The sequence below is a fragment of the Streptomyces sp. JLSY215 genome, from assembly GCF_059682825.1.
This window is the reverse complement of record NZ_CM185022.1, coordinates 5,667,937-5,781,519: the sequence shown is the minus strand read 5'-3', so window position 1 is coordinate 5,781,519 and position 113,583 is coordinate 5,667,937. Positions and strand designations below refer to the sequence as shown.

Here is a 113,583-nt window from a genome sequence, read left to right as displayed (position 1 = left end):
CTCGGTATCGGCACCGACGGACACATCGGCTTCAACGAGCCGTGCTCGTCGCTCGCTTCTCGCACCCGTATCAAGACGCTGACCCGGCAGACCCGGGAGGACAACGCCCGCTTCTTCGACAGCCTCGACGAGGTGCCGCACCACGTCATCACCCAGGGCATCGGCACGATCCTGGAGGCCCGCCATCTGGTCCTGCTCGCCACCGGGGAGGGCAAGGCCGATGCGGTGGCCCACGCCGTCGAGGGGCCGGTCGCCGCGCTGGTCCCGGCCTCGGCCCTGCAGCTCCATCCGCATGCGACGGTCGTCGTCGACGAGGCCGCAGCCGCCAAGCTGAAGCTCGCCGAATACTTCCGGGCCACGTATGCGGCGAAGCCGGAGTGGCAGGGGATCTAGGCGGTGGCCCGCATCGGGTCGGGGCGGCGGCGCGACCGTCGGCCCGGCCCGACCCGACCCGGGCGGGGCGGGGCGGGGCGGTAGGTGCATCGGCCCGACGCGGGCGGGCGGGGCGCGCCCTCTCTCCGCCGGCGGGGCGTTGCCCTAGGTGGGGCGTTGTCCTAGGTGGGGCTGCCGATCGTGGTCGTGCCGTTCGCGGCGCTGTCGTTGGTGGTGTTGCCCTTCGCGGTCCCGTCGTCCGCGGTCGTGTCGTTCGCGGCGCTGTCAGCCGTCGGCCGCGGGTGCGGTGGTCGTGCCCGCCGTGAGGGCCTCGGCCGCTGCATGGCCGCACACCCGGGCCGCGCCATGGGTGGCGATGTGGAGGGCGCCGGTGGGTGGGGCCTGTGGGACGCCCATTTCGATGACGGCCGTGTCGGGGCGGGTCGTGGTGAGGATGCGCAGGGCGTCGGCCATCCAGGGGTGGCGGTGGGCGTCGCGGACGACGGCGACGAGGCGGCGGCCTGCGGCCTCGTCGAGCAGACGGTCGATCAGGGCCGGGGTGCCCAGCGCGGCCGCGGACTCGGCGGTGTGGGTGCCGGTCCGGGTGCCGGGAAGGAGGCGGGCGAGTTCGGCGGCAACGCCCCAGGGGGTCTCGTCGCCCACGGCGATATTGGCGAGGGGGGTGAAGGCGGCGACATAGGCCGGGCCGGTCAGCGGCTCGTAGGGGCCGTTGGCGGTGATGCGCAGGGCGCGGCGCGCGGCCGTGAGGCCGATGCCGGGTGCGGGCGCGGTCCCCACCGCCGCGCCCGCACTCCGGGTCCAGCGCGCCAGGGCGCGCACCCGTGCCGCGGCGTCGGCGAGCCGCTTCTCCGACAGCTCCCCGTCGCGCACCGCCCCCACCAGAGCGTCGCGCAGCCGCAGCACGGTGTCCTCGTCAGCCAGTCCGCCGCCCACGCAGATCGCGTCGGCACCGGCCGCGATGGCCAGTACGCTGCCGCGCTCGATGCCGTAGGTGGCGGAGATGGCCTGCATCTCCATGCCGTCGGTGACGATCAGGCCGTCGAAGCCGAGGCCGCCCTCGGCAACCGGCGCGCGCAGCAGGCCGTGCAGGGCGGCCGGGCTGAGCGTGGCCGGGTGGTCGCCGTCCAGGGCGGGCAGCAGGATGTGCGCGCTCATCACGGCCTTGGTTCCGGCGGCGATGGCGGCGCGGAAGGGGACGAGTTCGCGTTCCTGGAGGGTGGACAGGTCGGCGGTGATGCGCGGCAGGTCGTGGTGGGAGTCGACGGCGGTGTCGCCGTGGCCGGGGAAGTGCTTGGTGCAGGCGGCGACGCCGGCGGACTGGAGGCCTTCGATGTAGGCGGCGGTGTGCCGGGCGACCAGCTGCGGGTCGGCGCCGAAGGAGCGGACGCCGATGACGGGGTTGGCAGGGTTGGAGTTGACGTCGGCGGACGGCGCCCAGTTGAGGCTGATGCCGCAGTCGGCCAGGCGGCGGCCGAGTTCGCGGGCGACGCCGCGGGTCAGGGCGGTGTCGTCGACGGCGCCGAGCGCGAGGTTGCCGGGAAAGGAGGAGCCGCGGCGCACCTCGAGGCGGGTGACATCGCCGCCCTCCTCGTCGATGGCGACGAGGAGTTCGTCCCGTACGTCGCGCAACTGTGCGCACAGGGAAGAGAGTTGGTCCGGGCTGTGCACATTGCGGCCGAAGAGGCCGACCGAGGCCAGACCCTCGTCGAGGCGGCGGAGCAGCCAGTCGGGGGCGGTGGTGCCGGTGAAGCCGGGCTGGAGGACGGCGAGTGCGTCGCGGGTGAGGGTGTCGGTGGAACGTACGGGGCGGAGAGGAGCAGCAGCCATGCGTTATCCCTTCACTGCGCCGGAGGTGAGACCGCCGACCGCCTTGCGTTGCAGGAACAGGAAGAGGAGCAGGATCGGGACGGCGAAGAGGGAGGCGGCGGCCATGGTGGCGCCCCAGTCGTCCCCGAACTGGCTCTGGAACTGCGAGAGCCACAGCGGCAGGGTGCCCGCCTCGGGCTCCTTGTTGAGGACCAGTACGAGCGGGAATTCGTTCCAGGCGGTGATGAAGCCGAAGAGGGAGGTGGCCATCAGTCCGGGGGCGAGGAGGGGAAAGACGACCTTGAGGAAGGCTTGCCGGCGGGAACAGCCGTCGACCATCGCGGACTCCTCCAGTTCCCTGGGCACGGCGGCGACATAGCCGCGCAGCGTCAGCAGGGTGAAGGGCAGCACCATCAGCATGTAGAAGAAGGTGAGCGGGAGGAGGCTGTTGAGCATGTCGGCGTCGCGGACGATCAGATAGATCGAGATCACCATGACCTCCCAGGGCGCCATCTGGGCGACCATGAACGTCAGCAGCATGCCCTTACGGCCCTTGAAGCGCATCCGGGTGAGGGCGAAGGCCCCGCAGAGCGCGATGACCAGCGACAGGCCGACGGCGAGGACGGTCACGATGACCGAGTTCCCGGCCAGGGTCCAGAAGTGGGGGGCGTTCACGGCGGTCGCGAAGTGGTCGAGGGTGCCGTGGAAGGGGAACCACACGGGGTCTTCGGTGACGATGTCCCGGGTCGGCTTGAAGGCCGTGCCGAACATCCAGTAGACGGGGAAGACAAAGCCGATGGCGAGCACCACCGCCGTGGCGTTGGGCCAGATGCGGCCCGCCGTCGAAAGGGCTCCGCGCTTCACAGCTCGTTCTCCTCTTGCTTTTCCTGCCTGATCGTCAGACGCAGGTAGTACGCGGTCATGGCGAGCAGCACCGCGATGGTCAGCAGCGAGATCGCGGCGCCCATGCCGTAGTGGAGGTTGCCGACGCCCTCGGTGAAGGCGTAGATCGGCAGGGTTTCGGTGAGCCGGTCCGGGCCGCCTTCGTTGATCGCGAAGATCTGCGGGAAGGCTTTGAAGACCCAGATGACTTCCAGGAACGTCGTGGCGAGGAAGAAGGGCTTGAGGAAGGGGAAGGTGACGGAGGTGAAGACCCGCCAGGTGCCGGCGCCGTCCATCCGGGCCGCCTCGTAGAGCTCCTTGGGGATGGTCGTGGTGGCGGCGTAGAGGTTGAGCGCCACGAAGGGCAGCGACTGCCAGACGATCAGTACGGTGATGACGAAGAAGGTCGACAGCTGGGTGCCGACCCAGTCGTAGTGGGCCATGGCGTGCAGGCCGAGCCGGTCCAGCAGCCAGTTGACGACGCCGTAGCGGGAGTCGAAGAGCCACTGGAAGACGGTGGTGGCGGCGATCACGGGCATTGCCCAGGCCAGGACCAGCGCGGCGGACAGCGTCAGGCGCATCTTCTTGCCGAGCCGGGCGAGCAGCAGTCCGATCAGGGTGCCGAGGAGCATGATCAGGACGACGTTGACGGCGGTGAAGACGAGGGTGCGCAGGGTCACCCGCCAGAACTGCTCGCTGCCCAGGATCTCCTGGTAGTTGCCGGTCCCCCGCCATTCGGTGAGGTGCTGGATCAGCTCCTTCATATTGAGGTTCTGGAAGGAGAGCAGGAGATTGCGCACCATCGGCCAGCCCAGGAAGACCGCGGTCGCGAGCAGGGCCGGGAGCAGCAGCAGATACGGGGTGCCCCGCCGTCTCCCGGGTCCGCGGCGGCCGGGTGGCGCGTTTCCGTTGCCGGTCCGCGCCGCGGTCCGGTCCGTCGCGGCCGCCGCGTCGTCGAGCTGCACTGCCATGGGTCCCTGCTCCCCCTCGTTCCCCTCGGATGCACCCGGTGTGCGCGTACGGGGCCGGGGACGGCCGGCCCCGTACGCCGCCGGTGGTGTTACTCCTTGGCGAGCCGCGCGTTGATCTCGGACTCGACGTCCTTGGCGGCGTCGGCCGGGGACTTACCGCCCAGCACGGCCGTCATATAGCTCTTGATCGGGTTCGGTGTGTTCTCCACCGCGGCCCACTGGGGAATCAGCGGTGTCGTGCCGCCGGACTTCGCCGCGGCGGGTGCGGCGGCCGCCGCGGCGGGATTCTGCTCGGCGGCCGCGGCCAGGTCGGGAGACTTCGGCGTCCAGCCGACCTCCTTGACCATCTGTGCGTCGTTCGCCTTCGACAGGGCGACCTTCAGGAATTCCTTGGCGAGTTCCTGGTTCTTGCCCATTCCGGCGACCGCGAAGTTGGAGCCGCCGAGGAATACGCCCTCGGGCCGCGCGGCGGTCTCACCGGGAATGGTGAAGAATCCGATGTCCTTCTTGATTTCGGGGTTGGCCTTGATGGCGGTGGCCGCCTCGTACCCCATGGCGATCACGGCGCCGGTCTTCCCCTTGGCGAAGACCTCGCCCTGTTGCGGGGTGGCCTCGTCCTTGTTCTTCGGGGCGGTGCTGAAGGCCTGGTACTGCTTGTAGATGTCCATGGCCTTGGCGACCTTGGGGTCACCGAGGTTGGAAACCCACTTGCCGCCCTGCTTCTTCACCAGGTCGGCGCCGGTGCCGAGGGTCAGTCCGTCGAAGAAGTACCAGTTCTGGCCGGGGAGATAGAGCGGTTCGGCGTCGGTCTTCTTCTTGATGGCGGCGAACGCCTTGAAGAGCTCGCCGCGGGTCTTCGGGGTGCCCTTGAGGCCGGCCTCGGCCCAGATCTTCTTGTTGTACATGACCACGCGGTTGCCGGCGAACCACGGCAGCGCGTACTGCTTCCCGTCCACCACCGAGGCCTTGTTGAAGGCCTCGTTCCAGTCGGCGCCGATTTCCTTCTTCAGGTCGCCGAGGTCGGCCAGGGCGCCCGCCTTCGCATAGGCGGCGGTCTGCGTGTTGCCGATTTCGACGACGTCCGGCGGGGTGTCCTCGGACAGCGCGGTGCTCAGCTTCTGCTGAATTCCATTCCACTGCTGGACCTTGAACTCCACGGTGGCGCCGGTCTTCTTCTTGAATTGCGCGGAGACCTGTTTGGTCCATTGCGTCGGATTGGAGCCGCTCATCACCCATACGGTGAGCTTTTTGCCCTTGAAATCGTCCGCGCCCGCCGTTCCGTCGCCCGACCCACAGGCAGCGACACCCACCAGCATTCCCGCGACCGCCGTCGCCGCTATGAGCCCACGCTTCATTGCGCTCTCCCCCAATAGCCGGGTGTGGTCTTTAATGGTTTAGACCAGTGCCCGCAGCTTGGCCTAGACCTTTAGGGGTGTCAAGGGTGTATAAGAGTCGCTGTCAGGTCCGTTACCGGACCGACACCTGGCAGGCCGGGACCTGCGAGGGAGCACGGAGAGCGCACTCATGCCACGATGTGAGGCGCTACGTACGGAGGAGCCGGTGACGGCGGCACGACAGGGGTCGGAGAGGCGGGTCATGGAGACCGAAGGCGGCAGCACCGAGAGCGGTGGCGGCACCACCCGCACCGCTCGGGTGCCCAAGTACTACCGCCTCAAGCGGCACTTGCTGGAGATCACCGAGACGCTGCCGCCCGGCTCCCCGGTACCGCCCGAGCGCACCCTCGCCGCGGAGTTCGACACCTCCCGGACGACGGTCCGTCAGGCTCTCCAGGAGCTGGTCGTCGAGGGCCGGCTGGAGCGCATCCAGGGCAAGGGCACCTTCGTCGCCAAGCCCAAGGTCTCCCAGGCGCTGCAACTGACCTCCTACACCGAGGACATGCGCGCCCAGGGGCTGGAGCCGACGTCCCAGCTGCTGGACATCGGCTATGTCACGGCCGACGACCGCCTCGCCGAGCTGCTGGACATCACCACCGGCGGCCGGGTGCTGCGCATCGAGCGGCTGCGGCTGGCCAGCGGCGAGCCGATGGCCATCGAGACCACCCATCTGTCGGCGAAGCGCTTCCCCGCGCTGCGCCGCAATCTCGTCAAGTACACCTCGCTCTACACCGCCCTGGCCGAGGTCTACGACGTCCGCCTGGCGGAGGCCGAGGAGACCATCGAGACGTCGCTGGCCACCCCGCGCGAGGCCGGCCTGCTGGGCACGGACGTCGGCCTGCCGATGCTGATGCTCTCCCGGCACTCCCTCGACGCGCAGGGACAGCCCGTGGAGTGGGTGCGCTCGGTCTACCGCGGCGACCGCTACAAGTTCGTCGCCCGGCTGCGCCGCCCCGCGGACTGAGGGCGCGGCGCGGGCCCGGCCGAACGCCCAACTCAGGTATGCCATACCGATATGCGGACACCTAGTGACGCGTGCCACGACCCTGGCTTAGATTTCCAGCCGATTACCCAGGAGAAATTGCCACGGACGGAGCCCCGCCATGTCAGGACCAGAGCCAGCGCCGGCAGCCGAATCCCCGGAGCGCAGACGGATCGTCACGCCCACCCGTGTGGTGGTCGGGGTGTGTCTGCTCGCTCCGTTCGTGGCGATGCTGTGGGTGAGTTCGTACGCGAAGATCGAGCCGACGCTCATCGGGATCCCGTTCTTCTACTGGTACCAGATGCTGTGGGTGCTGATCTCGACCGCGCTGACGATGCTGGCGTACAAGCTGGTGCAGCGTGAGCAGCGCGCCCGCAAGGGTGGTGTGGCCAAGTGACCGCCCACGCCTCCGCCACGCATCTCGCCGCGGCCCCGGCCGGCGGCGTCAACGGCATCGCACTGGCCGTCTTCGTCTTCTTCTTCCTGGCCGTGACGGTCATGGGCTTCCTGGCCGCCCGCTGGCGCAAGGCCGAGGAGTCCGCCAACCTCGACGAATGGGGCCTGGGCGGCCGCAGCTTCGGCACCTGGGTGACGTGGTTCCTGCTCGGCGGTGACCTCTACACCGCGTACACCTTCGTGGCCGTCCCGGCGGCCATCTACGCGGCGGGCGCGGCCGGCTTCTTCGCCGTCCCGTACACCATCCTGGTCTACCCGCTGATCTTCACCTTCCTGCCCCGCCTGTGGTCGGTCTCGCACAAGCACGGGTACGTCACCACCTCCGACTTCGTCCGCGGCCGCTTCGGCTCCAAGGGCCTGTCGCTGGCCGTGGCGCTCACCGGCATCCTCGCCACGATGCCGTACATCGCCCTCCAACTGGTCGGCATCCAGGCCGTCCTGGACGTGATGGGCGTCGGCGGCGGCGAGAACACCAACTGGTTCGTCAAGGACCTGCCGCTGCTGATCGCGTTCGCGGTGCTGGCCGCGTACACCTACTCCTCCGGCCTGCGGGCGCCGGCCCTGATCGCCTTCGTCAAGGACGGCCTGATCTACCTGGTCATCGCCGTGGCGATCATCTACATCCCGATCAAGCTGGGCGGCTTCGACGCGATCTTCGACGCGGCCGGCAAGGCATTCGCCCAGCCCGGCGCCGTCCCCGGCAAACCGCGCGGCGAGCTGGTCAGCGGCCCCAACGCCCAGTGGGCGTACGCCACCCTGGCGCTGGGCTCCGCGCTGGCGCTGTTCATGTACCCGCACTCCATCACGGCCACGCTGTCCTCCCGCAGCCGCAACGTGATCCGCCGCAACACCACCATCCTGCCGCTGTACTCCCTGATGCTGGGCTTCCTGGCGCTGCTCGGCTTCATGGCGGTCAAGGCCGGTACGGACATCAAGGGCAACCCTCAGCTGGCGATCCCGCAGCTGTTCGAGGACATGTTCCCGAGCTGGTTCTCCGGCGTCGCCTTCGCCGCGATCGGCATCGGCGCGCTGGTGCCCGCGGCCATCATGTCCATCGCCGCGGCCAACCTCTTCACCCGCAACGTCTACAAGGACTTCCTCAAGCCGGACGCGACCCCCGAGCAGGAGCACAAGGTCGCCAAGCTCGTGTCGCTGCTGGTGAAGGTCGGTGCGCTCGTCTTCGTCCTCACCATGGACAAGACCGTCGCCATCAACTTCCAGCTGCTGGGCGGCATCTGGATCCTGCAGACCATGCCGTCGCTGGTCGGCGGCTTGTTCACCCGCTGGTTCCACCGCTGGGCGCTGCTGACGGGCTGGGCGGCCGGCATGCTCTACGGCACGCTGGCGGCGTACGGCGTGGCCAGCCCCACCCAGAAGCACTTCGGCGGCTCCAGCGCGGAGATACCCGGCATCGGCGAGATCGGCTACATCGGCCTGACCGCGTTCGTGCTGAACGTCGTGGTCTCGGTGGTGCTGACCGTCGCCCTGAAGGCCGCCAAGGCCCCGGAGGGCGTCGACGAGACCAGCCCCGCCGACTACACGGCGGACATCGGCGACAAGGGCGTCACGGCGGAACTGCCGGAAGCCACGGAGGAGGCGCCGGCCGGGCGCTGAGCCGTCGGTCCGTTCACGGAGAAGGGCCGCCGCGACCCTCGGGGTCATGGCGGCCCTTTTGCCTGCATGAGGGAGGTTTTAGTTCACCCAGTCCTTGAGCGGCTCGGTTTCCAGGGTGATGCCGACGGGTTCTGGGAGGTGGAGCGACTTGCCGTACGGCACGGTGTGGACGTCCTCGTAGCGGGTGCCATCGGGCTCGCTGTAGAGCGACACCTGGCACTCCTGTCGGTCGATCAGCAGATAGAGCGGAATATTGGCTTCCGCGTAGGCGCGGGGCTTCTCCACCCGGTCACGCTTGTGGGTGTCGGAGTCGGAGGACGTGACCTCGACGACCATCAGCACCGGTTCAGGATCTACCCATTCACCTTGGCCGACAAAGGCGCCGCTGGCCGCGAGTGCCCCATCCGGCCGGGCTCGGCCGCTGCGATACACCTCTACCTTGACTCCCTGGTCCGGATAGAGCCACAGCTCAGGGCGCGACTGCATGCAGATGCGTGTCAGCCACTCGACGATCCGACCGTGGCCCCCGTCCGGCAAAGCCTTGCTCCAGATTTTTCCGTCGATAAGTTCCAGCCGCGCGCCTTCCTCCGACCGGTCGAGCATCCGAGCTGCCTCTTCGAAGTAGTCGGTGAACGTGCTGTGCGGCCGATCGACAAGCGCGGTCATGGAGCTCCTCCTTCTTCAACTCAGCAGGGCCGAGGACGTAAGACCGACGATAGCCCAGGCCACTGACAGGCACCGCCCGATCACTCGTTGATCACTCGCAACACACTAGATGTGGGGGTGCACACGAGGAGCCACCCCCACATGTATGCTCGTCCTCGCTGTCGCCGCAGGGGAATCCGGTGGGAATCCGGAACTGTCCCGCAACGGTATGAACGCGCACCCCAACTGCCACAGGGCCGTCCTACGGGTGCCGCGAAGTCCGAGGACCTGCCGACGGTACGCCCGCACCGCCATCGGTGCGGACGTCGATACGTCCGGGCCCCGAGGGTTGGGCCGATGGACGCCGCGCGGTGTGCCCGCGCACCCCTGAACGTCACGGGGTGCCGCATGCCCGCGAGCGCCCGTCGCACCGCGCCCTCCCGGCCCCCGCCGAGTGAGGGAGAGCATCACGTGACCATCGCGCCAACGGAGCCCGCGTCAGACGCCGAGGTCGTGCCGCCTGCGGTGGCCGCGCCGGACGCCCCTGCCGGGCAGGGCCAGGACGGACCGGGCGTCGCGCTGCTGCGCACCCTGACCGACCTGACCGCGGACCTCACCGCGACCGACCCCGGCAAGGTGGCCGCCGCCGCGCTGCGCGGTCGTCACCCGGGCTCGGACGAGGCCGAGTTGCGCGCGCTGGCCATCGACGCCGCGGCCGGTCTGATCGGCGACGAGCCGCAGTACTCCAGGCTCGCCGCCCGCCTGCTCACCCTCGCCATCGCGGAGGAGGCGGCCGGACAGGGGGCGGTCGCCTTCTCCGCCTCCGTCGAGACCGGCCACCGTGAGGGCCTGATCGCCGACGAGACGGCGGAGTTCGTCCGGGCGCATGCGCAGCAGCTGGACGGGCTGGTCGAAACCGCCCTCCGGGACGGCGCCGACGACCGCTTCGGCTACTTCGGGCTGCGTACCCTGCACTCCCGCTACCTGCTGCGGCACCCCACCACCCGGCAGGTCATCGAGACCCCCCAGCACTTCCTGCTCCGGGTGGCCTGCGGCCTCGCCGAGGACCGCTCCGAGCGGGCGCTGGCGGACGTCGCGGAGCTGTACCGCCTGACCAGCACGCTGTCCTATCTGCCCTCCTCCCCCACCCTCTTCAACTCCGGCACCCGCCACCCGCAGATGTCCTCCTGCTATCTGCTGGACTCCCCGCTGGACGAGCTGGACTCGATCTACGACCGCTACCACCAGGTGGCCCGGCTCTCCAAGCACGCCGGCGGCATCGGTCTCTCCTACTCCCGGATCCGCGCACGGGGGTCGCTGATCCGGGGCACCAACGGCCACTCCAACGGCATCGTGCCGTTCCTGCGCACGCTCGACGCCTCGGTCGCGGCCGTGAACCAGGGCGGCCGGCGCAAGGGCGCCGCCTGTGTCTACCTGGAGACCTGGCACGCCGACATCGAGGAGTTCCTGGAGCTGCGCGACAACACCGGCGAGGAGGCCCGCCGTACGCACAACCTGAACATCGCGCACTGGATCCCGGACGAGTTCATGCGCCGGGTCGAGGCCGACGCCGACTGGTCGCTGTTCTCGCCCGCCGACGTCCCGGAGCTGGTGGACCTGTGGGGCGACGAGTTCGACGCCGCCTACCGCAGGGCCGAGGCCGACGGCCGGGCGCTCAAGCAGATCCCGGCGCGGCTGCTGTACTCGCGGATGATGCGCACCCTGGCGCAGACCGGCAACGGCTGGATGACGTTCAAGGACGCCGCCAACCGCACCGCCAACCAGACCGCCGAGCCCGGCCAGGTCGTGCACTCCTCCAACCTGTGCACGGAGATCCTGGAGGTGACCAACGACGGGGAGACCGCGGTCTGCAACCTCGGATCGGTCAACCTGGCCGCCCACCTGGGCGAGGACGGCGAGATGGACTGGGAGCGGCTGGACGCCACCGTCCGCACCGCCGTGACCTTCCTCGACCGCGTCGTGGACATCAACTTCTACCCGACCGAGCAGGCCGGGACGTCCAACGCCCGCTGGCGCCCGGTCGGTCTGGGCCTGATGGGCCTGCAGGACGTCTTCTTCCGGCTGCGGCTGCCCTTCGACTCGCCCGAGGCGAAGGAGCTGTCGACCCGTATCTCCGAGCGGATCATGCTCGCCGCGTACGAGGCGTCGGCCGGCCTCGCCGAGCGGCAGGGCCCGCATCCGGCCTGGTCGGCGACGCGCACCGCCCGCGGGGTGCTGCACCCGGACCACTACCCGGACGCCGAGCCCCGCTGGGCCGACCGCTGGGCCGCGCTGCGCGCCCGGATCGCGAAGACCGGGATGCGCAACTCCCTCCTCCTGGCCATCGCCCCGACCGCCACCATCGCCTCCATCGCGGGGGTGTACGAGTGCATCGAGCCGCAGGTCTCCAACCTCTTCAAGCGCGAAACGCTGAGCGGCGAGTTCCTCCAGGTCAACGCCTATCTGATCGAGGAGCTCAAGGCGCTGGGCCTGTGGGACGCGCGGACCCGTGACGCGCTGCGCGAGGCCAATGGCTCGGTGCAGGACGTCACCTGGATCCCCGAGGAGGTCCGGTCCCGTTACCGCACCGCCTGGGAGATCCCGCAGCGCGCCCTGATCGATATGGCCGCGGCCCGTACGCCCTACCTCGACCAGAGCCAGTCGCTGAACCTCTTCATGGCGTCGCCGACCATCGGCAAGCTCAGCTCGATGTACGCCTACGCCTGGAAGCGCGGCATCAAGACGACGTACTACCTGCGGTCGCGCCCGGCGACCCGGATCGCGCAGTCCGCGCGCGCCGCGACCGTTCCCGCACAGCTGCCGGTGGCCGACCCCGAGGCGGTCGCCTGCTCCCTGGAAAACCCCGAGTCCTGCGAGGCCTGCCAGTAATGACCACCGAGACCAACGCCGCCGCCGCGCACACCGCCACCACCGGCACCAAGAACCTCCTCGACCCGGGCTTCGAGCTGACCCTGCGGCCCATGCGGTACCCGGACTTCTACGACCGCTACCGCGACGCGATCAAGAACACCTGGACCGTGGAGGAGGTCGACCTCCACTCCGACGTCGCCGACCTCGCCAAGCTCTCGCCCGGCGAGCAGCACATGATCGGCCGGCTGGTCGCGTTCTTCGCGACCGGTGACTCGATCGTGGCGAACAACCTGGTGCTGACCCTCTACAAGCACATCAACTCCCCCGAGGCGCGGCTGTATCTGAGCCGTCAGCTCTTCGAGGAGGCCGTGCACGTCCAGTTCTATCTGACGCTGCTGGACACCTACCTCCCCGACCCGGACGACCGCGCCGCCGCCTTCGCCGCGGTGGAGAACATCCCGTCCATCCGGGAGAAGGCCGAGTTCTGCTTCAAGTGGATGGACTCGGTCGAGAGCATCGACCGGCTGGAGACGAAGGCCGACCGCCGCCGCTTCCTGCTCAACCTCATCTGCTTCGCGGCCTGCATCGAGGGGCTGTTCTTCTACGGCGCGTTCGCGTACGTCTACTGGTTCCGCTCGCGCGGTCTGCTGCACGGGCTGGCCACCGGCACCAACTGGGTCTTCCGCGACGAGTCCATGCACATGGACTTCGCGTTCTCGGTGGTCGACACCGTCCGCGAGGAGGAGCCCGACCTCTTCGACGACAAGCTGGAGCAGCAGGTCACCGAGATGCTGAAGGAGGCCGTGGAGGCGGAGCTGCAGTTCGGCCGCGATCTGTGCGGTGACGGCCTGCCGGGCATGAACACCGAGTCGATGCGCGAGTACCTCCAGTGCGTCGCCGACCAGCGGCTGCAGCGGCTCGGCTTCCCGCCCGTGTACGGCTCGGAGAACCCGTTCTCCTTCATGGAGCTGCAGAACGTCCAGGAGCTGACCAACTTCTTCGAGCGCCGGGCCTCGGCCTACCAGGTCGCCGTGGAGGGCTCGGTCTCCTTCGACGACGACTTCTAGCACGTCGGACCGTCGGCCGCCCGCTGATTATGAGCATTCGATGAGCGGGCGGCCGTCACGGCAACCGCGGCGCTCTTCCGTACTATCTACGGAAGTATGAAGGGGAAGAGGGGGCGTCGCCGACCGCGTCGCCGGATCATCGACTGGCTGCAACAGGGGCGAGCCGCGCTGCGCGGCCGGCTGCCGTCCCGGCCGCGTCGCCGGATCATCGACTATCCGCGGCAGGGGCGCGTGGGCGTGCGTCGCTGGCTGCCGTCGTGGAAGCTGGTGCTCGGCACGTTCGGGTCGTGCATCGTGGGCCTGGCGGGGCTGTTCACCCTCGTCTACGTCACCGTCGACATCCCGAACGAGAACGAGCTGGCCGCCCAGGAAGCCTCCATCTACTACTGGGCGGACGGCAGCCAGATGGTCAGCGTCGGCGCCGTCAACCGGCAGAACGTCGGCCTGGACAAGGTGCCGGACTCCGTCGAGAACGCCGTGATCGCCGCCGAGAACGCCACCTTCTACAGCGATTCCGGCGTCTCCCTCAAGGGAATAGGCCGGGCCCTGGTGAACATGCTCTCCGGCGGGGACACCCAGGGCGGCTCCACGATCACCCAGCAGTATGTGAAGAACACCTATCTTTCGCAGGACCAGACGCTCACGCGCAAGGCGAGGGAATTCATCATCTCGCTGAAGGTGAGCAATCAGAAGTCCAAGCGGGACATTCTGCGCGGATATCTCAATACCAGCTGGTTCGGCCGGAGTTCGAACGGTATCCAGGCGGCCGCGCACGCCTATTACGGCATCGACGCGGAACGGCTGAACCCGAGCCAGGGAGCGCTGCTGGCCGCCCTGCTCAAGGGTTCCGAGCAGTACGACCCGGCGCTGAGCAAGGGCAATCACCAGCGGGCCGTGGAACGTTGGCGGTGGATTCTCGACCGGGAGGTCGCCACCGGCACGATGAGCAAGGAACAGCGGGCGAAATACACCAAGTTCCCGGAGCCCCGCCCGCTGGCGAAGCCCACCAGCCAGGCCGGCCAGACCGGATATCTCGTCGACGTCGCCAACAAGTTCATCCAGAGCAGCACCGGGCTGACCGACAAGGACCTGGCCCGCGGCGGCTATCGCATTCACACCACCTTCGACAAGAATCTCACCCACCGCCTGGAAAAGGCGGTCACCGACGTCCGCAGGAAAAGCATCGACCCGAAGAAGCGGGCGACCGACACCTTCGTGGAATTCGGTGCGGCCTCGGTGCGGCCCAAGGACGGGGCGATCGTCGCGCTGTACGGCGGCGCGGACGCGACCCGGCACTTCAGCAACAACGCCGACACCAGCGCCGTCCCCGCGGGATCGACGTTCAAGCCGTTCGTGCTGGCCACGGCCCTGCAGCAGGAGACCGAGACCTGGGGCGCCGAGGCGGATCCGGAGGTCGGGAACCGCGGCACGGAGGATCTGCGCGAGGCGCTGATGTCGGCGCAGAACGCGCCGTTCGTGGACGCCGGGCAGCGCATCGGGCTGACCCGGCTACGGGATCTCGTGGTGTCCGCGGGGCTGCGCGAGGAGAGCCTGGCGCAGCTGGAGCCGACGTTCCCGCTCGGCACCTCCGCCCCCAGCGCGATCCGGATGGCGAGCGCCTACACCACCTTCGGCAACGGCGGGCTGCACGCCGATCCCTACGCGGTCTCCCGGATGACCCTCGACGGCAAGCCCCTCGAAGGCTTCGAGCGCCCGGATCCCGAGCAGGTCCTGACGCCCGAGGTGGCCAAGCAGATGACCGGGATCCTGGTGGGGCTGGGCTGGCGCACGCTGGGCCCCGCGGACCACGATCCCGCCTACCAGCCGGTCGCGGCGGGCGTCAGCGAGCCCGGGGACCGGATGAAGTCGGCGTGGTTCATCGGCAGTCCGTCCACCGGGTCCCTCACGCCCGACAGCGGGCAGATGGCCGCCGGCTCCCCCAAGGCACAGGCCCTGCGCAACGGAGACGGGACGACCACCGCCATCACGATGTTCCGCAACAAGCCGGGCGCTCCGGAGCTGCTGCCGATGAACGGCGTGGGCGGCCCGGACACGGGGCTGGGAACGACCATCCCGCCACAGATCTGGGCCGCCTACCAGAACGCGCCCTGAGCGGCGGTACGCGCCTCAGTCGTTGGCGACGACGGGGTAACGCGGCTCCTTCTCGGCCATCTGCTTGAGCACGTCCTTGCGCTCCCGCTTGGAGAGCCGGTCGATGTAGAGGTAGCCGTTGAGGTGGTCGGTCTCGTGCTGCAGGCAGCGCGCGAAGTAGCCGGTGCCCTGGACGGCGACCGGCTCGCCCTTGGCGTTGCGGCCGCGGCACACGGCGTAGTCGGGGCGGGCCAGCTCGGCGTAGGCGCCGGGCACCGACAGGCAGCCCTCGTTGGAGTCGTCCAGCACCCGGCGCTCGGCCGGCAGCTCGTCGAGGACGGGGTTGCAGATCGCGCCGACGTGCCGGACACCCTCGTCGTCCAGGCAGTCGTAGACGAAGACCTTGAGGTCCACGCCGATCTGGTTCGCGGCCAGGCCGACGCCCTCGGCGGTGCGCTGGCTGGCGAACATGTCGTCGATGAGCTGGGCCAGCTCGTCGTCGAACGCCGTGACGTCCTTGCACTCCCGGTGGAGCACCGGGTTGCCGACGACCGTGATCGGCCGCGAGGTGCCGCGCTCGCGGTGGGCGGCCTCGCGCGCTTCCGCGTCCGTCACATCGTCGGTGAACGTCTCGTCCACCTGCTGCTCACCGTCTTGATCAAACACCGGCTGCTGGGCCATTTCCGCCGTACGCCTTCCTGAAAACCTGCAAAACCCTGATCAGTCGCCCTACAGCCTACGGCGACGCGGGCGGCGGCTCAGCAGACCTCTTCAAGATCGCGCCACTCCCGGGTGTCCGGGCTGTCGGCGACCCAGCCGTCCAGCAGGCCGCGGACCAGGGCGGCGGGCGCCGCGATGCCGCATTCGCGCTCCGGGACCCACAGGGAGCCCGAGCCCGCGGTGCGGTGCCCCAGCGGCCCCGGGTGGCCGGGCTCACTGTGGTCGTGCGGGTCCAGATGCTCGCCGTCGCCCTCGTCGCTGGGCATCCGGCTCTCCGAGCACGTACGGCACAGCAGCCGCACCGACGACGACCAGTCCTCGGCGGCGAAGCCCGCATCGGCCGCCAGCCGCTCCAGGGCGTCGCGGTCGGCCTCCGTGGCGGCCTCCAGGAGCACCACCCAGGTGGGGACCGGTGAGGGCGCCCACAGCTCGATCTCGTCGAAGACCGGGTAGGCCGGTCCGGCCGCGGTGGTCCGCTCGCCGTGCGGGACGCCGTCGTGCAGGACGACCTCGCCCCAGCGGCGCCCGGAGGACGGCAGCGGGATGGAGAGCACCTCGATCCGGGCCGGGTCCAGGCGGCGGCCCCAGACCACCTCTGCCTCGCCCTCCGGGGACAGGCGGACGGCGGCGCTGCCCAGGGCCATCCCGACCGGCTCACCGGACGGGGAGCCCTCGCCGGGGACCTTGAGGCCGTACGCCTGCCAGGCGCGGCGGGCCAGCGGCCAGTCCTGGAGGGCGGTGGCGGCGATGCCGACGTTCCACCAGTCGGGCGCCCCGGTCCCGCGGTCCAGGAGGGCCACCGCGCGCAGGCCGGCGGCGCGGGCCTGCTCCCAGTCGTGCCGGAATTTGTGCAGCAGCGCGAGGTTGAACCAGGACTCCGACAGCCACGGCTCCATGTCCGCGGCACGGGTCAGCAGCGCCCCCGCGTCCTCGTAACGGCCGTCGCCGATCAGCGTGAAAGCGCGGTCGGTCGCCTGCCGCCACGAGGCGGAGGGCCGGTGCCGTACCTTGCCGAAGATCCTCACGATTCCCGCCTGCTGGTTGCTCTCGATGCCGCTGCCGGGGGTGTTCCGAGCGGCGCCCGGGGCCCTTGTGGGGGCCCACTCGACAACCTGCCACAGATTGCCGTCGGACTCAGCCTGATTGCTGTGCCCTCTGCGGCTCCTTGCCCTTCGCCGACCCCCTGAATCCCCCTGCGGGGGGCTTCCTTCGCATCCAACCATGCCCATCTCGAAGGGCGCTCATTACCCATGGGTTCCACGACGTGGGACGGCCCGGAACCGCCGGTTTTCTCACCCCGCGTGATCCCGTCGGCACCTCCCCGTCACCTCGTGCCGCCCGGCCGCCGCCAGCACCCGGGCGAGCGCCTCGACGACCCGCGGTTCATGGTCCTGCGCGGTGGACAGCCGCAGCCGCTCCAGGGCGCGCAGCCCGCTCCCGGGGCCCGCGGCCGGCCGGGACAGATCGTCGTAGGCGTTGACCGTACGGACGATACGGGCGGTGACCGGCTGGTCACGGAACGGATCCGCCTGCCGTTCCACGATCACCGCGACCTGGGCCGGGACTCCGCTCTGCCGGACAACGGCGCCGCCCAGGAGCGCGATCCGGCGCTGCTGGGCGGCCGGCAGCGGTGCGGTCGCGCCGGCCGGGACCGGGTCCAGGAGCGAGAGCTGGCCGATGTCGTGCATCAGCGCGGCGTATTCGAGGACGTCCAACTCCGGTTCGCTCAGGCCCAGTTCGCGGCCCACCGCACGGCTGAGCGCGGCCACCCGGCGGGCGTGGCCGGGCGGGGTGCAGCCGGCGACCTCGGTGGCGCGGGCCAGCGAGGCGATGGTCTGGCGGTAGGTGGCCCGTACGGCGGCGAACCGGCGGAAGGCGAACTGGGTCAGCAGCAGCGGCAGCGCGCAGACCGGCAGTGCCCAGAGCCCGGCGACGGCGGTGGCCAGCGAGATGACCACGCCGGTGGCGCAGATGGCGGTGCCGATGCCGAGCAGCGCCCGCAACTCGTCGCGCAGCAGCGGTCCGTACGGCCAGCCGGTGCGGGCGCGGGCCAGACCGGCGGCCAGCACCGCGTCGCACAGCACGGTCAGGGCCAGCAGCCCGACCAGGAGGAGCGGGTAGAGCGGCCCCTCGACGCCCCACTTCGCCAACGTGCCGGTGTTGTAGAGGGGTTGGAAGCAGGTGGCGGCGAAACCGGCGGTCAGTACCCGGCGGGCGAGGTGGTCGCGGGCGTGGCCGCCGCCGAGCGCGAGATGCGGGACGAGTCCCACCAGGACGGCCGCGACCACGATCGTCACGGTCTGTGCCACGCCGTGGGTCGTCGGCCGGCCGCCGGCCTCGCCGAGCAGCGCATAGGCGAGCGCGCCGGCCGCGCCGAGGGGTGCGCTCTCTCGTTCGCCGGGGCCGGTGGTGTGCGCGGACGCCCGGCGCAGCAGTTCACCGGCCGCGATCAGCGCGCCGAAGGCCAGCGCCGCCCCGGGCTGCGCCAGGCCGTCCCACAGGGTCCGGCCGAGGCTCCAGGCGGCGAGGACGGCGGCGGCCGCGTGGACGGCGGCGACGGTGGGGGCGCCCGCAGCCTTGCCCCCGGGGACGCGGCACAGGCTCATGGGGCGCCGTCCCGGCGGGACGTTCCCGGGTGGCGGGAGGCGGGCGCGGGGTGCGGGGCGTCCGCCGTCGGCCGCGCTGGAGGGACGTTTCCGCTGCCGGACCGCGCGGGGACCGCCGCCCGCGCCGCCCGGCCCGGCTCCGCGTCCGCCGCCGTCACCAGGTCGGGGTGCCAGCCGTACCGCTCCAGCGACGCCGCCAGCGCCCGCACCATCCGCGGGTCGAACTGTGTCCCCGCGCATTTGCGCAGCTCCGCGACGGCGGCCGGGACGGGGCGGGCGCGGCGGTAGGACCGGGTGGAGGTCATCGCGTCGAAGGCGTCGGCGACCGCCACCACCCGGGCGAACTCCGGGATGCCCTGCCCCGACAGGCCGTACGGATAGCCGCGGCCGTCCAGCCGCTCGTGGTGGTGCAGGATCGCCGCCCGCGCCTCGCCCAGGAAGCCGATGCCGCGGACGATCTCGTCGCCGTACTCGGGGTGCAGCTCGATGATCCGGCGTTCGGCCGGGGTCAACGGCCCGTCCTTGCGCAACAGCCGGGTGGGGACGCCGAGTTTGCCGATGTCGTGCAGGATCCCGGCGAACCGCAGCACCTCCGTCCGGTCCTCCGCCATGCCCAGCTCCCGGGCGATCATCACCGAGGCGCGGCCGACCCGCTCGCTGTGCCCGCGGGTGTAGCGGTCCTTGATGTCCACGGCCTGCACCAGGGCGCGGATGGTGGCCTGGTGGGCGGCGCGTTCGCGGTGGTACTGGGCGAAGACCCAGCAGGAGAGGTACATCGGCAGCAGGACGAGCAGCGCCGCCGGCGGCCCGTACGCGCTGCGCCACAGCACCGCCATCGTCAGCCCGGCGAGCCCGTGCACCAGATACGGGCCCAGGGAGCGGGTCAGCAGACCGCGCCAGGCGGTACGCGGCGGGTGGCGCTCGGCGGCGATCAGGATCCCGCCGTCCAGCGCGGCGAGCACGGCGCAGAAGGCGAGGGCGGCGGCCGCGGCCGGGAGCAGCACCAGGGGGAAGCGGGCCGCGGACAACAGCTGGTCGCGGGCGCCGAGGGCGTCGACGAGGACGTGGCCGAGCCAGGAGGCGGCGCAGCAGGCCAGGGCGAGTTCGGCGGCGTGCCAGATCTTGCGGGCGGCCGCCGGGCGGGCCTCGGCGGGGGCGGCCAGCGCGCCAGGGACGGCGACCAGCGCCGCCAGCGGCGGCGGCAGCAGGAGGGCCGCCGCGAGGAGGACGGGGCTGGCCCAGCCGGCCGGGAACGCCGCCGGTGCCGAGGGCGCGGGCGGTGCCGAGGACGCGGGAGATGACGTCGGCGGGGCCGTTGACGCCGTGTTCGACCGGTCGTTCCCGCCGGCCGCGCCGGGCCGGGCCCGCTCTGCCGTGCGCCCGTCGGCCGGCGGGCAGCGGCGCAGCGCTTCGCACAGCCCGTACAGGGCGGTCAGTGCCAGGGTGCCGGTCCAGGGGGCGGCGCCCAGCCATAAGGCGGGGGCCGCACACAGCGCCGCGGACAGTGCGGCGCCGCCGATATAGCCGCGCGCCGCCACCGGAAGTTCCCGCATCGCGCCCTCCTCACGCTTTCCCCCCGCTCTTGCGGGCGAGGGGAATCCCCCGGCGTGCCGTCCGCGGCACGCCTGGGTCCGGTGAGAATAGAGGGGGCGGGACGCCGAAGAGGCCGCATCGGCGGATCGGGCGGGACGAACGACCCCGCCACTCACCCCTTGGGGTGGTCTCCCGCATCAAGCGGCCCGCGCGGCCGCGAAATGTGCTGGGGCTCCGGGAGCCGGGGCCCCTAGGAGGGGTCGGCCGCCTTCTCGGAGCCGGCCGCGCCGGAGCCGGCGCCCTTTGCCGCCTGCTCCTCCTGCGCGCGCTCCCGCTGGGCCTGTTCGTGCTTGGCCTGGTCGAGCACGCTGACCTCCGGGACGGTCTCCCCGGCCCGGATCAGATCGATCCGGCCCATGACCTTCGAGCGGAGGTCCGTGGGGACGTCGTCATGGCCGCAGCAGCGCTTGACCAGCTTCTTGACGGCCTGCTCCAGTCCGTACTTCTCCAGGCACGGCGAGCATTCGTCCAGATGTACCTGGAAATCCGCGCACTCACCGGCGGGCATCTCACGGTCGAGATACTCATAGAGGTGATCAAGGACCTCTGAGCAGTCCTTCTCGTGCGGCTCTCCGCAGCTCATGATCCCGAGCCTTTCCGGTCGTGCGACTCCGACGTACGCGCGGCCTGCGGGTCCGCGGCCGTCGCACCCGCGGGGACCAGCCCGCGTTCACGGGCGTAATCCTCCAGCATGCCGCGCAGTTGGCGGCGGCCGCGGTGCAGACGGGACATCACCGTGCCGATGGGTGTCCCCATGATGTCCGCGATCTCCTTGTACGCAAAGCCCTCGACGTCCGCGAGATAGACCGCAATACGGAATTCTTCGGGGATCGCCTGGAGCGCGGCCTTCACATCCGAATCGGGCAGATGGTCCAGTGCCTGCGACTCGGCGGAGCGCAGCCCGGTCGACATGTGCGACTCGGCGCGGGCGAGCTGCCAGTCCTCGATCTCGTCGGCGGCGCTGCGCTGCGGCTCCCGCTGCTTCTTGCGGTAGGAGTTGATGAAGGTGTTGGTCAGGATGCGGTACATCCAGGCCTTGAGGTTCGTGCCCTCCCGGAACTGGTGGAAGGACCCGTACGCCTTGGCGTAGGTCTCCTGCACCAGGTCCTCCGCATCGGCGGGATTGCGCGTCATGCGCAGCGCGGCGGAGTACATCTGGTCCAGGAAGATGAGCGCGTCCCGCTCGAAGCGCGCATTGCGCTCGGCGTCGCTCTCCCGCCGGCCGGCGGTCTTCTCTTCAGCCGTGCCGTCGGTCCCTGCGTCGGTACCGGTGACCGGACCCACCTCCTCCAACACCATGACGGATCCTGATGCGGACCCCCTCGAATCGGAGAATAGACGACGATCCGGGGCCGCCGCCGCTCCAGCCAGGGCGGACTGCGCCACCTGCATCTGCGACCACTGCAGGTCGGCGGCCGGGCGGGCGGGGCAAGCGATTCCCATGCGGCGGACTCCCACTTCTCATGCTGTGTGCGGACGGCGTACTTGATCCTTACGCCTGCCACAACAGCCGTGCCGGGCGCGTCATTCCCGGTCGGCGAAGTGATTTCGCAGGTATTTCGCGGTGGGGTCGGCGCGGGCGTCCGCGCCCGCCGCCCCTGGGCCCCGCCCCCGTCCCGCCGTCAGCCGAACATCCCGTCCAGCCACCCCGCCACCGCGTCCGTGATCACGGCCATCGACTCCGCCTCGCCGACCCCCGCCTTCTTCGGCACCGCGAACCCGTGGTCGCCGTGCGCCACCTCGGTGATCCGCGTCCCGGGCGGGAACTCCCCGGGCCTGCCGAACGGGTCGCGGCCGCCCTGGACGACCAGCGTCGGCACCCCGGCGCCGGTCAGCTCGTCCGCGCGGGACTTCTCCGGCCTGCCCGGCGGGTGCAGCGGGAAGCTCAGGGCCAGGACGGCGTGCGCGCCCAGTTCGCGGGCCGTACGGCAGGCGACGCGGGCGCCGGCGCTGCGGCCGCCCGCCACCACCGGCAGCCCCGGCTTCTCCAGGGCGGGCCACAGGGCCGTCCACCCGGTGTCCAGGGTCTTGGGGGCCGGGGCCAGCTTCTTGCCCGCCACCCGCCACGGCTGTTCGACCAGCGCGACGGTATAGCCGCGGGCGGGCAGCGCGGCGGCCAGGGCACGCAGATCGCGGGCCTCGATGCCGCCGCCCGCGCCATGGCTGACGGCCACCACGGCCCGCGCCGGGGTCTCCTCGCGGTACCAGGTGATACGGGCGTCGCCCACGGGGGTCGCGACCGTCTCGCTCTCGTTCGCCCTCGTACTCATGGCTCCATCCTGCCCCGCGCGGCGGCCTCCCTCAGCACGGCGCTCAGAACAGCGTGCCGGCCTCCGGGGCCGCCAGCTCCTTGAGCAGCTCGGGCCCGTTGTTACGGACGTTGCTGACGTCGGTGGGGACGGGGTGGGCGCGCATCAGCCCGGCCGGCGGGGGCGCCAGCAGCCGGCGCAGGTCTTCGGGGTCCGTACGGGCCGGGTCGAGCCAGGCGTCCCAGCGGTCCGGGGTCAGCACCAGCGGCATCCGGGGGTGGATGGCGGCCAGCGACTGCGGGCCCTCGCCGCCGGCGCCCGCAAGCGGTGTGGTCTCGGCCTCGGTGGTGACGACCGTGCAGGTCACCCACCAGGCCTGAGGGTGGTCCGGGGGCAGCGTCGGGTCCCGCCAGAATTCGTAGAGCCCGGCCATCGCCATGACGGAGCCGTCGGCCGGCGTCACGAAATACGGCTGCTTACGGGGCCGCTTCTTCTTGCCCCGCTCCTCCAGCTGCCGCTCGTCGGCGGCGGTGACCCACTCGAAGTAGCCGTCGCCGGGGAGCAGGCAGCGGCGGGCGCCGAAGGCCCTCTTGAAGGACGGCTTCTCGTGGACCGTCTCGGCCCGCGCATTGATCATCTTCGCGGCGGCCTCGGGTGATTTCGACCACGACGGGACCAGGCCCCACTTCAGCGTCCGCAGCTGGCGCACCGGGCCGGGCGGGAACGCGGCCGCCGCCTCGCCCTTGAGGGGACGTTCGAGCACCGCGTGCACGCCTGCGGTCGGGGCGACGTTCCAACTGGGCGCCAGGGTCTCCTGCGGTTCCCACTGCTGGACACCGAAGAGGCCCACCAGATCCTCGGGCTTACGACTGGCTGCATACCTACCGCACATGCATGCCACACTGCCATGCCACCGGAAGGGGAGACATGGACACCCATCACATCACCGACCTCTGGAGCCGGGTTTTCGGTGTCCAGCCGGATCCGTCCCTCTGGCTGGTGATCGTCACCGGGGTGCTGGCGCTGGCCGTGGTCGTGCCGGGCGCCGCCTGGCGGCTGTCGCGGAACGCCGTGACCATCGCGCACGAGGGCGGGCACGGGCTGATCGCGCTGCTCACGGGCCGCCGCCTGCAGGGCATCCGGCTGCACTCGGACACCTCCGGGCTGACCGTCTCCCGCGGCAAGCCGACCGGGCTGGGCATGGTGCTCACCGCCGCGGCCGGCTACACCGCCCCCTCCCTGCTGGGCCTGGCGGGCGCCGCGCTGCTGGCCGCGGGGCACATCACGGCCCTGCTGTGGGGCGCCACCGCGCTGCTGATCGCCATGCTGATCATGATCCGCAACGCCTACGGCGTGCTCACCGTCGTCGTGGCCGGTGCCGCCTTCCTGCTCGTCTCCTGGCTGACGACGCCGGATGTCCAGGCGGCGTTCGCGTACGCGGCGGTGTGGTTCCTGCTGCTGGGCGGCGTCCGGCCGCCGTTCGAGCTGATGGGCAAGCGGCGACGGGGCGGCGCCGTGGACTCCGACCCGGACCAGCTGGCCCGGCTCACCCACGTCCCGGCGGCCGTCTGGCTGGGCCTCTTCCACGTCGTGACGCTGTGCTCCCTGATAGGCGGCGGGCGCTGGCTGCTCGGCATATGAGCCGCCTCCGGGACGCCCGTCCGGCGCCTGCCATCAGCCCTGATAGCACCCGAGCGCACTATCAGCGCCATGTTTCGCGAAGGTTGCGCCACTTTTGATCAAGATCGGCCCCCTTGCCCAGCCATTAAAGTAAGGGCATGACCGAGAGCCCCGCCCTCCCCGCCCTGTGGCCCGCCCCCCTCGCCCCCGGGGCCGTCGATGCCACCGTCACCGTGCCCGGCTCCAAATCGGTCACCAACCGCGGCCTGGTCCTGGCCGCCCTGTCCTCCGAGCCCGGCTGGCTGCGCCGCCCGCTGCGCTCCCGTGACACCCTCCTGATGGCCGAGGCGCTGCGCACCCTGGGCGTCGGCATCGAGGAGACCGCCTCCTCCAGCTCCGCCGGTTCCGCGGGCGCCGATGCGCTGCCCGGCGGCGGCGAGGCCTGGCGGATCATCCCGGCGGGGCTGCACGGCCCGGCCACCGTGGACGTCGGCAATGCCGGAACGGTCATGCGCTTCCTGCCGCCGGTCGCGGCCCTGGCCGACGGCCCGATCCGCTTCGACGGAGACCCCCGCTCCTACGAGCGCCCGCTCGACGGCGTCATCGACGCGCTGCGTGCCCTGGGCGCCCGGATCGACGACGACAACCGCGGCGCGCTCCCGATGACGGTCTTCGGCGGCGGCGCCCTGGAGGGCGGCCCGGTCGAGATCGACGCCTCGTCGTCCTCCCAGTTCGTCAGCGCCCTGCTGCTGTCCGCGCCGCGCTTCAACCAGGGCGTCGAGGTCCGTCACGTCGGCGCCGCGCTGCCCTCCATGCCGCACATCCGGATGACCGTCGACATGCTGCGCAGCGTCGGCGCCCAGGTGGACACCCCCGAAGCGGGTGGTGAGCCGAACGTCTGGCGGGTCACCCCGGGCGCGCTCCTCGGCCGCGATCTGGTCGTCGAACCGGACCTGTCCAACGCCCAGCCCTTCCTGGCCGCGGCGCTGGTCACCGGCGGCCGGGTCACGATCCCCGACTGGCCCGAGCGCACCACCCAGCCCGGTGACGCGCTGCGCGAGATCTTCACCGCCATGGGCGGCTCCTGCGAGCTGACCGACCAGGGCCTGACCTTCACCGGCAGCGGCCGCATCCACGGCATCGACGTCGACCTGAGCGAGGTCGGCGAGCTGACGCCGGGCATCGCCGCCGTCGCCGCACTGGCCGACTCCCCCTCCACGCTGCGCGGCGTGGCGCATCTGCGGCTGCACGAGACCGACCGGCTGGCCGCGCTCACCAAGGAGCTCAACGAGCTCGGCGGCGATGTCACCGAGACCGCCGACGGCCTGCACATCCGGCCCCGGCCCCTGCACGGCGGGATCTTCCACACCTACGAGGACCACCGCCTGGCGACCGCCGCCGCCATCATCGGCCTGGCGGTCGAGGGCGTCGAGGTGGAGAACGTCGCCACCACCGGCAAGACCCTGCCCGACTTCCCTGCGATGTGGACGGACATGCTCGACCCGGCCGCCGTCCCCGCCCGGAGAGCTTGAGGGCTGACGCGTCATGCGCCGCTACGGCAAGAACCCCGATGAGGACGACATCCGTGTCCGCCCCAACCCCAAGGGCAACCGCCCCCGCACGAACATCCGCCCCAAGCACGAGGACGCCGGCGAGGGCCTGGTCCTGACCGTCGACCGCGGCCGGCTGACCTGCCTGATCGAGGGCCGTACGGTCACCGCGATGAAGGCCCGCGAGCTGGGCCGCAAGAGCGCGGTGGTGGGCGACCGGGTCGCGGTCGTCGGGGATCTGACCGGCACCAAGGACACCCTCGCCCGGATCGTCCGGGTCGAGCCGCGCACCTCGACGCTGCGCCGCACGGCCGACGACGACGACCCGTACGAGCGGGTGGTGGTCGCCAACGCCGACCAGCTGGCGATCGTCACCGCGCTGGCCGACCCCGAGCCGCGCCCCCGTCTGATCGACCGCTGCCTGGTCGCCGCGTACGACGCGGGCCTCGACCCGCTCCTCGTCCTGACCAAGTCCGATCTGGCCCCCGCCGACTCCCTGTTGGAGTCGTACGGCGCGCTGGGCGTTCCGTATGTCGTCACCAACCGCGAGGAACTGGCCGACGGCGCCGCCGCCGAGCGCGTACGGGAGCAGCTGACGGGCCGTATGACGGCGTTCGTCGGGCACTCCGGGGTGGGCAAGACGACGCTGGTCAACGCCCTGGTACCGGAGCGCCGCCGGGCCACCGGGCATGTCAACGCGGTCACCGGGCGCGGCCGGCACACCACCACCTCCGCGCTGGCGCTGCCGCTGCCCGGCGACTCCGGCTGGGTCATCGACACCCCCGGTGTGCGGTCGTTCGGCCTGCACCACGTCGATCCGTCGCGGGTCATCCATGCCTTCCCCGACCTGGAGCCGGGCACCGACGGCTGCCCGCGCGCCTGCAGTCACGACGAGGTGGACTGCGCGCTCGACCAATGGGTCACCGACGGGCACGCCGATCCGGCCCGCCTCTACTCCCTGCGCCGGCTGCTCGCCACCCGGGAGCGACGCGAGGGCGACTGATCGCGCGAAGGGGCTGCCACCCGTCCGAGGGAACTGCATAATCACCCCAAGGCAGGCGAAGCGCTCACCGATCTGTAAGGACCTGACGGCCTGACGGACCTGACGGAGGCAATGGGACATGGCGTGGCTGCTGGTGGTCGTGGCGGGAATCCTGGAGACCGGGTTCGCCGTCTGCCTCAAGCTCTCCCACGGCTTCACCCGGCTCTTCCCTACGATCGCCTTCGCGGTCTTCGCGCTGGGCAGCTTCGGGCTGCTGACACTGGCCCTGCGCAAGCTGGACGTCGGCCCGGCGTACGCGGTGTGGACGGGCATCGGCGCGGCCGGCACCGCGATCTACGGCATGGTCTTCCTCGGCGACCTGGTCTCCACCCTCAAGCTGGTCTCCATCTCCCTGGTCATCGTCGGCGTCATCGGACTGCAGCTGTCGGGCTCGGCGCACTGAGGGGGCCGGTCTCCGGTTGGCGGTGACGCCCCTTCGGTGGTGAGGGCGCGCGGAAGTGACGCCCGCTCGGTAGTGAGGGCGCGCGGAAGCGAAGCCCGCTCGGTGGTGAAGGCGCGCGGTGGTGAAGGCGCGCGGAAGCAACGCCGCTCGGTGGTGAGGACGCTCGGTGGTGCGGGCCCTCGGAGGTGAGGCCGCTCGGTGTTGTGCAGGCTCGGCGTGATGGCTGTGGAGCATTAACGGCCCCTCAGCATCGAGGCCCGGCCCCGTGCCCCACGGCCCCGTGCCCCGCGGCCCCACCACCCGCTGCCCCGGAAGACCCCGTGCCCCGGAACGCCCCATGCCCCGGAACGCCCCGCGCCCCGGAACGCCCCGTATCCCGGAATGCCCCGTATCCCGGAATACCGCCCGCCCCGGAATACCGCCCGCCCCCGCCACGTTGTGGCCCGCAAGGGGCGCCCCCACCCCCTACGGGATCTGTTCCCCCTCCCCCTAAGGGCCCTCACCCGCCCCGCACCCGGACGAACGCGCCCCGCACCAGCCGTGACATCGCCTCCGGCCCGGCCCGTTCCGACGTTCCGGCCGGGGCGACGACACAGGACAGCGTCAGCCGCGCCGCGGTCTCGCAGGCTGCTCCGAGGGCGGGCAGCTCCCCCTTGGGCCAGTCCGGCTCCAGCGCGGCGACGGCCCGGTCGCAGAACCGGCCGACCAGCTCGGCCGGGCCCGACCGCGGCGGGGCCGGCAGCCGGTCGCTCCAGCATCCCGTCAGAGCGGCCCTGACCAGGGGATTCGTGCGTGCGGTACGGAGCGTCCAGGCGGCCGCGGCCACCACCCGGCCCGCCGGGTCGCCGCCCGGCCCGGCCGCGGGACGCCGGGTCAGCGCCCGCTCGACGCCGGCCAGATAGTTGTCGGTCTCGCGCCGTACGAGGGCGCGGGCCAGCCCTTCCTTGGTGCCGAACTCGTTGTAGAGGGTCTGCCGGGAGACCCCGGCGGCGGCCGCGACATCCACCATGCGGACATCGGCCCACGCCCGCCGCGTCAGCGCGGTGTATGCGGCATCCAGCAAGCATTCGCGCGCTGCGGACATCCGTCGCCTCCCCGGCCGTCGGCCCAAACGGCCGCTGTGCGCACAGAATTGACGGGGCACCAGGGGCTGTCAAGGGGCGCCGCACGCCCCGTCCGTACGACCGGCGCGCGCCGTACGGACGGGCTCACACGGCCAGTGGAATGACCCCGCACGGCGGGCCGGGCATGGCCGTGTGGCTCCTGCGTATACCAGTAGATACTGTTCGCACATGCCCGACTATCACGATGATCTCCGCCTCGGCCATGTCCTCGCGGACGCCGCCGATGCCGCCACCATGGAACGGTTCAAGGCCCTCGACCTCAAGGTCGAGACCAAACCGGACATGACGCCGGTGAGCGAGGCGGACAAGTCCGCCGAGGAGCTGATCCGCGGCCAGCTCCAGCGGGCCCGGCCGCGCGATGCGGTGCTCGGCGAGGAATTCGGCAGCGAGGGCGCCGGACCGCGCCGCTGGATCATCGACCCGATCGACGGCACGAAGAACTACGTGCGCGGGGTCCCGGTCTGGGCCACGCTGATCGCCCTGATGGAGCGCGGCGAGGGCGGCGACCGCCCGGTGGTCGGCATCGTCTCCGCCCCGGCCCTCAACCGCCGCTGGTGGGCCGCCGAGGGCCTGGGGGCCTTCACGGGCCGCAGCCTGACCTCCGCCACCCGGCTGCACGTCTCCCAGGTCGGCCGCATCCAGGACGCGTCGTTCGCGTACTCCTCGCTCACCGGCTGGGAGGAGCGCGGCAAGCTGCCCGGCTTCCTCGATCTGAGCCGGGACTGCTGGCGCACCCGGGCCTATGGCGATTTCTGGCCGTACATGATGGTCGCCGAGGGCGCGGTGGACATCTGCGCCGAGCCGGAGCTGTCGCTGTGGGACATGGCGGCCTGCGCGGTGGTGGTCCAGGAGGCGGGCGGCCGGTTCACCGGCCTGGACGGCAAGCCGGGCCCGCACAGCGGGAACGCCGCGGCGTCCAACGGCCTGCTGCACGAGGATCTGCTGACGTACGTCGGCGACGAGCGCCACTGACCTGCGAAGGGGCGAGTTTTCGGACAGACGTCCAGCACTTGCCCCTTGAGGGACCTTGTTGTGTCGGCGAAGGCATGTGAACATGAGAATCCCCCACTTTGTGAACTTGTGAATCTCTTCGCAAGCACATTCACCAAGGAGGTGGCTCCACTCCATGCCCATGTTCGTCAAAGACGCCATGAGCACGGTGGTCCTCACCATCGGGCCCGCACACACCCTCCGCCAGGCCGCACAACTGATGGCGGCCCGTCGGGTCGGCGCGGCCGTCGTCCTCGACACCGACACCAGCGGCCTCGGCATCCTCACCGAGCGCGACATCCTCAATTCCCTCGGCGCGGGCGAGAATCCCGACCGGGAGACCGCCCAGACCCACACCACCTCGGACGTGGTCTTCGCCGCGCCGGACTGGACCCTCGACGACGCCGCGGCCGCCATGGTCCGCGGCGGTTTCCGCCATCTGATCGTGCTGGACGACCGCGAACCCGTCGGCATCGTCTCCGTACGCGACATCATGCGCTGCCGCACGGACGTACTGGAGCGGGCCGGCGTCGTGCCCGCCTGAGGACGGGACCGGCACGCACGAAGAGGCCGGAGCCCCATGGCATCCGGCCTCTTCGGCTGTTACGGCAAGCGACGACTGAGCAGCCGGGTGGGCTGGCTCATTCAGCCGCGCAGGGCCTGGACCGCGGCTTCGAGCCGCTTGCCGTAGTCCGCGTCCGCCTTGCGGAAGTTCTCGATCGCGCGCTGGGCGATGTCATCGCGCGAGACCTGGGAGATGAAGCCCGCGAGGTTGCCGATCAGGCGCTCCTTCTCGTCCTCCGACATCAGGCGGTAGAGGTTGCCCGCCTGCACGAAGTCGTCGTCCTCGGCGTGCGAGGGCGCCACGTGGTCGCCGGTGGGGCCGTTCAGGGCGGCCGGCTGCCACAGCGGCTGACCGGTCTGGGCCGGGCCGCCGAAGCTGTTGGGCTCATAGTTCTTCTGGCCGGCGTGGCGGCCGTCGTAGAGCACACCGTCCCGGCCGTGGGTGCGCGCCTCGGTGGCGTGCGGGCGGTTGACCGGCAGGTGGTCGGCGTTGATGCCGACGCGGTAGCGGTGGGCGTCGCCGTACGCGAAGAGGCGGCCCTGCAGCATCTTGTCGGGGGACGGGCCGATACCCGGCACGAAGTGGTGCGGGGAGAAGATCGACTGCTCGACCTCGGCGAAGATGTTCTGCGGGTTGCGGTTGAGCTCCAGCTTGCCGATCTCGATCGGCGGGTAGTCCTCGTGCGGCCAGACCTTCGTCAGGTCGAACGGGTTGAAGCGGTAGTTGGCCGCCTCCTCCGCGGGCATGATCTGCACCTGCACGGTCCAGGTCGGGAACTCGCCCCGCTCGATGGCCGTCCGCAGGTCACGCTGGTGGCTGTCCGGGTCCTGACCGGCCAGCACCGCGGCCTCTTCCGAGGTCAGGTTCTTGATGCCCTGGTCGGTCTTGAAGTGGTACTTGACCCAGAAGACCTCACCGGCGGCGTTGTTCCACTGGAAGGTGTGCGAGCCGTAGCCGTTGAGGTGGCGGTACGTGGCGGGTATGCCGCGGTCGCCGAACAGCCAGGTGACCTGGTGGGTGGACTCGGGCGACAGGCCCCAGAAGTCCCAGACGTTGTCCGCCTCCTGCGAGCCCGTGTACGGGTCGCGCTTCTGGGTGTGGATGAAGTCGGGGAACTTGATGGCGTCCTTGATGAAGAACACCGGGGTGTTGTTGCCGACGAGGTCGTAGTTGCCCTCTTCGGTGTAGAACTTCAGCGCGAAGCCGCGGGGGTCACGCACCGCGTCGGCCGCACCGAGGTTGCCCGCGACGGTGGAGAAGCGCAGGAAGGTCTCGGTCTGCTTGCCGACCTCGGAGAGGAAGTTGGCGCGGGTGTACTTGGTCACATCCGCGGTCACCGTGAAGGTGCCGTAGGCGCCGGCGCCGCGGGCGTGCACGATGCGCTCCGGGATGCGCTCACGGTTGAAGTGGGCGAGCTTCTCGATCAGGAGCTGGTCCTGGATCAGGCCGGGTCCGCCGATGCCGGCCGTCTCGCTGTTCTGGTTGTCCCCGACCGGAGCCCCGGACTCCGTGGTCAGCGGTCCAGTGGTGCTCTCTACCGACACGTGCGCCTCCTGAAGTGTTCTCCACCTGTCCCTTGGCTTGCGCCGATCACGATCCTACATTGGACAATGTCTAAGTCAAGAAGTACCCGAAACTCGTACCTGATCCGGTGATGGACCGGCCACTGCTACCCTTGGCTGTATCTGACTGATAGGTGATTGGCATGAGTGACCTGCTGGAACGGCTCCGGGGACGCGGCTGGCGGCTGACCGCACAGCGACGCGTCGTCGCCGAGGTCCTCGACGGGGACCACGTCCACTACACCGCCGACGAAGTGCACGCGCTGGCGACCGAGCGACTCCCGGAGATCTCCCGCGCCACGGTCTACAACACGCTGGGCGAGCTGGTCTCGCTCGGCGAGGTGCTCGAGGTGAGCACCGACGGCCGGGCGAAGCGCTACGACCCGAACGCCCACCACGACCACCAGCACCTCGTCTGCTCGCAGTGCGGCACGATCCGCGACGTCCACGTCCAGGGCGACCCGCTCTCGGCCCTGCCCGAGCCCGAGCGCTACGGCTTCCAGGTCTCCGAGGTCACGGTGACCTACCGGGGCATCTGCCCCCACTGCAGCACCCACCACTCCTGACCCCTCAGGGCGCCGGCCCCCGTCCGGGCCACCCCTGAGCCGTCACGCCACCGCACCGGGGCCACCCCCGTACGCCCCACCGAGCCCGCGCCCTCCACGGCGCCGGGCCCTTTCGCATGCCCGGATCCGCTTCCGCCGGCACCTGCACCCGCTCCCGCGCCCGCGCACATCAGGGGCCGTCCGCCCCCTTGCCCGGATCTGACGACCCGTCATATCGTCGGCGGGCCATGCTTTTCGGCCATCGGGCCCGACCGGGCCCGGCCCCATACCCCCGCGCCCCCTTGTCCGCATCCGCACTCGCAAGGAGCACCCCGTGGGAGAGCCGCACCCGCCCCCGCCCACCGACAGGTCCCCCCGCCCACCGGCCTTGCACGCCCGCGCCCTGGCCCGTTCCTTCGGCCGCGGCAGCAAGGCGCTGGCCGCGCTCGGCCCCGTGGACGTCGAGATCGCGCCCGGTGAATTCGTCTGCATCGTCGGCCCGTCCGGCTGCGGAAAATCGACCCTGCTGCGGATCGCGGCCGGCCTGCTGCGCCCCAGCGCGGGCGAGCTGGAGATCCGGGCGAGCGCCGACCGCCCGGCCGCGATGATCTTCCAGGACTACGGCATCTACGACTGGAAGACCGTCCTGGCCAATGTCCGCTTCGGCCTCGACATCCAGCGCGTGCCCCGTAAGGAGGCGGACGAACGGGCCCGCTCCTGGCTCGCCCGCATGGGGCTCGCCGACTTCGCGGGCGCCTACCCGGCCGCCCTCTCCGGAGGGATGCGCCAGCGCGTCGCCATCGCCCGCGCGCTCGCCGTCGAACCCGAAATCCTGCTGATGGACGAGCCGTTCGCGGCCCTGGACGCCCAGCTGCGCACCATCCTCCAGGACGAGCTGCTCGACCTCACCCAGACCACCCGCACCACCACCCTGTTCATCACGCACAGCCTCGAAGAGGCCCTCGTGCTCGGTGACCGGGTGCTGGTGATGTCCGCCCGGCCCGGCCGGATCATCGCCGAACGCCGCCCGCCGTTCCCCCGCCCGCGCACCGGCGAGGTCCGCAGCACCCCCGAATTCGCCGCCCTGAAGGCGGAGTTGTGGCAGCTGCTGCGCGGCGAGGTCGACGGGCGGGACGCCGCCGTCAGGAAGGGGGCCGTACCGGCATGACCACCGCACCCGGCAAACCCGCCGCCGACCGCCTCCTGCTCCGCCGCCCCGGCCCTCAGGAACTGCACCCCGAACGCACCCACCGCCGCCGGCACACCCTCGAACTCGCCCTCGCCGCCGCCGTCCCGCTCGCCCTCGTCCTGCTGTGGCAACTGGCCGCCGCCCAGGCCTGGATCGACGCCCGCGTCTACCCCGCACCGTCCACCATCCTGGCCGACGGCTGGCACCGCGCCCTGGCGGGCGAGCTGTGGCCGGACGTCCGCTCCACCCTCCAGCGCGTCCTGGCCGGCTACGCCATCGGCACCGTCACCGGCTATCTCCTCGGCCTTCTGATGGGCTCCCTCTCCCTCGTACGGGCCGCCCTGGAACCCCTCCTCGACGCGCTCTACGTCGTCCCCAAACTCGCCCTCCTGCCCGTCTTCCTCAACATGTTCGGCCTCGGCGAAGGTCCGCAGATCGCCCTCGTCGCCGCCACCGTCTTCTTCTTCGTATGGATCTCGACGATGGCGGCGGTGCTCGCCGTTCCCGCCGGACACCTCGACGCGGGGCAGGTGTTCGGCGCGAGCTCCTGGCAGATGTTCCGCCATGTCCTGCTGCCCGCCTCGCTGCCCGCCGTCCTGGTGGGCGCCCGGATCGCCGCGGGCGTGGCCGTCCTGGTGATCGTCGCCTCCGAACAGATCGCCGCCGCAGACGGCCTGGGCCATCTGATCTTCGATTCGCGCGCCCTGTTCCAGAACGACGTGATGTTCGTCGGCATCGTCTGCGTCGCCGTCCTGGGCGTGCTCTTCTCCGAACTGGTGCGGCTGGCCGGGCGCATCCTCACCCCCTGGGCCCCCCGCGACCGCGGCCGCGCCCAGAACTGACCTCTCAACTCCCCCGATCCCGCCGCACGGAGGTCCCATGCTGCGCTCCCGCACCACCACCCTCGCCGTGCTCCTCGCAGCGCTCGCCCTCAGCGCGGGCTGCACCGCCCAGCAGGACACCGGAACCGCCGCAAAGCCCCGCACCATCAAGCCCGTTGCCGGCTGCGGCAAGGCCGCGTGGACCGACCCCGCCGACCGCTCCCCCGGCCGCACCCCGGCCCGCTGCGACAAGGGCGCACCGGCCCCCCGCCCCCTCAAGAAGCACCGCACCCTCACGGTCGCCACCGGCACCCTCGCCGCCGAATACGTCGCCCCGCTGCGCATGGCGCTCGCCAAGGGCGAGTTCAAGAAGGAAGGCCTGGACGTCCGGCTCAAGGTGCTGCCCACCCCGGAAGCGCTGCCCCTGCTGGCCAAGGGCGATCTGGATGCCCTGTGGGCGGCCCCCGAGGCCGCCGTCGTCAACGGCGTCAACGGCGGCTTCGACATCCGCTGGGTGGCCGGAAACTTCTCCCCCGACCCGAAGTCCAAGAGCGGCCTGTGGGTGCGTCTGAAGGACGGCCGGAGCGCCTCCTCGGTCTCCCTCAAGGGCTCCAGGATGGGCACCATGATCGGCAAGGGCTCCGTGATCATGTACCCGATGGACGCCGCGTTCGCCGCCCACGGAGCCGACATGAACTCCGTCGCCTTCCAGCAGCTCGGCTCCTCCGACGTGCTGACCGCCCTCACCGGCGGCGGCGTGGACAGCGCCTGGCTGCTCGACCCGGTGTGGCGCCGGGTCGACGGCAACAAGAAGTACGCGTTCCTGGGCGGCCAGCCCCAGGGGGAGCCGCTCGGCGGCGCCCTCTACGGCCCGAACCTGCTCCAGCACGACCCCGACGCGGGCGTGGCCTTCCTGCGCGCCTACATCCGTACCGTCAACACCTACTTCTCCGGCGACTACAAGGCGGACAAGGCGTTCACCGCCGAGCTGGCGAAGCTGCTCGGGGTGGATGCCGGGGTCCTGGCCTCGGTGCCGTCGCTCCGGATGGACTGGGAGATCCGCAAGGGCACCGCGGACCGGCTGCAGAAGGCCTACCGGGACGCCGGCGTCACCAAGGGGGCGCCGCTGCCGGAGAACAAGCTCGTCGACCGCTCCCTCTACGCGGAGGCCGTCGGCCACCGTCCGTGACCCCGCGTGCCCGGCGGACGGAACCCTGAGCACGGCCCCGGAGCGCGAACGCCGGAGCATGAACGTCGGAGCACGACAAAGGCCCGGATCCCTGAGGATCCGGGCCTTTGCCCTTCAGTAGCGGGGACAGGATTTGAACCTGCGACCTCTGGGTTATGAGCCCAGCGAGCTACCGAGCTGCTCCACCCCGCGTCGTTGTGTCTTTACTCTAACCCCGGCCCGACGACCAGCGCAAATCCCTTTCCCCGCGCCCCAGGGCCGGGCGCCAAGGGCGGCCTCCGGAGCCCGGTCCTGGGCCCCGGAGACCAGCACTACGCGCTGAGCTCCTCCTGGAGCGCCGTACGCAGCCGCGCCGCGCGCTCGGCCACCTCCGGCGGGCCCAGCTCGACGGCGTGCGCGCACCAGCTCTGCGCCTCGGCCAGCGCGCCGCGCCGGGCGGCGAGCAGCGCCAGGCGCAGCGCCGCGCGGCCGTGGCCGTCCTCGGCGGCCCGCTGCCACCACAGGGCGGCCTCGGGGAGGCTGCCCTCGCGGGCCAGCAGCAGCCCGAGGTTGAAGGCGCCGTTGCGGCTGCCGGCCTCGGCCGCCGCGCGGTACCAGTTCGCGGCCTCCACGACATCGCCGCGGGCCGCCGCGAACATGCCAACCCGCACCTGGGCTCGGCGGTGCCCCTGGCGCGCGGCCCGCTCGTACCACTGGGTGCTCTCGTCGTCCGCGGTGCGGTCGCTGTCCGCCAGGCCCTCGCCGGCCGCCGCGGCCCTGCGGTCCAGGAGGTCCGCGAGCCGGAAGGCCGCCTCCGGGCTGCCGCCGCCGGCCGCACAGCGCAGATTGCGCTCCGCGTCCTGCAGCTCGCCGTCGCGCAGCTGCACGATGGCGACCTGCAGCGCCGCCTCGGTGTGTCCGGCCGCCGCCGCCCGCTCGTACCAGACGTGCGCCGTACGCTCCTCGCCGCGCCCGGCGAAGAGGATGCCGAGGTTGAACGCCGCGTCCACGCTGCCCGCCTCGGCCGCCTTGGAGAACCACGGCTCGGCGCCCGCCGCGTCGCCGCGCTGGAGCAGCAGGATGGCCAGGGCGTTGGCGGCCTCGCGGTGCCCGGCGTAGGCGGCGCGGCGGTACCACTGCTCGCCGCCCTCGGCACGGTCCTGCGCGGCGCACAGCAGGCCGATGTTGTACGCGCCGTTGACGTCGCCGGCGTCCAGCGCGACGCGGTACCAGCGTTCGGCGGTCCCCAGCTCGCCGCGGTCGGCGTGCAGCGCGCCCAGTGCGTTGGCAGCGTTGCCATCGCCGTCCTGGGCGGCCCGCCGCCACCACTCGGCGGCGCTCTCCTCGTCCCCGGCGTCGCGCAGCAGGAAGCCCAGCGCGCAGGCGGCCCGTGCCTCGCCGTCCTTGGCGGCGGACAGGTACCAGCGGCCCGCTTCCTGGATGTCCCCGCGGTCCTCCAGGAGCGCGCCCAGCTGGAGGGCGGCCCGGCGGTGGCCGCGGGCGGCGGCCTGGCGGTACCACTGCTCGGCCTCGGCCTGCCGGGTCAGCTCCCCGTAGGCGGGCACCGTACGGCGGTCGCTGTCGCGGCCGTCCTCGATGATCCGGGCGAGGCGGTAGGCGGCCTCGCGGTGGCCGCGCTCGGCGGCCGCGCGGAACCAGCGCTCGGCGCCGACGTCGCCGCGGTGTTCGAGGAGGTCGGCGAGGGCGTACGCGCCCAGGCAGTGGCCGGATTCGGCGGACTGGCGCAGCCAGTACTCGGCGGCGGGCTCGTCGCCGCGCTCGCGGTAGTGCCGGCCGATGGCGTGCGCGGCCGCCGCGGAACCGGCGACGGCGGCGATCCGCCACCAGCCGGCGGCCTCGTCGCCGTAGCCCCGCTGGTGGAGCAGTACGCCGAGGTTGTTGGCCGCGGCGCGGTCGCCGGCCGCGGCGGCGGAGCGCAGATGCGGCTCGGCGCCGTCCAGGTCGCCGCGGCGCAGCAGCATCGCGCCCAGCGCACTCATGGCGGCGGTGTCACCCGCCTCGGCGGCCCGCCGGTGGCCGGTCTCGGTGACCGCATCGGATGCTTCGGCGGCCTCGGCGGCCTCCATCGCGTCCATCGGCAGCTCGGATTCGCGCCCGTCGTCGGGCGCATGCACAAACCGGTCCGTCTCCAACAACCTTGCCTTGTCCCCCATAACAGCCATCGTCGCATCACCTGTAACCCGCGTACACCTGGTATACCGCAGCCAGTGAGGTCACTTCAGCGGTTTGTCGACTTCCCGACACGGCGACTTGCCAAACTCAAGCACACAGGTTCACCACATCGGCAGTTCGACGCGGCCTTGACCAGCATCGGCCGAAATCGCCTACCCACACATGACGAAGGCCCGGATCCTGAAAGATCCGGGCCTTCATCTTCAGTAGCGGGGACAGGATTTGAACCTGCGACCTCTGGGTTATGAGCCCAGCGAGCTACCGAGCTGCTCCACCCCGCGTCGTGTGTCCTCACGCTATCACGATGCCGGGGAGCGCCCCGACCACGGCCGTCGTGCGGCCGCCGGCAGGTTCACCGGCGGCCGCACGCACCGCAGTTGACGCGGGGCCGCTCAGCCGCCGGACGCGCCGCCGCCCTTGCCGGACGACTTCGCCTTCTCGGACGCCTCCGCCGCCCGGTCCAGCGCCGCCTTGAGCTTCTTCTTGGCCGCGTCGTACGCGCCCAAGTCCTTGCGCTCAAGGGCCTTCTCGCCCTCGTCGTAGGCCTTCTCGGCGTCGCTCAGCGCCTGCTGCACCGTCTGGTTGGACGGCGGTTCGCCCGTATCGCCGCCGCCCGGCGGCTTGGTGCCCGTACCCTGCTCCTTCTTGCCGAAGACGACGTCCAGCGCGTCCTTGAGGGAGTTCTCCAGCACCGGCTTGCTGTCGCCGTAGCTGACCAACACCTTCTTCAGCAGCGGATAGTTGGTGCCGGCGCCGCGCAGATAGACAGGTTCGACGTACAGCAGTCCGCCGTCCAGTGGGACGGTCAGCAGATTGCCGTACTCGATCTCCGAATCGCCCTTCTTGAGGATGTTGAGCTCATTGGCGATCGTGGGATCGGAGTTGAACTTCGACTGCGCCAGCTGCGGGCCGGGCACCGGTGTCTGCGCGGGCAGTTTCAGCAGTCTGATCTTGCCGTAGTCGCGGCTCGTGGCATCGGCGTCGACGGCCATGAAGGCGCCCAGGTTGTCCTTCTTGTTGGGCGTGAAGGTCGTCGTCAGCGAGAAGGCCTGCTCCTTCTGGTCCGGCATCTTCATGCTCAGGTAGTACGGCGGCACGGAGTTGCCCGACTTGGTCGTCGGGTCGCTCGGCACCTGCCAGCGCTCCGAACCGGAGTAGAACGTGCCCGGGTCGGTGACGTGGTAGGTGGTCAGCAGCTGCCGCTGCACCTTGAACAGGTCCTGCGGATACCGCAGATGGGCCTTCAGCTCGGGGCTGATGGCGTCCTTCTTCGTGACCGTGCCGGGGAACGACTTCATCCAGGTCTTGAGGACCGGGTCCTTCTCGTCCCACTGATAGAGCTTGACCGAACCGTCATAGGCATCGACCGTCGCCTTGACCGAGTTGCGGATGTAGTTGACCTGGTTCTCCTGGGCCACCACCGCCCGCTGTCCGTCCGTGAGCGAATCGGCCGTGGTGTCCCCCAGCGTGGTGCGCGAGGCGTACGGGTAGCCGTTGCTGGTGGTGTAGGCGTCCACGATCCACTGGATCCGGCCCTTGATGACCGCCGGGTAGGCATCGCCGTCGATGGTCAGCCAGGGCGCGACCGCCTCGACCCGCTCCTTGGGCGTGCGGTTGTACAGGATGCGCGAGCCGTCGCCGATCGCGCCGGAGTAGAGGATCTGCGGCTCGCCGAACGCCACCGCGTACGCGGCGCGGTTGATCGGGTTGGACAGATTCACCCCGCTCTTGCCCTTGTAGCGATAGTTCTTCTCGCCGGTGTCGTCGGAATAGTCCAGTTCCTGCTGGGGACCGCCGACGATCGAATACTGCGAGGTCTTCTCGCCGTAGTACACCCGCTGCTCGTACTTGGGGAGCTGCCCCTTGGCCGGCAGGTCCGACTCGCTGTACTTCGGGCCGCCGCCGTCGGCCGTCTCGGTCCCCTTCGCGGCGACCGCGCCATAGCCGTGGGTGTACTTGAAGTGGTCGTTGATCCAGTTGTGGTCCGAGATCCCGGCGACGTTCAGCTCGCGCAGACCGATGACGGTGTCCTGCTCGACGCCGTTCTTGTCCTTGTAGCGGTCGACGTCAAGGGTGGAGGGGAACTGGTAGTACGCCCGCACCTGCTGCTGTTGCTGGAAGGCCGGCGAGACCACGTTCGGGTCGAGCAGCCGCATGCTGGCCGTGGTGTCCGCCGCGTCCCGCAGCCGCTGCTTGTCCTCCTTGTCGACGGGCTTGTCGTCGCCGTTGTACCGCCTGACCTCGGAGTCCTTGATGCCGTACGCGTCCCGGGTCGCCTTGATGTTGCGTTTGATGTACGGCGCTTCCTTGCTCGCCTCGTTCGGCTGGACCTGGAACTTCTGCACGATCGCCGGATACAGCCCGCCGATCAGGACCGCCGAGAGCACCATCAGGCCGAAGCCGATCACCGGCAGCTGCCAGGTGCGGCGCCAGAGCGTGGCGAAGAACAGCACCGCGCAGATCGCCGCGATGAAGAACAGGATGGTCTTCGCCGGCAGATAGGCATGCGCATCGACATAGCGCAACCCGTTCCAGTTCTCCGCCGACTTCAGGCCGCTGGACTTCACCGCCAGGCCGTAGCGGTCCAGCCAGTAGGCGATGGCCTTCAGCGAGACGAAGATGCCCAGCAGCACCGACAGATGGCCGGTGGCGGCGGCCGTCGCCCGGGAGCCGGGGCTGGTCACCCGCAGCCCGCCGTACAGGTAGTGCGTCAGCGCCGCGGCGACGAGGCACAGCACCGCACAGGCGAAGCCGAAGCTGAGCAGAAAGCGGTACCAGGGCAGATCGAAGGCATAGAACGCGACGTCCTTACCGAACTGCGGATCCTTCTGCCCGAATTGCACGCCATTGACCCATTGCAGCCAGGTACGCCACTCGCCGGACGCGGACGCACCCGCGATCAGCCCGATCACCGCCGTGATCGCGATCAGCGCCCACTTCTTGAACGGGGCGATGCCCATCCGGTAGCGGTCCAGGCTCTGCTGCTCCATGGACATCGCGCTCAGCGGCGGCCGCAGCCGGTGCGCCAGCCAGATGTTGAGGCCGACGGCCACCGCCATCACGGCGCCGAAGGCGAAGAACAGACCGATCTTGGTCCACAGGGTCGTGGTGAAGACCGAGGAGTAATTGACCGAGCGGTACCAGAGCCAGTCGGTCCAGAACCCGGAGAACATCACGAAGAGCATGGCCAGCACGGCCAGTACGCCCAGCGTCATGAGCAGGGTCCTCGCCCGCCGGGACGGTCGGCCGACTCTGATCCGTGGCCCGGAAGGTCCTGAGCCGCGGTCCGGCATCTGGAAAGCCAAGGTGCGCACCTCGAAATTCGCTGTTGTGTGGAACAGGCCCGGCGATAGTAGGACCCAGTGATGCAACTTACGAAGGCTTTACTCGGTTCCCGATTTCCGGGACGGACAAGGCACGATGTTGAGCATGACCGACCTTCCTGGCTCTCCCGCCGCCGGCACCCCCCTCGCCGCCGACCCACTGACCCGCGCCGTACTCGAGATCGACGAGTACGCCGCCGGGCTCGGCTGGGACCAGCCCGCCCGACTGTTCGCCCTCGTCGACACCGCCAAGCTGCGTGATCAGGAGCCCTCGCTCGCCGCCCAGCTCGGCATCGACGACTCCACCACCGCCTCCCTGACCCCCGTCGAGCAGGACGAGATCCCGGCCGGCGCCCCGCTGGACGAGTTCCTCGCCACCATCGCCTGGCCGGACGCCGTCGCCGGCTGCGCGCTGACCGTGGAGCGGCTGATGCTGCCGCCGTCCGCCGAGGACTCCGTGCCCCAGGGCATGGACGAGGCGCAGCTCGCCAAGTGGGTCGCCGAGCACCCGGACCGTCAGGAGGTCCGTATGACGGTGGCCGTGCTGCGCGACGGTGCGCGCGAATCGGCGCTGCGGCTGCGCGAGAAGGACTCCACGTCCGAGGTCCTCACCGGCTCCGCGCTGGTGCCGGGTCTCGCGGACGCGCTGGCCGCGACCTTCGAGGCGTAGGACGGGCCCTCGGCCCGTCCCCGACGCCCTCCCCGTGTGACCTACGACCGGCCTGCCGGGCTGCAGCTCGGCAGGCCGGCGGTGTCGCCCTTACGGATCTTCTCCAGTGCCTTGACGGCGTCGCCTATGGTGCCGACCTTCACCAGGGTCAGGCCCTGCGGGGTGTCCTTGGCGGCGGCCGCGCAGTTCTCCTTCGGCGTCAGGAAGAACTGCGCGCCCTTGTCCCGGGCGCCGACCGTCTTCATCGAGATGCCGCCGATCGGGCCGACCTTGCCCTTGTCGTCGATGGTGCCCGTACCGGCCACGAACTTGCCGCCGGTCATGTTGCCGGGCGTCAGCTTGTCGACGATGCCGAGCGCGAACATCAGCCCGGCGCTGGGCCCGCCCACATCGGCCAGCTTGATGTCGATGGGGAACGGGAAGATGTGGTCCACACCGGCCTGGATGCCCACGATGGCCCGGCCGTCCTGCGCCTTGGCCGTGGTGACGGCGATCCGCTGCTGCCCGCCCTCGGGCCTGTGGCCCTTCTTCTCCGCCGCGGCCGCCACCTTGGCGGGGATGATCGTGAAGACGGCCTTCTCGCCCGGCTTGTGCCGGGTGACGAGCTTGGCGACATCGCCGACCGCCTTGACCTTCTTGCCGTCCACGGCCGTGATCACATCGCCCGCGTGCAGCCGCCCGTCGGCCGGCTTGTCCTTCATGACGGAGGCCACCACCGTCTGCGCCGCCACCGGGATGTGCAGCTGCTGGAGCGCCGCGACCTTGGCGCTCTCCTGGGACTGGGTGAACTCCTCGGCGTTCTCCTGGTCGGCCTGCTCGGCCGTCTGCCCCTCGGGGTAGAGCGTCTTGTGCGGCACCACGGCGCTGTCGTGGTCCAGCCAGCCGACGAGCGCGTAGAAGACGTTCATGCTGTAGTCGGGGCCCGTGACCCGGACCGTGGTCATGTTGAGATGACCGGTCGGCTGGTACGTCTTGTGCCCGGCGATCTGCAGCACCGGCGAGCCGTCGTGATCGCCGAGGGTGTTCACCGTCGGTCCCGGTGACATCTCGGAGTACGGCGCGGGGATCAGCACCGCCGTGCAGAGCAGCGCGATCAGCATCAGTGTCGAGGCGAGCAGCGTCGCGGTGCGGCGTGGCATGGAACGACAGTACGGGACGGGTATGACAACCGGCCCGCGGGGCCGTCCGTACGGGAACGCGGAGCTAGGGCCGTTGCTCACGCATACGCCGGGAGGCCGTCAGGCGGCGTCCGAGGCAGCATCGGAAACGGAATGTTCCCGCTCCATCGCCTCACGGAACCGGGCGTAGCCGGCGAGCTCCTCGCCGTCCCCGGCCTTACGGCTGCGCTGGGTCCAGGTACTCCACACCGTGGCAGCAAGCGCGGCCAGAACCGGAACCAGCAACCACAGGAGCGCACCCACAGCGACCTCCCAACCCCTTGTACGACCGCAATCGACGATTAGCAGATTAACCATCCGATGGGTCAACGGTTACGCCAGGGGGCGGGTTACGCAACCGGAGCAATGGCGGCCGCCGCCCCCGTTAAACCCCTACCCACTCCTCTGCACCATCACTGAACGTCTGGTGCTTCCAGATGGGAACCTGGTGTTTGAGGTCGTCGATCAGCATGCGACACGCCTCGAACGCCTCGCCCCGGTGCGGGCAGGAGACCGCCACGACGACCGCCAGATCACCGATGGCCAGATCACCCACTCGGTGTACGGCGGCCAGCGCCCGGACGGGGTACTCCGCGACCACCTTCTCGGCGATCTTGCGGATCTCCTCCTCGGCGGAGGGGTGCGCAGAGTAGCCGAGCCCCTCGACGTCCGCACCGCCGTCGTGCGAACGGACCGTGCCGACGAACAGCGCCGTACCGCCCGCCGCGGCATCCCCGACGGCCGCGAAGACCTCGTCCACGGACAGCGCGGTGTCGCGGATCGCGATGAGCCTGATCGGGTCCGCGGCGGCCTGCTCTCCGGGGTGGTCGTGGCCAGGGCGTGAGGTATCGGCTGACATGCTCCCATCGTGCCGTACCCGGGCGCGCGGGGGAATTGCCGATTCCACCGGGCGTCCGGGCGGCCGTATGGAGGCTCATACAGCCCACCGGCCCCGCCGCCTCAGAGGCGGCGCCGGGCCTTGCGGGCGCGGCGGACCAGGGCTGCGGTGCCCAGGAGGGCGACGGTGGCGCCGGCGGCTCCGGCGGCGGTGGCGTCCTTGCGGCCCAGGCGGCGGCCTGCGACGGTGTGGCGGCCGGCGGCCTCCTCCAGGAGCTCGGCCAGCACCTCCTCGTTCGTCCACTTCGGCCGCCAGCCCGCCTCGTGCAGGCGGCTGCCGCTGACCACCCAGGGGTGCATCGTGTACGCGAGGTCCCCGGCGGGCGACGGGGTCAGCCCGATGCGGTGCAGCCGGGCGGCGGCGCCCAGGGCGACCGAGGACGGCAGCTCCATGCGCCGGATCCCGGACAGCTCCTCGACCTCCTCCTGTTCCAGCCAGCCGTCGCAGCCCACCGCCAGCTCGCCGTCGACCTTCTCCAGGGCGGCGTACTCCAGGGCGCTGACCAGGTCCTCGACATGGCAGAACTGCCAGGCCGGGCGGGATCCGGCGACGACCAGGAGGCGGGGTGACTCGAAATAGCGGGTCAGGGCGGTGTCGGTGCCGCCCACCAGGACGGTGGGGCGCAGGACGGTGACGTTCAGGCCGGGGTGGGCGCGGGGCGCCCGGTGGGCCAGGTGCTCGATCTCCAGGAGGTCGCCGACGCCGGTGGCGTCCGCGGTGGCGCGCAGCTCGGCGTCCTCCGCGAGCGGAACATCGTTGTCGGGCAGCGCGCCGTAGACCATGGCGGAGGTGCACAGCACCACCCGGTGCACACCGGCCGCCGCGGCGGCGGTCAGGACGGTCTGGGTGCCGCGCACGTTGTAGGCGGTGCGGGCGGCGGCGTCGGTCTCCAGGTCGAGATCGAGCGCAAGGTGGACGACGACATCGGCGCCGCGCAGTTTGTCGGCAATGGCCGGGTCGCGGACGTCCAGGACGTGCCACTGCGCCTCCTCGACCTCGCCGCGCCGCTCGTCGATGGCCACGACCTGCTTGATCTCGTCGGATGCCACCAGGGCGCGGGTGAGCAGCGCGCCGACCCCGGAGGCGGCTCCGGTGACGGCCACGACGGGCCGGCGCAGCGGCCGGCCGGCGGCCTCGCTTGCGCCGTTGCCTGCCGGCTCGGGCTTGGCCGCAGCGTTTCGCGCTGCGCGAACGGTCGGATCTGGGGAACTCACCGGGCGTCTCCAGCGGTTGAATTCAGTACGCACGCGAGATGACGCGTACGTACCAGGTGCCGTCCATCCTGCCGCAGGCACCGCCCCGGCGAAGCACCGAGCCCCGAAGCGGGCGGGGTGTCTACGCTGGAGGTGATGTCGGGCAGCCGCCGTCGGCTCCTGCCGATGGCCCTACGAGCCGAGGAAACCCGTGAGTGACACCCCATTTGGATTCGGCCTTCCGCCGGAGGAGCCGGAGGACGGCGACAACGGCAAGAAGAAGGGCGGCCAGGGAGGTAGCCAGGGCCCCGCGGACCCCTTCGGGTTCGGCGGCGGGAGCGGCGGCGCGGACAATCCGTTCGCGGCGCTCTTCGGCGGCATGGGCGGCCCCAGCGGCGAGATGAACCCTGGCGACCTGGGCGCCGCCTTCCAGAAGCTCGGCCAGATGCTCTCGTACGAGGGCGGCCCGGTGAACTGGGACATGGCCAAGGACATCGCGCGGCAGACCGTCGCGCAGGGCGCCGAGGACGGCAGCAAGGACGCGAGCCTGTCGCCGGGCGAGCGGTCGGCGGTCGAGGAGGCCGTGCGGCTGGCGGACCTGTGGCTGGACGGTGTGACGTCGCTGCCGTCGGGCTCCGGATCGGTGGTGGCCTGGAGCCGCGCCGAGTGGGTCGAGGAGACCCTGCCGGTGTGGAAGGACCTGGTCAATCCGCTCGCCGAGCGCGTGGGGTCGGCGATGGGCGATGTGCTGCCCGGGGAGATGCAGGCCATGGCGGGCCCGCTGCTCGGGATGATGCGCTCCATGGGCGGTGCGATGTTCGGCACCCAGATCGGCCAGGCGCTGGGGGTGCTCGCCGGTGAGGTCGTCGGCTCGACGGACATCGGGCTGCCGCTGGGTCCGGCCGGCAGGGCCGCGCTGCTGCCCGGGAACATCACGAGGTTCGGCTCGGGCCTGGGCGTGCCGGAGGAGGAGGTGCGGCTGTACCTGGCCCTGCGGGAGGCCGCTCACCAGCGCCTCTTCGCGCATGTGCCGTGGCTGCGCTCGCATCTGTTCGGTGCCGTCGAGGGCTACGCCCGCGGCATCAAGGTCGATACGACCAAGCTGGAGGACGTGGTCGGGCAGATCGACCCGCAGCATCCCGAGGAGCTGCAGAACGCCCTGCAGCAGGGCATGTTCCAGCCCGAGGACACCCCGGAGCAGAAGGCGGCGCTGGCCCGCCTGGAGACCGCGCTGGCGCTGGTCGAGGGCTGGGTGGACGCGGTGGTGCACGCCGCCGCCAAGCCGCATCTGCCGTCGGCGGACAAGCTGCGGGAGACGCTGCGGCGCCGCCGGGCGAGCGGCGGCCCGGCCGAGCAGACGTTCTCCACCCTGATCGGTCTCCAGCTGCGTCCGCGGCGGCTGCGGGATGCCTCGCGGCTGTGGGCCTCGCTCACGGACGCCCGGGGCCTGGAGGGCCGCGACGGCCTGTGGGCGCATCCGGACATGCTGCCGACGGCGGCCGACCTGGACGATCCGGACGGCTTCGTGCACCACGAGCAGCCGGACTTCTCCGAGCTCGACAAGATGCTCGGCGAGGCGGCGCGCGGCGGCAAGCCGGATCTGTCCAAGCCCGCCGAGGACGCCGACGGCCCGGACGGAGCGGCCGGCGACGGCAAGGCCTCCGACGACGACAAGGGTGACGACGGCCGGTGAGTCTGCGTGAGGACGCGGCGCGGGTGCTCAAGGAGTGGCCCGCGCCGTCGGACGACCAGGAGCGGCTGCGGCTGGCGTATCTCGACCATCTCGCCGCCCACCAGGACGGCATGTGGAAGCCGTGCAAGGACGGCCACATCACGGCGAGCGCCCTGGTGATCGATCCGGCCGGCGGCCGGGTGCTGCTCACCTTGCACCGCAAGCTGGAGATGTGGCTGCAGATGGGCGGGCACTGCGAGCCACAGGACGCGACGTTGGCGGAAGCGGCCCTGAGGGAGGCCCGGGAGGAGTCCGGGATCGCCCAGGGGCTGGCCCTGCTGCCCGGCGGGCCGGTGCGGCTGGACCGTCATCACACGCCCTGTGCCTGGCATCTGGACGTCCAGTACGCCGCGCTGGCCCCCGAGGGCGCCGAGGCGGCGATCAGCGACGAGTCGCTGGACCTGCGCTGGTTCCGGTACGACGAGGTGGCCTCCGTCGCCGATGCGTCGGTGGTGCGCCTGGTGGAGCGCACCCGCGCGCTGTTGCGGCAGTCCGCCTGAGGACGCGTCCGGCGCCCGTCCCCGGCGAGGGGCGGGCGCCGGATTCGCGGGCGCGGCAGGTCAGTTGGTGAAGATGTTGCCCTGGTTGGCTCCGTGGGCGCCGTGCTGGCCCATGCCGAACTGGGCGGCCATCCCGGACCCGATCACGGCGTTCTGCGGCGGCAGCAGCTCGCTGGGCTGCACCAGCGCATAGCCCTGCCCGAGGAAGCTGAGCTCCCAGCCCTCGCCGGTGTTGCCGCGCCGCCGCCACACCCCGGAGGAGTGCGTCTGCGCCTGCATCTGCACCCGCAGCGACTTGGACCAGGCGACCACCGCATCGGCGTCGGCGTTGACGTACTTCTCGGGCGTGACCTGCAGCATCAGCGGCTGGCCGGAGGTCATCAGCACGACCTTGCCCTGCCCGGAGATGTTGAGCTGGTACTTGCCGGTGCCGGCGATGCCGTACTGGCTGTCGACGGAGACGACGTCCCAGTGGAGGGCGGAGTCCAGCGCCAGGACATAGCTGCTGTCGACGGTCAGGCCCTGGTGGTCGACGTCGACGACGTGGATGTACTGGGCGAGGTTGGCCAGATAGACCGTGCCCTGGCCGGAGACCCGCATCAGGTCCAGGCCCTCGCCGGAGACCGCGCGGGCGTGGTGCTGGCCCTGGGTCTGGTAGTTGCCCTCGAATTCCAGCAGGCCCTGATAGGCGACCATGCTGCCCTTACGGGCGAGGAGGTCTTCGTGGCCGGTAAGGGCCACCCGCAGCAACTGATCGTTCTGCAGGGCGTAGCGGTCCTGGGTCTGTGCCTCGGTGAAGGCGAAAAGCGGACTCTGCATGGCGTGTTCGGTCCTCCCCCTCAGCCCCGGGCCCGGAGCCGGTCGGTGCTGTCCTCGCTGGGCTGGACGACGACGAACCCCTGGCCGGAGAAGCCCAGTTGGTATGCCTCGCCGCTGCCGCGTCCGATCATCGAGGACGCCTTGAAGCTGCGCTTGCCCTTCATCTTGAGGTTGGTCGACCAGGCGACCAGCGCGTCCGGGTCGACATAGGTCTCGTCGTCGCCGCGGCCGCAGTCGACGACGACGGGCGCGCCCCGGGAGGTCAGCGCGACCCAGCCGGTGCCGGCGATGCCGACGTTGAAGAGCCCCTGGCCGGCGAACTTCGCCATGCCCTTGACGCGCTGCACGCCCCACTGGAGGTGGGCGTCGAAGGCGAGGATGTTGGTGCCGTTGACGGAGAGCGCATCGTCGTTGAGGTTGATGCAGACCACATCGGCGCCGTAGTCGGCGAGGAAGAGCAGGCCGTCCCCGGAGCACTTCATCAGCGGGGCGCCCTCGCCGGTCAGCCACTGGGAGGCCATCTGGCGGACGGCGGGCGGGTTGGGCTCGTACTGGACGAAGCCTTCGTAGGCGACCATCGAGCCGGTGCGTGCGAAGACGTCCTGGCCGCTCTGCATGGCGATCTTCACCATGGCGCTGCCGTGGTTCTCCATACGGGCGGCGGGCGGGGTCGGGACGTAGCCCGACAGCTGCTGCTGGGTCATGATTACGGGCTCCCTCAGACCTCGTAGGGCTGGACGACGATGAAGTTGCCGGGCGCGCCCCGGAACTGGAGGTTCACGCTCTCGCCGGAGTGGCCCGGGTAGGCCTGCCGGCGCACGCTCACCTGGCTGGAGATGATCACCTGGGAGGCGGCGGACCAGGCCACGATGGCGTTGGCGTCGGCGAAAGTGGTCGGGGTGACCGGCAGCACGACGGGCGTGCCCTGGGTCTTGACGACGAGGGTGCCGGTCCCCTGGAACTGCATGGTGAACAGGGCGCCACCGGGGATGCCGTGGCCCTCGATGCGGCGGACCTCGTGCTGCAGCGATTCGTCGAAGGCGAGCACGCTTTCGGCGGAGACGCAGATGGCGTCGCCCTGCAGCTCGATGGGGTGGACATGGGCGCTGTTCTCCGCGAAGAAGACCTGGCCCTGGCCGGTGCAGCGCATCAGCTGCATCTCCTGGCCGGTGGCGTTGCCGGTGATCCGGCCGCGGAAGCCGGCGCCCTTGTAGCCGAAGTCGACCTTGCCCTGGTAGAGCACCATGCTGCCCTGCTTGGCGAGCACCGGCTGTCCGTCGACGCCGAGGTCGACGCGGATCAGCTTGGCGTTCTGCGGGGTCCAGCGCAGGCCGGTGGGCGCTTCCTTGTACTTGTCCAGGACGACGCCCAGTCCGGGGGCGGCGGGAGCGCCGCCCTGGTGGGGGGCGGCCGGGGCCTGGCCCGGATACGGGGCGCCGTGGGGCGGCTGCTGGCCGTACGGGGCGGGCTGGCCGGGGAACTGGCCGGGCTGGCCGTAGGGGTCCTGTCCCGGCACCGGCTGGCCGGGCGCCGGCTGGCCGTACGGGGGCGCCTGCGGGGCCTGCTGTCCGGGGTAGCCGCCGGGCGCGGGCTGGCCGTAGGGCGCGGGCTGCTGCTGTCCGGGCGGACCGGGCACGCCGGGCGGCGGCGGGACCTGGCCACCGGGCGGAACCATGGGGGCGGCGATCGTCGGGGCGTTGTGCACCTGCGGCGCGACGGGCGCCTGGGGCTGCTGGGGCTGCTGCACCTGCGGCTGCTGCGGGACCGCTGGGGGCGCGCCCTGGGGCGGGCCGAAGTCGGGCGCGGGCTGCTGCGGCGGTACGGGCGCGGCGGGGGCCGCGAAGGACGGCGCGGGCACGGGAGCCCCGCCGGCCGGCGGCGCGAAACCGGGTGCCCCCTGGGCCGCGGCCGGCGGCGCCTCCGCCTCTTCGGCGACCTCGCCGCCGAAGTTCTTCAGCAGGGCCTCCAGGCCGCCGTCGAAGCCCTGGCCGACCGCGGCGAACCGCCAGACGTCCTTGAGGTAGAAGTCGCCGAGCATGACGGCGCGTTCGGTGCTGAACTCGCTGCCGTCGAAGGAGTAACGGGCGACTTCCTCGCCGCCGGCCACGATCCGGATGTAGCCGGGGCCGATCTGGGAGATCTGGCCCGCGCCGTCGAGCGCCGCGGTGAAGGACAGCTTCTGGATGTGCGGCGGGATCTTGTCGAGGGTGACCCGGAAGGACTCGGCGTCGCCGGCCTGCGCGCCGAGCAGCTGGATCGACTCCTCGGGCGACTTGGGCTGGTTGAAGAAGATGAAGTAACGGTCGTCCGACAGCCGCTCCCCGGCGTCCAGACCGAAACAGCTGATGTCGAAGGTCAGGCCGGATCCGCCGATCTGCACGCCGACGTACAGATCCGTTCCCGCCGTCAGATCACTGACCTTGGCCTTGTGGCCCCGCTGGAATTCCCTGGCCATACGTTACGACCGTCCCCCGCTCCCGCTGTGAGTTCGTCAGCGCCAGGCTAACCGCTGCCGCCGACAACGGGCGATGCCGGGTGCATTGCCAATGCCGCCCGGCGCGGCCGTCATTCGCTGCGCGCCGCGGGCAGATGCGGCAACCTGTCGGCCGCGACGACCCCTTCGAGGTAGCCGCGGGCCCGTTCCGTACGCGGATAGGACTCCAGCAGGCGCCAGAACCCCGGGCCGTGGCCGGGGACGAGGAGATGGGCGAGCTCATGCAGCAGGACGTAATCGATGACGTACTCCGGCATGCCCTGCAGACGGTGCGAGAGACGGATGCTGCCCTCGGCCGGGGTGCACGATCCCCAGCGGGTGTTCTGATTGGTCACCCAGCGCACGGACGCGGGCCGGGCGCGGCCCTCAAGGAACTGGCCCGACAGCCGCTCGGCCCGCTCGGCGAGCTCGCTGTCGCCCAGCATCCGCTTGCTCTCCTGGGCGGCGAGCTTGTCCAGCATGACGGTGACCCAGCGCTGCTCCTCGGCCTCCGACATACGGGCCGGGATCAGGACCACCGTACGGTCGCCCTCGCGGTACGCGGAGACCGTTCTGCGCCGCCGTGAGCTGCGGCGCACCTCGACCGCACGCGCCCCCGATCCGCGGGCCTTCGGGCTCTGGGCAGCCCCGCGCGAAGTGTCTGCGGCGCGGCGCAGGGGTGTCTCTCCGGAGCCGCGTGGGGAAGGGTCGGCGGGCACGCGCCCGACGTTACCCGCTGGCCCCGGGCGAAGTCCCGCCCGGCGGACGGTTCGCCGCCGAAACACTCCATGGTGCGCACCGCTTGCCCGACAAATACCTGATGCCGGTGGATAACCCCCCTGTGGATAACTCCCACGCCGCTTGCGTCTGCCGCATGCTGAGCGCAGGACGACGAAAGACGGGGGGCGGCTCATGCATCCGATGCTCAAGCCCGCGCTGCGGCGCGGCTGGCCGGACAGGGAAACGGTGCGGTTCGGGGTGGCACCGGCGCACGCGAAGGTGGTGCGGCCGGTCGACACCGCGACCGGCAGCTTCCTGGGAATGATCGACGGCACCCGCACCCTGCGGCAGCTGGTCGCGGCGGCCGGGGCACTGGACCTCCCACCCGCACATGCGCGAGGTGTGGTGGAACGCCTGGGCGCGGCCGGACTGCTGGAGGCCCCGGCCGCGGGCGGCCCGGCGGCCGATGCGGTACGGGCGGACGGCCCGGCGTTCGAGCGGCTGCGGCCGGATCTGGCGTCGCTGTCGGTGCGGCATCCCGAAGCGGCGGGCGCCCTGGGCCGGATGGGGGCACGGCGGGGAGTCCGGGTACGGGTGCGCGGGACGGGGCGGGTGGGGGCCGCGGTCGCGGCGCTGCTCTCGGCCTCGGGGCTCGGGCGGGTGGAGGTGCTGGACGGCGGCACCGTCGAACCGTGGGACGTCACACCGGGCGGACTGCCGGCCGAGCGGATCGGCGAGCGGCGCGACGCCTCCGCCCGGCGGCTGGTCCAGGAGGCATCCCCCTGGAGCCGCCCGCCGCGGCCACGGGGTCCGGTCAGCGATTCCGGCGAGCCGGGACTGTCCCTGGTGGTGCTCACCCCGCGCGACGGCCTCGCCGCGTACGCCCCCGACCCCGTCCTGTCCGAACCGCTGCTCACGGCCGGCATTCCGCATCTTTACGCCGGTGTGATCGAGGGCACGGGAGTGGTGGGTCCGCTGGTCCTGCCGGGCGGTTCGGCGTGCGCCCGGTGCGACGAGTTGGCGCGTACGGATGCGGAGCCGGCGTGGCCCCGGCTGCTCTCGCAGTGGCGGTCGGGACGGGCGTCGACCGCCGTACCTGCCTGTGATGCCGCACTGGCGACGGCGGTGGCCGGGCTCGCCGCCGTGCAGGCGCTGACGTTCCTCGACGGCGAACTCCCGCCGTGCACAGGGGCGCGGATGGAGCTTGCGCTGCCGTGTGCGAGCGTGCGCACGGTGCGGATCGGGCCGCATCGCGAGTGCGGCTGCGGTGCCGCCGCTTCAGCCGGTTGGGCGGGCGCCTCGGATTCTCGAACACGAGACGCCACAATGACGGAGTAACCCCGGTAGGGGGACAGTGTGAGTTGGAGGGGCGCATGTCTGATCTTCCCCGCAAGGCGGTCACCCGCACCGCCAAGCTGGCCGCTCTGCCGCTGGGGTTCGCCGGCCGTGCCACCTGGGGCCTGGGTAAGCGGATAGGCGGCAGATCCGCCGAGATCGTCGGTCGCGAGCTCCAACAGCGCACCGCGGAACAGCTCTTCAAGGTGCTCGGCGAGCTGAAGGGCGGTGCGATGAAGTTCGGGCAGGCGCTGTCGGTCTTCGAGTCCGCGCTGCCGGAGGAGATCGCCGGGCCCTACCGCGCCGCGCTGACGAAGCTTCAGGAAGCGGCGCCGCCGATGCCGACCGGCACGGTGCATTCCGTGCTGACGGAGCGGCTCGGTGACGACTGGCGGGAGCTGTTCGAGGAGTTCGAGGACAAGCCGGCGGCCGCCGCATCCATCGGCCAGGTGCACCGGGCGGTGTGGCACGACGGCCGCGAGGTGGCCGTCAAGGTGCAGTATCCCGGGGCGGGCAAGGCACTCCTGTCGGACCTCACCCAGCTGAGCCGGTTCGCGCGGCTGCTGGGGCCCCTGATCCCGGGCATGGACATCAAGCCGCTGATCACCGAGCTGCGCGACCGGGTCTCCGAGGAGCTGGACTACGCCCTGGAGGCCGAGGCCCAGCAGGCGCATGCCGAGGAGTTCGCCGACGACCCGGATGTGGTCGTACCGGCCGTCATCCACCAGAGCGACCAGGTGCTGGTGACGGAGTGGATGGACGGCGTACCGCTGTCCGAGATCATCGCGGACGGCACCGAGGAGCAGCGGGACCGGGCCGGACAGCTCCTGGCCCGCTTCCTCTTCTCCGGCCCGGCCCGCACCGGCCTGCTGCACGCCGACCCGCATCCGGGCAACTTCCGGCTGCTGACCGGCGACGACCCGGACGGGCCCGCCGACCGGTGGCGGCTGGGGGTGCTGGACTTCGGCACGGTGGACCGGCTGCCCGAGGGCCTGCCGCCGACCATCGGCAGCTCGCTGCGGATGACGCTGGAAGGCGAGGCCGAAGCGGTCTACCAGCTGCTGTGCGAGGAGGGCTTCGTCAAGGACACCATCGAGCTGGATCCGGACGCGGTACTGGAATATCTGCTGCCGATCATCGAACCGGCGCAGGTCGAGGAGTTCACCTTCACCCGCGACTGGATGCGCCGGCAGGCGACCCGGATCGGCGACCCCCGATCCCCCGCCCACCAGTTGGGCAAGCGGCTCAATCTGCCGCCCGCGTATCTGCTGATCCACCGTGTGACCTTGAGCACCATCGGAGTGCTGTGCCAGCTGGGGGCGACGGTACGGCTCCGGGACGAGCTGGCGGCGTGGCTGCCCGGGTTCGTGGCGGAAGAGCCGGAAGAGGAAGAGGCCGGGCTGACGGCGGAGGAGGCGGACATCGTCCAGGAGATCGACGCGGACATCGAGGCCGCCGCCCGCGCCGAGGAGGAGAAGGAGCCCCTCCGGGAGAGCCCCGCCTGAGCGCGCGGCCCGGCGGGCCGGGCGGCTTCCGCGGTGGCCGCCCGCCCGCCCCTCACCACCAGCTGGAGTCCAGCCGCCCCTCGATGGCCCGGATGTGTTCCCGCGCGCAGGCCTCACAGAAGTAACGACGCTCGCCGTTCTCGACGGAGCAGGTCCAGGTCGGCGGTGTGCCCTCGGCGACCGCGCCACAGCCGGCACACACGGTGTGGTCGCCGGTCAACTCCGCCTGTTCATGCGTCTGCTGTTCCACCATCCGACGATATCCCCGCCAACGGCATCAACCCGGATACAACGCCGCAACGTCACACGGGGCCCGCCCTTCCGGACGGACCCCGTGTGGTGGATGCAGACCCCCGTTACTGCATCACGGCCATGGCCAGCGCGCGGCGGGCGCGCAGCGACGCACGCTCGGCGCGCCGCTGCATACGCCGCGCGGCGGCGAGCCGGTGCGCCCTGCGTTCGGATTCGGCCTCCCGAAGGCGTTCATGCATATGCGCACGCGCCAGGGCTTCTGGAATGAGTTGCATGGCGTGGTTCCTGTTCTGACGCGACTCGATCGCGTCGGCGTTCACGGGGGCGGGCGTGTCGGTGAGGGTGGAGTTCATCGTGGGGTCCTGCTTCTTGGGATCCCGTGTGCCGGGACGGTCGATCGTTCCTGTGCCGGTGGTGTTCATGCCGCGACCGGGTTCTTGCGCGGACGGCCACGCGGACGCTTGCGGGCCACCACAACGCCCTGGACGAAGAGCTCTCCGCCCCAGACGCCCCACGGCTCACGGCGGTCCTTGGCGCCGGCGAGGCATGCCTCGCGGACGGGACAGGTCTGACACAGCGTCTTGGCGTACTCGACGTCGGCCGGGGACTCCGCGAAGAAGACCTCGGGGTCATAGGTGCGGCACGGGACGGCGGTGCCAAGGCGGTCGATCTCGTCGTCGAGCTCGGTGAGGGGCAGCAAGGAGTTCTCCTGGGGGTCGGGCGGAGGGATCAGGTCGGTCGCTACGGACGGGGTGTGCGTCTGCAGTTGCACGGTGTGTGTTCCTCGTCTGTTTCGGCCCGGCTGGTGGCGGGCGCGTGGGGCAAACAAAAGGGCCGCGGATCCCGGTGTGGGTTCCGCGGCCCTGGAAGGTGCCGACCTGATCTGCCGATCAGGCTGGATCTCTCCAGGGTTCGAGGCCGCGGTAGGCCCACATTTCATGCTGCTTGCGGTACTGCTCCGGGGATCCGGCACCATTGGCCGCCGCTTCGAAGGCAAAGGCATCCGCCTGTGCCGCCGCTGCTGCTACCTCAGGTGCCTCGGTCGGTCGCGTGGTGCGCTCGCTGCGCGTCAGCACAGCGATGAGCTCGGGGCGAGCGACCTGGGTACCGGACAGGCGGCCGAAGCCGGACAGACCGGTGCCAGGGAGCGAGGAGCCGAGGGCGCAGGTGGCGACGACCGAGAGATCGGTCATTTTGTTGGTCTCGATGAAGCTGATCACTGGGCTCGCCTCCTCTCGGCGTCTCGGTGGACCGGGGATCCCGTTCCAGGCTCGTTCAAGTACAGCACGGATCCATCGGATCTCGGAAGATTCCGTTGTCTCCGTTGCTTGTGAAGGCTATGGGGCTGCGCTCCACACACGCAAACTATTTTTCCGACGAGTTTTTCGCGGCGCCTTCGGATGCCTCCTCCGGCACGTCCACGAGGTCCTCGCCGGCGCAGAGTGCCAGCACATCCGCCCCGTAGCGGTCCAGCTTTCGCCGTCCCACCCCTGAGATGCCCGCAAGCTCCGATTCGGTTCCCGGAACCGCCTCGGAAATCGCCATCAGCGTCTTGTCGGTGAAGACGCAGTACGCCGGCTGCCGCGTCAGCGCGGCCTGTTCGGCGCGCCAGTCCCGCAGCCGCTCGTACAGCGCCTCGTCGATCTCCGACGGGCACTCCTCACAGCGCATCAGCTTCATCTCGCCCGCATCCGTCAGGGTCTTGTTGCAGACCCGGCAGCGGGCCGGGCGGCGGTCCCGGCGCCGGGTCGCCCCCGCCGCCGCACCGCCGCGCTCGACGCCGCCCGTGACCGCCCCGGCCGGGCGGCGCCCGGCCGCCGCCCCGGACCCGGGCCGCAGCCCGTTGAGGAACCGGCTGGCGCGACGCACCGCACGGCCGCCGGGCGAGCGCGCCAGCGACCACGACAGACCCAGATGGAGGCGGGCACGGGTCACTCCCACATAGAGGAGCCGGCGCTCCTCCTCGATCTGCTCATCGGTCTTGGCGTAGGTGATCGGCATCATGCCCTCGGTGAGACCCACCAGGAAGACGGCGTCCCACTCCAGGCCCTTCGCCGCATGCAGCGACGCCAGCGTGACGCCCTCGACCGTGGGGGCGTGCTGGGCGTTGGCCCGTTCGTCCAGCTCGGCGACCAGATCGGCGAGGGTCGCCTCGGGGCGGGCCGCGGCGAAGTCCTCGGCCAGCCGCACCAGCGCCGCCAGGGACTCCCAGCGGTCGCGCACCGCCCCGGACCCGGCCGGCGGCCGGCTCGTCCAGCCCATGTCGCTGAGCACCGCCCGCACCTCGGACGGCAGACCGACCGCGTCGTCGAGCAACGCGTCATTGCCCCCGAAGCGGGCCGCTCCGCGCAGCTTGACGCCGGCCTCCCGCACCTCGGGCCGCTCGAAGAACCGTTCGGCCCCGCGCAGCAGGTACGGCACGCCGGCGTCGGCCAGCGCCTGTTCGTAGACCTCGGACTGGGCGTTGATCCGGAAGAGCACGGCGATCTCACCGGCCGGGACACCGGAGGCGATCAGGTCGCGGATGCGCCGGGCCGTGCCCTCCGCCTCGGCCGGCTCGTCGGCGTACTCCACATACGCGGGCTCCGGCCCGGCATCGCGCTGCGAGACCAGCTCCAGCCGGTGCTCGGCGGCACGGCCCCTGGCCTGGGTGAGCAGCCCGTTCGCGAGGTGGACGACCTGCGGGGTGGAACGGTAGTCGCGGACGAGCTTGACGACGGTGGCGTGCGGATGGCGGGTCCGGAAGTTGAGCAGATGGTCGGGGGTGGCGCCGGTGAAGCTGTAGATCGTCTGGCTGGCGTCACCGACCACGCACAGACTGTCGCGGTCCCCCAGCCACAGCTCCAGCAGCCGCTGCTGCAGCGGGCTGACGTCCTGGTACTCGTCGACGACGAAGTGCTGATACTGCGCCCGCACCTGCTCGGCGATGTCGTGCCGGTCCTGCAGCACACCGACCGTGAGCAGCAGCACGTCCTCGAAGTCGATGCTGCCCCGGTCGCGCTTGAGCTGCTCGTACGTGCCGTAGATCTGCCCGATCTCGGCCGGGTCGCGCGGCGCTTCCCGGCCGGCCTTGACGACCGCGGCCGGATAGTCGGCGGGCACGGTCTGGGTGACCTTGGACCACTCGATCTCGGCCGTGACATCCCGCAGCTCATTGCGGTCGAGCCGGATGCGGCAGCGCGCGGCGGCCTCGGCGACGAGCTGGACCTTGCGCTCCAGCAGCCGCGGGACCTCACCACCCACCGCCTTCGGCCAGAAGAACTGCAGCTGCCGCAGAGCCGCGGAGTGGAACGTCCGGGCCTGGACGCCGTCCGCACCGAGCTGCCGCAGCCTCCCCCGCATCTCGCCCGCCGCGCGCGCGGTGAACGTGACGGCAAGCACACTGGCCGGCTGCAGGATCCCGGCCCGCACCCCGTACGCGATCCGGTGCGTGATCGCCCGGGTCTTGCCCGTCCCGGCGCCGGCCAGCACGCACACCGGACCGTGCAGGGCCGTCGCGACCTCGCGCTGCTCCGGGTCGAGCCCGTCGAGCACCGCATCGGCCGACTCGGGGACCTGCGGGAAAAGAGTGGAGTGCGTTGCTGGTGTCACCCCGCCATGCTGCCAGGTCCGCGGAGGCGCCCGGGAAAGTTGTCCACAGGCGCCGGCTCCGGTCGTACCGCGCCGCCGCGCTGTGGACGAACGCCGACGCGGAACGCGCGGCTCTGCTGTGATGGATCCGGCGGTCGAGGCCGGGGCGATCCCCCGGCCGGAGCTGCTGGGAGCGGGCGGCCGGAACTGCCGGGAGCGGGCGGCTGCACCGCCGGGATCCGACGGTCCGAGCTGCCGATCCGTCGACCGTGGGGATGCCGCGGCGGCGAGATCGGCCGGGCGGGACGTCCGTGAGCCGGGCGGGACCGGCTCGGACCTGGCTCGGGCCGGGCCCGGGGCCAGCTCGGGCAGGGCGGTCGGGGAGAGGTGGGGAGGGCGGGGGCGGGGGCGGGGGGCGGCCCCCGAAGCCGGTGAGAGCGGGAGCGCCGGGCGGCGGACGCCCCCCGAAGCCGAAGCCGAAGCCGGTGGGAATGCTCCGCGGGCTCCATGCGTTCATGCTCTAGTCGTCGCTGCGGACAGGGTGCCGCGGCGGCGTGGTAACCGAGACACAAGACGTAAAGGAGCGCGGGGCGCATGGCGGGCACTGTGACGATGTACAGCACTACCTGGTGCGGCTACTGCCGTCGGCTGAAGGGCCAGATGGACCGCGAGGGAATCGCGTACACCGAGATCAACATCGAGCAGGACCCGGAGTCGGCGGCGTTCGTGGAGAAGGCGAACGGCGGCAACCAGACGGTTCCGACCGTGCGCTTCCCCGACGGTTCGACGCTGACGAACCCGTCCTTGGCGCAGGTCAAGCAGAAGATCGGTGTGTGAGGCGGCTCACCCCCGTCGCATACGGTCGTGGGCCGGGCCCGGTACAGGGTCCGGCCCACGATGTCGTGTGGTCAGGGCCTGGGGAGCGGCTTGCCGTACCAGAGCTCGATGAGGCGCGCGGCGATGGAGATGCCGTAGGGCGGGAGGACCTCGCCGGATTCGAAGGCGGCGCGCAGGTCCTCGCGGGAGAACCAGCGGGCCTCTTCGATTTCCTCGCCGTCGACCTGGATCTCGGAGGACGTGGCGCGGGCCATGAAGCCGAGCATCAGGCTGGAGGGGAAGGGCCAGGGCTGGCTGGCCACGTATTCCACGTCGCCGACGACGACGCCGGCCTCCTCGAAGACCTCGCGGGCGACCGACTGCTCGATGGACTCGCCGGGCTCGACGAAGCCGGCGAGGGTGGAGAAGCGGCCTTCGGGCCAGTGGACCTGGCGGCCGAGGAGCGCGCGGTCCTCCTCGTCGGTGACGAGCATGATCACGGCCGGGTCGGTGCGCGGGTAGTGCTCGGCGCCGCAGGCGGGGCAGCGGCGGATATGGCCGGCGGCGGCGATGACGGTGCGCTCGCCGCAGCGTGAGCAGAAGCGGTGCAGGCGCTGCCAGTTCTCGAGGGCCACGGCGTGGACGAGCAGCCCGGCGTCGCGGGGGGACAGCAGCAGCCCCGCCTCGCGCAGTCCCGCCGCGCGGGCGGACTGGTCCAGGCGGCCGGGGAGGGCGTCCTTCTGGAGGGCGAAGTAGCTGATGCCCTCTTCGTCGGTGCCGAGGTAGTAGCGGTGGGCCTCGGTCAGCGGCGCCTCGAAGGACGGCGTCATGATCAGTTCGGTGCGGCCGTCAGGGGTGTCGTCGATCAGCGCCTGGCCGCCGGACACCACGAAGACGCGCGTCGTCGGATGGCTCCAGGCGGCCGCGAGCCATGCCTCGTCGAGGCGGTGGTGGGCGGAGCGGTCGATTCCGCTGGGTGCGCTGAAGGTGATGGGCCGGTCGGCGCTGTGCTGGTTGGTCCAGGTGGTCACTGCTGTTTCCAACTCCCCCTATGGCGTGGGTGATTGCTGCGTTCGGGCGCGGGGCGGGACGGCGGGCGCGGGCGCGCGGTCAGGGGGTGCCGGGCCGGGGCCGCCAGTTGTCCGCCAGGTCGCTCCACAGGTGGGCGGCCGTTTCGACGCCCTTCATCAGCAGGTCGAGCTCGACCTTTTCGTTCGGTGCGTGCCAGCCGTCGGACGGGACGGAGATGCCGAGGAAGAGGACCGGGGCACCGAGGACGTCCTGGAGGTCCGCGGCGGGCCCGGAGCCGCCCTCGCGGGTGAAGAGGATCTTCTGGCCGAAGGCGCGTCCCATGGCGCGGACGACGGACTGCAGCGCGGGGTGGTCGAGCGGGGTCAGGCAGGGGCGGGTGGCGCCCCAGAAGGTGATGTCGTGGCGGATGCCGGCCGGGAGGCTCGCGGCGACCCAGTCGCGTACGGATTGCTGGACGGCGTCCGCGTCCTGGCCCGCGACCAGCCGGAAGGAGAGCTTGAGCTGGGCGGTGGCGGGCACGATGGTCTTGCCGCCGGGGCCCTGATAGCCGCCGGAGATGCCGTTGACCTCGGCGGTGGGGCGGGCCCAGATGCGTTCGAGGGTGGTGGCGCCCGTCTCGCCGAGGGCGGCGTGGGAGTGTGCGGTGCGCAGCCAGCGGTCCTCGTCGAAGGGCAGCTCGGCGAAGAGTGCGCGCTCGCGGTCGGTGAGCTCGATCACGCCGTCGTAGAAGCCGGGGACGGCTACGCGGCGGTCGGTGTCGTGCAGCGCGGCGGCCAGCCGGGCGGCCTCGGTGGCGGGGTTGGGGACCGCGCCGCCGAAGGATCCGGAGTGGATGTCCTGGTCGGGACCGCGGAGGTCGATCTGGCAGTCCGTCAGGCCGCGCATGCCGGTGCAGACCGTGGGGGTGTCCTCGGCCCACATGCCGGTGTCGGAGACGATCACGGCGTCGCAGGCGAGGCGGTCGGCGTGCCGGGCGATCAGGGCCGGGAAGTTCGGGGAGCCGGACTCTTCCTCGCCCTCGATGAGGAGCTTGAGGTTGACGGCGGGGGCGGTGCGCCCGGTGGCGGCGAGGTGGGCGCGGACGCCCAGGGTGTGGAAGAAGACCTGGCCCTTGTCGTCGGCGGAGCCGCGGGCGTAGAGCTTGCCGTCGGCGGTGTGCGGCTCGAAGGGGTCGGTGTGCCAGCCGTCCTCGCGGGCGGCGGGCTGGACGTCGTGGTGGCCGTAGACGAGCACGGTCGGCGCGGCCGGGTCGCCGGAGGGCCATTCGGCGAAGACCGCGGGCAGGCCGTCGGTCTCCCATATCTCGGCGGTCGGGAAGCCCGTGTCGGTGAGCTTCGCGGCGAGCCATTCGGCGCTGCGGCGGACCTCGCCGGCGCGCTCCGGGTCGGCCGAGACGGAGGGGATGCGCAGCCAGTCCGCGAGGTCGTCGAGGAACGTCTCGCGGTGGCCGGCGATGTACGCGCGGACGGCATTGTCCGGGGTGGTGCTCATACGGCCGAGCCTATCGGCCTTCCGGGGGAGGGCGGTCGGCGGTCTCACCGAGCAGGATGCGTTCGAGTCCGGCCCGGCCGGGCAGCCGCCGGGGCCGGACGATCTCGCCGCTGCGGATGTAGACGAAGGCGGCTCCCACGGCGGAGGGGCGCAGGCCGTAGCGCTCGGCCCAGGCGAGGCGGTAGATGGCCAGCTGGAGGGGGTCGGCTCCTGGGGTGCGCCATGGGCCGCGGCCGCGGGGCTGGGCGCGGGTGGTCTTCCAGTCGATGATCTCGAAGCGGTCGCCCTGGGGTCCGCGTTCCTTGTAGACGGCGTCGATCCGGCCGCGGATGACCCGTCCGGCGAGGGTGATCTGGAAGGGGGCCTCGACGCGGTAGGGGGTGCGGTGGGCGTACGGGGTGCGGGCGAAGGCTTCCTTGAGGTCCGCCAGCTCGCGTTCGTCGGCGATTTCCGTGTCGTCGGGCTCGGTGCCGGGGAGGTCGTCGGGGCCGAGCAGGGGCAGCGTCAGTTCCTCGAAGCGGGATTCGACCCAGGCGTGGAAGCGGGTGCCGCGGCGGGCGCCGGGCAGCGGCGGGCGGGGCATGGGGCGGGCGAGCTCGCGGGCGAAGCCGTCGGGGTCGGCGGCGAGGTGGAGGAGTTGGGTGGCGCTCAGGGAAGGCGGGAGGGGGACGTCGGTGACCGTGGCCCGGGAGCGGCGCAGCTCGTCGGCGAGGGCGTCGAGGTCGCGGTCCCAGGACCCTACGGTGCGGCGTTCCTCGGGGAGGAGGGCGCGGGCGGTGTCCTCGGGGGTGGGGGGTGGGGCGGAGCGCTGGGCGATGATGCGGGGGGCCGGGGCTTCGGGGGCGTCGCCGAAGGGCTCGGGGTCGTCGTCGAAGGGGTCGGGTTCGTCGGTGTCGTACGGGTCGGCGTAGGGGTCGTCGTATGCGTCGGCGTAGGTGTCGTCGTACGGATCGGGGTACGGCTCCCCGGCCGCCTCGTCCTCCGGGGGCGGGGGCCAATCCGGGGCGTCGGCGAAGAGGGACCCGGAGGGGACGGCGGGGGCGGGGACCGGGGCGGGGGTCCGGCCCAGCCGTGCGAGGTGGCGGAGGACCGTGGCCCGGGCGGCCCGGCGGCGGGCGGTGGCGTCGGGGTCCAGGGGGAGCGGCCAGGCCTGTTCGGTGGCTGCTTCGGTGAGGGTGGGGTTTTCGGCGTGCTCTTCCGGGGCGTCGGCCCAGGCCTCGATCTCGCCGTGGCCGGCTTCGCAGTGCTCGCGCAGGGCCTGGAGGAAGGCGGAGGGGCCGCGGGGTCGCTTCTGGTGGGGGCCCCACCAGTGGCCGGAGCCGAGGAGGAGGGAGCGGGGGCGGGTGAAGGTGACGTAGCCCAGGCGGAGTTCCTCGGTCTCCTGGTGGTGCTTCATCGCCTCCTTGAAGTTCTTCAGGCCGCGGGCGGCCCATTCCTCGACGTCGGGGAGGGTGGCGGCGTCGCCGCGCAGGGCGTGCGGGAGGACCTTGGGCTGGGTGATCCAGGACTCGCGGGCCTGTTCGCTGGGGAATTGCTTGGTGACCAGGCCGGGGACGGCGACGACGTCCCATTCCAGGCCCTTGGACTTGTGGGCGGTGAGGACCTTGACGGTGTTGTCGCCGCCGGGGAGGGAGCTGTCCAGGCCCTTTTCGTACTGGGCGGCGGTGTGCAGGAAGCCGAGGAACGCGAGCAGGGAGGCCTCGCCGTCGAGGGCGGCGCCGCCCTGTTTGGCGGCGAAGCCGGCGGCGATGTCGAGGAAGGTGCCGAGGGTTTCGCGGCGGCGGGCGGCGAGGGCGTGGGGGGAGGCGGAGAGTTCGACCTCCAGGCCGGTGGTGGCCAGGACGCGGTGGAGCACGTCCATGAGGGGGTCGCTCAGAGCGCGGCGCAGGTCGCGGAGTTCGGTGGCGAGGCGGGCGAAGCGGATGCGGGCGTCGTCGGAGAAGGGCAGGCCGTCGTCGGGGCCGTCGGCTTCCAGGAAGGTGTCGAGGGCGTCGGCGAGGGAGATGGTCTCGGCCGGGTCCGTGCCCTCGACGGCTTCGGCGAGGCGCTGTTCGGGGTCGTCGGAGGGCGCACCGTGGTGGACGAGGGTGCGGGCGCGGCGGCCGAGGAGGGCGAGGTCACGGGGGCCGATGCGCCAGCGGGGGCCGGTGAGGAGACGGACCAGGGAGGCGTTGGCGGTGGGGTCCTGGAGGACCTCGCAGACGGCGACGAGGTCGGCGATCTCGGGGAGGTGGAGGAGCCCGGAGAGGCCGACGACCTCGACGGGGATGTCGCGGGCGACCAGCTCGCCCTGGATGCGGGCGAAGTCGGCGGCGGTGCGGCACAGGACGGCGATCTCGCCGGGCGGGGTGCCGGTGCGGACGAGGTGGGCGAGGGAGTCGGCGAGCCAGGTGAGCTCTTCGGCGTGGGTGGGCAGCAGGGCGCAGCGGACCGTGCCGTGGTGTTCGGCGCCGGGGGCGGGGCGCAGCGCTTCGACGCCTTCGTGCATCTGGCGCAGGGGGGCGGCGAGGCCGTTGGCGAGGTCGAGGAGGCGGCCGCCGCTGCGGCGGTTCTCGCTGAGGGTGAAGCGGCGGGCGGGGGTGCCGTCCTGGAAGGGGAAGTGGGTGGGGAAGTCGTCGAGGTTGGCGACGGAGGCGCCGCGCCAGCCGTAGATGGCCTGGCAGGGGTCGCCGACGGCGGTGACCGGATGCCCGGCGCCGGTGGCGGTGGCGGTGGCGTTTCCGGTGCCGGTCTCGTTGCCGGTGCCGGTCTCGTTGCCGGTGCCGGTCCCGTTTCCGGCGCCGAAGAGGCCGGAGAGCAGGAGGCGCTGGGCGACGGAGGTGTCCTGGTACTCGTCGAGGAGGACGACGCGGTAGGCGTCGCGCAGGGCCTGGCCGACTTCGGGGCGGGTGGTGGCGAGGGTGGCGGACAGGGCGATCTGGTCGCCGAAGTCGAGGAGGTCGCGGCGGCGTTTCTCGTCGCGGTAGGCGCCGACGAGGTCGAGGAGTTCGCGGCGGGCGCGGGCGGTTTCGGGGATCTTGCGCAGGTCGGCGTTGGTGAGCTTGATGCCGTCCAGGGTGGCGAGGAGGTCGCTGTCGTAGGCGTGGAGGCGGTCGGGGTCCACGAGGTGTTCGGCGAGCTCGCCGTCGAGGGCGAGGAGGTCCTCCACGAGGGCGGGCAGGGATTTGGTGAGGGCCGGGTAGGGGCCGGGGGCGGCGCGCAGGACGCGGGCGGCGAGCTGGAAGCGGGTGGCGTCGGCGAGGAGGCGGGCGCTTGGTTCGAGGCCGATGCGCAGGCCGTGGTCCTTGAGGAGCTGGCCGGCGAAGGAGTGGTAGGTGGAGATGCGGGGCTCTCCGGGGGGCTGGTCGGCCCCGGGGGTGTCGGCGGGGAGGGCGGCGGGGTCCGTGACGCCGGCCGCGAGCAGGGCGGCGCGTACGCGTTCGGCGAGCTCGCCGGCGGCTTTGTTGGTGAAGGTCAGCCCGAGGACGTGTTCGGGGGCGACCTGGCCCGTGCCCACGAGCCAGACCACGCGTGCGGCCATGACCGTCGTCTTGCCGGAGCCGGCTCCGGCCACGATGACCTGCGGGGCGGGCGGGGCGGTGATGCACGCCGTCTGCTCCGGGGTGAACGGGATGCCGAGGAGCTCCTTGAGCTGCTCGGGGTCGGTGATGCGGGCTGACACATCGCAAACCGTAACGGGCGGCACTGACAATCGCGGCGGGCCGGGTCGTTTGCGCAGGTCAGGGGCTTCTTCGGCCGAGGCCGAGGCTGAGGCCGGGGCCGGGGCCGGGGGCCGGGGCCGGGGCCGGGGGCCGGGGCCGCAGCTCCCCCGGCCGCCGCGCGCCCGCCCGCCCGGCCGGCCACCCGGCCACCCGCCGGCTCACTCCACGATGTGCTGTCCCTCCGGCCGGGCGCTGCACGAGGCGTGGAAGGCGCAGTGGGTGCAGTGGGTGCCGGTGGTGGGGGTGAAGCGTTCTTCCAGGACGCGGCCCGCGGCGGTGGCGAGGAGTTCGCCGATCCATTCGCCGTCGGTCCCGGGCGGCGGCTGGGCCTGTACGGCGGGCAGCGCGTCGCCGCCTTCCTTCTGGGGTGCACCGAGGCGCAGGTGGACCAGTTCGGCGCCCCCGGGGGCGGGGGTGGTGCCGTCGAAGGCGTCGTCGACCGCGCCTTCGCGGACGGCGAGCTGGTAGACGGCGAGCTGGGGGTGGCGGGCGACCTCGGGGCCGGTGGGTTTGTTCTTGCCGGTCTTGAAGTCGACGACGTAGGCGCGGCCGTGGGCGTCACGTTCGACGCGGTCCATGCTGCCGCGGATGCGGATCTGGTAGGCGCCGGCCTGGAGGGTGACGTCGAAGCCGTGTTCGGCGGCGACGGCGTGCCGGCCGTGGGTGTCGCGGGCCATGACGTGCCAGCGCAGGAAGCGTTCCAGGGCGGCGCGGGCGGTGTCCTTTTCCTGGCGGGATTTCCAGGGGGCGTCGAAGGCGAGGGCGTCCCAGACGGAGTCGAGGCGCGCCATCAGGACATTGAGGTCGGCGGGGCTGCGGCCGGAGGCGACCTCGTCGGCGAGGACGTGGATGACGTTGCCGAAGCCCTGGGCGGCGGTGGCGGGTTTGTCGGCCTTGACCTCGCGGCCGAGGAACCACTGGAGGGAGCAGGTGTTGGCGAGCTGGTCGAGGGCGCTGCCGGAGAGCACCACGGGCCGGTCGCGGTCGCGCAGCGGGACGCCGCTGTGGGTGGGTTCGTGCAGGCCCCACCAGCTGTCGGGGTGGGCGGCGGGGACGAGGGGGTGGCCGTCGTCGTCGGTGAGTGCGGCCAGTTTGGCGAGCCGCTGGGCGGCGGCGTCGCGCAGTGCGTCGGTGGCGGTGGGGTCGACGGTGGTGGCGCGGAGTTCGGCGACCAGGGCGGCGACGGCGAGGGGGCGGCGGGGGCGGCCGGTGATGTCCTGAGGGGTGGTGCCGAGTTCGGTCAGGAAGCGGGAGGGCTGGTCGCCGTCGTCGGCGGCGGCCTTGACGGCGGTGACGACGAGGCGTTCGCGGGCGCGGGTGGCGGCCACGTAGAACAGGCGGCGTTCCTCGGCGAGCAGCGCGCCGGGGGTGAGGGGTTCGGCGAGGCCGTCGCGGCCGATGCGGTCGGCCTCCAGGAGGGAGCCGCGGCGGCGCAGGTCGGGCCAGAGTCCTTCCTGGACGCCCGCGACGATGACGAGGTGCCATTCCAGGCCCTTGGCGCGGTGTGCGGTCATCAGGCGTACGGCGTCGGGCTGGACGGTGCGGCGGGTGAGGGTGTCGGCGGCGATGTCCTGGGCGTCGAGTTCTTCGAGGAAGTTGAGGGCGCCGCGGCCGCCGGTGCGTTCCTCGGCGCGGGCGGCGGTCTCGAAGAGGGCGACGACGGCGTCGAGGTCGCGGTCGGCGTTGCGGCCGGCGGCGCCGCCGCGGCGGGCGGCCCGTTCCAGGCGGCCCGGCCAGGGGGTGTTGTCCCACAGTTCCCACAGGGCGGCTTCGGCGGTGCCGCCGCCGGCGAGGATTTCGCGGGCCTTGCGCAGCAGCAGGCCGAGCCGCTGGGCGCCGCGGGCGTACGCGGGGTCGTGGGCCACCAGGCGCTGGGGTTCGGCGAGGGCCTGGGCGATCAGTTCGTCGGAGGGTCGGGGCAGTGCTTGGCCGGCGGCGCGCTCTTCCTCGCGCAGGGCGCGGCCCAGGCGGCGCAGGTCGGTGGCGTCCATGCCGCCCAGGGGGGAGGCCAGCAGGTCGAGGGCGGTCTCGGTGTCGAGCGGGTGGGGTGCGTCGGGCGCCGCGTGGAGTGCCGCCCGGGCGGCCGCCCGCAGCGCGGTCAGGAGGGGTGCGACGGCGGGTTCGTGGCGCAGCGGGAGGTCGTCGCCGTCGATGTCGAGGGGCACTCCGGCGGAGGTGAGCGCCCGGCGTACGGCGGGTATCGAGCGCCCGCCGGCGCGTACGAGGACGGCCATGTCGCGCCAGGGCACGCCGTCCTCCAGGTGGGCGCGGCGCAGGATGTCGGCGATGTTGTCCAGTTCGGCGCCCGGTGTCGGGTAGGTGTACGCCTCGATGCGGCCGCCGTCGCGTACCGGGGTCAGTTCGCGGTGGGCGCGGACTTTTCGGGCGGGCAGGCGGGTGAGCGGCATCCGGTGGGTGAGCAGCCGCGTGGCGGCGAGCAGGTTCGCGCCGGAGCGTCGGGAGGTGCGCAGGACCTCCACGGGGGCGGGGGTGCCGTCGGCGCGCCGGAAGGTCTGGGGGAAGTCGAGGATGCCGCCGACGTCGGCGCCGCGGAAGGCGTAGATCGACTGGTCGGGGTCGCCGAAGGCGAGGAGTGTGCGGCCGGGGGAGCCTGGTGTGCCGGGTGCGCCGTGGTGGCCGGCCAGTGCGCGCAGCAGCCGGACCTGGGCGACGTCGGTGTCCTGGTATTCGTCGACGTAGACCGCGTCGTAGGCGGCCGCCAGCTTGGCGGCGATGCGGGGGTCCTCGATGAGCAGGACGGCGCGGTGCATCAGTTCGGCGTAGTCCAGGACGCCCTGGGCGTCCAGGACGTCGAGGTATTCGGCCAGGAAGGCGGCGGCGGCGCTCCAGTCGGGGCGGCCGGTGCGCCGGGCGAAGGCGCCGAGAGCGTCGGGGCCCAGGCCCAGTTCGCGGCTGCGGGCGAGCACCGCGCGGACCTCGTCGGCGAAGCCGCGGGTGGTCAGGCAGGCCCGTAGTTCGTCGGGCCAGCTGACCTGGGCGCGGCCGTCGCCGGCCAGCTCGGCCTGGCCTTCGAGGAGCTCGCGGACGAGGAGGTCCTGTTCGGGACCGGAGAGCAGGCGCAGCGGGTCGGCGAAGAGATCGGCGTCCTGGTGGGCGCGGACCAGGGCGTAGGCGAAGGAGTGGAAGGTGGTGGCCTGGGGGGTGTGGCCGGCGCCCGCGCGGGCGGCGAGGCGGTCGCGGAGTTCCACGGCGGCCTTGCGGCTGAAGGTGAGGACGAGGATCCGCTCGGGGTCGGCGCCGTCGCGGATGCGGGCGGCCACCGACTCCACGAGGGTCGTGGTCTTGCCGGTGCCGGGGCCGGCGAGTACCAGGAGCGGGCCGTGGCGGTGGTCAACCACGGCGCGCTGGGCTGCGTCCAAGGCAGGAGGATCCACCGGCACCGGCGGGGTGCGCACCAGTCGGTACGCGCCGGGGGCGTCCCGTCGCGCCGCGCGCTGCGACGGGACCGACGGGACGGCCGAGAAGGAGGAACTCACGTGGATCGCCGGTCCTGGTGGGGTTGCTGATCGGGGTGTGGTGCGGGTGGTGGGCGCGCCTGGGGCCGGGTATCGGGCCGTTGGTGACGGCGGCGCCGGAGAACGCTACGCCAGTCGGCTCACGAGCCGTCCCAGCGGGCCCGTCGCATGTCCAGGCGCGGTATGTGCCCACCCGTCGCCCGGCCACCGCCCCCCATCGATGCGCTTCGCGCGCCCCTGCCGAGGGCGGTCCGCGAGGCCTCGCGCAGGGGCGTGCCCTCTTCGCGGTAGTGCGCCAGTGCGCGCAGCTCGTGGCCGGGCAGGAGGACGCCGTCCGAGCGGACCACCCGCCACCAGGGCACGGCGCCGCCGTAGAGGGCCATCACCCGTCCGACCTGCCGCGGTCCTCCGTCTTCAAGCCACTCGGCGACATCCCCGTAGGTCATGACCCGTCCGGCCGGGATCAGCTCGGCGACGCTCAGTACGCGCTCGGCGTATGCGGGCAGCTCAGCGGCTTCGGTGTCCGCCTCCGTCTCGTCACTCCCACTCATTCGGTCCATCCTGCCGCACGGCACCGACAATGGGATCGGACACACGGTCCAGGTTCCCCTGGCGGTTCGCCGGCCGGGTGCCGTCGGCGCGCAGCGGTGGAGATCGTTCCGCTTCCCGCACCCCCGAAATGCACCCTGATGCCCCCCACCACTGGTCGGCCGTGCCACCATCTTCCGGACGGTGACTGGTGATACGAGATCAAGAAGAGACGGCCGAGCAGCAGGGTGCGGCGCCTCCACGGGAGGCGGGCGCCCCTGACGCGCTGGCCGCCGGCGCCCCCAAGCCGACGGAAAAGGCGAGCACGATCAAGAAGGCCGAACCCCCCGAGGCGTCCGAGAGGCCGAAAGAGCCCGCGGACCCCGAGCCACGCGCGCGCCACGAGGAGGAGCCGCACTCAGGCGACAGCGACCGCGACCGCGACAAGGACCGCGGGCGGACCGGGCGCAGGGACGAGCAGCGCGCCGCGGAGGCGCCCCGTACGGGCTCGCACCGCGCCGATCTGACCGCCGACGAGCACGGCGAGTTCCACGTCGACCGGGTCTCCGGCGACGAGCCGCTGCTGCCCGCCCGGGTGCACCGCCCCTCCGACCTGCTGCGGCTGCTGCTGGGCATCGTCGGGATCGCGCTGGTCCTGGGACTCGCCACGTTCGCGCACGGCACCACCCAGGGGCTGAAGAACGACATCGGCAAGGGCTTCGGGGCGGCGCCCGAGCTGCTGATCAACCTGGCGGGGCTGACGTCCAGCGTCGCGGTGCTGATCGTGCCGGTGGCGTTCGCGGTGGAGCGGCTGATCAAGCGGGACGGGCTGCGGATCGCGGACGGTGTGCTGGCGGCCGTGCTGGCGCACGGCGTGTCGCTGGCCACCGATCTGTGGGTGGCCGAGGCGGCCCCGCCGTCCATCCGGGCGGCGCTCACCCAGCCGCTGGAGAACGGTTCCCTGTCGGCGCCGGTGCACAGCTATCTGGCGCCCGTGATCGCCTATATGACGGCGGTGGGCATGTCCCGGCGGCCGCGGTGGCGGGTCGCGATGTGGGCCGTGCTGCTGCTGGACGCGTTCGCGGTGCTGGTCGGCCGGTACACCACGCCGTTCGCGATCGTCACGACCGTGCTGATCGGCTGGACGGTCGCCTACGGCACCCTCTACGCCGTCGGCTCCCCCAATGTCCGCCCCACCGGTCAGAACCTCCTCGCGGGGCTGCGCCGGGTCGGCTTCCACCCGGTCAGCGCGATGCGCGCCGAGCTCGCCGAGAGCGCCGGGGACGCCGCGGGCACGGCGGGCCCGGACCACTCCGAGAACGCCGACCGCGGCCGCCGCTACCTCGTCACCCTGGAGGACGGCCCGCCCATCGACGTCACCGTCGTGGACCGCGAGCAGCAGGCGCAGGGCTTCTTCTACCGGGTGTGGCGGCGGCTGTCGCTGCGCGGCATCAACCAGCGCCGCAGCCTGCTGTCGCTGCGCCAGGCCCTGGAGCAGGAGGCGCTGCTGGCGTACGCGGCGATCGCGGCGGGCGCCAACGCCCCGAAGCTGATCGCCACGTCCGAGCTCGGCCCGGACGCGGTGATGCTGGTCTACGAGCACATCGGCGGCCGCACCTTCGACTCGCTGGCCGACGAGGAGATCACCGATGCGCTGATGCACAGCGCCTGGCGGCAGGTCGAGGCGCTCCAGTCGCGGCGGATCGCGCACCGGCGGCTGGTGGGTGATGCGCTTCTGGTGGATCGTTCCGGCAACATCGTGCTGACCGAGCTGCGGGGCGGGGAGATCGCGGCCGGGGACGTCGTGCTGCGGATGGACATCGCCCAGCTGCTGGCCACCTGCGGGCTGCGGGTGGGCGCCGAGCGGGCGGTGGCGGCGGCCGTCGAGGTGCTCGGCCCGGACGCGGTCGCCGACAGCCTCCCGCTGCTCCAGCCGATCGCGCTCAGCCGTACGACCCGGGCGACGCTGCGCCAGCTGGCCCGCGAGCGCGCCAAGCGGGAGCGGGAGGCCGTACTGGCCGCGTCGGAGGCCGCCAAGGAGGCGCGCGAGGCCCGGGAGGCGGCGGGCCCCCAGGACCGCAAGACGCTGCGGGCCGAGCGGCATGCCGCGAAGAACGCCGAGAAGCGCGCCCTGGAGGAGGCGTCGGAGGAGGCCCGCGAGGAGGATCTGCTGGCGCAGATCCGCCGCCAGGTGCTGCTGATCCGCCCGACGGCGGTGATCGAGCCGGCGAAGCTGGAGCGGCTGAGCCCGCGCATCCTGATCAGCTGGATCGCCGGGGCGTTCGCGGCGTATCTGCTGATGTCGCAGCTGACCAACTTCAACCTGGGCGATGTGATCAGCGAGGCCCGGTGGGAGTGGGTCCTGGTCGCGATGTTCTTCTCGGCGCTGACGTATCCCGCGGCGGCGATGAGCCTGCTGGGGTTCGTCACGGAGAAGGTGCCGTTCGTCAGGACGGTGCTGGCGCAGATCGCGGGCAACTTCGTGAAGCTGGTGGCGCCCGCGGCGATCGGCGGGGTGGCGCTCAACACCCGGTTCCTGCAGCGTGCCGGGGTCCGGTCGGGCCTGGCGGTGGCCAGCGTCGGCGCGTCCCAGCTGTTCGGCCTGGGCAGTCACATCCTGCTGCTGCTGGCCTTCGGCTATCTGACCGGCACCGAGCACGCGCCGCAGATCTCGCCGTCGCGTACGGTCATCGCCGGTCTGCTGACGGTGGCGGTGCTGGTCCTGGTGGTGACGGCCGTACCGGCGCTGCGCAAGTTCGTCTCGACGCGGGTGCGGTCGCTGTTCGCCGGGGTGGTCCCGCGGATGCTGGACATCCTCCAGCGGCCGGGGAAGCTGATCACGGGTATCGGCGGGATGCTGCTGCTGACGGCGGCGAACGTGATGTGCCTGGATGCGTCGATCCGCGCGTTCGGCGGCAGCGACAAGATCAGTTACGCGAGTATCGCGGTCGCGTTCCTCGCCGGGAACGCGCTGGGCTCGGCCGCCCCGACGCCGGGCGGTCTGGGTGCCGTGGAGACGGCGCTGCTCGGTGCGCTGACGGTCGCCGGGCTCCCGAGTGCCACGGCGTTCCCGGCGGTGCTGCTGTTCCGGCTGATGGTGTTCTGGCTGCCGGTGCTGCCGGGCTGGCTGGCCTTCAGCTATCTGACCCGTAAGGGCGAGATCTGAGCGGCGGCCGGGCATGCGAAAGGCGCCGGTCCGCGCAGTGCGGACCGGCGCCTTTCGCGTAGCGCCTCTTGCGTGGCTGCCCAGTGGCGGCCGTTTGCGTGGCGGCCTAGTAGATCGGCTTCTCCGGCTCGACGGTGTTGACCCAGCCGATGACGCCGCCACCGACGTGGACAGCGTCGGCGAAGCCCGCGGACTTCAGCACGGCCAGCACCTCGGCGGAGCGGACGCCCGTCTTGCAGTGCAGGACGATCTTCTTGTCCTGGGGGAGGTCCTGGAGGGCGGTGCCCATCAGGAACTCGTTCTTCGGGATCAGCCGGGCGCCGGGGATCGAGACGATCTCGTACTCGTTCGGCTCGCGGACGTCGATGATGTCGATCTTCTCGTCGGCGTCGATCCACTCCTTGAGCTGCTTGGGAGTGATCGTCGAGCCGGCCGCCGCCTCCTGGGCCTCCTCGGAGACGACGCCGCAGAACGCCTCGTAGTCGATGAGCTCGGTGACGGTGGGGTTGTCACCGCAGACCGCGCAGTTCGGGTCCTTGCGGACCTTGACCTGGCGGTAGGTCATCTCCAGGGCGTCGTAGATCATCAGGCGGCCGACCAGCGGGTCGCCGATGCCGGCGAGCAGCTTGATGGCCTCGTTGACCTGGATGGAGCCGATGGAGGCGCACAGCACACCCAGGACGCCGCCCTCGGCGCAGGAGGGGACCATGCCGGGCGGCGGGGGCTCCGGGTACAGGCAGCGGTAGCAGGGGCCGTGCTCGGACCAGAACACGGACGCCTGGCCGTCAAAACGGTAGATCGAACCCCACACGTACGGCTTGTTCAGCAGCACACAGGCGTCGTTGACCAGGTAACGCGTGGCGAAGTTGTCCGTGCCGTCGACGATCAGGTCGTACTGGGAGAAGAGCTCCATGACGTTCGTGGAGTCGAGGCGCTCTTCGTGCAGGTTGACCGTGACGTACGGGTTGATGCCGAGCACCGTGTCCTTGGCGGACGCGGCCTTGGAGCGGCCGATGTCCGCCTGGCTGTGGATGATCTGGCGCTGCAGGTTCGACTCGTCGACCTCGTCGAACTCCACGATGCCGAGGGTGCCGACACCGGCCGCGGCGAGGTACATCAGCGCCGGCGAGCCCAGGCCGCCGGCGCCGACGGCCAGCACCTTGGCGTTCTTCAGCCGCTTCTGCCCGTCCATCCCGACATCGGGGATGATCAGGTGGCGGGAGTACCGGCGGACCTCGTCTACGGTGAGCTCGGATGCGGGCTCGACCAGGGGTGGCAGCGACACGGGGACTCCGTTGGTCGGTATGTCAGTACGGGACCGTCCCCCGCTGATGCGGGGAGCGTCTCTCGTAACACTGCCACGCCCTACTTCATTCCGAGTCAACCGTTCCGATGCGCGAGACGAACGCATCCCAGTAACCGGGCAGCGACTCCCAGGCACCCCCGGCCGTGCCCGCCGCGGCGGCCGCCCGGCGGTCGGTGAGGTACACCGTGCCCGCGCCCTGCCAGCGGGCGATGCGCAGCGCCTCCTCCAGATGGGTGCGGGGCACGCCGTGGACGAGGTGGCAGAACCGCTCGGGCGGATAGTCGGCGGTCCACTCCGCCACCTGTGACCAGCGGTAATCCGTCCAGGCGCCGGCGAAGGTGACGAGCTGGTCGGCGGACTCGGCGTAGCCGGGGAAGGGGTGGGTGCCGTGGCCGAAGACGAGGTAGGTGTCCTCGCGCAGGGTGCGCAGGCAGGTGGCGATCCGCCGGGTTTCGGGCAGCAGTGTCCGGTCCGTGGGACAGCGGTCCAGCCAGAAGCCGTCGACCCGGTACCACTCCAGGAAGCGGTGCGCATCGGAGATCAGCTCGCCGAAGGGGCGGGCGCCGTGCCCGGTGTCCAGGTGGCCGAGCACGCGGACACCGGTCTCCCGGAGGCGGGCGACGGCGGGCATGCAGTGCGGGTCGGGGCGGGCCCCGGGTCCGTTGCAGACGTTGAGGACCGCCCAGTGGAGGGGCGCCACGGATCCGCTGCCGTCGTCCCGGGCGGCGGCCTGGGGGACGGCACCCCGGGAGCAGCGCAGCAGCGCGGCCCATTCGGTGGGTGCGAGCAGCGGATGGGCGAAGCCGGGGACGCCGACGCCGAGGGGGACGGCCCCGAGGGGGGCGCGGGTGAGGCCGGTGGGGGTGGTCAGATACGACATGCGGCCTCCATCCAGATGTCGGCGAGGGACTCCTCCAGGCCGATCCGCGGGCGCCAGCCGAGCCGGTCGCGGGCGGTGCGTACATCCGCCTGCTGCCAGGTGCCGCAGCCGTCCGGGTAGGGGTAGGTGGCGGGCGGCCGGTCCATCGGGTGGTCGGAGCCGGGGCCGGGGCCGGGGATGACCAGGCGGGCGGGCGGCGAGTCGAGCTCGTGCAGCGCGCCGCCGAATCCGGCGACCCGGGCGAGGACGGAGGCGGCCTCGCGCAGCCGTACGGCGCGGCCGGTGCCGATGTTGACGACGCCCTGCGCGGCGGAGAGGGAGGCGGCGTGCACGGCGCGGGCGACGTCCCGTACGTCGACGAAGTCCCGCTGGACGCCGAGGCCGCCGAGCTTGAGTTCGCTGTCGTTGGACTGCATGGCGCGGCGCATCGCCTCGGCGAGCCGGCCGAGCGGGGATCCCGCCGGGGTGCCGGGGCCGACCGGCGAGAAGATGCGCAGGACGACGGCGTCGAGGCCGGAGCCCAGGACCAGTTCGGTGGCGGCCAGTTTGCTCACGCCGTACGGGCCTCCGGGGCGCGGCACCGCGTCCTCGGCGGTGGAGGAGCCGGGCTGCGAGGGCCCGTACTCGGAGGCGCAGCCCAGCTGGACGAGGCGGGCGCCGCAGCCGCTGCGCCGCAGGGATTCGCAGATGGTGGCGACCGCGACGGTGTTGTGGCGGGTCAGTTCGCGGGCGCCGCCGCGGGTGGCGCCCGCGCAGTTGACGACGACGCCGGGGTGGACGGCGTCGAGGAAGCGGGTGAGCGCGCCGGGGCTGCCGCTGGCGAGGTCGAAGCGGACGTCGGCGTCGTCGCCGCGTCCGAGGACGGTGAGCTGGACGGCGGGGTCGGCGAGCAGGCGGTCGGCGACGTAGCGGCCGAGGTAGCCGTTGGCGCCGATGAGCAGCACCCTCATCGTGCGGCCCCCCGGTGCCCGTGGCGTGTGGTCGGGTGGACGTTCATGGTCGTGCTCCTAAGACGGGTCGGGGAAGTACGTCGGCGTCGGCCGCGGGGTCGGCGTCCGCCGTGCGGGCGGGGGCCACGTGGGGGGTGGGGTCCGCGGCGAAGTGGCCGGGGCGGCGGTATCGGGGTGCCGCTCCGGGGGTGGTGCGTGGTGCGAGGGGGGTCCTTGAGGGGTGGTGGCCTGGCTGGGGGCGCCTCCCAGCGGTAGCCGGGGGAGGGTGGGCCGGTATCCGGAGGGTCACGGCCGGTCCGCCTCCGCCGGCAGGGCGGGCGAGTGCGCCCAGGCGCCGGTCAGTGCGCGCAGGGCGTACGCCAGGAGGCCGAGGGCGGTGGCGGCGCAGGCGAGGGCGGCCACGGCGGCGGGTCCGGCGTGGGTGATCAACGCCTCCACCGGGGCGCCGAGCGGCGCCAGGCCGGGGAGCCGGGCGGTGAGCACCAGGGCGGGGGCGAGCGCTTCCAGGGCGGCGGCGGTGGCGAGGCCGGTCGCCGCGGCCCGGGGGTAGCCGTGGACGGTGAGCAGCCGGGCGAGGAAGAGCAGCACTCCCAGGGCGGCCGCCGCGGTCAGGTCCGTCGTGCCGAGGCCGCCGAGGACGGCGCGCGCGCCGGTCAGCAGCGCCAGCACGGCGCCGAGGAAGAGGGCGGTGGCGCCGAGGAGCAACGGGCGGATGCGGGCGGCGAGTTCGGTCAGCCGGCAGCTGGCGGCCAGGCCGCGCCGGCCGCGGCGGGCGAACCAGCGGGCGCACCCGGCGGCGGGCGCGACGGCGCAGGTCAGTGCCACGGCGGTGGCGACGGCGGCCCGGGGGTGCGGCGGCAGATCGGGCCCGCCGCCGAGGAGTTCGGCCAGCAGCCAGTCGCCGTAGACGGCGTAGCCGACGGTCCAGCAGATCCACAGGCCCGCGGCGCCGCCGCCGTGATGGTGTGAGCGCAGCGGTCCGGTGCGTACGGCCAGTCGGACCGCGAGGGCGGTGAGCGCGCCGCCGGCGACGGTGACGGCCGGGCGGGTCAGGGGAGTTGACGGCGCGGCGGCGGCGAGTGCGGCGAGGGTCGCGGCGCAGACCGCGCCGGGCAGCAGTTGGAGTGCGGCCCGCACGCCCAGGGACCGTGGTGCGCATTCGACCGCGGGCGCGACGGCCGCGGCGGCCTCGGCGCGCGGCACCCGGGCGTAGAGCTCCTCGGCCAGCGAGAAGATGTCCCGGTGGCGGCAGTGGGCGGCGGTGCGGTCGGTGACGCCGTGGGCCTCCAGGCCGGCGGCGATCTCCAGCGGGTCGACGGCGTGTGCGCACAGCTCCTGGTGGCGGTGCATCAGGGCGCGTACGGGGTCGGCGGGGCCCCGGCGTGCGGGGCGTGCGACGGCTTCTTTGCTGGTGGGCGCGGTCATGTTCGCTCTCCTCTCCCTGCGGACGGGGCGGGGGCCGCGCAGGCCGGCACACCGGCGTCGTCCCGCTCCTCCCCCGCCGCCCAGCTGGGCGTCCGTCCCGCGCAGGCCGCGGCCCAGTGGCCGGGCACATGGGACTCGGCGGGGCTGTCGAACGGCCGCGGCACGCCGTCCGCGTAGGCGGCGCCGGAGGCGGCCGGGCGGCCCGGGGCGTGTGAGATCAGCTCCAGGTAGATGCCACGAAATGCCGCGATGTTCTGCTCCGCGGTGAACAGTTCGAGGGCCCGCGCGCGGGCGGCCGCGCCCAGCCGGGCCCGCCGGTCGGGGTCGCCGAGCAGCGCGCGGCAGGCTTCGGCGAGGGCGTGGGGGTTGCGCGGCGGGACCACCAGGCCGGTGCCGCCAATGACTTCGGGGACCGCTCCGGTGTCGGTGGAGACCGTGGCGCGGCCGCAGAACATCGCCTCGACCAGGGTGCGCGGGAAGCCCTCGACGGCGCTGGAGAGCACCAGCACCGTCCCGCAGGCGTAGGCGTCCTCCAGGGTGGGCACTTCGGGGCTGCCGATCTCCTCGAAGCTGACGGGGTTCTCGCCGGCGGTGCGGTCGTCGGCGGCCTCGTCGGGGAAGAGCTGGGCGGCGAGCGCCTGGCAGTGGGCGCGGTAGCCGGGCGCCTGGGGGTCGCGGCCGACGCCGCCGATGATCCGCAGGGTTGCGGACGGCTCGCTGCGGCGGATCCGGGCGAAGGCGTGCAGCAGGCCGATGATGTCCTTGGCCGGTTCGATGGCGCCGACCCATACGAGGGTCTTGGAGCCGTCGGCCTCGGCGTCCGCGACCGTGGCGAAGCGGGCGGCGTCCATGCCTTTGTAGACGGTGCGGAGCCGGGCGGGGTCCGCGCCGCAGTGCTGCTGCCAGCGGCGGGTGTGGGTGTTGCCGGGGGTGATCAGCGCGGCCTGGGTGTAGGTCTCGGCGGCCAGTGCCCTGCGGAAGGCGGCGAGCAGGGCGCGCACCGGCGCGGTCAGGGGGGCCGTGGGGCGTGCGAGGTAGTGCTCGCGCAGCCGTACGCCGTACTCGGTGACCAGGAGGGGGGTGCCGAAGAAGCGTTTGGCCAGCAGCCCCGGGAGGGCGGCCGCGCCGCCGGAGGCGGCGTGGCACAGGTCGGCGCTGCCCAGGCCGTCGACGTCGCCGTACCAGTCCAGCGAGAGGGGGCGCAGGGCGCTTTCGAGGTGTTCGGTGACGGTGAGCAGGTCCCGTACCTGGGCGCCGTGCGCGGCGGGCAGGGTGCGGGGGGCGCGGCAGGCGGCTTCCAGGATGCGTACGGCGTCCTCGGAGCGGAGCAGGGCGGGCAGGCCGCCGTGGGTGCGGGCGAGGTCGGCGAGCCCGTAGAGCCCGGCGGCGAAACGGTCCGCCTTGTCGATCATGGGGTGGTCGGCGCCGGTCCGGCCCTCCCCGGCGGGTGTTGTGGCGAAGGCGGCGGCGAGGTCGGCGAAGTGCTCGGCGAAGCGGCGCCGTTCGCGGCGTCCGACGGCGCGGGCCCGGCGTTCCTCGGCGGGCCGGCGGTGTGCGTCGGGGACGGCGCCCCACAGCGGCGCGCGGCCGGCCTGCCGTACGTGGGCGGGCAGCTCGGGCGGGCTCCCGGCGTCCTGGTGGGGGTGGGTGGTCAGGGCGTAGACGTCGAATTCATGGGCGGTGAGCCCGCGCACGAGCCGGTCGCACCACGCGTGCGACTCACCGGTCGCGTACGGGTAGCCACCCTCGGTGAGCAATGCGATGCGCATCGGTGCACCCCCGTCCTCTCTGTCGGCGTCCCTGGCGCGACGGCCGGGCCGTCACCTGCAGGAAGAAGCTATGCAGAGGGGCCGGTGGCGCGATGGACGGTTGTCCGTCGCGCCACCGGAAGGGGTGAACGCGCGTGACTTTCCACCCCTAGGGGCGTTTCGCCGCGCTATGTGACCGTCAGGCGACGGCCCGTAGTGCCCGCCTGTCTGCGGCGACCCGGGGGTCGAGCACCGGAACGGCCGTCAGGAGGGTGCGGGTGTAGGGGTGTTCGGGGCGGTCGTACACGGTGTCGACCGGGCCCTCCTCCACGATGCGCCCGGCGCGCATCACCGCCACCCGGTCGCTGACCGCCCGCACGACGGCCAGGTCGTGGGCGATGAAGATCATCGCCAGGCCCAGTTCCCGGCGCAGCCGGCCGAGGAGTTCCAGCACCTGTGCCTGCGTCGTGACGTCCAGCGCGGAGACCGGCTCGTCGCAGACCAGCAGCCGGGGCGAGGGGGCCAGCGCCCGCGCGATGCCGACCCGCTGGCGCTGGCCGCCGCTGAATTCGTGCGGATAGCGGTGGTACCACGCCGGGTCGAGCCCGACCCGCTCCAGCAGCTCCTTGGCCCGCCGTACGGTGCCCGCGTCGTCGAGCTCACCGGCGGCGCGCAGCGGGTCGGCCACCGATTCGCCGATGCTGCGGCGCGGGTTGAGCGAGGAGACCGGGTCCTGGAAGACCATCTGCAGCTCGCCGCGCAGCGGCCGCAGTGCGCGCTCGTCCAGCGCGCCGAGGTCGTGGCCGCGGTAGCGCAGGGTGCCCGCGGTGGGGTCCAGGAGGCGGACCAGCATCCGGCCGACCGTGGTCTTGCCGCTGCCGGACTCTCCGACCAGGCCGAGCGTCTCACCGGCCCGTACGCTCAGCGAGACGTCCTCGACGGCGGTGGTCCGCGCCCCGCGCCGCCCGAACTCCCGCCGCAGCCCGACGGCTTCGAGCAGCGGCTCCTCCGGGGCCGCGGCGGGCGGCGCCGCGGGCCGCTCCCGTACGGCGTCCACCCGCGGCACCGCCGCCAGCAGCTCCTTGGTGTACGCGGCCCCCGGCGCGCCCAGCACCTCCCCGACCGGCCCGTGCTCCACGGCCCGGCCCGCCCGCATCACCAGCACCTCGTCCACGCTCCCGGCGACCACGCCCAGATCATGGGTGACGAGGACCAGGCCCATGCCCGTCTCGGCCCGCAGCCCGTGCAGCAGGTCGAGGATCTGGGCCTGGACGGTGACGTCCAGCGCGGTGGTCGGCTCGTCCGCGATCATCAGTCGGGGCTCGCAGGCCAGCGCCATCGCGATCAGGGCGCGCTGGCGCATCCCGCCGCTGAACTCGTGCGGCCGGGAGCGGGCGCGGCGGGCGGCGTCCGCGATGCCGACCCGCTCCAGCGCCTCGACCGCGCGGGCGCGGGCGGCGCGCCGCGAGACGTCCGGCCGGTGCACCCGGTGGACCTCGGCGATCTGGTCGCCGATGGCGTAGTACGGGTCGAGCGAGGACAGCGGGTCCTGGAAGACCATCGCGGCCGTTCCGCCGCGCAGCCGGCGCAGCTGCGGTTCCGGGGCGGCGAGGACGTCCAGGCCGCCGACCCGGACCGTGCCCGTGACCTGGGCGCCGGTGCCCCGGTGGAGGTCGAGCAGGGCGGCGGCCACGGTGGACTTGCCCGACCCGGACTCCCCCACGATGCCCAGCGCGCGGCCGGGTGCGAGGGTGAACGAGAGGCCGTCGACGGCGCGTACGGCATGCTCCGCGGATCCGGCGCCGGGGAAGGTGACCGTCAGGTCGGCGACCTCCACCAGGTCTGCGGTCGCGAACGGTTCTGCGGTCACGTGAGGGTCACCCTTCGGTCGGCGAGCGCGTACAGCACATCCGCGACGGCGTTGGCGAGGACCACGGCCGCGCCGAGGCACAGCACGCTGCCGACGACCACCGGCAGGTCCACGGTCCGCACCGAGCGGACCAGCTGCTGCCCCAGGCCCGGCAGGCCGAAGAGCGTCTCGGTGAGCATCGCGCCGCCGAACATGGTGCCGAGGTCGATGGCGTTGAGCGCGATGACCGGCGGCAGCGCGCCGCGCAGCGCATGCCGGCCGATGACGGCGCGTTCGCGTACGCCGTAGGCACGGAAGGTGCGGATATGGTCCTCGGCCAGCGTCTCCAGCGTCGAGGAGCGGGTCAGCCGGGCGTATTTGGCGGACTCCAGCAGGGCCAGCGACGTCCAGGGCAGCAGCAGGTTCCAGGCCCACTGCTCGGGGTCCTCGGACAGCGGCACATACGTCGGGAACGGCAGCCACTGCAGATATGCGCAGAAGATCATCAGGAGCAGCAGCCCGGTGATGAAGACCGGGGTGGCGGTGCCGGTGAGGGTGAGCACGGTCAGCACCCGCTCGGTCGCCCCGCCGCGGCGCAGTGCGGACAGCAGCCCGGTGCCGACGCCGAGCAGCAGCCACAGCACCATGGCGCCGAAGGCGAGCGAGGCGGTGACCGGCAGCCGGGCCGCGAGCAGCTCGGTGACCGGCTGGTCGTTCTGGTAGGAGAGCCCGAGGCAGGGCGCATGGCAGTGCAGTACGCCGGTGCCGGTGGAGTAGTCGCGGCCGGCGACGAGGCCCTGGAGGAAGTGCAGATACTGCACCAACAGGGGCTCGTTCAGGCCGAGTTGCTCTCTGACCTGGCGGAGCTGTGCGGCGTTGCAGCGGGGGCCGCAGGCCAGCTTCGCGGGATCGCCGGGTGCGACGTAGAAGAGCAGATACACCAGGACGGAGAGCAGGAGGAGGACGATCAGCGCGCCGCCCAGCCGGCGCAGGACATAGCCGGTCATACGGCGGCACCTTTCTGCGGCTGCTGCGTCTGCTGCGCCTTCTCCGTCTTCTGCGTACTCTGCGCCTCCGGGGCGGCCGGCGTCCTCCCGGCCGTCCGCCCGGCGCCCCGGGTGCCGACCCGCAGCCGGGACCGCTCGCGGGGATCGAGGGCGCTGCGGACCGCATCGCCCACCACGGTCAGGGACAGCACGGTCACGAACAGGAACGCCGCGGGCAGCAGGACGTACAGGGGGTCGGCGCGGAACCAGGTGGTGGCGGTGGAGAGCATCTGGCCCCAGGACGAAGTGGGCGGTTTTACGCCGATGCCGAGGAAGGACAGCGAGGCCTCGGCCACGATGTTGGTGGGGACGCGGATCGCCGCATAGGTGATCACCGGCGCGGCGAGCGCGGGCAGCAGCTCCCGGCGGGCCACCCGCCAGGGCCCCGAGCCGCCCAGCCGGGCCGCCGCCACATGATCCAGACTCTTCAGCGTCAGCGTCTGCGCCCGGACGATCCGCGAGGTGCCGCCCCAGTCGAGCAGCCCGATGACGAGGACCAGCAGCAGCGGCCGGGGGAAGCCGGGCGGTACGACGGCGGTCAGCGCGACGGCCAGGACCAGCATCGGCAGCGCCAGCATGACGTCGGTGAAGCGGGACAGCACGGTGTCGGCGAACCGCCGGCCGAAGCCCGCCGCGAGGCCCACCAGGACGCCGATCAGGATCTGGACGACGGTGGCGCCGAGGGCGACCAGCAGCGAGACCCGGGCGCCATACAGCAGCCGGGCGAACAGATCGCGGCCGGTGCCCGGTTCGACGCCCAGCCAGTGGTCGGCGCCGATCCCGCCGTACGGGCCGGTCGGCACCCCGCCGCGCGCCGAGTCGATGAGGCCGTCGTGATAGGCGGTGGGGTCCTGGCCCTCCAGGGCCGACAGCAGCGGCGCGCCGAGGGCGAGCAGCGCGAGTACCGCGAGGACGGCGGCGGCCACCACGGCCGACCGGCGGGCACGCAGCCGCCGCCATACCCCGCTTTCCTGATGGTTCGTCACTTGACGGCGACCTGCGAGATGTCGAGCACACCGTCCCAGTCGCTGATGACGATGTTCTTGACGTCCTTGCCGTACAGCCGCTTGTAGACGGGGTGGAACAGCGGTACGGACAGCGCCCGCTCGCCGATCTTCTTGTCCAGGGCGCCCCACCGCTCGGCGGCCGCGGCCAGGTCGGTCAGCTTGTTGATCTCGTCGATCTCGCGGTTGACGGCCGGGTCGTCGAGCTGCGCGTGGTTGAAGTTGGCGGCGTCCTTGACGATCTGCCGCCCGTCGAAGATCGGCGCGAGGAACGGACCGCCGGAGGGCCAGTCGGCGCCCCAGTGGCTGATGAACAGGCCGGGCTCGTCCTTGATGCTGTGGATCTTGTCCTTGTAGTCGTTGTCCTCCAGGCCGGCCAGTTCGACGGTGATACCGGCCTTCTTCAGCGCTTCCTGGACGGCGGTGGCGACCTCCGGGCTGGTCTCGAAGTTCTTGGCGGTGGAATGGGTGAGGGTGAGGGTCAGGCCCTTTCCGTAGCCCGCCTGCTTCAGCAATTCCTTTGCCTTGGCCGGATTTCCGGTCTTTCCGGCGGGGAAGGGGTCGGCGGGCGTGTAGCCGAAGGACTTCTGGTCCGGCAGGAAGGTCGTGGCGGGCTCGGCGAGCGAGGAGCCGCCGGCCGCATTGACCACGCTCTGCCGGTTGATGGCGTAGGAGATCGCCTGGCGCACCTTCGGATTGTCGAAGGGCTTCACCTTCGGGTTGAAGGCGAGGTAGGTGGTGTAGCCGAAGTGGCCGGTGCCCACGCGCTTCTGGAGTTCCTTGTCCTCGGCCGTCTGGGCGAGTTCGGCGGGCCCGAGATTGGTGTCGGTGGTGACCGCGGCGGCGTCCGCACCCGAGCCGGTGGACAGCCGCTGGTTGATGACGGCGGAGTCGAGGCCCGACTTGACGTCGATGGTGTCGGGGTAGGCGTGCCGTTCCTGGTCGGTCTTCGGCGACCAGTGCGGATTGCGGGCGAGAAGGACGTGTTCGCCGTCGCCGGTGTTCTTGACGACCCGGTACGGGCCGGAGGAGACCGGGTGTTCCTCGTACTTCGTTCCGGTGTCCTTCTTCCGCGGCACCGGCGCGAACTGCGTCTGCGTGGCCAGCAGCGGGAATTCACCCTCGGGTTTGCGGAGATGGAAGACGAGGGTCTTTTTGTCGGGGGTCTCGATCGACTTCAGGCCGTCCTTGGAGGTGTCCTTGTACGGGCCCTGATATCTGTCGCCGCCGACCAGCCAGTCCCGCAAATAGGGGGCGCCGCCGGAGAGTTCCGGGGCGAAGGACCGCTCGATGCCGTATTTGATGTCGGCGCTGGTGATCGGCGAGCCGTCCTCGAACTTCAGCCCGTCCTTGAGGGTGTAGGTCCACACCGTGGCGTTCTTGCTGGGCCGCCCGGTGTCGGTGGCGAGATCCGGGACGGCCTTGGCGCCGGCCGCGCCGTTCTCCCGGTTGCGGGTGGTCAGCGTGCGGAAGACGAGGGTGGGGACCTTGCCGCCGCCGGAGGTGTAGAGCCGGGCGGGGTCGAAGTCGGTCTGCGGCTCGGAGTTCAGGACGGTCAGGGTGCCGCCCTTCTTCGGGGCGCCGCCGCCCTTGGCGCCGGCGTCCTCGGGGCCGCAGGCGACGGCACCGCCCGCGAGGACGACGCTCACCGTGGCCGCGGCCGCCCGGCGGGCGGTGCGGGAGAGTTGACGGGAAGGGGCCGGTGCGGCCATGGCGGGGTGCCTTTCGCAGCAGGATGCACCCGCAAAAGGCGGCAGGGAGGGCGCGATGCTGCGCGAGGCCGCCCCTGCGGACACGTAAGTGAAGGTGAACTACGCGGATACGCGGGGGATGTGCCCCGGTCCGGGCGAAGGCTCAGGGCCGCGCCGCTACGGAACCGGGTCGGTCTCAGCGACAGTCGATGTCGGCCACGCACTGCACGGACACGCCGATCAGCGCCAGCTCTATGGCGGCGCGGTCGGTGGTGTGGCGGTGCGGCATGCGCAGATCATGGAACGAAGGTTCGCGTCCTGGCAAGGTGTCTCGGTATGAGAGACACCGTGTCTCACGGTCGGCGGACGCGGCGCGCCGCCGGGATCACCGGGCGGCCGGATACGGCCAGGAGTTGGGCCGGCAGGTCACGCCGTCCGTCGTCAGGAACTTCGTCTGCTGCATCATCACCGGGGCGAGCGCGCCCTGCTTCGTGCACACCTCGTGGTTGTGCCCCAGACGGTGGCCGACCTCGTGGTTGATCAGCATCTGGCGATAGGCGTGCATCTTGTCGGGGCCGTAGGTCTTCGCGCCCTGCGCCCACCGGTAGGCATTGATCATGACGCGGTTGGTCGCCGCCGAATCGCAGGAGACGTTCTCCTCGGCGGTGTCCAGCCCGGACTTGGCGCACCATGCCGCGGTCGTGCCGGGGCTGGCCAGCGAGATCACGAAGTCGGCGGGGCCGGACGCCACCCGCTGGAAGGTCTGCTGCCCGCCGTGCGCCCAGCTCCGGTCGTCGTTGAGGGTCTTGTGCACGGCCTCGGCGAAGAGCTTGCCGTCCAGCGGCAGCCCCTCCTCGATGTCGACGCGGTAGTGCCACACCTTGCCGTGCCCCGGCGCCTTGGCGTCCCCGCCGACCGGCCGGAACTTTCCGGTGGCCGTCAGCTTGGCGTCGAGCGGGAAGATCTGCGCCATCTGCGCCTCGTACGAGGCGGGTTTGGCGTCGTGGGTGGGGCGGGTCCCCGACCGGGAGGCGGCGCCGTCGACGCCGTCCGGGTGATCCGCGCCGCTCTGCGGCTGCGTCGCGTCGCCGTCCTTGCGCTGGTCGGCGACCTGGCCCGCGATGACCACGGCGAGCACCGTCGTCACCGCCGCGGCGGCCGCGCCGGTGAACGTACGGCCCTTGGTGCCCTTACGGCCCGGCCGCCCGTCCTCCCCCGCCAATCCCTCGGGGTCGTCGCCGTCGTCCGGCCCCGAGCCGTCGGCGCCGAGTCCGGACGTCCGGGCCGGCTCGTCCCACTCGGCCCCCTGGCGCCCCTCCTCGATCGCCTCGCGCTCGAAGACCACGGACCGTCCGGTGAACCGGCCGCCGGGCGGGATGCCGTCCGCCATGCCACCGGGCGGGGCGCCCGCACCGGGGCCGTACGGGGCGGCGCCGGGGCCGCCCCGCCGGGGCGCACCGGCCCGGAAGACGTCGTCGTCCTCGAAGGCGTCCACATACTCGGTCCGCGGCGGGCCGGCCGGTCCGCCGACGATCCCCTGGACCGCGCCGGTGCCCATGGGGCCCGGCGTCCCGTACCGGGGCCGGCCGCCGCCGGGGGCCTCGGCCGCGCGCGGCCGGGGAATCCTCGGCCCGCCCGGCGGGGGCGTCGTGGGGACCGCGCCCGCGGGGAAGGCGCCCCAGGCGCCGCCGGGTTCGCGCTGTTCGGGATGGCCGCCGCGGACCTCGGCGGCCGGGTCACCGGTGGGCGCCTGGCGCCGGCGGCGTCCCGAGCCGGGTCCCGGCCCTGGGAGCGTGCCGCCCGGCGGTACCGACGGCGGGGCCGAACCCGGGATGTCGCCTGCGGATTCCGGCCGGCCTTGGCGGCTATGACGTCCCACGGGGCGTGTCAGCTCCTGCCCGCATCAGCGGTCACATCGGTCACATCTTGTCCGTCGTGCGCGGCATTCGCGGCGTTCGCGTCGAGCAGCTCGCGGACGGCCCGCGCCACCGTCTCCGGGTACTCCATCATCGCCACATGCCCCGCCTCCGGCAGCGTCAGCAGCCGCGAACCGCGGAACGCCGCGGCCGCCCGCCGCGCCATCCGGTAGGAGACCAGGCGGTCGCGCCCACCGTAGACGAGAAGCGTGGGCGCGAGCACCCGTTCGGCCTGACGCCACAGATTGTGCTGCCCGCCGAGCGTGTAGGCGTTCACCAGACCGCGCGCCGAGCGCTCCATCACCTCCCAGAAATAAGGGAGTTGAAGCCGTCGGGCGTATTCCTCGGCGGCGGCGCCGAGGCCTTCGGGGGTGATCCGTGCGGGGTCGCCGTAACAGAGGGCCAGCACCTCGCGGGTGCGGCGCTCGGGCGTCCAGTCGCGGGTGGCCTCGCGGAAGAGCCGGGCCACCCCCGGGACCGCGAGCAGCGCCGTCGGCACGGCCGTCAGCTGGGGCCGCAGTTCGGGCAGCGCCGGGGAGATCAGGGTGAGGCTGCGGACCAGATCGGGGCGTACGGCGGCCACCCGGGTCGAGGCGGCGCCGCCCATGGAGTTGCCGATGAGGTGGACGGGGCCGCGCCCGGCGGCGTCGAGATAGCGGATGACCGCGCGGGCCTGCGCGGAGACGGAGTAGTTGCCGTCACCCGGGGGCGGCGACTGGCCGAAGCCGGGCAGATCGAGCGCCTCGCCGTCGACCCGGTCGGCGAGCAGCGGCATCAGGGCGGACCAGTTCTGCGAGGAGCCGCCGAGGCCGTGGACGTAGAGCGCGGGCTCGCGGCCGGGTGCGTCGCCGTCGGCCGGTGTCCCGGCGGGCGCCCGCACGTGCAGCGTCAGACCCGGCAGGGTCACGGCGCGCACCGTCTCCGCCTCGCCCGCCGGGGATCCGGGGCCGGCCGGGGGTACCTGAGGAGCGGCGGTCCGGGCGTCCGGCGAGTCGGTCGAAGACATGCAGTCGATGTTACGAGACGATCACGCCCCCGATTGTGTGTTCGCGGTCACACACCGCATCGCGCTGTCGGTGCCGCTCTCCTACGCTCGTATCAAGGGCAGCCGCCCGGCCCCCGCCGCGAGAAAGGGAGCCATGATGCCCGCCGACCCGACCGAACCGGACACGTTTGAGGACGAGAACGACATGACGGAGTTCGACGTGGAAGCGCCCGAGCATGACGCCGCCGAGCAGCATGCCGAGGTCTCACCGCAGCACGACGACCCGCTGACCGGAGTCGACCCCGACACCGCCAACGAGGCCGACCTCGCCGAACAGGCCCGCGTGGTGGAACTGAACGAAGACGAATACCGATGACCTGGACTGTTATGTCGGCTTCGGCCGACGGTCCCGGGCAGAATTTCTCCCCTCGGACCACGCACAGCCGGGTTACCCAAAAGTACGATGGCGGGCGCGGTGCACCGTCTTGTGCGTGCCGCGTACGGAACAACTTCTGGGAGGCAGCGTGAGCGCCATCGAGCAGACCGAGGCGGCGCGCCCGCGGGGCACACGCCTGCCACGCCGCGCCCGGCGCAACCAGCTTCTGGGCGCGGCCCAGGAAGTCTTTGTCGCGCAGGGCTATCACGCGGCCGCGATGGACGACATCGCCGAGCGGGCGGGCGTCAGCAAGCCGGTGCTCTACCAGCACTTCCCGGGCAAGCTTGACCTGTATCTCGCGCTGCTGGACCAGCACTGCGAGGCGCTGCTGCACTCGGTGCGGACGGCGCTGGCCTCGACGACCGACAACAAGCAGCGGGTCGCGGCCACGATGGACGCGTATTTCGCCTATGTCGAGGACCCGGGCGGCGCCTTCCGGCTGGTCTTCGAGTCGGACCTGACCAATGAGCCGGCCGTCCGCGAGCGGGTGGACAAGGTCTCGCTGGAGTGCGCCGAGGCGATAAGCGCGGTGATCGCGGAGGACACGGGACTGGCGACCAACGAAGCGATGCTGCTGGCGGTGGCCCTGGGCGGGGTCTCCCAGGTGGTGGCCCGCTACTGGCTGTCCTCGGAGAGCACGGTCCCGCGCGACACGGCGGTACAGCTGCTGACCTCGCTCGCCTGGAAGGGCATCGCCGGTTTCCCGCTGCACGGCGCCGACTCGCACTGATGATGTTCGCTGCGGGCGTGTTCCGCGGCGTCCTGTACGTCCCCGCGCCGGGCTAATGTGTGCTCCGTACGGCGCGGACGGCCGCGCATCCTCCCCTTGGCGGCGCCAGGGGGAACCCCAGATCGTCGGAGGGACTTAAGCCGTGGAGGTCAAGATCGGCGTGCAGCACGCGCCCCGCGAGATCGTTCTGGAGAGCGGGCAGTCTGCCGACGAGGTCGAGAGCGCTGTGTCCGATGCGCTGAGCGGCAAGTCGCAGCTGCTGAGCCTGGTGGACGACCACGGTCGCAAGGTGCTGGTCCCTGCGGACCGGCTGGCCTATGTGGAGATCGGTGAGCCGACCGCCCGCAAGGTCGGTTTCGGCGCGCTCTGAACAGCGGGGCGTCGCAGGCGGCGCCCGCAGTCGGTGGAGGGCGGCGCCCGGAGAGCTTCTTCTCCGGGTGCCGCCCTTCATCGTTGCCGCCGTCCGCTCGCGGTCGGCTTGCATGGTCACGGGAGGGTTGCCCGGTGTGCCCCCTGGGTACGACGGGTACCAACCGACTTGTTCGTCCGGATTGTTCGCCCGGTCGGGCTTGTCACGATTGCCATGCTTGACACGCGGGAGGGAACGGCATGATCTGGGAAGCGCTCGGCGCCGTCTTCATCGGGCTCGTCATCGCCCTGTCCGCGACGCACTGGCTCTCCGACCGGTTCCCCTCGCGCACGCTGACGCTGGCCACGGGACCGGTCGCCGCGCTGCTCGGTGCGCTGCTGACCCGCTCGATCCTCGGCCCCGGCCACCCCGTCCAGGTGATGGTCGCCGCGCTGGCCGTCGGCGCGGCGCTGCTGTCGCTGCTGGTGCGGCCGCCGCGCCGCCGGGTGCGCCGGCCGGCCCCGCGCCTCAAGGGGCACCGGACGGCCTGACGCACCCGCGTGACCGTCGGCCACAGAACGACCGGGGACCGGCGCCCGAAAGGGCCGCCGGTCCCCTGCTTGCCCGTGGGCGCGTTACGCGGCGAGCCCCAGGGCCGCCATCCGCTTGGTGTGCGCCTCGGTGATCCGCGAGAACATCCGGCCGACCTCGGCCAGGTCGAAGCCGTCGGCCACGCCGCCGACCAGCATCGTCGAGAGCGCGTCGCGGTCCGCGACCACCCGCTGCGCCTGCGACAGCGCCTCGCCCATCAGCCGCCGCGCCCACAGCGCGAGACGCCCGCCGACCCGCGGCTCGGCCTCGATCGCCGCGCGCACCTTCTCCACGGCGAACGACGCATGCCCGGTGTCGTCCAGTACGGCCAGGACGAGGTCCCGGGTGTCGGAGTCCAGCCGGGCCGCGACCTCGCGATAGAAGTCGCTGGCGATCGAATCGCCGACATACGCCTTGACGAGGCCCTCCAGCCAGTCCGAGGGCGCGGTCTGGCGGTGGAACTCATCCAGGGCGGCGGCGAACGGCTCCATGGCCTCGTTCGGCTCCGCCTCGATCTGCGCGAGCCGGTCCCGCAGTCGTTCGAAGTGGTGGAATTCGGCCGAGGCCATCTTGGCCAGTTCGGCCTTGTCGTCCATCGTCGGGGCGAGCTTGGCGTCCTCGGCCAGGCGCTCGAAGGCGGACAGCTCGCCATATGCGAGCGCGCCGAGCAGATCGATCACGGCGGCCCGGTAGTGCGGGTCGTCGGATGCCTGCGCCCAGTTCTGGGCGGCGATCCCGGTGAGTGCTTGCGCGTCCGCGGCGGTGTCAGGCGTCTCCATGACCGGCACAATAGCCCGCCGGAGGGCCCTGGGAAGGCCCTGGTCAGCCACTGCGTCACGGCTCGTACGCGCGAGCCGCCGACGCCGTGCTCCCGGGGCACGCCGGGGCGTGACCTATTTCTCACTCATACAAGCCTTCGGATGTCGAGCGATATCCGGGGTAGAGTGATAAAGGACCTGCCGAGGAGTCGGTGGGTCTCTCCACGAAAGCGGATGCCCGGTCGGTGGCCCGATCGGCTCCAACCGACCGCCCGCCCCCGCGAACGCGTACGAGAGGTACGCACAGCAGGGGGCACACCGCTCGCGGCAGGAGTGCCTGAGCGTTGGCAGTGGTCCCGCGCCATCCGGCTCTCTCAGGTCGGCCCCCGTACGAACAGGTACGACGGCACGGTACGACCCCCTTCGCCGCCTCATGCCGCGTCTCACAGAAGAGGCAAGATTCTGTCTACGTTCCGAGAGCTCGGGATTTTCCCCGAGACCGCCGAGGCCCTTGAGGCCGTCGGCATCGTTTCCCCCTTTCCCATCCAGGAAATGACGCTCCCCGTCGCCCTTTCCGGCAGCGACGTCATCGGCCAGGCCAAGACCGGCACGGGCAAGACCCTGGGCTTCGGCCTGCCGCTCCTCGAGCGCGTGACGGTCCCCGTCGATGTCGAGGTGGGCCGCGCCGAGCCGGAGCAGCTGACCGAGGCGCCGCAGGCCCTCGTCGTCGTGCCCACCCGCGAGCTGTGCCAGCAGGTCACCAACGACCTGCTCACCGCCGGCAAGGTCCGTAACGTCCGGGTGCTGGCCATCTACGGCGGCCGCGCGTACGAGCCGCAGGTCGAGGCGCTGAAGAAGGGCGTCGACGTCGTCGTCGGCACGCCCGGCCGCCTGCTCGACCTGGCGGGCCAGAAGAAGCTCAACCTCTCGCAGGTCAAGAGCCTGGTGCTCGACGAGGCCGACGAGATGCTCGACCTGGGCTTCCTGCCCGACGTCGAGAAGATCATCCAGCTGCTGCCGGCCAAGCGCCAGACGATGCTGTTCTCCGCGACCATGCCCGGCCAGGTCATCTCCCTGGCCCGCCGCTACATGTCGCAGCCCACGCACATCCGCGCCACCGCGCCGGACGACGAGGGCCAGACCGTCGCCAACATCTCCCAGCACGTCTTCCGCGCGCACTCCATGGACAAGCCGGAGATGGTCTCGCGGATACTGCAGGCCGAGGGCCGTGGGCTGGCGATGGTCTTCTGCCGTACGAAGCGGACCGCCGCCGATATCGCCGACCAGCTCTCCCGGCGCGGCTTCGCGTCCGGCGCGGTCCACGGCGACCTCGGCCAGGGCGCCCGCGAGCAGGCGCTGCGCGCCTTCCGCAACGGCAAGGTCGACGTCCTGGTCTGCACCGACGTCGCCGCCCGCGGCATCGACGTCGAGGGTGTGACGCATGTCATCAACTACCAGTCCCCCGAGGACGAGAAGACCTACCTGCACCGCATCGGCCGCACCGGCCGCGCGGGCGCCAAGGGCACCGCGGTCACCCTCGTCGACTGGGACGACATCCCGCGCTGGAAGCTGATCAACAAGGCGCTGGACCTGCCGTTCGACGAGCCGGAGGAGACCTACTCCACCTCGCCGCACCTCTACGAGCAGCTGAACATCCCCGAGGGCACCAAGGGCGTCCTCCCCCGCGCCGAGCGCACCCGCGCCGGGCTGGCCGCCGAAGAGGTCGAGGACCTCGGCGAGACCGGCGGCCGCGGCCGTGGCCGCAAGCCTGCGGCGGCCGCCGCGGAGGAGCGTCCCCAGCGGACGCGTACGCCGCGGCAGCGCCGTCGTACGCGGGGCGGGTCGGCGCTCGAGCCGGCCGGTGCCCAGGCGGCGGCAAGCGCGCCGGTCACCGCGGAGGCGGCGCCCGCCGAGGGCGGCACCGAGCCGCGGCAGCCGCGCCGGCGTCGCCGCACCCGTGGTGCGGCGCAGGCCGCGGCCGTGACGGCGCCCGCGGGCACGGAGGCCGTCGCACAGGCCGCGGTGGCCGCCCCGGTCGCCGAGGCCCCGGCCGAGGCGCCCGCCGCGCCGCGCCGACGCCGTACGCGGGCCGCCCGCCCGGTGGCGGCGGAGGCCGCCGTGGAGACGGTCGAGGCCGTCACCGTGCCGGAGCCGGCCGAGGCACCCGCCGCGGCGCCGCGCCGGCGTACCCGCAGCGCGGCCAAGGCCGCCGTGGAGGCGCCCGCCGAGGCCGTCGCGGTCGCCGAGACGACGGTTGAGGCCAAGCCGAAGCGGACCCGTAAGACGGCCGCAGCCAAGGCCGCCGAAGCCGCCGTCGACACCGTCGCGGACGCGCCCGCCAAGCCCAAGCGCACCCGCAAGGCCGCCGCCGCCAAGCCCGCCACCGACGCGGTCGAAGCCACCGAGGCACCCGCCGAGGCCAAGCCCAAGCGGACCCGTAAGACGGCCGCAGCCAAGGCCGCCGAAGCCGCCGCGGACACCGTCGCCGACGCGCCCGCCAAGCCCAAGCGCACCCGCAAGGCCGCCGCCGCCAAGCCCGCCACCGACGCGGTCGAAGCCACCGACGCGCCCGCCGAGGCCAAGCCCAAGCGGACCCGCAAGAAGGCCGCCGCCAAGGCCACGCCGGAGAGCTGACCCTCAGCACGCCGACGGCCCGGCTTCCGCACTGCGCGGGAGCCGGGCCGTCGGCGCTTCACCCTTCCGTGCCGTCGGTTAGCCTCACGCCATGAGCACGCCACCCACCCTCGAACTCCCTCCGTGTGCCCGCTCGTACCGGCTCGAGACCGAGCGCGGGACGTTCGCCGTGCACGACGCCCGGCCCGACGGCACTCCGGCCGGTACCGCGCTGCTGGTGCCGGGGTTCACCGGGAGCAAGGAGGACTTCATCGCGCTGCTCGAACCACTGGCCGCGGCCGGGTTCCGGGTGGTCGCGGTGGACGGGCGCGGGCAGCACGAATCTCCCGGGCCGCGCGATGAATCCGCTTACGCACAGCGGGAGTTGGCGCTCGACGTGCACGCCCAGGCCGCGGCGCTCGGCGGCCCGGTGCATCTGCTGGGCCACTCCCTGGGCGGCCTGATCACCCGGGCCGCCGTGCTCCTCGACCCGGCCCCGTTCCGCTCGCTGACCGTGCTCAGCTCCGGCCCGGCCGCCATCGCCGAGTCCCAGCAGGCCCGGGTACGGATGCTGACCGAGGCGCTGGCGACGCTGGACATGGAGGCCGTCTGGCAGGCGATGCGCGCACTGGACCCGGTGGAGGCGGCGGACCGCGCGACGCCGCCGGAGATCGGCGCGTTCCTGCACCGCCGCTGGCTGAACACCGTCCCCGAGCAGCTGATCGTGACCGGCCGTCAGATGCTCGCGGAGCCGGACCGGGTGGCGGAACTGGCGGCCGTCGAACTGCCCAAGCACGTGGTCTCCGGGACCGTCGACTACGCCTGGCCGGTGCCGCTGATGGACGCGATGGCCGAGCGGCTGGCCGCCCGGCGGACCGTCATCGAGGGGGCCGAGCACTCCCCCAACGCGGAGCGGGCCGACGCCACGGCGGGGGCCCTGGCGGGGTTCTGGCGCGAGTCCACGTAGTGGTTCGGCCCCACGATGTCGGCCGTCCCGCCGTGGGGGTGTGTCGCCGTGGCGCCTGCGGCGGGCGGTGCCACTTGCGCGGGGCCGTTCGGCTGCGGGACCGGACCTCCGGACTCCGTCCTGCGGCCCGGCCCCTCTCCGCTGGGGGTGGGAGAAAACCGGTGGGGGCGTGCGTCAGCGGTCGAGTCCCGGCTCGGACACCGCCGCACGATGTCCTCGTGTTGTCAGTGCCCGTCGCTATGGTCCACGCCATGAAGCGTGACCAACGGCCGATACGCCTGCCCCAGAGGAACACCGCCACCACGCCCGTCATACGCACCGACTTCAGCGACCCCGACGGCTGGCAGCGCGTCGTCGACGCCCTCGAGATGCCCGTCGCCGACATCGAGGACCCCCAGGACACCGACGATTACTCCCGCGCCGTCCACTACGTCACCATCATCGACAGCCCGCGCCTGGCCGACACCGACGCCGAGGCGATTCTCGAGGCCGCCCCGCCGGGCCACAGCGTCGCCTACGACCACCTCTACATCGCCGACGCCCATACCTTCGCCACCGAAGACCTCCAGCTGCTCGGCATCGACATCAACCCCGACCAGGACGAAGACGCCTTCCCCCGAGTCGCGCCCTTCCGCGTACCGGCCCTGGCGGTGGTCGGCATCGAACTCAACCACGACCTCGCCAACGTGTTCTTCAGCGAATTCCACGACTACGACTGGAGCACCGAACAGTTCCTCACCGCAGGCCCCGGAACCCCCATCCACGACGAGTTCCTCCGCATGGACCGCGACGAACCCGACCCCGACGAGGACACCCCCCATTGACCGGGAATCGGCGGTCCGAAGTCGGACCACTACCTTGCGGCTGGTCTCCGGACCGGAACTCCGGGACCTGGTCAGGTACACCCACTGGACCCAACCACCCGCACCCGACACGAAAGGCCCGCCCCCACCACCCTTCCCACCCACCACGGGAGGGGACGGCCCGTAGCGGCGAAGCCGTGTAGGGACGTCACCGCACCCGACAAACCCACGCCCGCCGCAGGCGAAACGGCGAACAACCCCCACGGCGGGGCAGCCGACAACGTACGGCCCCGGCAAAGCGCAGCGAAGGCGCAGCGGACGGGCTAGTACTGCCCCTGCACATGATCCCAGAACCCGTCCCGCAGCACGCGCCGCAGATCCGCATGGCCGCGCAGTGAGTGCTGCAGCAGCGCCTCGGCGGTCGTCAGCAGGTCCTGGTCGACCGTGCCGGGCAGATACGGGTGGCCGGGCAGCAGCGTCGCCACCCATTCGCGGCCGCGTTCGGAGAGCCACTGGGCGGCGATCCGTGCCCCTACGAAGCGGACCTCCTCGCGGGCGGGTACCGGGCCCTCGGTCGCCGGTGGATCGGCGCAGGCCATGCCCACGCGCCGGGTGACGTACGGCTTGCAGAAGTCCAGGTCGAAGGTGCGCTGGCTGTCGACCTCCCACAGCAGCGGGTCGGCCTGGTTGCGGCCCCCCGAGGCCTCGATGCCCCACAGGTGCACCCGCGCGCCGTACCCCTGTGCCGCCTCCACCGCCGACACCAGGTCCTCGTCGCCCCCTATCAGGACCGCATCGCTGATGGCGCGGTGCCGGGCCAGCGACTCCAGGTCGCTGCGGATGAGGGAGTCGACGCCCTTTTGCTGGTTGTTCGCGTTGAGGTTGCCGAGGCGGACCTTGACGTCCGGCAGCTCGGCGATCCGCTGCTGTTCCTGGGTGTGTATGCGGCGGCGGGCGCCGTCGTACCAGTAGACGCGCAGCAGCCGGCTGTCCGGGAAGATCATCCGGGCCTTGTCTATGAAGGCCTCGATGATGCCCTCCGAGTCCAGCTCGAACGCCTTGCGGTCCTCCGTTCCGGCGACCAGCCGACCCGCCGCGGCATAGACATAACCCGCGTCCACGAAGGCGGCGTGGGTGGAGGGGGTCGTGGCGACCTCGGCGAGCACCCGTGTGAGCAGCTCGTTGGTGCGCTCGATACCTGCGGCGAGCGCGGCGAGGTCTACGGGGCCCGGGGGCTGGTGGTCGTTCATACCGGATCCATTGTCCGGGCGGTCACTCTGTGAGCACAACCGCTGTACCGACAAGTACTTAGTTCCTCGAAAATTTTCTTTAGCGTAGGGAATGATTGCAGGGTGCGGGCCGTTGTACCCGTACGGAGCGCCCGGCAACGAAGCCGCGCGCTCCCCACCACACAGTTCTCCTCAGGAGGATCAGACGAAGGGAGAAGCCGTATGCGCTTCGAAATCATGCGCCTGGACGATGTTGACGGCGCCGCCGTGGACAGCACCGTCGTGGACGCCGCCTCCGTCAACAGGATCGTGCAGCAGGCCGCGGCAATGGGCCAGCGCATCTACATCCGCCCGGCCGACACCGCCGCCGTTCGCTGACACCTACGCCCGCCGATAACGACGACTGCCGATAACGACGTCGAAGCGCCTCCGTACGGACTTCCGTACGGAGGCGCTTCGCGTGGCCGGACCGGAGGGGCCGGGAGGCCGGATGACCGGGTCGGGGGCCTCAGGACCCCTGGATCACCTGCGTCACACCGTTGATGATCTGCTGCACCGCCAAAGCCGAGAGCATCATGCCCGCCAGTCGGGTGACCAGGACCACTCCGCCGTCCTTGATCACACGGATGATCACCAGCGAGAACCGCATCACCAGATAGAGCACGACATGGATCGCGGCGATCGCCGTCCAGACGGCGATCTGGGCCCCGGCGCCGTGCGCGTGCTGGACCGCGAGGATCACCGAAACGATCGCGCCCGGCCCGGCCAGCAGCGGCATCCCCAGCGGCACCAGCGCCACATTGACGTCCTTGGTCTGGGTGGGCTCCTCCGACTTGCCGGTGAGCAGGTCCAGTGCGACCAGCAGGAGCAGCAGCCCGCCCGCGATCATCAGTGCGGGCGTGGTGATGTGCAGGCGCCCCAGGATCTGCCGGCCGAAGAGGCCGAAGACGGCGATCACGCAGAACGCGACGGCGGCGGCCTGCCAGGCCATCCGGCGCTGCACCTTGGCCGGGCGCCCCGAGGTCAGGGCGAGAAAGATCGGGGTGATCCCGGGGGGATCCATGATGACAAAAAGGGTGACAAAGAGCGTACTGAAGACGGCGACGTCGAACACGGTGATGGCCTTGCGGGAGGTGAGGGTGGTACGGACGAGCCCATGCCCGTAGGGGAAAGGGAGGGTTGGGGGCGCGGACGCGGACGCGTACGGCCTGCGGTGGTGGCGGCAGTCTGCCGGAGTGGCGCCGGGTGGCTCAGCCGCCCGCGCCGGGCACGGGGAAGGCGCCGGTCGCACGGCGCACGATCTCGCCGTAGATCTCGGGGTCGGTGGTGTATTCACCGAGGCGGCAGGTCTTGCGGCTGCCGTGGTAGTCGCTGGAGCCGGTGGTCAGCAGGCCGAGGTCGGCGGCCAGGCCGCGCAGCCGGGCTCGGGTCGGGTCGTCGTGGTCCATGTGGTCGACCTCGATGCCGTCGAGGCCGGCCGCGGCGAGTTCGCCGATCATGCTCTCCGGGACGCAGCTGCCGCGCTTGACGGCCAGCGGATGCGCGAAGACGGTCACTCCACCGGCGGCCTTGACCAGCCGTATCGCGTCGAACGGGTCCAGCTCGTGCTTCTCGACGTAGGCCCGGCCGTCCTGACCGAGCCACTCGGAGGTGAAGGCGTCGGAGACGGAGGCGACGAGGCCCAGCTCGACGAGGGCGGTCGCGATGTGCGGGCGGCCGACGGCGCCGTCCCCGGCGATCTCGGCCACCCGCTCCCAGGTGACCGGCACGCCGAGGTCGCGCAGCTTGGCGACCATGCCCTGGGCCCGCGGTACGCGGTCGTCGCGGACGAGCTCCCGCTCTCGGGCGAGCTCCGGCTCGTCGGGGTCGAAGAGGTAGGCGAGCATGTGCAGGCTCACCCCGTCGATCCGGCAGGAGAGCTCGGCGCCGGTGACCAGCGTCAGCCCCGCAGGCAGCGCGGCCCGCGCCGCGGCATGGCCGCCGACGGTGTCGTGGTCGGTCAGCGCGACGACGTCGAGACCGGCGGCCGCGGCATTGCGGACCAGCTCCGCGGGGGTGTCCGTACCGTCGGACGCCGTGGAGTGGGCGTGCAGGTCGATGCGCACGACGCGGACTCCTCCAGGCAGCTGCGGGACGGACGGGGGTTCGAGGGCGCTCCACATGGGGGTGCCCCCAGAAGGATACCGGCCGCCCGGACATGCCCCCGTCAGACGCGTACGGGCCCCCGGGGCCGTCCGGTCGCCGCGCTCAGCCCAGGATGCGCGGCGACAGCGCCCCGCACGGCAGCAGATCCACCTCGGCGCCGGCCTCCCGCAGATCCGTGAGCACCAGCTCGTCGTACATCATCAGGCCCGAGCTCTCCGGCCAGGCAATGGCCCACAGCCACAGCCCGCGCGCCTCGCCCGCGAAGACCGCGCGGTCGCCGGGCGAGCCGTCGACATGCCACATCGGGGTCGGCCGCCCGGCGGCCAGCACCTTGGCGTGCGGGGACTTGTCGACACACATATGGGGGCCGGGGTCGGGGCCGTCTATCCCGGCGTAGCGCGCGCCGAGGCCGACGCCCAGCTCCTCGGCGATCAGCAGGAGTTCGCCGGGGCCGCCCAGTGGTCCGGGCCCCGAGCAGGCCACCGCGGTCGCGCGGCCGCCGCTGCGGTCGTCGCCGGCGCAGGCCACGCCGGTGAACAGCCACCCGACGGGGAGCGGCCAGGGCATCCATACGGGCACCTGCGCACGGTGCACGACAACGCCGAGCGCCTCGACGCTCGGCGGGACGACCGGCTGGAGTGGGTGCACGATGCCGTGCACGGCGCACTGCCAGGAGTCGGAGAAAAGACCGGGCGCCCGCACCCGGCCACCGCACTTCGGGCAACTGGGTTCGCCCCTCATAAGGACCAACGGTCCTCCAGGCCCGCCGCCGCGTCAAGGACGATCACCCGTCCGGTGCGCCCAAATTCGCGTGCCCGGCCGCCCATTCGGCCGCCTGATGCTCGCCTCCGCTCCCCCGGAGAAACTAGTTGCAGCTTGCACTCTTTAGCTCACCTAACTTAATATGTGCATACACCAACCATCTCGGGGGAATCGCAGGCACCCAGGGGCCCCGGGGAGGACCACCCGGCGGAACCGGCCATGGGAAGGGGAACCGCAGCATGACGAGCGGCACGAACGGCAGCGGCCACGGCGACGCCGGCAGTGAGGTACCCGACAAGGGCGGGACATCGATCCTGCGGCAGCCGATGGCGGTCTGGGCCACCGCCGGCGCCTCGGTCGTGGCGTTCATGGGCATCGGCCTCGTCGACCCGATCCTCCCGTCCATCGCCCGGGGCCTGCACGCCTCCAACAGCCAGGTCTCCCTCCTGTTCACCTCGTACTTCCTGATCACCGCGATCGCCATGCTCATCACCGGCTTCGTCTCCAGCCGCATCGGCGGCCGCAAGACCCTGCTGGCGGGTCTCGCCCTGGTCGTGGTCTTCGCCGCGCTCTCCGGCATGTCCGGCTCGGTCGGCGAGCTGGTCGGCTTCCGGGCCGGCTGGGGCCTGGGCAATGCGCTCTTCGTCTCGACGTCGCTGGCGGTCATCGTGGGCGCCGCGCATCCCATGGGGGCATCGCGCGGGGGAGATTCCGCCCGGGGCGGTGACGGACGACGGGCGGGCGGCGCGGTGGCGATCCTCCTGTACGAGTCCGCCCTCGGGCTCGGCATGGCCTGCGGCCCGCTGCTCGGCGCGGTCCTCGGCGACATGAAGTGGCGCTACCCGTTCTTCGGCACCGCCGTCCTGATGGCCATCGACTTCCTCGCCATCACGGTCTTCCTCGAGGAACAGCCCAGGCCCGCGCGCCGGACCGGGCTCCTGGACCCCGTCAGGGCCCTCGGCCACGGCGGCCTCGCCTCCGCCGCCGCCTCGGCCTTCTTCTACAACTACGCGTTCTTCACGGTGCTGGCCTTCACCCCGTTCGTGCTGAACATGTCGCCGTACCGGTCCGGCGGCGTCTTCTTCGCCTGGGGTGTGCTGCTCGCGGTCTTCTCGGTGATCGTCGCGCCGCGGCTCCAGCACCGCTTCGGCTCGCTGAAGGTGCTGGGCGGCTCGCTGGTGCTGCTCGCCGTCGACCTGCTCGTCCTGGGCTACGGCAGCCACACCACCGCCGTCGTCTGCACGGTCCTGTCCGGCGCCTTCATCGGCCTGAACAACACCGTCTACACCGAGCTGGCCCTGGGCCTCTCGGACGTGCCCCGTCCGGTGGCGAGCGCCGGCTACAACTTCGTGCGCTGGTTCGCGGCGGCCGCCGCGCCGTTCCTCGCGCCCAGGATCGAGGAGTGGACCGACATCCACATCCCGTTCGTGGTCGCGGCCGTCGCGGCGCTGACCGGCGCCGGCATCGTCGCCGTCCGCCGCCGCGCGCTGACCCTCCGGGTCGCGGAACCGGAGCCGCGGCACACCGTGGAGGACGGCGTCACGGCCCTCGCCGGCTGACGGTCCGGGGCCGCCCCGTACGCCGTCTGACGGCCCGTTCGCCCGGACGGGCCGTCAGATCCGCCGGGCCCCGCCCTCCGTACGCCTCACCACCCGGGATGAGTGAAGGTCACCACCCTGCTCACCGGCGTGCGCGCCCCGGTCGGCCGACGCCGCAGCTCGGTTTCGTGCGCTGCCCCCTGCGGTCGGCCTCCCCCGTCGTACGGGTTCTCCTCGCCGCCCTCAGTCCTCGAGCGGTACGCCCGTGCGCAACGGATCCCGCAGGTCGGTGCCGTGCCGCAGCCAGCGCTCCTGGAGGGCGTCGGCGCCGTGCACCCGCTTCCAGGCGGCTTCGTTGGGCGTCATCGGCAGAAGAGGAAGGAAGCGGACCGGATCGAGCGGCTCATCCAGTTCCAGGTCCTCGATCAGCCCGCCGGACTCGGCGACCAGAACCGAGGTGAAGGGCGCGCCGGGCCACAGCGGCTCCCCCACGTCCAGCGAGGCACCCGGGGCCACGATCACCCCCTCGACCTGCGGGGAGGCGCCGAGGACGGCGAGCGGGCGGAGCACCTTGTCGGTGTCGGCACGGCCGCCCCGTACGGTCAGGACGAGCTCGGCGCGGGGGCCGCGCAGAGGGTCGGCCACCACGGCGGTGGGGTCGGCCATGGGCTGGGCGGACATCCCGAGCGTGGCGTAGCGCACCACTCCGTTGTCCACGAAGCGGAGGACCTCGATACGGTCGGTGCCGAGGAAGGTGACGGCGGCGCGCGCATCCGGCGCGCCCAGGGTCGTACGCAACCGGGCCTCGACCAGCTCAAGAACGTCAGACATGCCGCGAGCATACGGCGGGCCGCTCGCCCGGCCGCCGTCCGCTACGGTCTGCAACGGTCTGCCCGGAGTCCGTCCGGGAGGACCCCATGCGGCGCCGCCATCCTTGGTATCGAACAGGCAAAGCGGCACCGTAAAGCTTCAGGCGGCTGATAGCCTTGCCGTCTGGTCAGGGAATGACGTCGTCCCCCAGCGGGGACCGGCCGGAGGAGGTGGGGCTGCGGTGGATCCGAGTCGACCGTGCAGTACCGATAGTTCTCCTGTCATCCCCCTCGCGCAGCGAATCTCCTGATCCGAGAGCTTCCGTACCCCGCCGCCCAGCGGCGAAACCCATGAAGTTCGGGAAGTTCCTTTGCGCCGGATGTAGATGACGGAAGAGCGCCTTCGACTCTCAATTTCCGTGTTCTGCGAACTGCCGTCAGTATCACCGCACGGAGCGCCGCCCGCTTTGCGGACGTACGGTCAAGGATGCCTCGTACGTCCACGTTCCGGGCAGCGTTGCGCCCCGCGCTCCTGACTGACGGCCGGCCCGTATAAGGAGCCAGCCATGTCGATGATCCGCGACCTGCGCGCCGCCGTCCGCCCGTCCCGGCGCCGCGAAGACACCCCCTACCGCTACGAGACCGCCGCCCCGGCCTGTGCCAACAGCGCCATCGTGGACTGCGGCGTCTACCGCGAGGGCCGCCGGGTGAGCGAGCACGTCACCCCCGCCCAGGCGATGGCGAGCGTCCGCGCCGACGGCGGTTTCGCCTGGATCGGTCTGCACGAGCCCACCGAGGCCGAATTCGCCGGTATTGCCCAGGAGTTCGGGCTGCACCCGCTCGCCGTCGAGGACGCCGTCCACGCCCACCAGCGGCCCAAGCTGGAGCGTTACGACGACACCCTGTTCACCGTCTTCAAGACGGTCCACTACGTCGAGCACGCCGAGCTGACCGCAACCAGCGAGGTCGTGGAGACCGGCGAGGTGATGTGTTTCACCGGCCGGGACTTCATCGTGACCGTGCGGCACGGCGGCCAGGGCTCGCTGCGCGCCCTGCGGCACCGGTTGCAGGACGACCCGGAGCTGCTGGCCAAGGGCCCGTCGGCGGTGCTGCACGCCATCGCCGACCAGGTGGTCGACGGCTACATGGCGGTCGCCGGTGCGGTGCAGGACGACATCGACGAGGTGGAGATCGACGTCTTCAGCTCCGGCACCAACGGCAAGGGCCCCCACGCCAAGGGCTCGTCCGCCAAGGGCGGCGACGCCGGGCGGATCTACCAACTCAAGCGCGAGGTACTGGAGTTCAAGCGCGCCGTATCGCCGCTGCTGCGGCCGATGCAGCTGCTGAGCGAGCGGCCGATGCGGCTGGTCGACGCGGACATCCAGAAGTACTTCCGGGACGTGGCCGACCACCTGGCGCGGGTCAACGAGCAGGTGCTGTCCTTCGACGACCTGCTGAACTCCATCCTTCAGGCCAACCTCGCACAGGCGGCCGTCGCGCAGAACGAGGACATGCGCAAGATCACGGCCTGGGCGGCAATCTTCGCCGTACCGACGATGATCGCCGGGATCTACGGCATGAACTTCACGTACATGCCCGAACTGCACTGGAAGTTCGGCTACCCGGCGATGATGCTGGTGACGGTCGCCATCTGCTTCGGCATCCACCGCGGGTTCAAGCGGAACGGGTGGCTGTGAGGCGGTAGTTGGGGGCGGCGCGGCAGGGCGTTGTCAGACCCTCGTGTCACCCTCGGGGCATGGCAGGTGAAGTGAGAGCGGAGTGCCCCGAGGACCTGGAGTACGAGGACGAGCGGTCGGTGCCCATCGAGGCGCCGGCCACGCCCGACGCGTGGGATGCGCTGGCCGGTGACTGGAAGAGCCTCCATCAGGGCTACTACCTCGGCAGCGAACGGCATGCGGTGCTCGAGTGCGCCCGGCACCTCGGGGCGAGCGTTGCGGCCGGTGGCGCAGAGACCGCCCTGTGGGCGCTCGGGCTGTACTACATCGGGAATTACGTCATCCACGCGTCGCCCCATGCGGAGTCCGAGCGCCGGGTCAGGGAGGTCATGGCCGGGGTCGTCCGCGCCCTCGGCGAGCGCCCCTGCGGCCATCCGGCGCATCCCTGTGACGAGGTCCCGGAAGACAGCCACCTGGAAGGCTTCCCGGCGGTCCTGGAAATGCTGGCCCATCCGGAGCGGGACGCGGCACACGAGGCGGACCTCGCCGAGGGGCACGCCGACGAGGACGAGGACGTCGAGTGGCGGGAGTCCTGGTACGAGGGCCGGCTCACCCGGGAGATATGGGCCTGCCCGCAGAATCTGGCCGGGTTCGCCCGCGCGTTCCTCGCCTGAGGCATCGCGTCTCAGCGCCTGGGCGGCTCCGGGCACCCGTGACCGGGGCGATTAGGCTGACCCGTATGACGGAGAGCGTGTCGCAGGCCCTGCAGGATCGGGCACTCATCGAAGAGGCCACGAAGAAGTCCGGCCTGATCTGGGTGCGGGGGACGGCGGGCCCGGCGCGGGCGCTGTGGCATCTGTGGCACGACGGCGCGGCCTGTCTGATCGGGGACGGGGCGGGCGAGCAGCCACTGGCCGACCTCGGGCTGACCGACGGCGGCACGGCGACGGTCACCGTACGGAGCAAGGACAAGGGCGGACGGCTGGTCGCCTGGCAGGCGCGGGTCCATGAGCTGGCGCCGGAGGGTGAGGCCTGGCGGGGCGCGGTCGAGGAGCTGAAGGGCAAGCGGCTCAACGCCCCGGATGCGGACACGCTCACGGAGCGCTGGGCGCGGGAGTGCCGGGTGCTGCGGCTGGAGCCGTGCGGGGACGAGGCGTCGCAGCGTCCCGGCCGGATGCCGGAGGAGTCGCATGCCGCGCCGCCGCTGGCGACGTCCGCCATCACCCGGCGGCCGGTGCCCGCCGCCCTGCCGAAGCTGCTGCGCCGGGGGCGCAAGGGGTAGCCGGCGGGTGCCGTGGGCAGTGGCCGACGGCTGGCGTGGGGGTGGGGTGTTGGTGGCGCCGTAGCCGTATGCCGTAGCTGTCGGGCGTAACTGTCCGCTGTCACTGTCGGCCGGAAATGGCCGTCCCGGCCGGGAATACCGCTCTGCCGCCGCCTCGTTGTGGCCCCACAGGGGGCGCTCGTATCCCCTACGGGATGCGTTCGACCCCGCCTTAAGGGTCCACGCGTCAAGGGGCCACGCGTCAAGGGGGCCACGCGCCCCTCGACCCCTCCGGCTCCCGCCGCCTCCCGGCCCCTCAGCCCCGCGTCCTCAGCCCCGCCCCGAGATCCGCGAGCCGTAGTCCACGACCTGGTCCTTCGCCGGGGCCTTGAGGTCCACGCTCTTGCCCCAGTCGTCGAGCCGGACCACGCCCGCGCCGCCCGCCCGCTGGAGCCGCAGCGGATACGGCGTGCCTTCCAGGGAGACGTCGAGGGTGCCGCCGGAGCCCGCGGCCGCGGTGAGGCGGATGGTGCGGACGCCGTCGATGTCGCTGCGGTCGCCGGTGGCCAGCTTGCCGTGCAGCCCGAGGAGGCTGCCCAGCAGCGTGTCCTTGTCGGTGAAGCCGCTGAAGCGTTTGTAGACGGGGTCGGCGGCGGGCACCTTGACGTACTTGCCGCCGAGTTTGGCCGCGGCGGACTCGTCGGGCGTACCGGATGCGGCGCTCTTCTCGCCGGCCCAGAAGGCGGCGTCCGCCTTGAGGTAGAGCGCATCGCCCACCCGCAGCAGCGAGAACGCCGCCGCCTTGGTGCTCAGCTCGCCCTTGGCGCCGTTCTTCGCGAGCCGCATATCGAGCTTGTAGGTGCGGCCCTGGCTGACGACATTGCCGGAGAGCCGGACCGTATCGGCCTGCTGGGCGGCCGCCCGCGCCTTGGATTCGATCTTTGCGGCGGGCAGTTTGCCGACGCCGTTGGTGCCGGCGTCCGGGTCCTCGCCGCCGCAGCCCGCGAGCGCCGCGGCCAGTCCCGCGCACACCGCCCCGACAAGCGCCGCCCGTCCCTTACGACGGCGGCCGGCCAGGGTTCGGGGGCGCGTCCCCGAGGGGGTAGCAGTCACGTCGGTTCTGCCTCCTGATGCGGGTGACCTCGACAGCAGTACGGCAGCGTACCTGGGCCGTGCGCGGTTTTCGGCGGGTTGTCGGCAGCACACCCGTACGACCGTGCGAGCGGCTCCGCACGGCCCGATGCGGGGCCACCATACGGCCGTTCTCCCCGGGGCGCGGCCGACCCGGGCGCGTTAGCCTGAAGCCGAATCAAGGGGTCATTCGGGCCGGAACGGGAGAAGGGAGGCGCTGCGCATGGCAGTGGTCACTCCCCGGGTCTTTGTCTCCCATATCTCCGGCGTCGCCGTCTTCGACCCCAACGGCGACCAGGTGGGCCGGGTACGGGACCTGGTGGCGATGCTGCGGGTCGGCGCGCGCCCGCCGCGGCTGCTGGGCCTGGTCGTCGAGGTGATCAGCAGGCGGCGCATCTTCCTGCCCATGACCCGGGTGACCGGAGTGGAGTCCGGCCAGGTCATCACGACCGGCGTGGTCAATATGCGGCGCTTCGAACAGCGCGCCTCCGAGACGCTGGTGCTGGGTGAGCTGCTGGACCGCCGGGTGCGCCTGGTGGATTCCGGCGAGGAGGTCACCGTCCTCGACATCGGCATCATCCAGCTGCCGGCCCGCCGCGACTGGGAGATCGACAAGGTCTTCGTACGGCGCGGCAAGGGCGGGGCGCTGCGCCGCAAGGGGGAGACGCTGACCCTGGAGTGGTCGGCGGTGACCGGTTTCTCGCTGGAGGAGCACGGGCAGGGCGCGGAGAATCTGCTGGCCACCTTCGAGCAGCTGCGGCCCGCCGACCTCGCGGGCGTACTGCACCATCTGTCCGCCAAGCGGCGCGCGGAGGTCGCCGCGGCGCTCGACGACGACCGGCTGGCCGACGTCCTGGAGGAGCTGCCGGAGGACGACCAGATCGAGATCATCGGCAAGCTGAAGGAGGAACGGGCCGCCGACGTCCTGGAGGCGATGGACCCGGACGACGCCGCCGATCTGCTCTCGGAGCTGCCGGAGGAGGAGAAGGAGCGGCTGCTGACCCTGATGCGGCCGGAGGAGGCCGCGGATGTGCGGCGGCTGATGTCGTACGAGGAGCGCACGGCGGGCGGTCTGATGACGACCGAGCCGATCGTGCTGCGCCCGGACGCGACGGTCGCCGACGCGCTGGCCCGGGTGCGCGACCCCGACCTGTCGCCCTCGCTCGCCGCCCAGGTGTACGTCTGCCGCCCGCCCGACGAGACCCCCACCGGCAAGTACCTGGGCCTGGTGCACTTCCAGCGGCTGCTGCGCGATCCGCCGTTCACCCTCGTCAGCTCCATCGCGGACACCGATCTGCCGGCCCTGCCCCCGGACACCCCGCTGCCCGAGGTGACCCGCTATCTGGCGGCGTACAACATGGTCTCCGCGCCGGTCGTGGACGAGAGCGGTTCGCTGCTGGGCGCGGTCACCGTCGATGACGTCCTGGACCATCTGCTGCCGGACGACTGGCGGGAGGCCGAGATGCACGGCTCGGTCACGGGCGGGGCTCAGGCGCTGCGGGGTGCCGCGGATGGGCGCTGAGGAGCGGGACGGCGGCAAGGACCGGGCGCGGGCGGTCGGCGCCTCCGCGGTGCGCCGCGGCAGCACGCCCGACCGGCCGCGGGTGCGCCTGGACCAGCCGCGGGTGCCGCGCCGGACGTTCTGGCCGGAGTACGACCCGGAGGCGTTCGGGCGGCTGTCGGAGAAGATCGCCCGGTTCCTGGGGACGGGCCGGTTCATCGTCTGGATGACGGTCATCGTCATCGTGTGGATCGGCTGGAACGCGCTCGCGCCCGGCCATCTGCGATTCGACGAGTACCCGTTCATCTTCCTGACGCTGGCGCTGTCGCTGCAGGCCTCGTACGCGGCGCCGCTGATCCTGCTGGCGCAGAACCGCCAGGCCGACCGCGACCGGGTCGCCCAGGAGCAGGACCGCGCGCAGAACGAGCGCTCCATCGCGGACACGGAGTATCTGACCCGGGAGATCGCCGCGCTGCGGCTGGGCCTGGGCGAGGTCGCCACCCGCGACTGGATCCGCTCCGAACTGGAGGACCTGATGCGCGATCTGGAGCTGCGCCGGATGGTCGAGGCGGAGAGTGACGAACGCGACCGCTGACGGCCTTACCGGAGGCCCGCTCCAGCGCCGTACCATCGGGGCATGGCTACCGACACGCCCCAGCCCCATGGCTCCGCACCGAGCGAGGATGCGGTCCGCGCCGCCCTCGCGACGGTGAACGACCCCGAGATCCACCGCCCCATCACCGATCTGGGGATGGTCAAATCGGTGGAGATCGCGGCCGACGGCGCGGTGGCAGTCGTGGTCTACCTCACCGTCTCCGGCTGCCCGATGCGCGAGACGATCACCAACAACGTGCGCGACGCGGTCGCCGGGGTCGAGGGCGTCACCGGCGTCCGGGTCGACCTCGAGGTGATGAGCGACGAGCAGCGCAAGGAGCTGGCTTCGTCGCTGCGCGGCGGTACCGCCGAGCGCGAGGTGCCGTTCGCCCAGCCCGGCTCGCTGACCCGCGTCTACGCCGTCGCCTCCGGCAAGGGCGGTGTCGGCAAGTCGTCGGTGACCGTGAACCTCGCCGCGGCGATGGCGGCCGACGGCCTGAAGGTCGGTGTGGTGGACGCCGACATCTACGGCCACTCCGTGCCCCGGATGCTGGGCGCCGACGGCAAGCCCACCCAGGTCGAGAACATGATCATGCCGCCGTCGGCGAACGGCGTGAAGGTCATCTCGATCGGCATGTTCACGCCGGGCAACGCCCCGGTGGTCTGGCGCGGCCCGATGCTGCACCGCGCGCTCCAGCAGTTCCTGGCCGATGTGTACTGGGGCGACCTGGACGTGCTGCTGCTGGACCTGCCGCCCGGCACGGGCGACATCGCCATCTCGGTGGCCCAGCTCGTCCCGAACGCCGAGATCCTGGTCGTCACCACCCCGCAGCAGGCCGCGGCGGAGGTCGCCGAGCGGGCCGGTTCGATCGCCGTGCAGACCCACCAGAAGATCGTCGGCGTGGTCGAGAACATGTCCGGGCTGCCCTGCCCGCACTGCGACGAGATGGTCGACGTCTTCGGCACCGGCGGCGGCGAGCGGGTCGCCGAGGGCCTGACGAAGACGACCGGCACGCAGGTGCCGGTGCTCGGCGCCATCCCGATCGACGTGCGGCTGCGCGAGGGCGGCGACGAGGGCAAGCCGGTCGTGCTGACCGACCCGGACTCCCCCGCGGGCTCGGCGATCCGCGCCATCGCGGGCAAGCTGGGCGGGCGTCAGCGGGGCCTGTCGGGCATGTCGCTGGGGATCACGCCGCGCAACAAGTTCTGAGGACTGCGGGGCCGCCGAACGGCGGCCCGACGCCGCAGGGGCGGGCCCGCCGGGTCCGCCCCTTTCCGCGTCTACCGGGGACGGGCCGCGCGGGCGTGTCCCGGCCGCTCAGCCCTCGTACGAACTGATGTCCTTGACGACGGAGAAGCCCAGGCCGTAGGCGCTCATCCCGCGCCCGTACGCGCCGATGTGCACGGACCCGGCGCCGTCGCCCGACGAGCCGGCCAGCACCCAGCCGTACTCGGACTCGCGGTAGCGGAACGGCATCGGCACGCCGTCCACCGGCAGCATCAGCTCGCTCCAGCTCTCGCCGGTCAGATCGTCGGCCAGCTCCCAGGCGATCATCGTCTGCTGGTCCAGCCAGTCCTGGCGCAGCGCCCGGTCCATATGGGACGGCCAGGTCTGGGCGAGCAGCCCGGAACCGGCGAGCCAGGCGGCCGTGGAGACCGAGGTGGCCTCCAGGACGCCGGTGCCGTCGGCGCTGCGCCGTACGGGCCGGCTGGCGACGGTGACCACGACCGCGAACCGGTCCTCGTCCCTGCCCGTGTCGACCTTTATGGTCGGCTCCTGGCCGTGTCCGGTGGCACCGTGCTCGACGGTGCCGTCCGCGGCCGCGCCGACCTGCATCAGCCAGCGTGGCCCGTCGAACGCCTCGTCGAGGCCGTACCACGGGAACGCGGCCAGCAGATAGCCGTCGACCTTCCGGCCGTCGTCGCCTGACACCTCATCGGTCGGTGTCGGACTCGTCGTCTCCATCTGCGCGGCGCCTCCTTGTTGCCCTGCGTCATGGGCGGCCCGCCCCCCTCAGGCGTCCTCACCCCGGACACCGGGAGCATAGCCATAGGGGTCAACACAGCCGGGCATACGGGAGTATCAGGTGGCGTCGGCGTCGAACGGCGGACGCTCCGGCGACGCGGCCCGGTCGCTCTTCTTGACCAGGTCGGGGCGGCCGGAGGCGCCGGACGCGGGCTCCTTGGAGAGGTTGGCCCGTGCGCCGTTCGAGGGGCGCGCGGGCGCGTCATGGTCGTCGCGGTCGTGGATGACGTCCTCGAGGTCGGACATCTCCGACCGGAAGTCGAAGCCGTTACGGATCTCCTGGAGGTCCTTGAGGCCGTATTCGTCCTTCTCCAGGACGTGCTTGCGGACGAAATTCTTGGGCTTGAGGTCCTCGAACTCGAAGTCCTTGAATTCCGGTCCCAGCTCGCTGCGGATGTCCTCCTTGGCGCTGTCGGAGAACGCGCGCACCTTCCGGATGAAGCCCATGGTGTCGTGAATGACCTTGGGCAGCTTGTCCGGCCCGAAGATGAGCACCGCAAGGATCACGAGCGCGACCAGCTCGAGGGGTCCTATGTCGAAGAACACCTTGCAGCTCCTTGGAATATCCGCGGCCGTCGATGGCCTAGAGGCCAGGCCAACTATCACGGTACCTGGCCCGCTGCGTCGGGTGGGAGTCACCCGTGCCAACACGGGGCAAACGATCAGCCGCTGCTGGAGGAGCCCAGCGTCAGCCGAACGGTCCGCTCCTTTCCGCCCCTTTGGAGGCTCAGCACCAGCGTGTCGCCGGGCCGGTGGCTGCGGATCTTGACGATCAGCTCCTCGCCGCTGTGCACCGCCGCACCGTCCACCTTGGTGATCACATCGCCGGCCCTGATGCCGGCCTTGGCCCCGGGGCCACCCGGGGTGACCGGCGCCTTTCCGTCCTTGCTCCGGTCGCTGACCCGTGCGCCGTCCCCGGCGTACTCCATTTCCAGCATGACGCCGATCACCGGGTGTGTTGCGCGGCCGGTGTTGATCAGTTCCTCGGCCACCCGCCTGGCCTGGTTGATCGGTATGGCGAAGCCCAGGCCGATGCTGCCGCCCTGGCCGCCGGCTTCCGGCCCGCTGCCGGTGTCGGCCGCCCGGATGGCGCTGTTGATGCCGATCACCCGCGCCTTGGCGTCCACCAGCGGGCCACCGGAGTTCCCCGGGTTTATCGGGGCGTCGGTCTGCAGCGCGTCGACGTACGAGACATCGCTCCCGTCGCCCTTGCTGCCGCCGGCGGTGATCGGGCGCTGCTTGGCGCTGATGATGCCGGAGGTGACGGTGTTGGCCAGGTCGTACGGGGCGCCGATGGCCACGACCGGGTCGCCGACCCGGACCGCGTCGGAGTTTCCGAGGGTCAGCGGCCGCAGTCCGGTGACGCCCTCCACCTGGACGACGGCGAGGTCGTAGCCGCCGTCCTGCCCGACGACCTTGGCCTTGGCCGTCTGGCCGCCGCTGAAGGTCACCGATATCTCGCCGTTGGCGCCGGCCGGCTCGACGACGTGGTTGTTGGTGAGGATGTGCCCCTCCCGGTCGAGGACGAAGCCGGTGCCGGTGCCCTGCTCGGCGCTGCCGCGTACGTGGAGGGTGACCACGCCGGGCAGCGCCCGCTGGGCGATCCCGGCGACGCTGTCGGGGTTGCGGGCCCCGCCGTCGTCGGCGGCCTGCGGGAGGCGGATGTCGTTGATGCCGCCGTAGCGCTCGATGTACGCGCCGATGACGCCGCCGGCGCCGCCCGCGAGCAGCGCGAGGGCCACCGCGCCGGCCACCAGCGGTGCGCGCCTGCCGCGCCGGCCGCCGGGCGGCGGGGGCGCGGCGGGGCCGCCGTGCTGGGGTGCGCTCCAGGGGTCGTACCGCTGCCAGGCGCCGGTGGGGGCGGGGACCGGGGCCGGAACGGGGGCGGGGCCGTGACCGCCAGGGACGGCCGGGCGGCTCGCGGCGGGGCGGGGGCCGCCGTCGCCGGGGTGGGGAACGAAGGCGGTGGTGTCGGCGGCGTCGGGCGGGGTGGCGGGCTCCTGAGGGGCGGGGGGCTTCTGGAGGGAGGGGCCGTCGTTGCCCGCGGGGGCGGCTTGCATGGGTGCGGACTGCGCGGGTGCGGCCGGTGGCTGCGGGGCCGGGCCGGGGTAGGCGGGGGGCGCCGGGGCCTGCGCGGGCATGGCGTACGGCGGGAGCCGGGTGCCCTGTGCCGGGGTCGTCATCGGCCGCTGTACGGGCGGCGCGGGCGCCCAGGGGCCGGGGCCGCCGTACGGAGGCGTGCCGTACGGGTCCTCGGCGTGCAGCGGCCGCGGCCGCTCCGGGGCGCCGTGCGACCCGGCCGTGACCGTGGCCGTGGCCGTGGTCTCCTCCCGCGGACCGGCGCCGACCTGACCGAGCGTCACGGTCGAGGGCTCGGGCGGCGCGGCCGCGGCGGCCGGCGGCCGGACGGTCCAGTCGTCGTCCGCCGCCGGTTCGGCCGTACCGGCCGTACCGACTGTCTCGGCCGCCTCGGCCGCCTCGGCCGGAGCTGCCGGGGCTGTCGCAGCGGCCGGCTCCGCCGTGCCCGCAGGCCCGGGTGTGCCCGCAGGCTCCGGCGCCGCGTCCGCCGCGCCTTCGACGCCCTCCGGCGGCCGGACGGTCCAGTCCTCGTCCGCCGGGCCCACCGGGACCCCTGCGGCCGCCTCGGCCGTGCGGTCGGCGGGCGGCGCCGGTGTCTGCGGACCGGCTTCGGTGGGCGGCTGCGTCACCGGGCGTCCCGGGCGGCTCCACCACTTCAGCTTCGGCCCGGCGGCCTTACCGTCGTCCATGCTCTCCCCATTTTTCGCCCGCGGTCACGCGCGGGCCACCGCCACCTCGCGGCCCGCGCCCCGGACAGGGGGCGCAGCCCAACAGGGATTCAACCAGTTCTGGTCGCGGCTGCGCAGTGCGCGGTCAGTGCCGGTCGGGAGTTGCGCCCGGTGCGACGGAGCCGGCGGGGGCGGCGGAGCCGATCAGCCGGCGCTTGGGCTCCAGTGGGGGAAGCGGGGGAAAGGCACGGGCGGGCTGGGTGGCGGGCCCGTCGGCCACCGGGGAGTGGTGGTACGGCGAGGCCGGGCCGGTCGCGGCCATCAGGGGCGAGAGGCCGAAACGTCCGGACGGGTCCGGGCCCAGGGGCGGGTGGTGCGGGAGCACGGCGCCGGGGGCGTAGAGGATCATGGCGCTGGGGGCCGGGGCCATGGTGGGGGCGGCGTTCCGCGGGCCGGTGCCCGTGCGGGCGTCGTCGGTCGTGAGGTATTCGCCGGTGCGGGTCAGGGAACCGCTGCCCGCCGCGGGGGTGGCGCTGAGCGGTGTGACGGCCGTGCCGCCGCCGTCGGTACGGCCACCGGGCAGGTCGACGGCCGCCTCCAGCGGGAGGGCGCCGCCGAGCGCGAAGGCCGCGAGCGAGACCGCCCCGGCCGCCGCGAAGGCGAACCGGCGGCGCTGCGGCGCGGGCCGCTCGGCCTCATGGACCCGGAAGCCGCGCTGCCGGGGCGCTGCGGCGAGGCCCGCCGCCGCGCGGTCGGCACGCCGGGCGGGGTCGCTGCCGGGGAGCGGGCCGAACGCGCCGCCGCCCCTGGCGAAGCCACCGCGTCCGAGGCCGCCGTCGCCGAGCCGGCTGCCGGGGCCGCCGGGATCGCCTCCGGGCAGCCCCTGGAGGCGCGCCAGCAGCCCCTCGGAGGGACCCGGGGGCGCCGACTGCGCGAAGACCGTCTTCAGCCGACGTTGGGCGTCGGCCTCCGCTTTGCATTTTCCGCACGTCGCAAGATGCGCGAGCACCCGCTCGCGCGCGTCATGCCCCAACTCGCCGTCGACCAGGGCCGCGAGGCGGTCGCCGAGATGCTGCTCGGCGGGGGACGGACCGCCACTGAGGCTCACGCGATCCCGACCTCCCCGGTGGAGACCACGGCCAGCGACCGCTGCTGCTTGCGCTCCTCGGCGCGCGCCGCCGGGGAGCGGTGCTTGAGCGCCTTGCGCAGATGGGAGCGGCCGCGGTGGATCCGGCTGCGGACCGTGCCGAGCTTGACGCCGAGGGTCGCGGCGATCTCCTCGTACGAGAGGCCTTCGATGTCGCACAGGACGACGGCGGCCCGGAATTCGGGCGCGAGGGTGTCCAGCGCATGCTGGACGTCGGCGTCGAAGTGGGTGTCGTCGAAGTGCTCCTGCGGCGCCGGCTCGCGGCTGGGCAGCCGCTCGGCGGCGTCGTCACCGAGCGAGTCGAAGCGGATGCGCTGGCGGCGGCGGACCATGTCCAGGAAGAGGTTGGTCGTGATGCGGTGCAGCCAGCCCTCGAAGGTGCCGGGGCTGTACGACGACAGGGAGCGGAAGACGCGGACGAAGACCTCTTGGGTGATGTCCTCGGCGTCGTGCTGATTGCCGCTGAGCCGGTAGGCGAGACGGTAGACCCGCGCACTGTGGGTGCTGACGATCTCCTCCCAGCTGGGCGGGGTCCACGCCTGCGCATCCGCGTCCTCGGCGAAGGTCGCGGTGGTTGCGGAGTCGGTGGTACGGAGACCTGCAGCAGTGTTTGTCACGGATTTCGGCTCGGTGGACGACCTTTTCCAGCGCCTTCGCGCCGTTCGGTCACCCGCCGCAGCCGCACCTCCCCTGGTGGCTCTGGTGGTGTCCAGTAGAGCCCCTACCATATCCACCTCGCCCGTTAGCTCCGGATAAGCAGATTTGACCTGCATTTGGTCCTGCTTCCGACCCTGCTTCGTGTCCTGCGCCGTCTTCACCGGTGCCTCCCCCCTGCTTTTCCCCCTGCTGTTTATTAACGCCCGGTCCCATCTGCGGGTTCCCGCACACAGCGGATACAGTCACGGTTGCGTCAACTACGGGGACAGGAGAGGGCCATTACCGGCAACCGGCAGACGAACTTGGCATTCGCCGAGGCGTACGGCGCCGGAACCCTCGACGACGGTACCGAGACCGCCCTGAGCTGGTGCCGGGCGCGGGCGCGGGAGGCCGGCATCCGTACGGTGACGACCGGTACCGGCGCGGCGCTGCGGATGCTCGCCGCCACCGCGGACGCCAAGGCGGTCGCCGAGATCGGCACCGGCACGGGCGTGTCGGGCATCTACCTCCTGCACGGCATGCGGCCGGACGGCGTACTGACCACCGTCGATCTCGAGCCGGAGCGGCAGGCCTTCGCCAAGCAGGCGTTCCGCGAGGCGGGCTTCGCCGGCAACCGCGCGCGCTTCATCCCCGGCCGCGCCCTGGACGTCCTGCCGCGTCTCGCGGACGGCGGATACGACCTCGTCCTCTGCGACGGGGATCTGATGGAGTGCCTGGAGTACCTCGCTGAATCGTTGCGTCTGCTGCGCCCCGGCGGCCTGGTGTGCTTCGCGGGCGTCTTCGCGGACGGCCGTACGGTCGATTCCTCGGTGCAGCCCGCGGAGGTGCTGCGGCTGCGGGAACT

At 72.1% G+C, this 113,583-nt stretch carries 99 protein-coding genes, 2 tRNA genes and 1 riboswitch (2 of these 102 cut by a window edge); of the genes, 40 read left to right on the top strand and 61 right to left on the bottom strand.

All coding sequences use genetic code 11. The features are described 5' to 3' along the window. On the top strand, positions 1-393 hold the 3' portion of the coding sequence (gene nagB, locus AC5677_RS25985) for a glucosamine-6-phosphate deaminase (protein WP_497190337.1). It extends 390 nt beyond the left edge of the window; only the last 393 of its 783 coding nucleotides appear in the window; its start codon lies beyond the left edge, outside the window; the stop codon is at positions 391-393. 264 nt (positions 394-657) lie between these two features. Here the strand turns inward: nagB and AC5677_RS25980 are convergent, their stop codons facing one another. From AC5677_RS25980 to AC5677_RS25965, 4 genes are all read right to left on the bottom strand, one after another. Next, on the bottom strand, positions 658-2,220 hold the full coding sequence (locus tag AC5677_RS25980) for a glycoside hydrolase family 3 protein (RefSeq protein WP_497190336.1): 1,563 nt from the start codon (positions 2,218-2,220) through the stop codon (positions 658-660). 3 nt (positions 2,221-2,223) lie between these two features. Next, the gene (locus AC5677_RS25975) at positions 2,224-3,063 is read right to left on the bottom strand and encodes a carbohydrate ABC transporter permease (RefSeq protein ID WP_497190335.1); all 840 of its coding nucleotides are present in this window, start codon (positions 3,061-3,063) and stop codon (positions 2,224-2,226) included. Next, positions 3,060-4,052 carry a carbohydrate ABC transporter permease gene (locus AC5677_RS25970; RefSeq protein WP_497190334.1) on the bottom strand — a complete coding sequence of 331 codons (993 nt, stop codon included), beginning with the start codon at positions 4,050-4,052 and terminating at the stop codon, positions 3,060-3,062. Before AC5677_RS25970 ends, AC5677_RS25975 begins: the two co-directional genes overlap by 4 nt. 89 nt (positions 4,053-4,141) lie before the next feature. Beyond that, positions 4,142-5,407 (bottom strand): extracellular solute-binding protein, encoded by a 1,266-nt coding sequence (locus AC5677_RS25965; protein WP_497190333.1) that lies wholly within the window; start codon positions 5,405-5,407, stop codon positions 4,142-4,144. Positions 5,408-5,648: 241 nt separating this feature from the next. Here AC5677_RS25965 and AC5677_RS25960 point away from each other — a divergent pair, with 241 nt between their 5' ends. The 3 genes from AC5677_RS25960 (at position 5,649) to mctP (ending at position 8,498) form a co-directional block, all read left to right on the top strand. Continuing rightward, positions 5,649-6,410: a GntR family transcriptional regulator gene (locus tag AC5677_RS25960; protein WP_497190332.1), complete on the top strand. Its 762-nt coding sequence runs from the start codon at positions 5,649-5,651 to the stop codon at positions 6,408-6,410. Between the two features lie 139 nt (positions 6,411-6,549). Further along, a complete protein-coding gene (locus tag AC5677_RS25955) occupies positions 6,550-6,825 on the top strand; it encodes a DUF3311 domain-containing protein (protein WP_497190331.1) in 276 nt (91 codons plus the stop codon). 101 nt (positions 6,826-6,926) lie between these two features. Continuing rightward, positions 6,927-8,498 carry a monocarboxylate uptake permease MctP gene (gene mctP, locus AC5677_RS25950; protein ID WP_497196758.1) on the top strand — a complete coding sequence of 524 codons (1,572 nt, stop codon included), beginning with the start codon at positions 6,927-6,929 and terminating at the stop codon, positions 8,496-8,498. 78 nt (positions 8,499-8,576) lie between these two features. Here the strand turns inward: mctP and AC5677_RS25945 are convergent, their stop codons facing one another. Beyond that, entirely contained in the window at positions 8,577-9,164 is a 588-nt protein-coding gene (locus tag AC5677_RS25945; protein WP_497190330.1) for a Uma2 family endonuclease, read from the bottom strand. 139 nt (positions 9,165-9,303) lie between these two features. Further along, positions 9,304-9,453, top strand: a riboswitch (cobalamin riboswitch). Positions 9,454-9,614: 161 nt separating this feature from the next. Here AC5677_RS25945 and AC5677_RS25940 point away from each other — a divergent pair. The 3 genes from AC5677_RS25940 (at position 9,615) to AC5677_RS25930 (ending at position 15,193) form a co-directional block, all read left to right on the top strand. After that, positions 9,615-12,032 carry a ribonucleoside-diphosphate reductase subunit alpha gene (locus AC5677_RS25940; protein ID WP_497190329.1) on the top strand — a complete coding sequence of 806 codons (2,418 nt, stop codon included), beginning with the start codon at positions 9,615-9,617 and terminating at the stop codon, positions 12,030-12,032. Continuing rightward, positions 12,032-13,081, top strand: coding sequence for a ribonucleotide-diphosphate reductase subunit beta (locus AC5677_RS25935; protein ID WP_497190328.1), 1,050 nt, complete (start codon positions 12,032-12,034; stop codon positions 13,079-13,081). Before AC5677_RS25940 ends, AC5677_RS25935 begins: the two co-directional genes overlap by 1 nt. 96 nt (positions 13,082-13,177) lie before the next feature. Then, entirely contained in the window at positions 13,178-15,193 is a 2,016-nt protein-coding gene (locus AC5677_RS25930; protein WP_497190327.1) for a transglycosylase domain-containing protein, read from the top strand. Between the two features lie 15 nt (positions 15,194-15,208). On the opposite strand, the gene def is transcribed toward AC5677_RS25930, so the two are convergent. From def to AC5677_RS25890, 8 genes are all read right to left on the bottom strand, one after another. Beyond that, a complete protein-coding gene (def, locus tag AC5677_RS25925) occupies positions 15,209-15,853 on the bottom strand; it encodes a peptide deformylase (protein ID WP_497190326.1) in 645 nt (214 codons plus the stop codon). A gap of 77 nt (positions 15,854-15,930) precedes the next feature. Continuing rightward, complete coding sequence (locus tag AC5677_RS25920) at positions 15,931-16,917, bottom strand: tetratricopeptide repeat protein (protein WP_497190325.1); 987 nt, start codon at positions 16,915-16,917, stop codon at positions 15,931-15,933. 267 nt (positions 16,918-17,184) lie between these two features. Continuing rightward, a complete protein-coding gene (locus AC5677_RS25915) occupies positions 17,185-18,498 on the bottom strand; it encodes an HD-GYP domain-containing protein (protein ID WP_497190324.1) in 1,314 nt (437 codons plus the stop codon). Then, on the bottom strand, positions 18,495-20,051 hold the full coding sequence (locus AC5677_RS25910) for an HD-GYP domain-containing protein (protein ID WP_497190323.1): 1,557 nt from the start codon (positions 20,049-20,051) through the stop codon (positions 18,495-18,497). Before AC5677_RS25910 ends, AC5677_RS25915 begins: the two co-directional genes overlap by 4 nt. A gap of 230 nt (positions 20,052-20,281) precedes the next feature. Then, complete coding sequence (gene rsrA, locus AC5677_RS25905; RefSeq protein ID WP_497190322.1) at positions 20,282-20,674, bottom strand: mycothiol system anti-sigma-R factor; 393 nt, start codon at positions 20,672-20,674, stop codon at positions 20,282-20,284. Then, on the bottom strand, positions 20,671-21,375 hold the full coding sequence (locus AC5677_RS25900; protein WP_403502246.1) for a sigma-70 family RNA polymerase sigma factor: 705 nt from the start codon (positions 21,373-21,375) through the stop codon (positions 20,671-20,673). The genes rsrA and AC5677_RS25900 overlap by 4 nt, the downstream gene beginning before the upstream one ends. A 338-nt stretch (positions 21,376-21,713) precedes the next feature. Next, entirely contained in the window at positions 21,714-22,361 is a 648-nt protein-coding gene (locus AC5677_RS25895) for an alpha/beta hydrolase family protein (RefSeq protein ID WP_497190321.1), read from the bottom strand. A 43-nt stretch (positions 22,362-22,404) separates the two neighbouring features. Continuing rightward, positions 22,405-23,232, bottom strand: coding sequence for an SOS response-associated peptidase (locus AC5677_RS25890; RefSeq protein ID WP_497190320.1), 828 nt, complete (start codon positions 23,230-23,232; stop codon positions 22,405-22,407). A 35-nt stretch (positions 23,233-23,267) separates the two neighbouring features. Between AC5677_RS25890 and AC5677_RS25885 the strand changes: the two genes are divergently transcribed. The 4 genes from AC5677_RS25885 (at position 23,268) to AC5677_RS25870 (ending at position 26,955) form a co-directional block, all read left to right on the top strand. After that, a complete protein-coding gene (locus AC5677_RS25885; protein WP_497190319.1) occupies positions 23,268-23,981 on the top strand; it encodes a M50 family metallopeptidase in 714 nt (237 codons plus the stop codon). Between the two features lie 137 nt (positions 23,982-24,118). Then, positions 24,119-25,492 carry a 3-phosphoshikimate 1-carboxyvinyltransferase gene (gene aroA, locus AC5677_RS25880; RefSeq protein ID WP_497190318.1) on the top strand — a complete coding sequence of 458 codons (1,374 nt, stop codon included), beginning with the start codon at positions 24,119-24,121 and terminating at the stop codon, positions 25,490-25,492. Positions 25,493-25,505: 13 nt separating this feature from the next. Beyond that, the gene (gene rsgA / locus AC5677_RS25875) at positions 25,506-26,513 is read left to right on the top strand and encodes a ribosome small subunit-dependent GTPase A (protein WP_497190317.1); all 1,008 of its coding nucleotides are present in this window, start codon (positions 25,506-25,508) and stop codon (positions 26,511-26,513) included. Positions 26,514-26,631: 118 nt separating this feature from the next. After that, the gene (locus AC5677_RS25870; RefSeq protein WP_400068621.1) at positions 26,632-26,955 is read left to right on the top strand and encodes a DMT family transporter; all 324 of its coding nucleotides are present in this window, start codon (positions 26,632-26,634) and stop codon (positions 26,953-26,955) included. A gap of 499 nt (positions 26,956-27,454) precedes the next feature. Here AC5677_RS25870 and AC5677_RS25865 read toward each other — a convergent pair whose 3' ends face one another. Then, the gene (locus AC5677_RS25865) at positions 27,455-28,039 is read right to left on the bottom strand and encodes a TetR/AcrR family transcriptional regulator (RefSeq protein ID WP_497190316.1); all 585 of its coding nucleotides are present in this window, start codon (positions 28,037-28,039) and stop codon (positions 27,455-27,457) included. 208 nt (positions 28,040-28,247) lie between these two features. Between AC5677_RS25865 and hisN the strand changes: the two genes are divergently transcribed. Continuing rightward, entirely contained in the window at positions 28,248-29,051 is an 804-nt protein-coding gene (gene hisN, locus AC5677_RS25860; protein ID WP_497190315.1) for a histidinol-phosphatase, read from the top strand. A 160-nt stretch (positions 29,052-29,211) separates the two neighbouring features. Further along, the gene (locus AC5677_RS25855; protein WP_400068766.1) at positions 29,212-29,613 is read left to right on the top strand and encodes a CBS domain-containing protein; all 402 of its coding nucleotides are present in this window, start codon (positions 29,212-29,214) and stop codon (positions 29,611-29,613) included. 101 nt (positions 29,614-29,714) lie between these two features. On the opposite strand, the gene AC5677_RS25850 is transcribed toward AC5677_RS25855, so the two are convergent. Beyond that, positions 29,715-31,178 carry a catalase gene (locus tag AC5677_RS25850; RefSeq protein WP_497190314.1) on the bottom strand — a complete coding sequence of 488 codons (1,464 nt, stop codon included), beginning with the start codon at positions 31,176-31,178 and terminating at the stop codon, positions 29,715-29,717. Between the two features lie 161 nt (positions 31,179-31,339). On the opposite strand from AC5677_RS25850, the gene AC5677_RS25845 reads away from it, so the two are divergent. The 4 genes from AC5677_RS25845 (at position 31,340) to AC5677_RS25830 (ending at position 34,940) form a co-directional block, all read left to right on the top strand. Further along, the gene (locus AC5677_RS25845) at positions 31,340-31,762 is read left to right on the top strand and encodes a Fur family transcriptional regulator (RefSeq protein WP_497190313.1); all 423 of its coding nucleotides are present in this window, start codon (positions 31,340-31,342) and stop codon (positions 31,760-31,762) included. A 313-nt stretch (positions 31,763-32,075) separates the two neighbouring features. After that, positions 32,076-32,909: an ABC transporter ATP-binding protein gene (locus tag AC5677_RS25840; protein WP_497190312.1), complete on the top strand. Its 834-nt coding sequence runs from the start codon at positions 32,076-32,078 to the stop codon at positions 32,907-32,909. Continuing rightward, positions 32,906-33,772: an ABC transporter permease gene (locus AC5677_RS25835; protein WP_497190311.1), complete on the top strand. Its 867-nt coding sequence runs from the start codon at positions 32,906-32,908 to the stop codon at positions 33,770-33,772. The genes AC5677_RS25840 and AC5677_RS25835 overlap by 4 nt, the downstream gene beginning before the upstream one ends. A gap of 40 nt (positions 33,773-33,812) precedes the next feature. Beyond that, on the top strand, positions 33,813-34,940 hold the full coding sequence (locus AC5677_RS25830; RefSeq protein WP_497196757.1) for an ABC transporter substrate-binding protein: 1,128 nt from the start codon (positions 33,813-33,815) through the stop codon (positions 34,938-34,940). Between the two features lie 118 nt (positions 34,941-35,058). Here the strand turns inward: AC5677_RS25830 and AC5677_RS25825 are convergent. From AC5677_RS25825 to AC5677_RS25810, 4 genes are all read right to left on the bottom strand, one after another. After that, a tRNA-Met gene (locus AC5677_RS25825) sits at positions 35,059-35,132 on the bottom strand. 119 nt (positions 35,133-35,251) lie between these two features. Then, a complete protein-coding gene (locus tag AC5677_RS25820; RefSeq protein WP_497190310.1) occupies positions 35,252-37,102 on the bottom strand; it encodes a tetratricopeptide repeat protein in 1,851 nt (616 codons plus the stop codon). A 217-nt stretch (positions 37,103-37,319) separates the two neighbouring features. Next, positions 37,320-37,393: transfer RNA gene (locus AC5677_RS25815), tRNA-Met, on the bottom strand. 111 nt (positions 37,394-37,504) lie between these two features. Further along, the gene (locus tag AC5677_RS25810; protein ID WP_497196756.1) at positions 37,505-40,405 is read right to left on the bottom strand and encodes a UPF0182 family membrane protein; all 2,901 of its coding nucleotides are present in this window, start codon (positions 40,403-40,405) and stop codon (positions 37,505-37,507) included. A 127-nt stretch (positions 40,406-40,532) separates the two neighbouring features. Between AC5677_RS25810 and AC5677_RS25805 the strand changes: the two genes are divergently transcribed. Then, positions 40,533-41,105 carry a PPA1309 family protein gene (locus AC5677_RS25805; protein WP_497190309.1) on the top strand — a complete coding sequence of 191 codons (573 nt, stop codon included), beginning with the start codon at positions 40,533-40,535 and terminating at the stop codon, positions 41,103-41,105. A 41-nt stretch (positions 41,106-41,146) separates the two neighbouring features. On the opposite strand, the gene AC5677_RS25800 is transcribed toward AC5677_RS25805, so the two are convergent. The 4 genes from AC5677_RS25800 to AC5677_RS25785 all read right to left on the bottom strand — a co-directional run bounded on the left by AC5677_RS25800 (position 41,147) and on the right by AC5677_RS25785 (position 44,374). After that, on the bottom strand, positions 41,147-42,244 hold the full coding sequence (locus tag AC5677_RS25800) for a YlbL family protein (protein WP_497190308.1): 1,098 nt from the start codon (positions 42,242-42,244) through the stop codon (positions 41,147-41,149). Positions 42,245-42,343: 99 nt separating this feature from the next. After that, a complete protein-coding gene (locus AC5677_RS25795) occupies positions 42,344-42,526 on the bottom strand; it encodes a hypothetical protein (protein WP_497190307.1) in 183 nt (60 codons plus the stop codon). Between the two features lie 121 nt (positions 42,527-42,647). Beyond that, positions 42,648-43,121: a molybdenum cofactor biosynthesis protein MoaE gene (locus tag AC5677_RS25790; RefSeq protein WP_497190306.1), complete on the bottom strand. Its 474-nt coding sequence runs from the start codon at positions 43,119-43,121 to the stop codon at positions 42,648-42,650. Between the two features lie 101 nt (positions 43,122-43,222). After that, a complete protein-coding gene (locus tag AC5677_RS25785; protein WP_497190305.1) occupies positions 43,223-44,374 on the bottom strand; it encodes an SDR family oxidoreductase in 1,152 nt (383 codons plus the stop codon). A 190-nt stretch (positions 44,375-44,564) separates the two neighbouring features. Between AC5677_RS25785 and AC5677_RS25780 the strand changes: the two genes are divergently transcribed. Both AC5677_RS25780 and AC5677_RS25775 read left to right on the top strand, forming a co-directional pair. Continuing rightward, positions 44,565-46,046 (top strand): zinc-dependent metalloprotease, encoded by a 1,482-nt coding sequence (locus AC5677_RS25780; RefSeq protein ID WP_497190304.1) that lies wholly within the window; start codon positions 44,565-44,567, stop codon positions 46,044-46,046. Then, complete coding sequence (locus tag AC5677_RS25775; RefSeq protein WP_497190303.1) at positions 46,043-46,585, top strand: NUDIX hydrolase; 543 nt, start codon at positions 46,043-46,045, stop codon at positions 46,583-46,585. The genes AC5677_RS25780 and AC5677_RS25775 overlap by 4 nt, the downstream gene beginning before the upstream one ends. A gap of 60 nt (positions 46,586-46,645) precedes the next feature. Here the strand turns inward: AC5677_RS25775 and AC5677_RS25770 are convergent, their stop codons facing one another. The 4 genes from AC5677_RS25770 to AC5677_RS25755 all read right to left on the bottom strand — a co-directional run bounded on the left by AC5677_RS25770 (position 46,646) and on the right by AC5677_RS25755 (position 50,596). Continuing rightward, positions 46,646-47,404, bottom strand: a complete 759-nt coding sequence (locus AC5677_RS25770) for an AIM24 family protein (RefSeq protein ID WP_497190302.1) — start codon at positions 47,402-47,404, stop codon at positions 46,646-46,648. A gap of 20 nt (positions 47,405-47,424) precedes the next feature. Further along, entirely contained in the window at positions 47,425-48,108 is a 684-nt protein-coding gene (locus AC5677_RS25765) for an AIM24 family protein (RefSeq protein ID WP_497190301.1), read from the bottom strand. 14 nt (positions 48,109-48,122) lie between these two features. Next, a complete protein-coding gene (locus tag AC5677_RS25760) occupies positions 48,123-49,859 on the bottom strand; it encodes a TerD family protein (protein ID WP_497190300.1) in 1,737 nt (578 codons plus the stop codon). 110 nt (positions 49,860-49,969) lie between these two features. Then, a complete protein-coding gene (locus AC5677_RS25755; RefSeq protein WP_497190299.1) occupies positions 49,970-50,596 on the bottom strand; it encodes a M48 metallopeptidase family protein in 627 nt (208 codons plus the stop codon). A gap of 202 nt (positions 50,597-50,798) precedes the next feature. On the opposite strand from AC5677_RS25755, the gene AC5677_RS25750 reads away from it, so the two are divergent. Together AC5677_RS25750 and AC5677_RS25745 are read left to right on the top strand one after the other, a co-directional pair. Continuing rightward, entirely contained in the window at positions 50,799-51,935 is a 1,137-nt protein-coding gene (locus AC5677_RS25750) for a ThiF family adenylyltransferase (RefSeq protein ID WP_497196755.1), read from the top strand. A 35-nt stretch (positions 51,936-51,970) separates the two neighbouring features. Then, on the top strand, positions 51,971-53,437 hold the full coding sequence (locus tag AC5677_RS25745) for an ABC1 kinase family protein (protein WP_497190298.1): 1,467 nt from the start codon (positions 51,971-51,973) through the stop codon (positions 53,435-53,437). Between the two features lie 52 nt (positions 53,438-53,489). Here the strand turns inward: AC5677_RS25745 and AC5677_RS25740 are convergent, their stop codons facing one another. The 5 genes from AC5677_RS25740 to AC5677_RS25720 form a co-directional block, all read right to left on the bottom strand. Further along, positions 53,490-53,690, bottom strand: coding sequence for a hypothetical protein (locus tag AC5677_RS25740; protein ID WP_497190297.1), 201 nt, complete (start codon positions 53,688-53,690; stop codon positions 53,490-53,492). A gap of 103 nt (positions 53,691-53,793) precedes the next feature. Continuing rightward, complete coding sequence (locus AC5677_RS25735; protein ID WP_497190296.1) at positions 53,794-54,111, bottom strand: putative WhiB-interacting protein; 318 nt, start codon at positions 54,109-54,111, stop codon at positions 53,794-53,796. After that, positions 54,108-54,461: a WhiB family transcriptional regulator gene (locus AC5677_RS25730; protein ID WP_403501203.1), complete on the bottom strand. Its 354-nt coding sequence runs from the start codon at positions 54,459-54,461 to the stop codon at positions 54,108-54,110. Before AC5677_RS25730 ends, AC5677_RS25735 begins: the two co-directional genes overlap by 4 nt. 118 nt (positions 54,462-54,579) lie before the next feature. Then, complete coding sequence (locus tag AC5677_RS25725) at positions 54,580-54,909, bottom strand: hypothetical protein (RefSeq protein ID WP_497190295.1); 330 nt, start codon at positions 54,907-54,909, stop codon at positions 54,580-54,582. 145 nt (positions 54,910-55,054) lie between these two features. After that, positions 55,055-57,280: an ATP-dependent DNA helicase UvrD2 gene (locus AC5677_RS25720; protein WP_497190294.1), complete on the bottom strand. Its 2,226-nt coding sequence runs from the start codon at positions 57,278-57,280 to the stop codon at positions 55,055-55,057. Between the two features lie 573 nt (positions 57,281-57,853). Between AC5677_RS25720 and AC5677_RS25715 the strand changes: the two genes are divergently transcribed. After that, complete coding sequence (locus AC5677_RS25715) at positions 57,854-58,096, top strand: mycoredoxin (RefSeq protein ID WP_497190293.1); 243 nt, start codon at positions 57,854-57,856, stop codon at positions 58,094-58,096. A gap of 71 nt (positions 58,097-58,167) precedes the next feature. Here the strand turns inward: AC5677_RS25715 and nudC are convergent, their stop codons facing one another. The 5 genes from nudC to AC5677_RS25690 all read right to left on the bottom strand — a co-directional run bounded on the left by nudC (position 58,168) and on the right by AC5677_RS25690 (position 68,326). Beyond that, complete coding sequence (nudC, locus tag AC5677_RS25710) at positions 58,168-59,106, bottom strand: NAD(+) diphosphatase (protein WP_497190292.1); 939 nt, start codon at positions 59,104-59,106, stop codon at positions 58,168-58,170. A 79-nt stretch (positions 59,107-59,185) separates the two neighbouring features. Next, positions 59,186-60,598 (bottom strand): dipeptidase, encoded by a 1,413-nt coding sequence (locus AC5677_RS25705; protein ID WP_497190291.1) that lies wholly within the window; start codon positions 60,596-60,598, stop codon positions 59,186-59,188. Positions 60,599-60,608: 10 nt separating this feature from the next. Continuing rightward, positions 60,609-64,259, bottom strand: coding sequence for an ATP-dependent helicase (locus AC5677_RS25700; protein WP_497190290.1), 3,651 nt, complete (start codon positions 64,257-64,259; stop codon positions 60,609-60,611). 198 nt (positions 64,260-64,457) lie between these two features. Further along, the gene (locus AC5677_RS25695) at positions 64,458-67,796 is read right to left on the bottom strand and encodes an ATP-dependent helicase (RefSeq protein ID WP_497190289.1); all 3,339 of its coding nucleotides are present in this window, start codon (positions 67,794-67,796) and stop codon (positions 64,458-64,460) included. Between the two features lie 119 nt (positions 67,797-67,915). Continuing rightward, positions 67,916-68,326 carry an MGMT family protein gene (locus tag AC5677_RS25690; RefSeq protein WP_497190288.1) on the bottom strand — a complete coding sequence of 137 codons (411 nt, stop codon included), beginning with the start codon at positions 68,324-68,326 and terminating at the stop codon, positions 67,916-67,918. A gap of 188 nt (positions 68,327-68,514) precedes the next feature. Between AC5677_RS25690 and AC5677_RS25685 the strand changes: the two genes are divergently transcribed. Then, positions 68,515-71,469: a lysylphosphatidylglycerol synthase transmembrane domain-containing protein gene (locus AC5677_RS25685; RefSeq protein WP_497190287.1), complete on the top strand. Its 2,955-nt coding sequence runs from the start codon at positions 68,515-68,517 to the stop codon at positions 71,467-71,469. Positions 71,470-71,575: 106 nt separating this feature from the next. Here the strand turns inward: AC5677_RS25685 and moeZ are convergent, their stop codons facing one another. The 12 genes from moeZ to AC5677_RS25625 all read right to left on the bottom strand — a co-directional run bounded on the left by moeZ (position 71,576) and on the right by AC5677_RS25625 (position 86,290). Continuing rightward, on the bottom strand, positions 71,576-72,754 hold the full coding sequence (moeZ, locus tag AC5677_RS25680; RefSeq protein WP_497190286.1) for an adenylyltransferase/sulfurtransferase MoeZ: 1,179 nt from the start codon (positions 72,752-72,754) through the stop codon (positions 71,576-71,578). An 85-nt stretch (positions 72,755-72,839) separates the two neighbouring features. Continuing rightward, positions 72,840-73,655, bottom strand: a complete 816-nt coding sequence (locus AC5677_RS25675; protein WP_497190285.1) for a spherulation-specific family 4 protein — start codon at positions 73,653-73,655, stop codon at positions 72,840-72,842. Continuing rightward, the gene (locus tag AC5677_RS25670; RefSeq protein WP_497190284.1) at positions 73,643-74,605 is read right to left on the bottom strand and encodes an NAD-dependent epimerase/dehydratase family protein; all 963 of its coding nucleotides are present in this window, start codon (positions 74,603-74,605) and stop codon (positions 73,643-73,645) included. Before AC5677_RS25670 ends, AC5677_RS25675 begins: the two co-directional genes overlap by 13 nt. Before the next feature lie 285 nt (positions 74,606-74,890). After that, a complete protein-coding gene (locus tag AC5677_RS25665; RefSeq protein ID WP_497190283.1) occupies positions 74,891-76,030 on the bottom strand; it encodes a hypothetical protein in 1,140 nt (379 codons plus the stop codon). Next, entirely contained in the window at positions 76,027-77,799 is a 1,773-nt protein-coding gene (locus AC5677_RS25660) for a DUF3492 domain-containing protein (protein ID WP_497190282.1), read from the bottom strand. Before AC5677_RS25660 ends, AC5677_RS25665 begins: the two co-directional genes overlap by 4 nt. Positions 77,800-77,977: 178 nt before the next feature. After that, entirely contained in the window at positions 77,978-79,648 is a 1,671-nt protein-coding gene (locus AC5677_RS25655; protein ID WP_497190281.1) for a dipeptide ABC transporter ATP-binding protein, read from the bottom strand. Further along, a complete protein-coding gene (locus AC5677_RS25650) occupies positions 79,645-80,634 on the bottom strand; it encodes an ABC transporter permease (protein ID WP_497190280.1) in 990 nt (329 codons plus the stop codon). Before AC5677_RS25650 ends, AC5677_RS25655 begins: the two co-directional genes overlap by 4 nt. Beyond that, a complete protein-coding gene (locus tag AC5677_RS25645; protein ID WP_497190279.1) occupies positions 80,631-81,659 on the bottom strand; it encodes an ABC transporter permease in 1,029 nt (342 codons plus the stop codon). The genes AC5677_RS25650 and AC5677_RS25645 overlap by 4 nt, the downstream gene beginning before the upstream one ends. Further along, on the bottom strand, positions 81,656-83,389 hold the full coding sequence (locus tag AC5677_RS25640; protein WP_497190278.1) for an ABC transporter substrate-binding protein: 1,734 nt from the start codon (positions 83,387-83,389) through the stop codon (positions 81,656-81,658). Before AC5677_RS25640 ends, AC5677_RS25645 begins: the two co-directional genes overlap by 4 nt. Positions 83,390-83,564: 175 nt before the next feature. Beyond that, positions 83,565-83,657: an Ms4533A family Cys-rich leader peptide gene (locus AC5677_RS25635; RefSeq protein ID WP_497190277.1), complete on the bottom strand. Its 93-nt coding sequence runs from the start codon at positions 83,655-83,657 to the stop codon at positions 83,565-83,567. Between the two features lie 96 nt (positions 83,658-83,753). Further along, positions 83,754-85,247: a DUF3152 domain-containing protein gene (locus AC5677_RS25630; RefSeq protein WP_497190276.1), complete on the bottom strand. Its 1,494-nt coding sequence runs from the start codon at positions 85,245-85,247 to the stop codon at positions 83,754-83,756. 8 nt (positions 85,248-85,255) lie between these two features. Continuing rightward, complete coding sequence (locus tag AC5677_RS25625) at positions 85,256-86,290, bottom strand: alpha/beta fold hydrolase (RefSeq protein ID WP_497190275.1); 1,035 nt, start codon at positions 86,288-86,290, stop codon at positions 85,256-85,258. A gap of 136 nt (positions 86,291-86,426) precedes the next feature. Between AC5677_RS25625 and AC5677_RS25620 the strand changes: the two genes are divergently transcribed. The 4 genes from AC5677_RS25620 to AC5677_RS25605 all read left to right on the top strand — a co-directional run bounded on the left by AC5677_RS25620 (position 86,427) and on the right by AC5677_RS25605 (position 88,335). Further along, complete coding sequence (locus tag AC5677_RS25620) at positions 86,427-86,645, top strand: Rv3202a family protein (protein WP_497196754.1); 219 nt, start codon at positions 86,427-86,429, stop codon at positions 86,643-86,645. Between the two features lie 148 nt (positions 86,646-86,793). Beyond that, positions 86,794-87,435, top strand: a complete 642-nt coding sequence (locus tag AC5677_RS25615) for a TetR/AcrR family transcriptional regulator (protein ID WP_497190274.1) — start codon at positions 86,794-86,796, stop codon at positions 87,433-87,435. A 142-nt stretch (positions 87,436-87,577) separates the two neighbouring features. Continuing rightward, positions 87,578-87,805 carry a DUF3107 domain-containing protein gene (locus AC5677_RS25610; protein ID WP_403501144.1) on the top strand — a complete coding sequence of 76 codons (228 nt, stop codon included), beginning with the start codon at positions 87,578-87,580 and terminating at the stop codon, positions 87,803-87,805. A gap of 239 nt (positions 87,806-88,044) precedes the next feature. Beyond that, the gene (locus AC5677_RS25605; RefSeq protein ID WP_497190273.1) at positions 88,045-88,335 is read left to right on the top strand and encodes a hypothetical protein; all 291 of its coding nucleotides are present in this window, start codon (positions 88,045-88,047) and stop codon (positions 88,333-88,335) included. 84 nt (positions 88,336-88,419) lie between these two features. On the opposite strand, the gene AC5677_RS25600 is transcribed toward AC5677_RS25605, so the two are convergent. Beyond that, entirely contained in the window at positions 88,420-89,154 is a 735-nt protein-coding gene (locus tag AC5677_RS25600; RefSeq protein WP_497190272.1) for a ferritin-like fold-containing protein, read from the bottom strand. Positions 89,155-89,685: 531 nt separating this feature from the next. Between AC5677_RS25600 and AC5677_RS25595 the strand changes: the two genes are divergently transcribed. The 3 genes from AC5677_RS25595 to AC5677_RS25585 all read left to right on the top strand — a co-directional run bounded on the left by AC5677_RS25595 (position 89,686) and on the right by AC5677_RS25585 (position 93,537). Further along, complete coding sequence (locus AC5677_RS25595; RefSeq protein WP_497190271.1) at positions 89,686-91,767, top strand: DEAD/DEAH box helicase; 2,082 nt, start codon at positions 89,686-89,688, stop codon at positions 91,765-91,767. 91 nt (positions 91,768-91,858) lie between these two features. Beyond that, complete coding sequence (locus AC5677_RS25590) at positions 91,859-92,713, top strand: alpha/beta fold hydrolase (protein ID WP_497190270.1); 855 nt, start codon at positions 91,859-91,861, stop codon at positions 92,711-92,713. Between the two features lie 251 nt (positions 92,714-92,964). Then, positions 92,965-93,537, top strand: coding sequence for a DUF6924 domain-containing protein (locus AC5677_RS25585; protein WP_497190269.1), 573 nt, complete (start codon positions 92,965-92,967; stop codon positions 93,535-93,537). A gap of 302 nt (positions 93,538-93,839) precedes the next feature. On the opposite strand, the gene AC5677_RS25580 is transcribed toward AC5677_RS25585, so the two are convergent. Next, positions 93,840-94,766, bottom strand: a complete 927-nt coding sequence (locus AC5677_RS25580; RefSeq protein ID WP_497190268.1) for an NYN domain-containing protein — start codon at positions 94,764-94,766, stop codon at positions 93,840-93,842. A gap of 201 nt (positions 94,767-94,967) precedes the next feature. On the opposite strand from AC5677_RS25580, the gene AC5677_RS25575 reads away from it, so the two are divergent. After that, positions 94,968-95,123 (top strand): DUF8834 family protein, encoded by a 156-nt coding sequence (locus tag AC5677_RS25575; RefSeq protein WP_497190267.1) that lies wholly within the window; start codon positions 94,968-94,970, stop codon positions 95,121-95,123. A 130-nt stretch (positions 95,124-95,253) separates the two neighbouring features. Here the strand turns inward: AC5677_RS25575 and AC5677_RS25570 are convergent, their stop codons facing one another. The 3 genes from AC5677_RS25570 to AC5677_RS25560 all read right to left on the bottom strand — a co-directional run bounded on the left by AC5677_RS25570 (position 95,254) and on the right by AC5677_RS25560 (position 97,631). After that, positions 95,254-95,859 (bottom strand): MarC family protein, encoded by a 606-nt coding sequence (locus AC5677_RS25570; RefSeq protein ID WP_497190266.1) that lies wholly within the window; start codon positions 95,857-95,859, stop codon positions 95,254-95,256. Between the two features lie 136 nt (positions 95,860-95,995). Next, entirely contained in the window at positions 95,996-96,850 is an 855-nt protein-coding gene (locus AC5677_RS25565) for a PHP domain-containing protein (RefSeq protein WP_497190265.1), read from the bottom strand. Positions 96,851-96,992: 142 nt separating this feature from the next. Then, entirely contained in the window at positions 96,993-97,631 is a 639-nt protein-coding gene (locus tag AC5677_RS25560) for a DUF6758 family protein (protein ID WP_497190264.1), read from the bottom strand. A gap of 260 nt (positions 97,632-97,891) precedes the next feature. Between AC5677_RS25560 and AC5677_RS25555 the strand changes: the two genes are divergently transcribed. Beyond that, a complete protein-coding gene (locus AC5677_RS25555; RefSeq protein ID WP_497190263.1) occupies positions 97,892-99,211 on the top strand; it encodes an MFS transporter in 1,320 nt (439 codons plus the stop codon). Positions 99,212-99,433: 222 nt separating this feature from the next. On the opposite strand, the gene AC5677_RS25550 is transcribed toward AC5677_RS25555, so the two are convergent. Next, the gene (locus AC5677_RS25550) at positions 99,434-100,021 is read right to left on the bottom strand and encodes a suppressor of fused domain protein (RefSeq protein ID WP_497190262.1); all 588 of its coding nucleotides are present in this window, start codon (positions 100,019-100,021) and stop codon (positions 99,434-99,436) included. 544 nt (positions 100,022-100,565) lie between these two features. On the opposite strand from AC5677_RS25550, the gene AC5677_RS25545 reads away from it, so the two are divergent. From AC5677_RS25545 to AC5677_RS25535, 3 genes are all read left to right on the top strand, one after another. Further along, positions 100,566-101,696 (top strand): magnesium and cobalt transport protein CorA, encoded by a 1,131-nt coding sequence (locus AC5677_RS25545; RefSeq protein WP_497190261.1) that lies wholly within the window; start codon positions 100,566-100,568, stop codon positions 101,694-101,696. Between the two features lie 59 nt (positions 101,697-101,755). Then, positions 101,756-102,349 (top strand): hypothetical protein, encoded by a 594-nt coding sequence (locus AC5677_RS25540; RefSeq protein WP_497190260.1) that lies wholly within the window; start codon positions 101,756-101,758, stop codon positions 102,347-102,349. A 65-nt stretch (positions 102,350-102,414) separates the two neighbouring features. Further along, positions 102,415-102,957: a hypothetical protein gene (locus tag AC5677_RS25535; protein ID WP_497190259.1), complete on the top strand. Its 543-nt coding sequence runs from the start codon at positions 102,415-102,417 to the stop codon at positions 102,955-102,957. Between the two features lie 309 nt (positions 102,958-103,266). Here the strand turns inward: AC5677_RS25535 and AC5677_RS25530 are convergent, their stop codons facing one another. Beyond that, entirely contained in the window at positions 103,267-104,049 is a 783-nt protein-coding gene (locus AC5677_RS25530) for a hypothetical protein (RefSeq protein WP_497190258.1), read from the bottom strand. Positions 104,050-104,290: 241 nt separating this feature from the next. Between AC5677_RS25530 and AC5677_RS25525 the strand changes: the two genes are divergently transcribed. Genes AC5677_RS25525 through AC5677_RS25515 form a run of 3 tightly spaced genes read left to right on the top strand, consistent with a single transcriptional unit; the run spans position 104,291 to position 107,372 of the window. Then, positions 104,291-105,589 carry a magnesium transporter MgtE N-terminal domain-containing protein gene (locus tag AC5677_RS25525; RefSeq protein ID WP_497190257.1) on the top strand — a complete coding sequence of 433 codons (1,299 nt, stop codon included), beginning with the start codon at positions 104,291-104,293 and terminating at the stop codon, positions 105,587-105,589. Next, positions 105,579-106,163: a DUF1003 domain-containing protein gene (locus AC5677_RS25520; RefSeq protein WP_497190256.1), complete on the top strand. Its 585-nt coding sequence runs from the start codon at positions 105,579-105,581 to the stop codon at positions 106,161-106,163. The genes AC5677_RS25525 and AC5677_RS25520 overlap by 11 nt, the downstream gene beginning before the upstream one ends. A 42-nt stretch (positions 106,164-106,205) precedes the next feature. After that, positions 106,206-107,372, top strand: coding sequence for an Mrp/NBP35 family ATP-binding protein (locus AC5677_RS25515; RefSeq protein ID WP_497190255.1), 1,167 nt, complete (start codon positions 106,206-106,208; stop codon positions 107,370-107,372). A 108-nt stretch (positions 107,373-107,480) separates the two neighbouring features. On the opposite strand, the gene AC5677_RS25510 is transcribed toward AC5677_RS25515, so the two are convergent. The 5 genes from AC5677_RS25510 to sigE form a co-directional block, all read right to left on the bottom strand. Next, positions 107,481-108,128, bottom strand: a complete 648-nt coding sequence (locus AC5677_RS25510; protein WP_497190254.1) for a hypothetical protein — start codon at positions 108,126-108,128, stop codon at positions 107,481-107,483. A 117-nt stretch (positions 108,129-108,245) separates the two neighbouring features. Next, positions 108,246-108,734, bottom strand: a complete 489-nt coding sequence (locus AC5677_RS25505; protein ID WP_497190253.1) for a sec-independent translocase — start codon at positions 108,732-108,734, stop codon at positions 108,246-108,248. Positions 108,735-108,850: 116 nt separating this feature from the next. Beyond that, a complete protein-coding gene (locus AC5677_RS25500) occupies positions 108,851-110,956 on the bottom strand; it encodes a S1C family serine protease (protein ID WP_497190252.1) in 2,106 nt (701 codons plus the stop codon). Between the two features lie 124 nt (positions 110,957-111,080). Next, positions 111,081-112,043 carry a zf-HC2 domain-containing protein gene (locus AC5677_RS25495; RefSeq protein ID WP_497190251.1) on the bottom strand — a complete coding sequence of 321 codons (963 nt, stop codon included), beginning with the start codon at positions 112,041-112,043 and terminating at the stop codon, positions 111,081-111,083. Continuing rightward, positions 112,040-112,810: an RNA polymerase sigma factor SigE gene (gene sigE, locus AC5677_RS25490; RefSeq protein ID WP_497196753.1), complete on the bottom strand. Its 771-nt coding sequence runs from the start codon at positions 112,808-112,810 to the stop codon at positions 112,040-112,042. Before sigE ends, AC5677_RS25495 begins: the two co-directional genes overlap by 4 nt. 177 nt (positions 112,811-112,987) lie before the next feature. Between sigE and AC5677_RS25485 the strand changes: the two genes are divergently transcribed. Then, a protein-coding gene (locus AC5677_RS25485) for an O-methyltransferase (RefSeq protein WP_497190250.1) crosses the window boundary here: on the top strand, positions 112,988-113,583 show its 5' portion. Its footprint extends 88 nt past the window's final position; 596 of the gene's 684 nt are visible here — the first part of the coding sequence; its start codon is at positions 112,988-112,990; the stop codon falls past the right edge of the window.

Coding starts and splice junctions, on each gene's coding strand:
- AC5677_RS25980 (WP_497190336.1), bottom strand. CDS start 2,220: ATGGCTGCTGCTCCTCTCCGCCCCGTACGTTCCACCGACACCCTCACC.
- AC5677_RS25970 (WP_497190334.1), bottom strand. CDS start 4,052: ATGGCAGTGCAGCTCGACGACGCGGCGGCCGCGACGGACCGGACCGCG.
- AC5677_RS25965 (WP_497190333.1), bottom strand. CDS start 5,407: ATGAAGCGTGGGCTCATAGCGGCGACGGCGGTCGCGGGAATGCTGGTG.
- AC5677_RS25960 (WP_497190332.1), top strand. CDS start 5,649: ATGGAGACCGAAGGCGGCAGCACCGAGAGCGGTGGCGGCACCACCCGC.
- AC5677_RS25955 (WP_497190331.1), top strand. CDS start 6,550: ATGTCAGGACCAGAGCCAGCGCCGGCAGCCGAATCCCCGGAGCGCAGA.
- mctP (WP_497196758.1), top strand. CDS start 6,927: ATGGGCTTCCTGGCCGCCCGCTGGCGCAAGGCCGAGGAGTCCGCCAAC.
- AC5677_RS25945 (WP_497190330.1), bottom strand. CDS start 9,164: ATGACCGCGCTTGTCGATCGGCCGCACAGCACGTTCACCGACTACTTC.
- AC5677_RS25935 (WP_497190328.1), top strand. CDS start 12,032: ATGACCACCGAGACCAACGCCGCCGCCGCGCACACCGCCACCACCGGC.
- AC5677_RS25930 (WP_497190327.1), top strand. CDS start 13,178: ATGAAGGGGAAGAGGGGGCGTCGCCGACCGCGTCGCCGGATCATCGAC.
- def (WP_497190326.1), bottom strand. CDS start 15,853: ATGGCCCAGCAGCCGGTGTTTGATCAAGACGGTGAGCAGCAGGTGGAC.
- AC5677_RS25915 (WP_497190324.1), bottom strand. CDS start 18,498: ATGAGCCTGTGCCGCGTCCCCGGGGGCAAGGCTGCGGGCGCCCCCACC.
- AC5677_RS25910 (WP_497190323.1), bottom strand. CDS start 20,051: ATGCGGGAACTTCCGGTGGCGGCGCGCGGCTATATCGGCGGCGCCGCA.
- rsrA (WP_497190322.1), bottom strand. CDS start 20,674: ATGAGCTGCGGAGAGCCGCACGAGAAGGACTGCTCAGAGGTCCTTGAT.
- AC5677_RS25895 (WP_497190321.1), bottom strand. CDS start 22,361: ATGAGTACGAGGGCGAACGAGAGCGAGACGGTCGCGACCCCCGTGGGC.
- AC5677_RS25890 (WP_497190320.1), bottom strand. CDS start 23,232: ATGTGCGGTAGGTATGCAGCCAGTCGTAAGCCCGAGGATCTGGTGGGC.
- AC5677_RS25885 (WP_497190319.1), top strand. CDS start 23,268: ATGGACACCCATCACATCACCGACCTCTGGAGCCGGGTTTTCGGTGTC.
- aroA (WP_497190318.1), top strand. CDS start 24,119: ATGACCGAGAGCCCCGCCCTCCCCGCCCTGTGGCCCGCCCCCCTCGCC.
- rsgA (WP_497190317.1), top strand. CDS start 25,506: ATGCGCCGCTACGGCAAGAACCCCGATGAGGACGACATCCGTGTCCGC.
- AC5677_RS25870 (WP_400068621.1), top strand. CDS start 26,632: ATGGCGTGGCTGCTGGTGGTCGTGGCGGGAATCCTGGAGACCGGGTTC.
- AC5677_RS25865 (WP_497190316.1), bottom strand. CDS start 28,039: ATGTCCGCAGCGCGCGAATGCTTGCTGGATGCCGCATACACCGCGCTG.
- hisN (WP_497190315.1), top strand. CDS start 28,248: ATGCCCGACTATCACGATGATCTCCGCCTCGGCCATGTCCTCGCGGAC.
- AC5677_RS25855 (WP_400068766.1), top strand. CDS start 29,212: ATGTTCGTCAAAGACGCCATGAGCACGGTGGTCCTCACCATCGGGCCC.
- AC5677_RS25845 (WP_497190313.1), top strand. CDS start 31,340: ATGAGTGACCTGCTGGAACGGCTCCGGGGACGCGGCTGGCGGCTGACC.
- AC5677_RS25835 (WP_497190311.1), top strand. CDS start 32,906: ATGACCACCGCACCCGGCAAACCCGCCGCCGACCGCCTCCTGCTCCGC.
- AC5677_RS25820 (WP_497190310.1), bottom strand. CDS start 37,102: ATGGCTGTTATGGGGGACAAGGCAAGGTTGTTGGAGACGGACCGGTTT.
- AC5677_RS25810 (WP_497196756.1), bottom strand. CDS start 40,405: ATGCCGGACCGCGGCTCAGGACCTTCCGGGCCACGGATCAGAGTCGGC.
- AC5677_RS25805 (WP_497190309.1), top strand. CDS start 40,533: ATGTTGAGCATGACCGACCTTCCTGGCTCTCCCGCCGCCGGCACCCCC.
- AC5677_RS25800 (WP_497190308.1), bottom strand. CDS start 42,244: ATGCCACGCCGCACCGCGACGCTGCTCGCCTCGACACTGATGCTGATC.
- AC5677_RS25790 (WP_497190306.1), bottom strand. CDS start 43,121: ATGTCAGCCGATACCTCACGCCCTGGCCACGACCACCCCGGAGAGCAG.
- AC5677_RS25770 (WP_497190302.1), bottom strand. CDS start 47,404: ATGCAGAGTCCGCTTTTCGCCTTCACCGAGGCACAGACCCAGGACCGC.
- AC5677_RS25765 (WP_497190301.1), bottom strand. CDS start 48,108: ATGACCCAGCAGCAGCTGTCGGGCTACGTCCCGACCCCGCCCGCCGCC.
- AC5677_RS25760 (WP_497190300.1), bottom strand. CDS start 49,859: ATGGCCAGGGAATTCCAGCGGGGCCACAAGGCCAAGGTCAGTGATCTG.
- AC5677_RS25750 (WP_497196755.1), top strand. CDS start 50,799: ATGCTCAAGCCCGCGCTGCGGCGCGGCTGGCCGGACAGGGAAACGGTG.
- AC5677_RS25745 (WP_497190298.1), top strand. CDS start 51,971: ATGTCTGATCTTCCCCGCAAGGCGGTCACCCGCACCGCCAAGCTGGCC.
- AC5677_RS25740 (WP_497190297.1), bottom strand. CDS start 53,690: ATGGTGGAACAGCAGACGCATGAACAGGCGGAGTTGACCGGCGACCAC.
- AC5677_RS25735 (WP_497190296.1), bottom strand. CDS start 54,111: ATGAACACCACCGGCACAGGAACGATCGACCGTCCCGGCACACGGGAT.
- AC5677_RS25715 (WP_497190293.1), top strand. CDS start 57,854: ATGGCGGGCACTGTGACGATGTACAGCACTACCTGGTGCGGCTACTGC.
- AC5677_RS25705 (WP_497190291.1), bottom strand. CDS start 60,598: ATGAGCACCACCCCGGACAATGCCGTCCGCGCGTACATCGCCGGCCAC.
- AC5677_RS25690 (WP_497190288.1), bottom strand. CDS start 68,326: ATGAGTGGGAGTGACGAGACGGAGGCGGACACCGAAGCCGCTGAGCTG.
- AC5677_RS25675 (WP_497190285.1), bottom strand. CDS start 73,655: ATGTCGTATCTGACCACCCCCACCGGCCTCACCCGCGCCCCCCTCGGG.
- AC5677_RS25670 (WP_497190284.1), bottom strand. CDS start 74,605: ATGAGGGTGCTGCTCATCGGCGCCAACGGCTACCTCGGCCGCTACGTC.
- AC5677_RS25665 (WP_497190283.1), bottom strand. CDS start 76,030: ATGACCGCGCCCACCAGCAAAGAAGCCGTCGCACGCCCCGCACGCCGG.
- AC5677_RS25660 (WP_497190282.1), bottom strand. CDS start 77,799: ATGCGCATCGCATTGCTCACCGAGGGTGGCTACCCGTACGCGACCGGT.
- AC5677_RS25650 (WP_497190280.1), bottom strand. CDS start 80,634: ATGACCGGCTATGTCCTGCGCCGGCTGGGCGGCGCGCTGATCGTCCTC.
- AC5677_RS25640 (WP_497190278.1), bottom strand. CDS start 83,389: ATGGCCGCACCGGCCCCTTCCCGTCAACTCTCCCGCACCGCCCGCCGG.
- AC5677_RS25635 (WP_497190277.1), bottom strand. CDS start 83,657: ATGCCGCACCGCCACACCACCGACCGCGCCGCCATAGAGCTGGCGCTG.
- AC5677_RS25625 (WP_497190275.1), bottom strand. CDS start 86,290: ATGTCTTCGACCGACTCGCCGGACGCCCGGACCGCCGCTCCTCAGGTA.
- AC5677_RS25620 (WP_497196754.1), top strand. CDS start 86,427: ATGCCCGCCGACCCGACCGAACCGGACACGTTTGAGGACGAGAACGAC.
- AC5677_RS25605 (WP_497190273.1), top strand. CDS start 88,045: ATGATCTGGGAAGCGCTCGGCGCCGTCTTCATCGGGCTCGTCATCGCC.
- AC5677_RS25600 (WP_497190272.1), bottom strand. CDS start 89,154: ATGGAGACGCCTGACACCGCCGCGGACGCGCAAGCACTCACCGGGATC.
- AC5677_RS25595 (WP_497190271.1), top strand. CDS start 89,686: ATGACGCTCCCCGTCGCCCTTTCCGGCAGCGACGTCATCGGCCAGGCC.
- AC5677_RS25590 (WP_497190270.1), top strand. CDS start 91,859: ATGAGCACGCCACCCACCCTCGAACTCCCTCCGTGTGCCCGCTCGTAC.
- AC5677_RS25585 (WP_497190269.1), top strand. CDS start 92,965: ATGAAGCGTGACCAACGGCCGATACGCCTGCCCCAGAGGAACACCGCC.
- AC5677_RS25580 (WP_497190268.1), bottom strand. CDS start 94,766: ATGAACGACCACCAGCCCCCGGGCCCCGTAGACCTCGCCGCGCTCGCC.
- AC5677_RS25575 (WP_497190267.1), top strand. CDS start 94,968: ATGCGCTTCGAAATCATGCGCCTGGACGATGTTGACGGCGCCGCCGTG.
- AC5677_RS25560 (WP_497190264.1), bottom strand. CDS start 97,631: ATGAGGGGCGAACCCAGTTGCCCGAAGTGCGGTGGCCGGGTGCGGGCG.
- AC5677_RS25555 (WP_497190263.1), top strand. CDS start 97,892: ATGACGAGCGGCACGAACGGCAGCGGCCACGGCGACGCCGGCAGTGAG.
- AC5677_RS25550 (WP_497190262.1), bottom strand. CDS start 100,021: ATGTCTGACGTTCTTGAGCTGGTCGAGGCCCGGTTGCGTACGACCCTG.
- AC5677_RS25545 (WP_497190261.1), top strand. CDS start 100,566: ATGTCGATGATCCGCGACCTGCGCGCCGCCGTCCGCCCGTCCCGGCGC.
- AC5677_RS25540 (WP_497190260.1), top strand. CDS start 101,756: ATGGCAGGTGAAGTGAGAGCGGAGTGCCCCGAGGACCTGGAGTACGAG.
- AC5677_RS25535 (WP_497190259.1), top strand. CDS start 102,415: ATGACGGAGAGCGTGTCGCAGGCCCTGCAGGATCGGGCACTCATCGAA.
- AC5677_RS25525 (WP_497190257.1), top strand. CDS start 104,291: ATGGCAGTGGTCACTCCCCGGGTCTTTGTCTCCCATATCTCCGGCGTC.
- AC5677_RS25520 (WP_497190256.1), top strand. CDS start 105,579: ATGGGCGCTGAGGAGCGGGACGGCGGCAAGGACCGGGCGCGGGCGGTC.
- AC5677_RS25515 (WP_497190255.1), top strand. CDS start 106,206: ATGGCTACCGACACGCCCCAGCCCCATGGCTCCGCACCGAGCGAGGAT.
- AC5677_RS25510 (WP_497190254.1), bottom strand. CDS start 108,128: ATGGAGACGACGAGTCCGACACCGACCGATGAGGTGTCAGGCGACGAC.
- AC5677_RS25500 (WP_497190252.1), bottom strand. CDS start 110,956: ATGGACGACGGTAAGGCCGCCGGGCCGAAGCTGAAGTGGTGGAGCCGC.
- sigE (WP_497196753.1), bottom strand. CDS start 112,810: ATGGTAGGGGCTCTACTGGACACCACCAGAGCCACCAGGGGAGGTGCG.